The sequence below is a fragment of the Nocardioides sp. genome, assembly GCF_964229035.1.
GTDB lineage: Bacteria > Actinomycetota > Actinomycetes > Propionibacteriales > Nocardioidaceae > Nocardioides.
The window spans coordinates 1-89,159 of record NZ_CAXRAZ010000038.1; the positions used below are offsets into that span (position 1 = coordinate 1).

Consider the following 89,159-nt stretch of genomic DNA (forward strand, 5'->3'; position numbering starts at 1 on the left):
CGCCTCAGCGTTCAGCGCGGCCGTGTGGTCCGCGATCCGCGCCGCCCGCCAGGGTGCCAACCGCCCCGCCACCACCGCCGCATACACACGCGGCAGGCGCCAGGCGCACTCCAGCACCCGCCCGACATGGTTCTTCGCCGAAGCCACCCCGCGACCCAACGCGGCAGCGAGCTCCACGACCGCGAACTCCGAGACCAACGGCGCACCCTCACCGGCCAGTCTGATGCCGGTGTCGAGCGAGGCCTCCACACCCACCGCATCAACCGGGCGGGCGTCGTGCAGGTTGGCCTCGGCCCACACCACCACCGCCTGCCACTCCCGCACCTCCGATACCTGCCGGATGGCCTGCTCACCACGGATCACCGCCAACGCAGCCCCCGTGTCGAGACCGTCGAAAGGCGGCGCCGGCCCGTCGTCCGGAGGAGGTTCACCTGGTCCGCTACCGATCCCGAGAGTCATACCAAGATGGTGGCAACCACCCCCGACACAATGACCCGAACCGAGCGGACCCTGTGCACAACCCGCACGACGGATCCCCGGCACCGCGAGGCACCTCACAGCCCGCCTGGACGAACCGTCAGGCGTTTTCGAGCTGCACGACGAGGTGCACCGACTGCTCGACGACCCCATCGAGCACCGCGCGCCGCGGGTCGGGGACGGCGAACCAATGACCGCCCGGACGCAGGTGGCTGAGCCGCGTGTCGTCGAGCACGTCGGCCACCGCAGCCCGGTCGCCGCCGGTCACCACCGGCAACTCCGGGACTCCCGCACCACCGCGGCCGAGCACGGTGACGGCGTGCTCGGCGGCGGCCTCGAAGGCCGCGCGGGCCTGGTTGTCACGGCGCCGCGCGAAGCGCTGCTGCGACTGACCGCCGGCCTTGGTGCGCCCCTGCACGTGGCGCTGCCCGACCTTCGAGGCCACGATCCGGGCGCCCTCCAGACGCGCGATCGCGAAGCCGCCGCGGCGCACCAGCAGCACGCCCCAGTGCTCGGGACGCGCGATGGCTGCCACCAGTCCCGCGCCGTCAGCCGCACCGTCGTAGCGGCCGCCGAAGGGCAGTCGAGCGGCGAAGCGCGACCCGTCGGCGGCGACACCGACGAGAGCGCCGCCGTCCACGCTGAGGGTGGGGGCGCCGTGGCGGCTCGCGAAGTTCTCCGACCAGCGTGCCCACCGCTCCCCCGGCACCAGGACGACGACCGGCTCGCTCATGACGCGAACCTATCGGCCGCAGGGGGCACCCACCCGCTGGCTACCGTCGATGGGGACGACCATCACCCACTCGGGAGGTTCTTCCAATGACCCGTCATGATCGCCGCCGCCGCGGCAGCCTCGTCCGCGGCCTCTCGCTCGCTGCCGCAGCCGTGGCCACCGGGGCGACCCTCCTCGCCCCGCCGAGCACCGCCGCACCCGCCGCCGCGACCACCATCGCGGGCAGCGCCTCCTCGAGCGCTGCCGACGCCGGATCGCGGGCTCCGAAGCCCTACCCGGCCTCGCTGCCGCTCCCGAACGGCTTCCAGCCGGAGGGCATCACGATCGCCCCGGGCGGCAAGGCGTACCTCGGATCCCGCGCCGACGGCGACATCTACCGCCTCGACCTGCGCACCGGCCGCGGCCGCGTGATCAGCCAGGGCCCCGGCACTCCGTCCGTCGGGCTCAAGACCGACGGACGCCGCCTGCTGTACGTGGCCGGCGGCACCGCCGGCACCGCGCGGGTCGTCGACCAGCGCACGGGGCGCGTCGTCCGCGACTTCGCCTTCAGCGCGGCGCCGTCGTTCGTCAACGACGTGATCCTGACCCGCACCTCGGCCTGGTTCACCGACTCCGCCCGCCCGCAGCTCTACCGCGTCAAGCGGGCCTCTGACGGTCGCCCGGCCACCTCGTTCACCACACTGCCGCTGCGCGGCGACTGGGTGCAGGGCGAGGGCAACAACGCCAACGGCATCACCACCACGCCCGACGGCCGAGCGCTGCTCGTGGTGAACTCCAGCAACGGGAACCTGTACCGGGTCAACCCCGCCACCGGCGTGGCCCGCACGGTCGACCTTCGCGGCGCCACCCTGACCAACGGCGACGGTCTGCTGCGCGAGGGGCGCACCCTCTTCGCGGTGCAGAACAGGCTGAACCGCATCGCCGTGCTGCGGCTGAACCGTGCGGGGACGGCGGCGACGCTGGTGCGCACGATCACCTCGCCGCGCTTCGACGTGCCGACCACGGTGGCGCGCTTCGGCGGTTCGCTCTACCTGCCGAACGCCCGCTTCACGACGCCGGCGACGCCGAGCACGACGTACGACGTCACCAAGGTGCGAGCAGGTCGCTGACGCCCGATCGGCGGGGCGGCCGGGGGTAGAGCAGGTCGATCCGCTCGACCACCCGGTCGCCCAGCACGTCGACAGCCCCGGTCGCCACGAGCGCCCGGGGCTCGTCGGCGCCGTCCAGCACGATGCCGAGCGTGCCGACGCACGGCAGGGCCTCGCCCGCGTAGTCCGACACGGCCACCTCGATCACGACCGAGCCCCGCTCCAGGAGCGCAGCCAAGCTCTCGTCGGCCTCACCACGCGAGAAGCCGAGCGACCAGGCCGGGGGCGGCACCGACTCGAGGGCCGACGGGCCGAACCAGCCCGGCATCCGCCCCAGCTTGGCATGACGCTTGGCGACCTCCCAGAAGGCCCGGACCCGCGGCTCGTCGGCGGGGCCGTCGGCCCCGGCAGGGCCGTCGAGGTCGGTCATCGGCGAGGGCTCAGACGTTGAAGCCGAGTGCGCGCAGCTGCTCGCGACCGTCGGGGGTGATCTTGTCGGGTCCCCACGGCGGCATCCAGACCCAGTTGATGGCCACGTCGTTGACGAGCCCCTCCAGCGCGGAGTTGGTCTGGTCGGTGATGACGTCGGTGAGCGGGCAGGCGGCCGAGGTCAGCGTCATGTCGAGCACGACGTTGGAGCCCTCGTCGACGTGGATGCCGTAGACCAGGCCGAGGTCGACGACGTTGATGCCGAGCTCGGGGTCGACGACGTCCTTCATCGCCTCCTCCACGTCGGCCAGCGCCACCGAGGACGACGCGTTGCTGCTCGCCGCGGCCAGGCCGCTCGCCTCGGGGACGTCGGGCAGGTCGCTGGTGTCGACCGCGTGGGTGTGGTCGTGGGTGTGCTCGCTCATCGGTTCTCTCCTCCTGCGGCGACCACCTGGGCCGTCGCGTCCTTCCATGCCATCCACGACAGCAGCGCGCACTTCACACGCGCGGGGAACTTGGCCACGCCGGCGAAGGCGATGCCGTCCTCCAGCACCTCCTCGTCGGGCTCCACCGCGCCCTTGCCCTGCATGAGGGTGAGGAACTCCTGGTGGACCGCGAGGGCGTCGTCCACGGGCTTGCCGACCACGAGGTCGTAGAGCACCGAGGCCGAGGCCTGCGAGATCGAGCAGCCGAGGGCGTCGTAGGAGACGTCGTCGACCACGGGACCCGCGTCGGTGGGTCGCAGGTGGACCCGGAGGGTCACCTCGTCACCGCAGGTCGGGTTGACGTGGTGCACCTCGGCGGTGCCGGCGTCGTCGGCGGTGCCGCGCAGGCCCTTGCCGTGGGGGTTCTTGTAGTGGTCCAGGATGATCTCCTGGTACAGGCTGTCGAGGTCCATCAGCCCACCTTGAAGTAGGAGCGGGTGTAGTGCAGGGCGTCCACGAGCGCGTCGATCTCGGCGGGCGTCGTGTAGAGGTAGGACGACATCCGCGTGGAGGACTGCACGCCGTAGCGGGCGTGGGCGGGCCGGGCGCAGTGGTGGCCGGCGCGCACCGCGATGCCGCGCACGTCGAGCACCTGGGCGATGTCGTGGGGGTGCACACCGTCGAGCTCGAAGGAGATCGCGCCGCCCCGGCCCTCGGCCGAGGTGGGGCCGAGGACCCGCAGCCCGGGCACCCCGGCCAGCCCCTCGAGGGCGTAGGCGGTGAGGGCGTGCTCGTGGTCGCGGATCCGGTCCAGGCCGACGTGGCGCAGGTAGTCGACCGCGGCCCCCAGGCCCACGGCCTCGACGATCGGCGGCGTCCCGGCCTCGAACTTGTGCGGGATGCCCGCGTAGGTCGAGGACTCCATCCGGACGGTCTCGATCATCTCGCCGCCGCCGAGGAACGGCGGGAGGTCCTCCAGCACTGCGCGCGAGCCCCACAGCACCCCGATGCCCGTGGGGCCGACGACCTTGTGGCCGGTGAAGACCAGCACGTCGGGCCGCTCGGCCGGCTCCATCGCCGCCAGGTCGATCGGGAGGTGGGGTGCGGCCTGCGAGGCGTCGACGACGACGAGCGCGCCGACCTCGTGGGCCCGTCGGGTGAGCTCGGCGACCGGGTTGATCGTCCCCAGCATGTTCGACACCCAGGTGAAGGCCACGACCTTCGTGCGCTCGGTGATGAGGTCGTCGATCGTCGACAGGTCGAGCTGACCGTCCTCGGTGAGACCGAACCACCGCAGCGTCGCGCCCGTGCGCTGGGTGAGCAGCTGCCACGGCACGATGTTGGAGTGGTGCTCCATCTCGGTGATGACGACCTCGTCGCCCGGACCGACCTGGCGCGGACCCGCCCAGGCCAGGGTGTTGGCCACGAGGTTGAGCGCCTCGGAGGCGTTCTTGGTGAAGATCACCTCGTCGCGCTCGGGCGCCCCGAGGAAGGCCGCGACCTGGTCGCGGCCGGCCTCGAACGCCTCGGTCGACTCCGCGCCCAGCTGGTGCATGGCGCGGGCGATGTTGGCGTTGTGACGCTCGAGGTGGTCGACCATCGCGTCGATCACCACCTGCGGCTTCTGCGAGGTGTTCGCGCTGTCGAGGTAGACCAGCGGCTGCCCGCCCGCGAGCGTGCGCTCGAGGATCGGGAAGTCCTTGCGGATCACCGCCAGCTCAGGCAGCAGGCCGTCCATCGGTGTTCCTCTTCTCGGTGGTGACGGGGGTGGGGCGGACGAGCGGGGTCCGTCAGGCGGAGCGGGCCGTCGAGCGACGACCACACCGCCCAGGGCTGCTCATCGCGTCGCTGGGGTGAAGCGCTCGTAGCCGTTGGCCTCGAGCTCGTCGGCGAGCTCGGGGCCGCCGGACTCCGCCACGCGGCCGTCGACGAAGACGTGCACGACGTCGGGCTTCACGTAGCGCAGGATGCGGGTGTAGTGGGTGATGAGCAGCAGACCCTTGCCGTCGCGACCGGCGTAGGCGTTGATGCCGTCGGAGACGACCTTGAGGGCGTCGATGTCGAGGCCGGAGTCGATCTCGTCGAGGATCGCGAACTTCGGGTCGAGCAGGTCGAGCTGGGCGATCTCGGCGCGCTTCTTCTCACCGCCGGAGAAGCCCTCGTTCACCGAGCGCGCGGAGAACGCGGGGTCGAGCTTCATCCGGTCCAGGGCGCCGTTGACGTCCTTGACCCAGGTGCGCAGCTTGGGGGCCTCGCCGTCGAGGGCGGTCTTGGCGGTGCGCAGGAAGTTGGCCATCGACACCCCGGGCACCTCGACCGGGTACTGCATGGCGAGGAAGAGGCCGGCGCGGGCGCGCTCGTCGACGCTCATCTCCAGCACGTTCTCGCCGTCGAGGAGCACCTCGCCGCCGGTGACGGTGTACTTGGGGTGCCCGGCGATCGAGTAGGCGGTGGTGGACTTGCCCGAGCCGTTGGGGCCCATGATCGCGTGGGTCTCACCGGACCGGATGGTCAGCGTGACGCCCTTGAGGATCTCCTTGGCACCGTCCTCGGTGTCGACGGAGACCTGGAGGTCCTTGATCTCAAGCGTGCTCATGCGGGGTTGACTCCGTTCAGGGTGGTCTCCACGTCGACGTACACATCGCCGTCACGGAGCTCGACAGGGAAGGTGGCGACCGCCTCGGTCGCCGGGAAGTTGGTGGGCTTGCCGGTGCGCAGGTCGAAGCGGGAGCCGTGCAGCCAGCACTCGATCTGGCAACCCGACACCTCGCCCTCGCTCAGCGCGACCGCCGCGTGGCTGCACAGGTCCTGCAGCGCGTAGACGTCGTCGCCGTCGCGGGCCAGCGCCACGGTGACGGACCCGAGGTCGACCGCGAGCCCCTCGTCGGAGGGGATGTCGGCCAGGGCGCAGGCGCGCGTGAAGCTCACGCGAGCTCCTTGAGCACGTTCTTGGCCAGCTCGGCCTCGACGGTGGCGCGCAGCTTCTCCTCGACCGACTCGATGCCGACACGGCGGATCAGGTCGTCGAAGAACCCGTGCACGACCAGGCGCTGGGCCTCCTTCTCGGAGATGCCGCGGGCGCGCAGGTAGAACAGCTGCTCGTCGTCGAAGCGGGCGGTGGCCGAGGCGTGGCCGGCCCCCTCGATCTCGCCGGTCTCGATCTCCAGGTTGGGCACGGAGTCGGCCTGGCAGCCGTCGGAGAGCACCAGGTTGCGGTTCTCCTCGTAGGTCTCGATGCCCTCGGCGACCTTGCGGATGAGCACGTTGCCGATCCACACCGTGTGCGCCTTCTCGCCCTGCAGCGCGCCCTTGTAGATGACGTTGCTGGAGGTCTTGGGGGCGTTGTGGTCGACGAAGAGCCGGTGCTCGATGTGCTGCCCGGCGTCGGCGAAGTAGAGCCCGAGACCCTCGAAGGAGCCGCCGGGGCCGGCGTAGGTGACGTTGGTGCTCGTGCGCACGACGTCGCCGCCGAAGGTGATCTCGACGTTGCGCACCGTGGCGTCGCGACCCACGGTGATGTTGACCTGCGCGGTGTGCACGGCGTCGTCGGCCCAGTCGTAGATCGAGATCAGGTCCAGCGAGGCCCCGTCCTCGACGACGACCTGCACGAGCTCGTTGTAGTGCGCCGAGCCGGCGTCCTCGACCACGAGCTGGGCGCGGGCGTGGCGACCGATGCGGATGACGGTGTGCTCCGCGACCCCGGCCTCGGTGCCGGTGCCGACCGCGCGCACGCGGATGGGCTCGGCGAGCTCGGTGTCGGCGGGCACCTCGAGCACGCCCACCTTCGGGGCGTGCTTGGCGGCCAGGGCGCCCAGGCGGTCCAGCGGGGGCAGCCCGGCGAGCGCCACGGCGTCGACGGCGTCCACCTCGCGCCACGTGGCACCCTCGGGCAGGTGCGCCTCCAGCTGGAGCTCACCGGTGGCGGCGACGTCGTCGAGCAGGCCGCCCAGTCGCTTGAGCGGGGTGAAGCGCCAGATCTCCTCGCGCCCGGTGGGGGCGGGGTGCTGGTCCAGCTCGTAGCTGGGGGCGCTGTGGAGGTGGCTCTCGACGCGATCGGGATCGGTCGTGGCGGGGTCCAGGGTGGGGGCGCTCACCCGACCGCCCCTTCCATCTGCAGCTCGATGAGCCGGTTGAGCTCCAGGGCGTACTCCATCGGGAGCTCCTTGGCGATCGGCTCGACGAAGCCGCGCACGATCATCGCCATGGCCTCGTCCTCCTCCATGCCGCGGGACATGAGGTAGAAGAGCTGGTCGTCGGAGACCTTGGAGACGCTGGCCTCGTGACCCATCGCGACGTCGTCCTCGCGGATGTCGACGTAGGGGTAGGTGTCGGAGCGGCTGATCTGGTCGACCAGCAGCGCGTCGCACAGCACGTTGGACTTGCTGCCGTGGGCGCCCTCGTTGACCTGGATCAGGCCGCGGTAGGAGGTGCGGCCACCGCCGCGCGCCACCGACTTGCTCAGGATCGAGGAGGAGGTGTGGGGGGCGGCGTGCACCATCTTGGCGCCGGCGTCCTGGTGCTGGCCCTCGCCGGCGAAGGCGATGGACAGGGTCTCACCCTTGGCGTGCTCGCCCATGAGGTAGACGGCCGGGTACTTCATGGTGACCTTGGAGCCGATGTTGCCGTCGACCCACTCCATCGTGGCGCCGGCCTCGCAGACCGCGCGCTTGGTGACGAGGTTGTAGACGTTGTTCGACCAGTTCTGGATGGTCGTGTAGCGGCAGCGGCCGCCCTTCTTCACGATGATCTCGACCACCGCGGAGTGCAGGGAGTCCGAGGAGTAGATCGGGGCGGTGCAGCCCTCGACGTAGTGCACGTAGGCGTCCTCGTCGACGATGATCAGCGTCCGCTCGAACTGACCCATGTTCTCGGTGTTGATCCGGAAGTAGGCCTGCAGCGGGATGTCGACGTGCACGCCCTTGGGGACGTAGATGAACGACCCGCCCGACCACACGGCGGTGTTGAGCGCGGCGAACTTGTTGTCGCCCACCGGGATCACGGTGCCGAAGTACTCCTGGAACAGCTCGGGCTGCTCCTTCAGCGCGGTGTCGGTGTCGAGGAACAGCACGCCCTGGGCCTCGAGGTCCTCGCGGATGGAGTGGTAGACGACCTCGGACTCGTACTGCGCGGCGACACCGGCGACCAGGCGCTGCTTCTCCGCCTCCGGGATGCCGAGCTTGTCGTAGGTGTTCTTGATGTCCTCGGGCAGGTCCTCCCAGCTCTGGGCCTGCTTCTCCGAGGACCGCACGAAGTACTTGATGTTGTCGAAGTCGATGCCCGAGAGGTCCGAGCCCCAGGTGGGCATGGGCTTGCGACCGAAGAGCTTGAGGCCCTTCAGGCGCAGGTCGAGCATCCAGTCCGGCTCGCTCTTCTTCGACGAGATGTCGCGCACGACGGCCTCGTTCAGACCGCGCTGGGCCTCGGCACCGGCGACGTCGGGGTCGGCCCAGCCGAACTCGTAGCGCCCGATGCCCTTGAGCTCGGGGTTGAGGTCCTCGATGGAGGTCATGGAGCGACCTTCTCCTTCTTCGTGGTGGACGACGATCGCGTGGCCGCGACCGGGGGCAGGCCGCTGGCGCGACCGGGATCGGGGATGCAGGTGGTGCACACGCCGTCGCCGTGGGCGATGGTCGCGAGCCGCTGCACGTGGGTGTCGAGCACCCGGCTGATCGCGGCCGTCTCGGCCTCGCACAGCTGGGGGAACTCGTGGGCGACGTGGGACACCGGGCAGTGCTGCTGGCACAGCTGGTCGCCCACCGGCGACTCGCGTACGGCCGCGGCGTAGCCCTGGTCGGTGAAGACCCGCGCCAGCACCTCGGCCGGGCGCAGGTCGGGGTGGGCGTCGGCGACCTCGGCGAACCGCTCCTCCACGAACGCCACGCGACGCTCGGCGAAGAGCCGCACGGCCTCCTCCCCGCCGGTCTCGGCGAGGAACCGCAGCGCCTGGACCGCGAGGTCGTCGTACTGCTGCTCGAAGCGCTGGCGGCCGGCGTCGGTGAGGGCGAAGACCTTCGCGGGGCGACCACGGCCGCGACTCCCGCGCGAGGCCGGGTCGCGGGCCTCCAACGCGCTCTCGGCCACGAGCTGGTCGAGGTGGCGCCGCACGGCGGCGGGGGTGAGGTCGAGCTGCTCGGCGAGCGAGGCCGCGGTGGAGGGGCCGTTGACCAGGATCGCGCGGACGACGCGCTGGCGCGTCGACTCGTCGCTTCCCGGGGCCATTTCCACAACACCAGTGTGCCGTTAATGGATCGGGGGCTTCAAGGAAGGGTCACCTAACCCGCCTGCACCGCCCCGTCGACCGCTCCGGACACGCATCGTCGCAGGTCAGTGGGGGTGGCGTGCTCACCCCCGACGTCCGGTCACAGGCCGGCGAGCGCCCGCAGCTCGGCCAGGATCTCCGGCAGCCGGTGGAGCAGGGAGAGGTGCCCCTCCTCCGGGGTGAGATGCACCCGGGCGTGCGGGATCAGCGCGGCGAGCCGCTCCGCGTGCGCGAGCGGCACCATGCGGTCCAGCAGTCCCTGCCAGATCGCGACGGGCACCGCGATGTCGGAGGGGTCGAAGCCCCACTCCGCGACGAACGCGAGGTCGTCGTGCAGCCACCCGGAGACGCCGGCCGCGACGGCGTGTCGGAAGGTCGCCGCCAGCTCCTCGGCCAGCTCTCCGGTCAGCGCCGCCCGGTCGACCTCGGGCAGCAGGTCGCCCATCGAGGTCACGACGTCGGCGCCGGTGAGCCCGAGGAAGCCGGGCCGCCACTCCTCCAGCAGCGCCCGCAGCGCCTCCTCGCCCCGGAACGCCGCGCCGAACTCGACCAGGTTCTCCTCCCCCATCCCGGCCAGGAAGTCGCCCGGGAACCCGACGTGCGGCGCCACGCCCACCCCGGAGGTGGCCGCCCGGCACCGGGGCGCGGCCAGCGCCGCGCACGCGAGGGCATGCGGACCGCCGCCCGACCAGCCGAGGGTCACGAACTCCCCGATCCCGAGGTGGTCGAGCACCGCGAGGGTGTCGGCGACGCCGTCGGCCACCGGTCGGGGCGCGGGCGCCGGCGTCGACCGGCCGTAACCGGGCCGGGAGAACGACACGGTCCGCAGACCGGTGGCGACGGCGGCGTCGTCGAGCAGCGTGAACGGGTGGGCCGCCTGCGGGGTGCCGTGGTGGTGGACGAGCACCGGCGCGTCGGGGTCGGCGACACCCCCGAGGAGCACCTCCAGGCTCCGACCGTCGGGACACGTCACGACCAGCGGCTCCGCCATGTCCGCGAGCCTGCCCCACCGCCACCGGGACCGCCACCCCCGCGTCCGGCCCCTTCCCGCCGGGGCGCTCGGCTGCCACGATCGGCCCGTGCCCGCTCCCGCCGCCCCGACCGTGCGTCCCGCGCCCCCGCTCACCACGCGCGGGCTGCCCTGGCACCGGCCGGTCGACGACGCCGTGGCCGAGATCGCCGCCGCCCGGCGCGAGTGCGGCGACACCTTCGCGCTCGTGGCCGACGCCGAGCGCTACCTGTTCACCTTCTCCCCCGTCGGCGTCGCCTCCTTCTACGCCCTGCGCGAGGAGGAGGCCAGCAAGGGCGTGGCGGACTGGTCGATGCTGCGGCGCAAGCTGCCCGACCGGATCTTCGCCGACCGCCGGACCCTGCCCGGCACCCTGTTCCGCCGTGACGACGTCGCCGGCTACCTCACCGCGCTCGAGGCGGCGCTGGACCACACCGAGGCCGAGCTCGAGGGCGCCGGCACCGTGGACGCCTTCGCGCTGACGCGGCGTCTGGGGCACCGGCTCGGGCTGGCGTGCTGGGCCGGGGAGGCCGCGACCCGCGGGGCGGTGTTCGACCGGCTGGTCGCGTGTTTCGACGCCCTCGACGGCGCCGACGCGTTCGTGCATCCCGACGCCATGGCGGCCGTCGCGGCGTCGGGACGGGCGGCGGAGGAGGCGGCGCTGGAGGAGATCGTCGACCTCGTGGCCGGGCTGCCCGTGCCCGCCGACGGGCGGGCCGGGCTGTTCGGGCGGATCCGCGGCGCGTGGGACGACGCCGAGCCCACTGCGCGACGCACCGGCGTCGGGCTCGACGTCGCCCTGCTGCACGTCGCCTCGATGTCGAACCTGCACGCGGCGCTCGGGTGGGCGCTGGTGGACCTGCTCGAGCACCCCGACGAGGCGGCCCGGGTCGCGCCCGGCGACGCCGGCCTGGCGGCACGGGCCGCCCTCGAGTCGACCCGGCTCGCCCAGCGCTCGATCATGGCCCGCACGGTGCTCGCCCCGATCGAGCTGGACGACGGCACGACCCGCTGGCAGGTGCCGCCCGGGTGGACCGTCGCCACCCTGCTGCCCCTGCTCGCCGACGGCCTGCCCGCCGACCAGGCGGCCGAGCTCGCCGCCTGGCGGCCGCAGCGCTGGGACCGTCACCGCGTGGCTTCCCCCACGCTCGCGGACCCGCAGCTGGTGACCGCGTTCGGTCACGGCCGCCACACCTGCCCGGCCCAGCCGTTCGCCCTCACCGCGATGGCGACGTCGCTGGTCCGCCTGCTCGGCGCCCACGACCTGGAGCCCGGCTGGACGGCGCGGCCGCGCCCGGTGCCCGCCCAGATCGGCGGGGTGGCCCGCACCCTCGACGCCGCGCCGATCCACCACCGGCACCGCTGACCGGCGTGCGGGTGGCGCCCGCCTCAGTCCGGGCGTGTGGTGCGCAGCCAGGCCAGGCCGAGGAACGGCAGCAGCAGCGGCAGGAAGCCGTAGCCCTGCCCGAAGTGCGACCACACGGTCTTGTCCGGGAACAGCGCGGTGTCGACGTAGGAGAGCGTGCCGATCACCAGCACCCCGGCCAGCTCGATGCCGCACGCCACGACCGCCACGCGCCAGGCCCGCAGCCCGCCGAGCAGCAGACACGTCGTGGCCACCAGGTAGAGCACCGCGGCCACCGTCGAGAGGGTGTAGGCGAACGGCGCCCGGCCCGGATCGGTGCCCAGCTGCAGCAGTGACCGGCCCGTGGCGGCCACCGCGAACAGCCCGTAGGTGAACACGAGCACCCGTCCCGGTCCCGAGGAGAGGGTGGCGGGGCCGCGGGCCGGCTCGACGGCGCCCATCAGGCGTTCCAGACCTGGTCGAGGCGCAGCTCCAGGCCCATCACGGTGAGCACCGCGACCCCCAGGAGCACCGTGCCCCAGCGGGTGCGCTCGGCCAGGGTCAGGAACGCACCCACCGGCAGCGCGAGCGCGACCGTGACGAGGTAGGACACGAACACCGTGCCCTCGATGTCGCGCTCCAGCCCGGCCAGTCGCACGCACCCCACGACCAGCTGCACCAGCAGCAGCACCTCGTAGGCGGCGAGCAGGGCGAAGGTGCGGTCCTGCGGCTCCTCGTCGCGCACGATCGCGACGCCGAGCACCACCAGCGTCACCGCGCCGAGGGCGAGGACCGCCCAGGTCAGGACATCGATCACCGTGCCAACCTAGTGCGTCGTGCGGGGCCGTCCCCCGCCCCCGAGGGGTGGGGGTCCTCACAGGTCCGCGGCCGCCCCGTCGTCCGTCGGGGTGTCCGGCGCTCCCTACACTGAGGAAGTGACCTCCTCACCTGCGGTCCTCGTCGAGGGCCTGGTGATGCGCTACGGCGCGAAGACGGCCGTGGACGGCCTCTCCTTCGACGTCCCCGCCCACACCATCACCGCGGTGCTCGGGCCCAACGGCGCCGGCAAGACCACCACCCTCGAGACCTGCGAGGGCTACCGACGCGCCCAGGCCGGCACGGTCCGCGTGCTCGGGCTGGACCCCGTGGCCCAGCGCCGCGAGCTGCTGCCGCGGATCGGGGTGATGCTGCAGAGCGGCGGCGCGTGGAGCGGGGTGCGGGCGGTGGAGATGCTGCGCCACGTCGCGAAGCTGCACGCCCACCCGCTGCCGGTCGACGCCCTCGTCGAGCGGCTCGGGCTGGCCGAGTGCGGCCGCACCCCCTACCGCCGGCTCTCCGGCGGGCAGCAGCAGCGCCTCGGGCTGGCGATGGCACTGGTCGGCCGACCGGAGCTGGTCTTCGTCGACGAGCCGACCGCGGGCCTGGACCCGGCCGTGCGCCGCACCGTGTGGGAGCTGCTCGAGGAGCTGCGCGCCGATGGCGTGACCGTCGTCCTCACGACCCACTACCTGGACGAGGCCGAGCGGCTCGCCGACCGGGTGCACATCGTCGACCACGGCCGGCTCGTGGCCTCGGGCACGCCGCTGGAACTCACCCGTGGCGGCACCGTGGCCACCATCCGCCTCGTCGTCACCCAGCCCTTCCCGCCGGGGGCCCCCGAGTCGCTGGCCCACGCGCTCGGCGTCGGCGTCCAGGTCACCCAGCTCGACGCGCTGTCGATGGTGATCGCCGGTCCCGCCGACCCCGGCACCCTCGGCACGGTCTCGCGCTGGTGCGAGGAGCAGGGCGTCCTGCCCGAGTCGCTCGTGCTCGGCCAGCGCAACCTCGAGGACGTCTTCCTCGACCTCACCGGAGGCACCCGATGACCAGCGAGCTCACCGCCCCGGCCGGCACCGGCACCTTCGCGCCCCGGCCCGGGAGCGCCCCCCGCCTGCGCCAGGTGCTCGCCCAGGCCTCGATGGAGTCGCGTCTGCTGCTGCGCAACGGCGAGCAGCTGCTCATCGCCGTCGTCATCCCGGTGATCGTGCTCGTCGGCGGTGTGCGCGGCGCCGAACGGGTGGACCTGTCCTACGACGTCGACACGTTCACCCCCGGCGTGCTCGCGCTGGCGGTCATGTCGACCTCGTTCACCTCCCTGGCGATCGCGACCGGGTTCGAGCGCCGCTACGGCGTGATCAAGCGACTCGGCGCGTCCCCGCTCTCGCGCACCGGGCTGCTGGCCGGCAAGGTGCTCGCGCTGCTCGGGGTGCAGGTCCTGCAGATCCTCGTGGTGGGCACGGTCGGCCTGCTGCTGGGCTGGGACCCCGACGTGTCCGTGCTCGGCGCGCTGCTGGCGCTCGCGGCCGGCACCTCCGCGTTCGCCTCGCTGGGCCTGGCCCTCGCCGGCTCCCTGCGCGCCGAGGCCACCCTCGCCGCGGCCAACCTGGTCTACCTGCTGCTCATGGCCGGCGGCGCCGTCGTGCTGCCCGCCACCGCCTACGGCGGCTTCGGCGACGTCGTGCAGTGGCTGCCCTCGGGCGCGCTCGGCGAGGCGATGCGGGCCGCCCTGGGCGCCGGGGACCTGCCGTGGCGCGACCTGTTCGTCCTGTTCGGCTGGGCCGGCATCGGCACCGCCATCACCGCCCGCACCTTCTCCTGGGAGTGACACGTCACATGCGTGAGGCCCTGACCCCGTCCCGCTCCGTCCGGATCCTCGCGTGGGCGAGCATCGTGGCGAACATCGGCATCGTCGTCACCGGCGGCGCGGTGCGGCTCACCGGCTCCGGGCTCGGCTGTCCCACGTGGCCGCGCTGCACCGAGGACAGCTTCACCCCCCACGGCGAGCTGCAGTTCCACAGCGCCATCGAGTTCGGCAACCGGATGCTGACCTTCGTGCTCACCGCCGTCGCGGTCGCGACGTTCGTGGCGGCCTGGCGCACCGGGCGCCGCGACCTGCGCCGCCTCGCGCTGATCCTCGCACTGGGAGTCCCGTTCCAGGCCGTGATCGGCGGCATCACGGTGCTCACCGACCTCAACCCGTGGATCGTCTCGCTGCACCTGATGCTCTCGATGGGGATGATCGGCGTCGCCGTGCTCTTCCTGCACCGACTCGACCATCCGGGCGCCACCTGGCGCCGCGGCCCCCTGCCCGGGCTGGCCTGGACGACGCTCGGCGTCGGCTGGGTCGTGCTCTACATCGGCACCGTCGTGACCGGCAGCGGCCCCCACGCGGGCGACGAGAACGCCCCCCGCAACGGCCTCGACCCGGCGGCGATGAGCCAGCTGCACGCCGACGTGGTATTCCTGTTGGTCGGGCTCTCGATCGGGCTGGTCTTCGCCACCGTCCTGGTCGGCGACCGGCGGGCGCGCTCGGCCGCGCTCGTGCTGCTCGGTGTCGAGCTCGGCCAGGGCGTCATCGGGTTCGTGCAGTACTACACCGACCTGCCCGAGGCCCTGGTCGCCGCCCACCTGCTCGGCGCAGCCGTCCTCTCCGCCGTCCTCACCCGGGCCGTCCTGGTGGTCGCGCTGCCGCCCGACCCGACGCTCCCCGGTCTCACCGAGGAGCGCGACACCCGCCCCGAGGCCCTCACGCACTGACCGCGCGGCCGCCGACGTCCCTCGCTGGGCCCGCCGTGGTCGCCGGGGTGATGTCGCAACTAACCGCGAGCTCAGAAGAGCAGCGGGTCCAGGGCGACGGCGACGAAGAGCAGCGAGAGGTAGAGGTTGGAGTGGTGGAACAGCCGCATCGGCTGGATGATCGAGAGGTCCTCGGTGCCACGGGCCCGGCGCCACATGAGCACGGCCTCGCGGACGAAGACGGCGCCGAGCACCAGGGCCACCGCGGGGTAGACCCAGCCGGTGGAGGCGACGGGCCACAGCGCCAGCGAGGTCGCGACCATCACCAGGCTGTAGAGCACGATCTGGCGACCGACCTCGGCAGCCGGCTTGACCACCGGCAGCATCGGGACGTCGACGTTGGCGTAGTCCTCGCGGTAGCGCAGGGCCAGCGCCCAGGTGTGCGGCGGGGTCCAGAAGAACACCACGAGGAACAGCACGACCGGGGTCCAGGCGAGCTCGCCGGTGACGGCCGTCCAGCCGATCAGGGCCGGGAAGCAGCCGGCGAGGCCGCCCCACACGATGTTCTGCGTGGTGCGGCGCTTGAGCAGCATCGTGTAGCCGAAGACGTAGAAGGCGTTGGCGCCGACCGACAGCGCGGCCGACAGCGGGTTCACCCAGACCGCCAGCACGACGGTGGAGACCACGCCCAGGACGGTGGCGAACACCAGCGCGGCGCCGGGGGTGACGACGTGGCGCGGGAGGGCCCGACGACGCGTGCGGCGCATCTGCTCGTCGATGTCGCGGTCGTAGACGCAGTTGTAGGCCGAGGCCGAGCCGGCGGACAGCGCGCCGCCGACGACGGTGGCGAGCACCAGCCCGAGGCCGGGCACCCCGCGCTCGGCGAAGAACATGACGGGCACGGTGGTGAGCAGCAGCAGCTCGATCACCCGGGGCTTGGTGAGCCCGACGTAGGCCGCGACGACGTCGCGCACACGGGTGGGGTCCGGCGTCGGCGCAGGCTGCGGAGAGCCCTCGTGCGCGACGGGACGTGACTCACCGACGTAGGTCACCTGGGTCCTCGCCCTTCATCGTTCCCCGCGGTGGCGTGCCCACGGCGGGAGTCGGTGTGAGTCTACCGCTCGGAACCGATACGGTCGGGGTGAGCCCGCGGTTCGAGGGGTGTGACCCTGCACTCGTCGTGCCACCACCACTACGGCGCCCCCGAAGGAGCCTCGTGAGCACCACCCCCTCCCTGGACTGGACCCCGCTGGACGAGCGGGCGGTCGACACCGCCCGCGTGCTGGCGATGGACGCCGTGCAGAAGGTCGGCAACGGCCACCCCGGCACGGCGATGAGCCTGGCCCCCGCGGCCTACCTGCTGTTCCAGAAGGTGATGCGCCACGACCCCGCGGACCCCGCCTGGATCGCCCGCGACCGCTTCGTGCTGTCCTGCGGCCACTCCAGCATCACTCTCTACACTCAGCTGTTCCTCGGCGGTTTCGGCCTGGAGCTGGCCGACCTCGAGGCGCTGCGCACCTGGGGCAGCCTGACCCCGGGCCACCCCGAGTACGGCCACACCGCGGGCGTCGAGGTCACCACCGGCCCGCTGGGCCAGGGCGTCGCCAACGCCGTCGGCATGGCGATGGCCGCCCGCCGCGTGCACGGCCTGCTCGACCCCGACACCGCCGAGGGCGAGTCGCTGTTCGACCACCACGTCTACGTCCTGTGCTCCGACGGCGACCTGCAGGAGGGCGTGAGCGGCGAGGCCTCCTCGATCGCCGGCACCCAGCAGCTCGGCAACCTCACGGTCATCTACGACCGCAACAAGATCTCCATCGAGGGCGACACCGACATCGCCTTCACCGAGGACGTCGGCGCCCGCTACGAGGCCTACGGCTGGCACGTGCAGTACGTCGACTGGACCCACGGCGGCACCACCTACCGCGAGGACGTGCCGGCGCTGTACGACGCCGTCCGCGCGGCCGGCGAGGTCACCGACCGGCCCTCGCTCATCGTGCTCGACACGATCATCGCCTGGCCTGCGCCCAACGCGCAGGGCACCGAGGCCGCCCACGGCAGCGCCCTGGGCGCCGAGGAGGTGGCGGCCACCAAGAAGGTGCTCGGCTTCGACCCCGAGCGGCACTTCGAGGTGCCCGAGGACGTGCTGGCCCACACCCGTGCGCTGCGCGAGCGGGGCGCCGCCGCGGGCGCCGCCTGGGACGAGCGCTACCGGGCCTGGGCGGACGCCCACCCCGACAAGGAGCGGCTGCTGCACCGGCTGAAGTCCGGCGAGCTGCCCGAGGGCGCCGCCGAGGCGCTGCCGACCTTCGCGGCCGACGCCAAGGGCGTGGCCACGCGCTCGGCGTCGGGCAAGGTCATCAACGCCCTCGCCCCGCTGATGCCCGAGCTCTGGGGCGGCTCGGCCGACCTCGCCGGGTCGAACAACACCACGATCAGCGGCGTGCCGTCGGTCGGCCCGGTGGCCCGCACGACCCACGACTGGACCACCGACCCCCTCCAGGGCCGCGTGCTGCACTTCGGCATCCGCGAGCACGCCATGGGCGCGATCATGAACGGCATCGCGGTCACCGGCCTGACCCGGGTCTTCGGCGGCACGTTCATGACCTTCTCCGACTACATGCGCGGAGCCGTGCGCGTCGCGGCCCTGATGCAGGTGCCGGTCACCTACGTCTGGACCCACGACTCCATCGGTCTGGGCGAGGACGGCCCCACCCACCAGCCGGTCGAGCACCTCGCCGCGCTGCGCGCCATGCCCGGCCTGGACGTCATCCGCCCCGCCGACGCCAACGAGACCGCGGCGGCCTGGCTCACCCTGCTCCAGCACACCGACCGGCCGGCCGCGCTCGCGCTGACCCGCCAGAACGTGCCGGTCTTCCCGCGCGGTGAGGACGGCTTCGCCGGCACCGACGACGTCGCCCGCGGCGCCTACGTGCTGCTCGACACCGAGGGCACCCCCGACGTCGTGCTCATCGCCACCGGCTCGGAGGTGCAGCTGGCCGTCGAGGCGCGTGAGCGTCTCGCCGCCTACGGCGTCGCCGCCCGCGTGGTCTCGATGCCGTGCCAGGAGTGGTTCGAGGCCCAGGACGCCGCCTACCGCGAGCAGGTGCTGCCGCCGGCCGTGCGGGCCCGGGTCTCGGTCGAGGCCGGGGTGCGCCAGGGCTGGCGCGAGTACGTCGGCGACGCCGGTCGCATCGTCTCGATCGACCACTTCGGCGGGTCGGCCGACTACGCCCGGCTCTACACCGAGTTCGGGATCACCACCGACGCCGTCGTCGCGGCCGCCCACGAGTCCCTCGCCGCCGCCGGAACGGCCCGAGCCTGATCCCCGCCGCCGCACCCGGCAGCGCCCACCACCGGACCACCCCGACCGGGCCGGTCCGATCGATCCCCGCCGATCCAGGAGGACCCCATGACCGATCGACTCAAGGCGCTCGCCGACGCGGGCGTGTCCATCTGGCTCGACGACCTGTCGCGTGAGCGGCTCGAGACGGGCAACCTGGCCGACCTCGTGGCGCACAGCTCGGTCGTCGGCGTCACCACCAACCCCACGATCTTCGCCGGCGCGATCGCGGACGGGGAGCGCTACGACGCCCAGGTGCGCGAGCTCGTGGCCGACGGCGCCGACGTCGACCGGGTGATCTTCGACCTCACCACCACCGACGTGCGCGACGCCTGCGACGTGCTCGCCCCGGTGGCGGCGCGCACCGCCGAGGACGGCCGGGTCTCGATCGAGGTCGAGCCGACCCTGGCCCACGACACCGAGGCCACCATCGCCTCGGCGCAGCGGCTCTGGGCGGCGGTGGACCGGCCCAACGCGCTCATCAAGATCCCCGCGACGCCGGCGGGCCTGCCGGCGATCACCGCCGTCATCGCCGCCGGGATCAGCGTCAACGTCACGCTGATCTTCTCCGTGGAGCGCTACCGCGCGGTGATGGACGCCTACCTCACCGGCCTGGAGCAGGCGCAGGCGGCCGGCACCGACCTGTCCACGATCTGCTCGGTGGCCTCGTTCTTCGTCTCCCGCGTCGACACCGAGATCGACACGCGCCTGGAGGCCATCGGCACCGACGAGGCGCTCGCGCTGCGCGGGAAGGCGGCCGTGGCCAACGCCCGGCTCGCCTACGCGGCGTTCGAGGAGGTGCACCGCTCCGAGCGCTGGCAGGCGCTGGCGGCGGCGGGCGCACACGCCCAGCGCCCGCTGTGGGCCTCCACCGGGGTCAAGAACCCCGACTACCCCGACACCCTCTACGTCACCGACCTCGTCGTGGCCGACACCGTCAACACCATGCCGGAGAAGACGCTGCAGGCGATGGCCGACCACGGCGAGGTGCGCGGCGACCAGGTCACCGGCCGCGGCACGGAGGCCCAGGAGGTCTTCGACGCGCTCGCCGCGGTCGGCGTCGACCTCGACGACGTCTTCGCCGGTCTCGAGACCGAGGGCGTGGACAAGTTCCAGGTGTCGTGGACCGAGCTGGTCGCCACCGTCCAGGCGCAGATGGACAAGGCCGAGGGCTGAGTCGTGGGAGCGGCTCCGGTCGACCCGACGACGACGCCGGCCTGGGCCCGGCTCACCGCACTGGCCGAGGCCTTCCGGCCCGACCTGCGCCGCGCGCTGGCCGACCCCGACTGGGTGGCGCGGTCCACCCTCACGGCGGCCGACCTGCACGTCGACCTGGCCAAGAACCTGGTGACCCCCGAGGTCTGGGAGGCGTTGCGCGAGCTCGCCGACCAGGTCGGCCTCCCGGCGCGCCGGGAGGCGATGTTCGCCGGTGAGCGGGTCAACGTCACCGAGGACCGTGCCGTGCTGCACACCGCGCTGCGGCTGCCGGCCGACGCCGAGCTGGTCGTGGAGGGCCGCGACGTCGTGGCCGGGGTGCACGAGGTGCTGGCCCGGGTCTACGACTTCGCCCGTCGCGTGCGCGAGGGCGCGTGGACCGGCGCCACCGGCGAACGCATCCGCACGGTGGTGAACATCGGCATCGGCGGGTCCGACCTGGGGCCGGTGATGGCCTACGAGGCCCTCGAGCCGTTCCGCGGCGACGGCCCGGAGTGCCGGTTCCTCAGCAACATCGACCCCACCGACGCCGCCACCACGCTCGCCGGGCTCGACCCGGCGACGACGTTGTTCATCGTCTCCTCCAAGACCTTCGGCACCCTGGAGACCCTCACCAACGCCCGGCTGTGCCGTCGCTGGCTGCTGGACGGCCTGCCCCCCGAGGTGCGCGACGACGCCGTCGCCCAGCACTTCGTCGCGGTCTCGACCGCCCTGGACAAGGTGCGCGAGTTCGGGATCGACCCGGCCAACGCCTTCGGCTTCTGGGACTGGGTCGGCGGACGCTACTCCCTGGACTCCGCGATCGGCACCTCGCTGGTCCTGGCGATCGGACCGGAGCACTTCGCCGAGATGCTGGCCGGCTTCCACGCGATCGACGAGCACTTCCGCCACGAGCCGGCCGAGGGCAACGTGCCGCTCCTCATGGGCCTGCTCAACGTCTGGTACACCAACTTCCTGGGCGCCCAGAGCCACGCCGTACTGCCCTACGCGCAGCTGCTGCACCGCTTCCCGGCCTACCTGCAGCAGCTCACGATGGAGTCCAACGGCAAGGGCGTGCGCTGGGACGGCACACCGGTCACCACCGACACCGGCGAGGTCTTCTGGGGCGAGCCCGGCACCAACGGCCAGCACGCGTTCTACCAGCTGATCCACCAGGGCACCCGGCTCGTGCCGGCCGACTTCATCGCGGTCGCGACGCCCGCGCACCCGCTGCGCGACGGCGACACCGACGTGCACGAGCTGTTCCTGGCCAACTTCCTCGCCCAGACCCGCGCCCTGGCGCTGGGCAGGACGGCCGAGGAGGTGCGGGCCGAGGGCGTGGCGGAGGCGATCGTCCCGGCCCGGGTGTTCCCCGGCAACCGGCCCAGCACCTCGATCATGGCGCCCGCGCTGACGCCGGGGGTGCTGGGGCAGCTCGTCGCGCTCTACGAGCACATCACCTTCACCCAGGGCGTGGTGTGGGGCATCGACAGCTTCGACCAGTGGGGGGTGGAGCTCGGCAAGCAGCTCGCCACCGAGGTGGGCCCCGCGATCGGCGGCGACGACACCGCGCTGGCGACCCAGGACCTCTCCACGCAGGCCCTCATCGCCTACTACCGGGCCCACCGGGCTCCCGACACGCGCGGGGACGCGCGATGAGCCGGGCCGGCACGCCCGCCAACCCGCTGCGGGATCCGCGCGACCTTCGCCTGCCGCGCATCGCCCCGCCGTGCGGCCTCGTGCTCTTCGGCGTCACCGGCGACCTCGCCGCCCACAAGGTGATGCCGGCGATCTACGACCTCGCCTCCCGCGGGCTGCTGCCCCCGGGGTTCAGCCTGGTCGGCTTCGCCCGCCGCGACTGGGACCTCGCGGCGTTCACCGAGGTCGTGCGCGACTCGGTCGAGGCGCACGCCCGCACCCCGTTCCGCGAGGACGTGTGGCGCCAGCTCGCCGAGGGCCTGCGCTTCGTCTCCGGCAGCTTCGACGACGACGCCGCCTTCGAGCGGCTGCGCGAGACCCTGGCCGAGCTCGACGAGGAGCGCGGGACCGGGGGCAACCACGCCTTCTACCTCGCCATCCCGCCCTCGCAGTTCGCGGCCGTGGCCGACCAGCTGCAGGCCCGCGGCCTCGCGAGCGCGCCCGACGGCGGGTGGCGCCGGGTCGTGGTCGAGAAGCCGTTCGGGCACGACCTGGCCTCGGCGCGGGAGCTGAACGCGGTCCTCGACGAGGTCTTCCCCCGGGGTTCGGTGTTCCGCATCGACCACTACCGCGGCAAGGAGACGGTGCAGAACATCCTGGCGATCCGGTTCGCCAACACGCTGTTCGAGCCGTTGTGGAACAACCACTACGTCGACCACGTGCAGATCACGATGGCCGAGGACATCGGCATCGGCAGCCGCGCCGGCTACTACGACGGCATCGGCGCCGCGCGCGACGTCATCCAGAACCACCTGCTCCAGTTGCTGGCGCTGGTGGCGATGGAGGAGCCGACGTCCTTCGAGGCCGACGCGCTGGTCACCGAGAAGGTCAAGGCGCTGTCGTCGGTGGTGCTCCCGCCGCGGCTCGACCTCGCCACCGCGCGCGGCCAGTACGCCGCGGGCTGGGCGGGCGGCCACCCGGTGGCCGGCTTCCACGAGGAGGAGGGCATCCCCGCCTCCTCGACGACCGAGACCTACGCCGCGATCACGCTCGGGGTCGACACCCGCCGCTGGGCGGGGGTGCCGTTCTACCTGCGCACCGGCAAGCGGTTGGCGCGGCGGGTCACCGAGATCGCCCTGGTCTTCAAGCGGGCTCCGCACCTGCCCTTCGCCCCGACGATGACCCAGGAGCTGGGTCAGAACGCGCTGGTCATCCGGGTCCAGCCCGACGAGGGCATGACGGTGCGCTTCGGGTCGAAGGTCCCCGGAGCGGCCATGGAGATCCGTGACGTCTCGATGGACTTCGCCTACGGCGGCTCGTTCAACGAGGAGAGCCCCGAGGCCTACGAACGGCTCATCCTCGACGTCCTGCTCGGCGATCCCCCGCTGTTCCCGCGTCACGAGGAGGTCGAGCTGTCCTGGCGGATCCTCGACCCGGTGCTGGCGGCCTGGGCGCGCCAGGACGCCGCGGGCCGCGGCCCGCAGCCCTACGCCTCCGGCGGCTGGGGTCCGGAGTCCGCCGACGCCCTGCTCGCCCGCACCGACCGCGCCTGGAGACGACCGTGAGCACTCCCGCCGGGACCACCACCTCCCGCCTCACCGCGCTGGACGACACCTCCGCCGCAGCGATCGCCTCCGCGCTGCGCGCCGCGCGCAAGGAGGCCGGCAGCCCGGCGATGGGCATGGTCCTGACGCTGGTCGTCGTGGTGCCGGAGGCCGATGCCGAGCGTGCACTGGAGTGCGCGCGGCGCGCCTCGCTGGCCCACCCCGCCCGGGTGCTGGCGATCGTCGAGGGCGCCCGGCGCGGGCACGGCCGGGTCGACGCGCGGGTCGGCGTCGGCGACGGCTGGTCGGGGGAGATCGCGATCCTCACCCTCCACGGCGAGGTGGTCGACCACGCCGACTCCCTGGTGCTGCCGCTGCTGCTGCCCGACTCTCCCGTGGCGGTCTGGTGGCCCACCCGCACCCCCGAGGATCCGGCGAGCGACCCCGTCGGCCGGCTCGCGGGGCGCCGGATCACCGACGTGCTCGCCGCACCGCGCGGTCGCCGCACGCTCCTGGAGCGGGTCGCCACCCACTACGCCCCGGGCAACACCGACCTCTCCTGGGCCCGGATCACCTCGTGGCGGGCGGTGCTGGCCGCGGCGCTCGACCAGGCACCCGGCGCGGTGCGGGGCGGCCACGTCGTCGCCGAGCGGGTCTCCCCCGGCGCCGACCTGCTCGTGGCCTGGCTGTCCGCCCGGCTCGGGGTGGAGATCGACCGGCGCACGTCGTCCGGACCCGGTGTCACCGAGGTGTGCCTCGACACCGCGTCCGGTCCCCTGGTGCTGGCCCGCACCGACGGCCGCCTGGCCACCCTCACCATCCCGGGGCGCGGCGAGCGCCGGCTCGCGCTCCCCCGGCGCGAGGTGCCCGACCTGCTGATGGAGGAGCTGCGGCGACTCGACGAGGACGAGATCTTCGCCGAGGTCTCGGCGCGGATCGCCGACGACGCGGGCGGTGCGGCGTGAGCGCGCCCGAGGTGGTGCGCGAGGTGCACGCCGACGCCGACGCCGTCGCGCAGGCCGCCGCCCAGGCGCTGCTGGCCCTGCTCACCACCCGGCTCGCCGAGCCGGGCGAGGCCCACGTGGTGCTCACCGGCGGCGGCGTCGCCGACCGCACCCACCGTGCGGTCGCCGCGCTGCTGCACGACGGCGACGCCCGCGCGCGCGACCTGCCCTGGCACCGGGTGGTGTTCTGGTGGGGGGACGAGCGGCATGTGGCGGCCGACTCCCCCGACCGCAACGCGCGCCAGGCGCAGGAGGCCCTGCTCCACCTGCTGCCGGAGTCGGTGCAGCACCCCATGCCGAGCACCGACGACGAGCCCGACCTCGACGCCGCCGCCGCCTCGTACGCCGAGGTGGTCGCCACCCGGGCGCCGACCGAGTTCGACCTGGTCATGCTCGGGGTGGGCCCCGACGCCCACATCGCCTCGCTGTTCCCCGGACGGGCGGGGGTCGGTGTGAGCGACGGCGCCGTCATCGCCGTGCCCGACTCGCCCAAGCCGCCGCCGGCCCGGGTGAGCCTCACCCTGCCGCGCCTGTGCGCCGCCACCGAGGTCTGGCTGCTGGCGGCCGGCGCCGAGAAGGCCGAGGCGGTGGCCGCCGCGGCCGACGACACCCGCGCGGTCGACGACGTACCCGCCGGGGGCGTGCACGGACGTCGGCGGACCCGCTGGTTCCTCGACGCCGCCGCCGCCGGCACGGCCTGACCCGCCCGTCGGCCCGACCGGCCAGGAGACGCCGAACGGCCCCGGACCGGGGTCCGGGGCCGTTCGAGGACGCGCAGCGAGGCGCTCAGAAGATGATCTCGCCCGACTTCCGGCGCGAGCGGAGCAGCTGGATCGCCTCGTCGAGGATGAGCTCGGCCTCCTGGTCGGAGCGACGCTCCTTCACGTAGGCGAGGTGGGTCTTGTAGGGCTCGATCTTCGGCGGCGGCGGCGGGTTGTCGGAGTCCAGCGACGCCGGCAGGCCGCACTTGGGGCAGTCCCACGACTCCGGCACCTGCGCCTCGATGGAGAACGTGATGACCGACCGGTGCTCGTGGGAGCAGAAGTAGGTGACGGCTTGGCGCGGCGCGGCTTCGCCGCGCTCGGCCTCGCCCATGGGACCCGCGCCGACGCGGCTCCCTCGGATGGCGTTTCCTCCACCGGGCATGGTGGTGACTCCTTGGGGGTGAGGGGTGGGGAGCGGGGAGCGCCTGCGGGGACAGGCGGTGGAACGTGGGTGGGGGCGACCGCCGGATCGACGGTGATCCGACGGCCACGACGCGGGGGGCCGAGCCCCCCGCCGGGTCAGTTGGCCTTGAGCAGCCCGAGCGCGATCACCGCGGCGAACCAGATCATGCCGGTGCCGATGGTGAAGCGGTCGAGGTTGCGCTCGGCGACCGAGGAGCCGCCCAGAGAGCTGGACACCCCGCCACCGAACATGTCCGACAGGCCGCCGCCGCGACCCTTGTGCAGCAGCACGAGGAGGATCATCAGCAGGCTGGTGATCATGAGCAGGATGGTGAGGAACAGTTCCACGGTTGCGAATCCTACGTGAGTGAGGGGCGGATCAGAGCAGCGGCATCGCGTAGAAGCGGCTGATGCCCGCGAACTCCTCCGCCTGGAGGCTCGCACCGCCCACCAGCGCGCCGTCCACGTCGGGCTTGGTCATCAGGCCGGCGACGTTGGCGGCCTTGACCGAACCGCCGTACAGGATGCGCACGGCCGCGGCCGCCGCCTCCCCGTGCACCTCGAGCACCCGCTCGCGGATGGCGGCGCAGACCTCCTGCGCGTCCTCGGGAGTGGCGACCTCGCCGGTCCCGATGGCCCACACCGGCTCGTAGGCGATCACCAGACCGGCGACCTCCTCGGCGGTGAAGCCGGCCAGCGAGCCGTCGACCTGCGCGAGGGTGAAGGCCACCTGGTCGCCGGCACGCCGGACCTCCAGGCCCTCACCGACGCACACGATCGGCGTCATGCCGGCGCCGAGCGCCGCCCGGGCCTTGGCGTTGACGACCTCGTCGGTCTCGGCGTGGTACTCGCGACGCTCGGAGTGCCCGACGACGACGTAGGAGCAGCCGAGCTTGGCCAGCATTCCGGCCGACACCTCGCCGGTGTAGGCACCGGACTCGTGGGCCGAGACGTCCTGGGCGCCGTACTTGATCGCGAGCTTGTCGCCGTCCACCAGGGTCTGCACGGAGCGCAGGTCGGTGAACGGCGGGATCACCACGACCTCGGCGAGGCCGAAGTCGTGCTTCTTGTCCGAGAGCGTCCAGGCCAGCTTCTGGACCAGGACCACCGCTTCCTGGTGGTTCAGGTTCATCTTCCAGTTGCCCGCCATCAGCGGCGTGCGGGTGCGCGCGCCGGAGCCGGTCGTGGTCATGCTCAGTCCTCCAGAACCGTGATGCCGGGCAGTTCCTTGCCCTCGAGGTACTCGAGGCTGGCACCGCCACCGGTCGAGATGTGGCCGAACGCGGACTCCTCGAAGCCGAGGCTGCGCACGGCGGCGGCGGAGTCGCCGCCCCCGACGACCGAGAGCCCCGGCACGCCGGTGAGCGCCTGCGCGACCGCGCGGGTGCCGTCGGAGAACTCGGGCACCTCGAAGACGCCCATGGGGCCGTTCCAGAACACCGTGCGGGCATCGGCCAGCGCGGCGGCGAAGTCGGCGCCCGAGGCCGGGCCGATGTCGAGGCCGAGGGCGTCGGCCGGGATCTGCGTGGCGGGCACCACCTGCGGCTGGGGCGTGCGATCACCGGCGGGGAAGGCGGTGTCGACGACGATGTCGCCGGGCAGCAGGATCTGCACGCCGAGCTCGTCGGCGCGCCGCAGGTACTCGCGGCAGGTGTCGAGCTGGTCGGCCTCGAGCAGGCTCTTGCCGACCTCGTGGCCCTGGGCCGCGAGGAAGGTGAACACCATGCCGCCGCCGATGAGCAGCTTGTCGGCCTTGCCGAGCAGGTTGTCGATCACACCGAGCTTGTCGGAGACCTTCGAGCCACCGAGCACCACGACGTAGGGCCGCTCGGGCTCGACGGTGAGGCGACGCAGCACGTCGACCTCGGCCGCGACCAGCCCGCCCATGGCGTGGGGCAGCCGCTGGGCGACGTCGTAGACGCTGGCCTGCTTGCGGTGCACCACCCCGAAGCCGTCGGAGACGAAGGCGTCGGCCAGGCCCGCGAGGGCGTCGGCGAAGGCGCCGCGCTCGGCGTCGTCCTTGCTGGTCTCGCCGGCGTTGAAGCGGACGTTCTCCACCACCGCGACGTCGCCGTCGGCCAGGCCCGCCACCACAGCCTGGGCGGACTCGCCCACGGTGTCGGCGGCGAAGGCGACCTCGCGGCCGAGCAGCTCACCGAGTCGGGCCGCCACCGGGCGCAGCGAGTAGCGCTCCTCCGGGGCACCCTTCGGGCGGCCGAGGTGGGCGGTGACCACCACCCGCGCGCCGGCCTCGGCCAGCGCACGGATGGTGGGGACGCTGGCGCGGATGCGACCGTCGTCGGTGATCGTGGTGCCGTCGAGGGGCACGTTGAGGTCCGACCGGACGAGGACGCGCTTCCCGGCGACCTCGCCCAGCCCGGCGTACTCCCCCACCGTCAGAGGCTCTCGCCGACGAAGGAGATGAGGTCGGCGAGGCGGTTGGAGTAGCCCCACTCGTTGTCGTACCAGCCGACGACCTTGACCTGGTTGCCGATCACCTTGGTGAGCGGGGCGTCGAAGATGCACGACGCCGGGTCGGTGACGATGTCGCTGGAGACGATCGGGTCGGTGGAGTAGCGCAGGAAGCGACCGTCGGCGGCCTTCTGCACCGCGGCGTTGACCTCCTCGACCGTGGTCTCGCGGCCGGCCTCGAAGGTGAGGTCGGTGGCGGAGCCGGTCGGGGTGGGTACGCGCAGGGCGTAGCCGTCGAGCTTGCCCTTGAGCTCGGGCAGCACCAGGCCGATGGCCTTGGCGGCACCGGTCGAGGTCGGCACGATGTTGAGGGCGGCGGCCCGGGCGCGGCGCAGGTCCTTGTGGATGTTGTCCTGCAGGTTCTGGTCGGCGGTGTAGGCGTGGATGGTGGTCATCAGGCCCTTGACGATGCCGAACTCGTCGTTGAGCGCCTTGGCCATGGGGGCCAGGCAGTTGGTGGTGCAGGAGGCGTTGGAGATCACGGTGTGCGCGGCCGGGTCGTAGTCGGTGTGGTTCACACCCATGACCACCGTGATGTCCTCGTTCGAGGCGGGCGCGGAGATGATGACCTTCTTGGCACCGCCGGCGTCGACGTGCGCGCGGGCCTTGGTGGCGTCGGTGAAGAAGCCGGTGGACTCGACCACGACGTCGACGCCGAGGTCGCCCCACTTCAGGGCGGCGGGGTCGCGCTCGGCGAACGCCTTGATCTCGGCACCGCCGACGACGATGGCGTCGTCGGTGGCGGAGACGTCGGCGTCGAGACGGCCCAGGATCGAGTCGTACTTGAGCAGGTGGGCGAGCACCGCGTTGTCGGTGAGGTCGTTGACGCCGACGATCTCGATGTCGAGGCCCGAGGCACGCACGGCCCGGAAGAAGTTGCGTCCGATCCGGCCGAAGCCGTTGATGCCTACGCGCACGGTCACTGCGATTCGCTCCTAGGAGAGGGGGTTCGGGGCACGCCGCGAGGGCGCGGCTGAACCCTACCCCGCGCGGCGGGGCTCGCCCTACGCGCGTCCCGCCCTGCGGCGCCCGTCAGCGGGATGGGCCGGACGACGGACACGGATGTCTCAGTCGTCGGCCAGCATGTCCGGGGTCAGCGAGGCCTCGGTGTCGGGCACCCCGAGCTCCTCGGCGCGCTTGTCGGCCATGGCGAGCAGGCGGCGGATGCGGCCGGCGATCGCGTCCTTGGTGAGCTGGGGGTCGTGCAGCTGCCCCAGCTCCTCCAGCGAGGCCTGCTTGTGCTCCAGGCGCAGCTCGCCGGCCATGCGCAGGTGGTCGGGCACGTCCTCCCCGAGCAACTCCATCGCGCGCGCCACCCGGGCACCGGCGGCGACGGCGGCGCGCGCGGAGCGGCGCAGGTTGGCGTCGTCGAAGTTGGCCAGCCGGTTGGCGGTGGCGCGCACCTCGCGGCGCATCCGGCGCTCCTCCCAGGCCAGCAGCGTCTCGTGGGCGCCGAGGCGGGCCAGCATCTGGCCGATGACGTCGCCGTCGCGGATCACGACGCGGTCGACGCCGCGCACCTCCCGGGCCTTGGCCTGCACCCCGAGCCGGCGGGCGACGCCGACGAGCGCGAGGGCGGCCTCGGAGCCGGGGCAGGTGATCTCCATGGCCGAGGAGCGGCCGGGCTCGGTGAGCGAGCCGTGGGCCAGGAACGCCCCGCGCCAGGCGGCGACGGCGTCGCAGGCGCCACCGCTCACCACGGCGGGCGGCAGACCGCGCACCGGGCGACCGCGCGGGTCGAGCAGGCCGGTCTGGCGGGCCAGCGACTCACCCTCGCGCGCCACCCGCACGAGGTAGCGCGCGCCCTTGCGCAGCCCGTTGCCCTGCACCACGACGACGTCGCACTTGTGGCCGTAGACCTCGTCGATGTCGCGGCGCAGACGACGGGCGGCGGCGCCGGTGTCGAGCTCGGCCTCCACCACGATCCGCCCGCTCACGATGTGCAGTCCGCCGGCGAAGCGCAGCGTGGTCGCGACCTCGGCCTTGCGGCAGCACGTGCGGGTGATCGGGATGCTGGCCAGTTCCGCCTTCACCTGACCCGTCAACGCCATGTCGGCGATCCTCCCACGCGCGTCAACGACCCTCGGCGAAGGCCCCGTGGGGACCCCCGCCGCCGGTGCCGTCCATCACGCGGGCGATGGCGGCGGCCAGGCGCACGGGGTCGTGGCGCGGGCTGCCGTCGGGGTGGGCGATGTCGTCGAGCACCAGCCGGATGCCGGCCGCGGCGCACAGCACCTCGAGATCGGTGCGCTGACGCGGGGTGAGGTTGTGCCGGTCGGCGAGGACCGAGTGGACCTGCAGGTCGGGGGCGTGCTCGCGCAGCACCCGCAGGTGGTCGACCGGCTCGAACCCGTGGGTCTCCCCCGGCTGGGCGGCGAGGTTGAGCACCACCACGACCCGGCCCTCGGTGGCGCCGAGCGCCTCGCGCAGCGCCGTGACGCGGAGATGGGGCAGCACCGAGGAGAACCACGACCCGGGACCGAGGAACACCCAGTCGGCCTCCTCGATCTTCTCGAGGGCCACCGGCGAGACCGGCGGGTCGGGCGGCAGCAGGTCGATGGCGGTGATCTGGCCCTCGGTGGTGGCGACCTCGACCTGCCCGCGCACGGTGGTGAGGGCGTCGGGGTCGGGTCCGAGGCCCCGCACCTGGGCGGTGATGTCCATCGGCGTGAGCGCCATCGGCAGCACCCGCCCCTTGCAGCCGAGCAGCCGCCCCACCCAGTCGAGCGCGTCGACGGGGTCGCCGAGCAGCTCCCAGAGGCCGACGATCAGCAGGTTGCCGACGACGTGGCCGTTCATCTCGCCGTCGCCGGCGAAGCGGTGCTGCAGCACCCGCGCCCAGGTGTCGCCCCAGTCGTCGGAGCCGCACAGCGCGGCCAGCGCCATCCGCAGGTCGCCCGGGGGCAGCACCGGGAACTGCTGGCGCAGCCGCCCGGAGGAGCCGCCGTTGTCGGCGACGGTCACGATGGCGGTGAGGTCGTCGACGGTGAGGTCGTCGACGAGCATCCGCAGGGCGGTGAGCGTGGCGTGCAGCCCGTGGCCGCCGCCGAGCGCCACCACCGCCTGCGCCCGGTCGGCCGGAGCGAGCGGGGTCATCTCACTCCCGTCCCAGGTCGCGGTGGGTGGCGCGGGCCTCGACGCCGGCCGCCTGCAGCCGCCGCACGATCTCCTCGGTCATCGCCACGCTGCGGTGCGTGCCGCCGGTGCAGCCGATCGCGACCCGCATGAACCGCTTGCCCTCCCGCAGGTAGCCGGCGGCCACCACGGTGAGCAGGTCCGTGTAGGTGCTGAGGAACTCCTCCGCGCCGGGCTGGCCCAGCACGAAGGCAGCGACCTCGGGGTCCTGCCCGGTGCGCGGACGCAGCTCCGGCACCCAGTGCGGGTTGGGCAGGAAGCGCATGTCGGCCACGTAGTCGGCGTCGATCGGGATGCCGTGCTTGAACCCGAAGCTGATCACGCCCACCCGCAGGCGCGTGGTCTCGCTGGTGCCGAACGCCTCGGCGATGCGGTCGGTGAGCTGGTGCACGTTGAGGTCGCTGGTGTCGATGACGAGGTCGGCCTCGGAGCGGAGGTCGGCGAGGACGGTGCGCTCACGGTGGAGGCCGTCGAGCAGACGACCGCCCGCCTGCAGCGGGTGCGGACGACGCACCGCCTCCTGGCGCCGCACGAGCACCTCGTCGCGGGCGTCGAGGAAGACCAGCGTGGTGTCACGACCCGCGACCCCGCCGACATTGTGCGCGAGCGCGCTGCGCAGGCCCTGGAAGAACGAGCCCGAGCGGACGTCGACGACCACCGCCACCGACTGGGCCGGCCCGTGGCTCTCGTCGACCAGCCGCACGACGTCGGCCAGCAGGTTGGGCGGCAGGTTGTCGACCACGTAGAAGCCGAGGTCCTCGAGCTCCTTGGCCGCCGTGCTGCGGCCGGCGCCCGTCATGCCGGTGACGACGACGAGCTGGCCGGTGCCCGCGGCAGGCACGGTCTCGGGTTCAGTCATCGGTGCGCTCCGTCGCGCCCCCGGGGGTCGTCTCCACCGCCTGCATGGCGCTCATTGTGGACGACGCGGGCCCGGCGTCGTCCGCAGCCTCGCCGCCGGCACCGAGAGCGGTCTTGATCGCCTCGGCGGTGCGGGGACCGATGCCGGGCACGAGCGCGATCTCCTCGACCGTGGCCGCACGCAGCTTGCGCAGCGATCCGAAGTGGCGCAGCAGCGTCTTGCGGCGCACCTCGCCGAGGCCGGGCACGTCGTCCAGGACGCTCTCGACCATCGAGCGCGAGCGCCGGTTGCGGTGGTGACCGATGGCGAAGCGGTGGGCCTCGTCGCGCACGCGCTGCAGCAGGTAGAGGCCCTCGGAGGTACGGGGAAGGATGACGGGGTCCTCCTCGCCGGGCACCCAGACCTCCTCGAGGCGCTTGGCGAGTCCGCACACGGGGATGTCGTCGATGCCGAGCTCGGCCAGTGCCCGCTGGGCGGCGGCCACCTGGGGCGCACCGCCGTCGACGACCACGAGCCCCGGCGCGTAGGCGAACTTGCGGGGCCGGCCGGTATCGGGGTCGACGAGCATCGGCCCCGTGCCGGTGGCGGGGTCGCCCGGGCGCAGCTCGGAGCGCGCCTGCTCGTCGAGCAGGCGGCGGAAGCGGCGCGTGATGACCTCGTTCATGGCGGCGACGTCGTCGGAGCCGTCCTGGTCGCGGATCACGAAGCGGCGGTACTCCCCCTTGCGGGCGAGACCGTCCTCGAAGACCACCATCGAGGCGACGATCTCGGTGCCCTGGGTGTGCGAGACGTCGTAGCACTCGATGCGCAGGGGCGCCTCGTCGAGCTCGAGCGCCTCGGCGATCTCGGCGAGCGCGCGGTTGCGGGTGGTGAGGTCGCTGGCGCGCTTGGTCTTGTGCAGCGCGAGGGCCTCGGTGGCGTTGCGGGCCACCGTCTCCTGCAGCGTGCGCTTGTCGCCGCGCTGGGGCACGCGGATCTCGACCCGCGAGCCGCGCAGGTCGCTGAGCAGCTGCTCCCAGGTGGCGGCCTCGGCGGGCAGGGCCGGCACGAGGATCTCGCGGGGCACCGCGTCGCGTGCCTCCTCGGCGGCGACGCCGGCGTAGAGCTGGAGCAGGAAGTGCTCGACGAGCGCGGCGGTGTCGCCCTCGTCGGTGCGGTCGGCGACCCACCCGCGCTGGCCGCGGATGCGGCCGCCGCGCACGTAGAAGACCTGCACGGCCACCTCGAGGGGGTCCTCGGCCAGGGCGATCACGTCGGCGTCCGCGCCGTCACCGAGGACGACGGCCTGCTTCTCGAGCGCCTTCTGCATCGCGCCGAGGTCGTCGCGCAGCCGGGCGGCGCGCTCGAAGTCGAGCTCGTCGGAGGCGGCGTACATCTGGTCCTCGATGCGCTTGATGAACGGGCGCGTGCGCCCGGCCATGAACTCGCAGAAGTCGTCGACGATCTCGCGGTGCTGCTCCGGGCTCACGTTACCCACGCAGGGGGCGGCGCACTTGTCGATGTAGCCCAGCAGGCAGGGCCGACCGATCTGCGAGGACCGCTTGAACACGCCGTTGCTGCACGAGCGCATCGGGAAGACGCGCAGCAGGATGTCGACGGTCTCGCGGATCGCCCAGGCGTGGCTGTAGGGCCCGAAGTAGCGGGTGCCGCGACGCTTGGCGCCGCGCCCGACCATCACCCGCGGGAACTCCTCCGACACCGTGACGGCCAGCCAGGGGTAGGACTTGTCGTCGCGGTACTTGACGTTGAAGCGCGGGTCGAACTCCTTAATCCAGGAGTACTCCAGCTGGAGCGCCTCGACCTCGGTGCCGACCACGGTCCACTCCACCGAGGTGGCGGTGGTGACCATCGTGGCCGTGCGCGGGTGCAGGTTGGCGATGTCCTGGAAGTAGGACGACAGGCGCGCGCGGAGGTTCTTGGCCTTACCGACGTAGATCACGCGACCCTGGCGGTCGCGGAAGCGGTAGACGCCCGGCTGGGTGGGGATCGAGCCCGGTGCGGGTCGGTAGCTCAGCGCGGGTGACACGCATGTCAGCCTACGGAGCAGCGCCGACACCTGCGCATCGACCACTTTCTCGACTAACCTTGTAGAGCAATGGAACACGACCACCTGGGCAACCGGCTCACCACCAGCGCCGAGGCCGCCGCCGTCTACACCGACGGACTGCGCGGTCTGCTGCAGCTGCGCCGTGGTGCGGTGCGCAGGGTCGCCACCTCCGTCGTCCTCGACCCGACCTTCGCGCTCGGGCACGCGGCGCTCGCCCTGCTGGGCCACGAGATGTGCGTGCAGGTCGACATCGCCGGACGGTTGGCCGACGCGCGGCTGCACGCCGCCCGCAGCAGCGAGCAGGAGCAGCGCCACGTCTACGCCATCGAACGTCACCTCCTGGGCGACTCGGCGCCGCTGATGGCGCACGTGCGCGCCTACCCGCGCGACGCACTGCTCCTGTCGGTCGTGATGCCGACCATCGCCTTCGCCGGCATCACCGACGTGCCCGCGCGGGTGTGGCGCATCGTGCAGGACGCCGCGCCCGCCTACGGCGACGACCCGTGGTTCACCGGACTGCTCGCCTTCGTCCGCTCCGAGCAGGGTCGCTACGCCGAGGCGATGGATCTGGCGCGCCGCTCGCTGGAGGCCGAGCCCGACGGCGGGCACGCGGCGCACGCCCGGGCGCACGCCCACTACGAGACCGGGGACCACCGAGCCGGGCTGGAGTGGCTGCACGGCTGGATCCACGGCGCCGGCGCGCAGAGCGACGGCCTCACCCACTTCTCCTGGCACGCCGCGCTGCACGAGCTCTCCCTCGGTGACCTCGACGCCGTGCGCGAGCGCTACCGCCGCGAGCTCCTCCCCCACGGCGCGACCGGATGCCGTGGCCTGGTGGACACCGGTTCGCTGCTCGTGCGCTGGGCGCTCACGCCGGGCGCGGTCGACGTCCCCTCGCTCGACGAGGTGCTCGAGCTCACCGGGCGCGGAGTCCTCGAGCGCCCGGCCACGGCATTCCTGGCCATGCACGCCGCGGTCGCACTCCTCGCGGACGCCGATCGCGCCGGCCTGGAGCGGTTGGCGGCGTGGTGCGCGCAGCACACCGGTCCGGCCCACCGCGAGGTGGCCGGTCCCCTGGCCTCCGCCCTCGCACTGGCGGTCGAGGGTCGCTGCTCCGACGCTGCCGACAGCCTCGCCGGGCTCGCTCCGGAGATCTGGCGACTCGGTGGCTCGGACGCGCAGCGCGAGATCGTCGAGGAGGCACGCATCGCCGTGCTCATCCGCGCCGGACGCCGCCTCGAGGCCGAGGCGCTGCTCGACGAGCGGCTCGTGCGCCGATCGAGCCCGCGCGACGAGCGCTGGCGCCGCAGCGCCGTGCCCACGTCAGCGCCCGCCTCAGCCTGAGCCGAGGGCGATGGCGTCAGGCGGTGACGATCGAGGAGCCCTGCACCGTGACCGCCACCTCGGCCAGCGCCGACTGCGCCGGGCCGCGCTCGACCTCACCGGTCTCGGCCGAGTAGACCGACCCGTGGCGGGCGCACTGGATCTTGCCGTCCTCCACCGAGGTGACCGGCAGGTTCTCGTGCGTGCAGAGCGCGCTGAACGCGACGAACGTGCCCGCGGTCGGCTGGGTGATCACCACCTGCCGGTCGCTCACGATGAGCCCACCGCCGACCGGCACCTCGCTGGTCTTGGCGAGCTCGGTGCCGGAGGCCGCCTCCGAGGCCGGGGTTGCGTTGGACGACGGCGTCGAGCCGCTGCTGCAGCCGGCCAGGGCGATCGCTGCGCCGAGGGCGCCCAGACCGCTGAACACGATGCGGCGACCGACGACCGTCTCGCCGTTGCCGTTCTCAGTGACGGGGGAAGTCATACACCGAATGTATCGACCGTTCCTGAGCCGGCGCTGTGAACGAGCGGGGGCTCACCCTTTCGCGCCGGCCCTGGACGTCGTCCGCTTCGCCGCGGCCTTCTTCGCGGGCACCTTCTTCGCCGCCCGCTCCTCGGCTCGCGCAGCGGCCGCGCGCTTCGCCGCCGCCTTCTTCGCGGCGGTCTTGGTGAGCGGCTCGTCGGCGGTCGCCTTGCGCGGTGCGCCCGGCTGCTCTGCCTCGCGGCCCTCGAGCAGCGGACGGAGGAAGCGGCCGGTGTGGCTGGCCTCCACCGACGCGACGTGCTCGGGGGTGCCCTCGGCCACCAGGGTGCCGCCACGCGATCCGCCCTCGGGGCCCATGTCGATGATCCAGTCCGCGGTCTTGATGACGTCGAGGTTGTGCTCGATCACCAGCACCGTGTTGCCCTTGTCGACCAGGCTGGAGAGCACGCCGAGCAGCTTGCGAATGTCCTCGAAGTGCAGGCCGGTGGTGGGCTCGTCGAGCACGTAGACCGTGCGCCCGGTGGAGCGCTTCTGCAGCTCGGCGGCCAGCTTCACGCGCTGCGCCTCGCCGCCCGAGAGCGTGGTGGCGGGCTGGCCGAGGCGGACGTAGCCGAGGCCGACCTCGACGAGGGTCTTCATGTGGCGCGCGATCGCGGGCACGGCCGCGAAGAACTCGAGCGCCTCCTCGATGGGCATGTCGAGGATCTCGGCGATGGTCTTGCCCTTGTAGTGCACCTCGAGCGTCTCGCGGTTGTAGCGAGCGCCGTGGCAGACCTCGCACGGCACGTAGACGTCGGGCAGGAAGTTCATCTCGATCTTGATCGTGCCGTCGCCGGAGCACGCCTCGCAGCGTCCGCCCTTGACGTTGAACGAGAACCGGCCCTGCTGATAGCCGCGGATCTTCGCCTCGGGGGTCTGCGCGAAGAGCTTGCGCACGTGGTCGAAGACGCCGGTGTAGGTGGCCGGGTTCGACCGCGGGGTGCGGCCGATCGGCGACTGGTCGACGTGGATGACCTTGTCGACGTGCTCGAGCCCGGTGATGCGCTTGTGGCGGCCGGGGATGGCGCGGGCGTTGTAGATCTGCTTGGCCAGCGAGGTGTAGAGGATGTCGTTGACCAGGGTCGACTTGCCCGAGCCCGACACACCCGTGACCGCGCAGAAGACGCCGAGCGGGAAGGCGACGTCGACGTCACGGAGGTTGTGCTCGCGGGCACCGATGACCTTCAGCTCGCGCCCCACCGTGCGAGGACGACGCACCGCCGGCACCGGGATCTCGCGCCGACCGGAGAGGTACTGGCCGGTGGTGGAGTCGGGGTGCTTCAGCAGGTCGGGCACGGTGCCGGAGTGGACGACCTGGCCACCGTGCTCGCCGGCGCCCGGGCCGATGTCGACGATCCAGTCGGCCACCCGGATGGTGTCCTCGTCGTGCTCGACGACGATGAGGGTGTTGCCGAGGTTCTTCAGCCGGATGAGGGTCTCGATGAGGCGCTGGTTGTCGCGCTGGTGCAGGCCGATCGAGGGCTCGTCGAGCACGTAGAGCACGCCGACGAGGCCGGCGCCGATCTGCGTGGCGAGGCGGATGCGCTGCGCCTCGCCACCCGAGAGCGAGCCCGACGGCCGGTCGAGGGAGAGGTAGTCGAGGCCGACGTCCAGGAGGAAGTTGAGACGCTCCTGGATCTCCTTGAGCACGCGCTCGCCGATCTGGCGCTCGCGGGTGCTGAGGTCGAGGTTCGCGAGGTACTCGGCCGCCTCGTTGATGGGCAGCGCGCAGACCTCGGCGATGTTCTTGCCGCCGGCGTCGCGGGGGCCGAGGGTGACGGCCATCGACACCGGCTTGAGACGGCTGCCGGCGCAGGTGGGGCACGGCACCTCGCGCATGAAGCCCTCGAAGCGCTCGCGACTGGTGTCGGTCTCGGCCTCGCGGTGACGCCGCTCGACGTAGCGGCGCACGCCCTCGAAGTCGGCGTAGTAGGAGCGCTGTCGGCCGTAGCGGTTGCGGGTGACGACGTGCACCTTGGTGGGGTGGCCGTCGAGGATGGCCTTCTGCGCCTTGGCGGGCAGCTGCTCCCACGGGGTGTCGACGTCGAAGCCGAGCTCGTCGCCGAGCGCGATGAGCAGGCGCCCGAAGTAGTCGGCCACGTGGGCGTGGCTCCACGGCTGGAGGGCGCCCTCGGCGAGCGTGGCGCTCGGGTCGGGCACGACCAGCTCGGCGTCCACCTCCATCTTGGTGCCGAGGCCGCTGCAGGCGGGGCAGGCGCCGAAGGGCGAGTTGAACGAGAACGAGCGCGGCTCGAGGTCGTCGGTCTCGATCGAGTGGTCGTTGGGGCAGGCCATCCGCTCGGAGAACTTGAGCTCCTGCCCGGAGTCGACGAGGTCGAAGACGACGAGTCCCTCGGCCAGCTGCAGGGCCGTCTCGACCGAGTCGGTGAGGCGGCGCTTGGCCGACTCCTTCACCGCGAGGCGGTCGACGACGACCTCGATGGTGTGCTTGAGCTTCTTGTCGAGCGTGGGCGGGTCGTCGAGGGTGTGGGTCTCGCCGTCGACGCGTGCGCGCGAGAAGCCCTGGGCCTGCAGCTGGCGGAACAGGTCGACGTACTCGCCCTTGCGACCGCGCACGACCGGAGCGAGCACCTGGAAGCGCGTGCCCTCCTCGAGGGTGAGCATGCGGTCGACGATCTGCTGCGGCGTCTGCCGCTCGATCGGCGCGCCGCAGGTGGGGCAGTGCGCGCGGCCCGCGCGGGCGTAGAGCAGGCGGAGGTAGTCGTAGACCTCGGTGATGGTGCCGACCGTCGAGCGGGGGTTCTTCGAGGTCGACTTCTGGTCGATCGACACCGCGGGTGACAAGCCCTCGATGAAGTCGACGTCGGGCTTGTCCATCTGCCCGAGGAACTGGCGGGCGTAGGCCGAGAGCGACTCGACGTAGCGGCGCTGGCCCTCGGCGAAGATGGTGTCGAAGGCGAGACTCGACTTGCCGGAGCCCGAGAGGCCGGTGAACACGATCAGGGAGTCGCGGGGCAGGTCGAGCGAGACGTCCTTGAGGTTGTGCTCGCGCGCGCCACGGATGATCAACTGGTCGGTCACGTACCGGTCCTCGCAGGGGTCGGGGGCGGATGCTGGCTGGAGACGTTCTGGGCGGCCCGGACGGCCGGACCCGGGACGGTGCACCATTGCCCGCCGGCGGCGTCGAACAGACGTTCGCCATCCTACGGCGGCGAGCAACCGTGCGAGCCGGCCGGCTCGTCCCTCGGGTGCCAGCCTCTCACCCGGCACCGACAGTGCCCCGAGCCACCGACGCCGATACCCGTGCGCCCCCTGCGCGCCGACCCTCGTTCATGGCCGCCCGGCATAGTGGTCAGGGTGACTTCGCTCCTCGGACCGGCCGACGCGTCGGACCCCACCGCTCTGCTGCCCACCATCAGCCAGGCCACCCAGCGCCTCACCGCCACCGCCCGCGACCTCGCGGACGATGAGTGGACGGCGCCGTCGCTGTGCGCCGGCTGGAGCCGCGGCCACGTGCTCGCCCACGTCGCCCTCAACGCCGAGGCGATCGCGGGCGTCGTCCGCGGTCTCGCCGGTGAGGGTGCGCCGATGTATCCCTCCGCCGAGGTCCGCGACGCCGACATCGCGACGCTTGCGGCGGCCGGCCCGAACGCCGTCCGCGAGCGGCTCGCCCGCTCGAGCGCCGACCTCTCGATCGCCTTCCCCTCGCTGCTGAAGGCCTCCCCCGACTCCGTCTTCGAGATCACGCCCGGGAGCGCTTCCCGCTCGGCCGGGATGCTCGCCCTGATGCGTCTGCGCGAGGTCGAGATCCACCACGCCGACCTCGACCTCGACGCCACCTGGGAGGCGTGGCCCGAGTCGACGGCGGCCGCCTTCATCGCCTACGACGCCCCGGGGTGGGCGGGCGCCCCGGTACGCCTCGTGGCCGACGACGTCGAGGGCGCGACGTGGACCATCGGAGCCCCCCGCGGGGAGGACGTGCTCGAGGTGCGGGGCCCACTGCGCGCGCTGGCCTGGTGGATCAGCGGTCGCGACGCGAGCGCAGTACTGTCCAGCTCGTCAGGAGAGCTGCCGAAGCTGGAGGCGTGATGAGCTACACCGGAGAGGTCACCGTGGGCGGGCCCGCGCACGTGCGCGAGCTGGCGGGCCTGCGGATCGCGAAGGTCGCGGTCGACGAGCAGATGTCGAACAACTGCTACCTGCTGACCTGCCGGGCCACCGGCGAGCAGCTGCTCATCGACGCCGCAGACGACGCCCCCACTCTCCTGCCGCTGGTGGGCGACGGCGGCCTCAGCGCCGTCGCGACCACCCACCAGCACTGGGACCACCACCGTGCGCTCGCCGACGTCGTGGCCGCGACCTCCCCCACCGTCATCGCCGGCGAGCCCGATGCGGATGCGATCACCGAGCAGACCGGCGTGGCCGTCGAGCGACGCGTCGGCGACGCCGACACCGTGCGCTTCGGCGAGATCACCCTCGAGGTCATCCGGATCACCGGCCACACCCCCGGCTCGATCTGCCTGCTCTACCGCGACCCCGAGGGCCACCCCCACCTGTGGACCGGTGACTCGCTGTTCCCCGGCGGCGTCGGCAACACCTTCGGCGACGCCGCCGCGTTCGCCACGCTCATCGACGACGTCGAGACCAAGATCTTCGGCACCCTGCCCGACGAGACCTGGTTCTACCCCGGTCACGGCAGCGACTCGACGCTCGGCGCCGAGCGGCCGCACCTGCAGGAGTGGCGCGAGCGCGGCTGGTGAGCTCAGCCTCCGAGGAGTCGGTGCCGCTCTACGGCGCCGACGGCCGTCCGACCGGCGAGGTGGCACCCCGCTCCGAGGTGCGGCGTCGCAACCTGCGCCACGCGGCGACGGCGGTGGTCGTGCGCAACAGTGCCGGCGAGGTATACGTGCACCGGCGCACCGAGACGAAGGACGTGTTCCCCGGCCGCTACGACTTCGCGGCGGGCGGCGTCCTCACGGTCGGTGAGCAGCCCCTGGCGGCGGCGCTGCGCGAGGCGGCCGAGGAGCTCGGCGTCCACGGTGTCGACCTGGTGCGGCTGCGTGAGACCGACTACCGCGACGAACACACCGATTACCGCGCGTTCTGCTTCTCCTGCACCTACGACGGCCCGATCACCTGGCAGCCGGAGGAGGTCGCGTGGGGCGAGTGGGTCTCCCCCGGGCGACTGCTCGACCTGCTCGACGAGCTGCCGTTCGTGCCCGACACGGTCGCGCTGCTGCGCGACGTCATCGAGGGGTGGGCGCGGGAGGGATCGGACTGAGCGGCATGGTGAAGGCGACCACCGCGTGAGTCACGAGCGGCGCCGGCCGGTCACTCGCCCCACGACGGCCTGGAGGACATGCCAACGGATCGCGACCGCCGCGACCACGCCGAGAATGCCGACTAGGACCATGCTCCGCGCATCTCCCCACGACAGCACCGTGAGGATGCCGAGTCCCAAGGCCAGACGCAGCTAGGTCAATGCCACCAGCGGTCGGTCGTCGAGGGGGTCGCCGGCGCGCAACCACCGGCGCCTGAGGGCACTCGTCGGGTAGGAGAGGGCGAGGATGGCGTCGAGCTGCCGGCTCGTAGGGCGTCGAGGCTCGGAGAGCTCCCGATGATGACGAGATCACACTCGATGTCGAGTGGTCGCCCGTCGGGCGACTGCGGGGGCTCTCTCCTACTCAGTTGGGCACGGCGTTCTGGCGACGAAATGTCCACACCTTCTTCGAGAGTTCGTGGCAGAAGCTCTTGCATCACTCGGGCCGTCAGCGCGGATCCGCTCGAGATGGCGTTGTCGATACATGCAGGTGGCCCCGCCCTCCGAAGAGAGGGGCCCCGGGTGTGCGTTCTACTCGTCGTCGAACGGCAGTTCGTCGGGCGGCGGGGCGCTCTTGTGCTCGATGACCTTCAAGATCGAGTGTTCCCAGGACTCGCCTACGCCGTCGCCCGAGCGCAGCTGCCGGTCTCGCATCAGCACGACCAGGCGATCGTCAACGCCGAACCGTTCGGAGCCTGCCTCCATGAGCTGAGCAAACGCGACGTCATCGAGGGTCGCCCAAAGGCTGGCGAGCCCATCGTGAACACGCCACTTGTTTCCCATCTTCAACGGCAGAGACTCAATGCGGACGGTCACGGTTCTGGTCCCGTCGCTCAGCACAAGATCCGACCCCGGCGGCAGGTTGAACCCGGCCAGGTCATCCCGCCGGACGCTGGCGCGGATCGCACGGCCAGATCGCGTCGTGTTCAGCTCGACCTCGTCGATGCCGTCCTCTCGCAATGGCTCGAACACGCGAACAGCCGTCCGGTTGAAGTCCATGCGCTCGATGAGAGCCTGCGAACCGACCGGCACCAGAAGGGTCGTACCGTCCGGCCATGTCACGCGGATGATGTCGGAGCCAACCGGCTCGATCCCGCTCTCCCGACCCATGCGCTTCCTGTGGACTACCCAGGTGATGGCGCCGATCACGGGGGCTGACAGGGCCAGGCCATTGGCGACGGCCGTCGCGCGCTCATGGTTCAGGAGGTCCACGAGGGTGCTCTCGGCGGCGAGGAGCATGTCGATAATGAGAGAACCAGACCGCTGACCGATGATCTCGAGTCGCGGGGGCGGGGTCAGGGTGGGTCCAAGCTCCGAGTGAGCGACAGCAAAGAGATCGGCGAGGGCGAGGAGTGATGGGGCGACGAGACGTACGTCCATGCTGCTGTGATCGACCGCCGGGCCGTCGTAGCGGACGCTGATCCGCTCGGCCTCGCCGTCCTCAAACATCTGAGACATCGCGAGACTCCTTCCCGATCGACGTCCCCCAGGCTTTCCCGCACATTAGGGCGTCCAGTCCGTTCCGTCTCGTCAACGGCGAAGGACGTGTTCCCCGGCCGCTGCGACTTCGCGGCGGGCGGCGTCCTCGTAGTCGGTGAGCGGCCGCTGGAGGCGGCGCTGCGCGAGACGGCTGAGGAGCTCGGCGTCCGCGGTGTCGAGCTCGCGCCGCTGCGCGAGGCCGACTATCTCGACGAGCGCACCGACTACCGGGCGTCCTGCTTCTCCTGCACCTACGACGGGCCCATCACCTGGCAGGCTGACGAGGTCGCGTGGGGTGAGTGGGTCTCCCCCGGGAGACTGCTCGACCTGCTCAACGAGCTGCCGTTCGTCCCCGACACGGTCGCGCTGCTGCGCGACATCATCGAGAGGTGGGCACCGGAGGCGTGAACGCCGCGCGAGCCGCGAGCGCCCGCTCCCTCACCACGCAGCCGGGCACGTGGTTGTTGATCAGCCCCATCGACTCCATGAGCGCGAACATCGTGGTGGGGCCGACGAAGCGCCATCCGCGCCGCTTGAGGTCCTTCGACAGCGCGATGGACGACGGGCAGGTCGTGATGGTCTGCGGCTCCCCCAGCTCGGCGAGCGTCGGCTCGAAGCGCCACAGGTAGGCGGCGAGCGAGCCCTCGCGCTCGACGAGTTCGAGGTAGGCGGCGGCGTTGCCGATCACGGCCTCGATCTTGCCGCGGTGCCGCACGATGCCGGCGTCGGCGAGCAGCCGTTCGACGTCCGCAGGCCCGAAGGCGGCGACCGCCTCGGGCTCGAAGTTCGCGAACCCGGCGCGGAAGGCCGGGCGCTTGGTGAGGATGGTGCGCCAGCTCAGGCCGGCCTGGAAGCCCTCGAGCGAGATCTTCTCGAACAGCCGGCGGTCGTCGTCCACGGGGAAGCCCCACTCGGCGTCGTGGTACGCCGGGAAGTCGGGCGCCGAGAGCGCCCAGGGGCAGCGCGGATCGCCGTCCTCGCCCACCTCGGGGCGCGGGCTGGACGAGGTCACCGGCGAGCGATCAGGCGCGGTCGGCGGGCACGAACAGGCAGTCGACCTGGGTCGGGCCGAACGTCGCGGTGGAGACCTGGTTGTAGGTGCCGCGCAGGGCGAAGCCGCGCTCGGCCAGGTGCTCGGTGAGGTCGGCCAGGAGGCACTGGCCCTCGTAGAGCTCGACGAACGAGGCCTCCACGTAGACGTAGTCGATCGCACTGAGGTCGCTGAGGCCCTTGAGCACCTCGAGCTCCGCACCCTGGACGTCGATCTTCAGCAGCACCGGGTGCGGCAGCGAGTCGAGGTCGACGGCCGCGTCGAGGGTGGTGACGGGCACCTCGATCGAGCGCTGCTCGGCGACGCCGAAGGCCTCGCGCTGACCCGCGCCCGGCGGCAGGAGCGAGGAGGAGTCGGCGCGATCGGTGACGTGGAAGGTCACCGTGCCCGGCTCGGAGGCGATCGCCGTGCGGTGCAGGTGCACATCGTCCTGGCCGGCGAAGAGCGCCTCGTACTGGCTGGCGGCCTCGTCGAGCGGCTCGAAGGCGTGGACGACGGTGGTCGGGAAGAGCCCCCGCACGGCCAGGGAGAACTGCCCCTTGTTCGCGCCGACGTCGATGAGCGTGCGCGGAGCGCAGTACTGGATCGCCTCGACGTGCTCGACGGCCGCGGCCACCCGGTGACGGGCGAGGCCTGCGACGTAGGGGCGGTGCTTCGCGATCGCCGCGAGCTTCCGCAACCGTGCCTGGATCATGGGCCAGATGCTCCCACAGTCGCGGCGGTGCGCGGGTCAGCTGTAGCTGACGCGGACCTTCTCGGCGAGCGGGAGCGCCTGGCAGCCCAGCCGGATGCCGTCGGCGAGGTCCTCGGCGTCGAGCACGTCGTTGTGCAGCAGGTGCAGCTCGCCCTCCAGCACGCGCACCGCGCAGGCCGAGCACTCGCCCTCGCGGCAGGAGTAGGGCGCCTTGACGCCCTTGCTCTCGAGGAAGTCGAGCAGGCGGGTGCGCGGCTCCCAGTCGTCGAAGCTGTGCGTCTCGCCGTCGAGCTCGACCTCGAGGCTCACCGGCTCGGTGGGCATGCCGTCGGGCAGCGCGTCGCCGCCCTCCTCCTGCTCGTCGCTCGCGGCGGGCTCGGAAGGCTGGAGCTCGGCGACGTCGCCGAACGGGTTGCCACCGAGGGAGACGAACTTCTCCTGGTGACGGCGCTCGCGCGGGAACTCGAGCTCCTTCAGCACGCTCGTGACCATCTTCATGAACGGCGCCGGGCCGCAGACGAAGGCGTCACGGTCGAGGTAGTCGCTGGCGAAGGCCCGCAGCTGCTCGGCGGTGGGCAGACCCTGCACCGACTCCAACCAGTGGACGACGTGCAGCCGCTCGGGATTCTCGGCCGCCAGCCTGCTGAGCTCGCCGGCGAAGATCACCGAGCGCTCGTCGCGGTTGGCGTAGAACACCGTGATGCGCCCGGTGCCCTCGGCGAGCGCGGTGCGCACGATCGACATGATCGGCGTGACGCCCGATCCGCCGGCGAACAGCAGCAGGTCGGCGTCCAGCGAGGCGGGGGTGAAGATGCCCGAGGGCGGCAGCACCCGCAGGGTGTCACCGGCCTTGAGGTTGTCGCAGATCCAGTTCGAGGCGTAGCCCGAGGCGGTGCGCTTGACGGTGACGGTGAGCGGCCCGCCGTCGTGGGGGCTGGAGGAGAGCGAGTAGCAGCGTGCGGCGAGTCCGGTCTGGTCGCTCGGTACGGCGACGGTGAGGAACTGTCCCGGCTTGTAGGAGAACGCCTCGGCGGCCTCGGCCGGCACGGCGAAGCTCACCGAGGTGGCGTCGTCGGTCTCGGCGGTGACGTCGACGATGTCGAGGACGTAGGACTCGATGTCCACGCGGAACTCTCCTGGGGTCGGGGCGGGCGGACGGCGCGCCGCAGCGCTTCGTGGACGGGTCGGGAGAGGACGGCGGCTCAGTAGCCGTCGACCGCGCCGACGGGCACGTCGCCGTCGCGGACGGCACGTTCGATGCTAGCCATCAGCCGGGAACACGCCCGGTGCACATCCCGCCTCGCGGACGTTGCGTCGCGCCGCGCGAACTCCGGACACGCCGCGAGGGCCTCGCCGTTCCACTGCACCGAGGTCTGGTGCTCGGAGTTCTTCTTCACCCGCACGCGCGCGAGGCAGTCGAGGCAGGCGACCTCCACCAGCCGGGCCTCGGTGTAGAGACGCTGGTCCTCGAGCGTCTCGGGGCGCGAGGGCACGAAGGAGGCCATGGTGCTCTCAGGCCTCGGCGGGCACGGAGGCGTCGTCCGACTCCTGGGCGGCCATGGCGGCGAGGTTCTCGGCGACCTCCACCTGCCAGAACTCGTTGGCCTTCGTGGTGTCGACCTCGAACTCGAAGCGGTCGGTCATCTCGGGGCGCACGTCCGCGACGTCCACGTAAAACTGCTCGTACCAGCGGCGCAGCTGGTAGACCGGCCCGTCCTCCTCGCACAGGAGGGGGTTCTGCACCGGCACCTTGTTCTTCCAGATGTGCACGTCCTGCAGGAAGCCGCTGCCGAACATCTCGGCGTACTTGCTGGCGATGAAGGCGGCGGTCTTGTCGTCGAGTCCCTCGGGCTTCTTCACCGTTATGCCGTACTGCAGCAGGAAGGAGTCGGGGCCGGTCGGGATGTGGCAGTTGATGAGGATGACCTCGGTCTCGAAGCCCTTGTAGTCCACATCGAGCCAGTTGACCATGTACGACGGCCCGTAGTAGGTGGCCTCGGACTTGAGGAACAGCTCGGCCGAGCCGTAGCCGCCGGCCTTGTCGGGGCGGCCCTTCGACTGCATGTACTGGGTGGCGGTGTGGCCCTCGAAGACGTTGCGGAAGTCGGTGGGGAACGCGAAGTGCACGTAGTAGAAGTGCGCCATGTCGACCACGTTGTCGATGAGCTCGCGGCAGTGGGAGCCCTCGATGTGCTCGGCGTTCCAGATCCAGTCGGTGTAGGTGTCGAGGTCGGCCAGCTGCGGCGGCAGGATGCTGCGGTCGGCCGGTGATCCCTCGGGGTCGTGCCACACGAGCAGCTGGTCGTTGACGACGGCGGTCTCGTAGCGCTGGGTGCGCGCGCGCAGGGGCACGCGGCGGGCGTAGGGGATCTGCTGGCAGCGGCCGTCGCCGCCCCAGCGCCAGTCGTGGAACGGGCAGGCGATGTTATCGCCCTTGACGGCGCCCTGGGTGAGGTCGCCGCCCATGTGGCGGCAGTAGCCGTCAAGCACGTTGAGCTCGCCCCGGCTGTCGGCCCAGACCACCAGCTTCGTGCCGAAGCCCTGCACGCCGTGCGGTTTGCCGTCGCGGAAGCTCTCGGCGAGCCCGAGGCAGTGCCAGCCGCGGGCGAAGCGCAGCGGGGTGCTGCCGGTGTCGAGAAGTCGGGCGTCTGCCATGTAGAACACGTTACAGTTTTGGGGATAGGGTGGCAACCGACCGAGCCGCGGAGGAGACCCATGCACATCGACCTCGAGCCCCACCAGATCGCCCTGCGCGAGGAGCTGCGCGAATACTTCGCGGAGATCGTCACGCCCGAGGTGCGCGCCGGGCTGGCCTCGGCCACCGGCGAGTTCGGCGAGGCGGGCGTCTACAAGGACGTCATCCGCCGCATCGGCAAGGACGGCTGGCTCGGCATCGGCTGGCCGAAGGAGTACGGCGGCCAGGCCCGCTCGATGATCGAGCAGCTCATCTTCACCGACGCCGCGGCGATCGCCGGCGTGCCGATCCCCTACCTGACGCTCAACACCGTCGGGCCGACGATCATGCGCTACGGCACCGAGGAGCAGAAGGAGTACTTCCTCCCCCGCATCCTCGCCGGAGAGCTGCACTTCTCCATCGGCTACTCCGAGCCCGGCTCGGGCACCGACCTCGCCTCGCTGCAGACGAAGGCCTCCCTCAAGGGCGACGAGTGGGTGATCAACGGCCAGAAGATGTGGACCTCGCTCATCCAGTACGCCGACTGGATCTGGCTGGCGTGCCGCACCGAGCCCGACGCCCCGCGCCACAAGGGCCTGTCGATGATCCTCGTCCCGGCCGACGCGCCGGGCGTGACCTACACCCCGGTGCACACGGTGGCGGGTGTCGGCACCTCGGCCACCTACTACTCCGACGTGCGCGTGCCGGCGAGCAACCTCATCAGCGAGCGCGGCGGCGGCTGGGCCCTGATGACCGACCAGCTCAACGCCGAGCGCGTCGCCCTCACCTCGGCGGCGCCGCTGCAGCACTCGCTGCGCCTGGTCGTCGACTGGGCGCGCGAGACCTGCAACCCCGACGGCTCCCGCGTGATCGACGCCGAGTGGGTGCAGGCCGCACTCGGTCGCGCTCACGCGCGCATCGACGCCCTCACCCTCATCAACTGGAAGCTCGCCGCGGACGCCGACCACGGCGTCGCGCTCTCGCCCGCCGAGGCCTCGGCCACCAAGATCTACGGCTCCGAGATGGCCACCGAGGTGTACCGGGCGCTGATGGAGGTGGTGGGCCCGCACGCCGGCATCACGGGCGACTCCCCCGGCGCGGCCCTCGCCGGCCGGCTCGAGCGCTTCCACCGCTCCTCGCTGGTGATGACCTTCGGCGGCGGCACCAACGAGATCCAGCGCGACATCATCGGCTACATCGGCCTGGGTCTCCCGGCCGCCAAGCGGTAGGTCAAGGAGCAGAACCCATGGACTTCCTCTTCACCCCCGAGCAGGACGACGCCGCAGCCCTCGCCGCGCAGATCCTCACTGACCGCACCGGCACCGAGCGCCTCAAGCAGGTGGAGGCGGGCGGCGACCGTTTCGACCGGGCGCTGTGGGCCGAGCTCGACAGCGCGGGCCTGCTGAGCCTGCACCTGCCCGAGAGCGACGGCGGCGCCGGCCTCGGCCTCATCGAGCTGGCGCGCGTGCTCGTCGAGGTCGGCCGGCGCGTGGCGCCCCTCCCCTTCGCCGTCCACGGGGCGGCGACGGCGCTGCTCGCCGAGCGCGGGCGGGCCGTCGACACCTCGCTGCTCTACACCGCCGCCGTGGCCGAACCGCACGCGCACCTGCCGACGGAGCCGACGGTCACCGCCGACGCCGACGGAGCGCTCACGGGCACCAAGACCCTCGTGCGCGCAGGCATGGCCGCCGACGTGCTGCTGGTCACCGCCACCGGCCCGGAGGGCGCGGGCGTCTACCTTGTCGAGCCCGACGCCGCTGAGGGCGTGCGACGCGAGGCCCAGCGCACGAGCGACGGCGACGCCGCCGCCCTCATCAGCCTCGAGGCAACGCCCGCCACCCGCATCGGCGGACCCGAGACCGCCACCCTGCTCGGGCAGCTGCTCATCACCCTCGCGGCCGCCGAGCAGCTCGGCGTGACCGAGGGCGCGCTGCACCTGACCGCGGGCTACGCCAAGACCCGCGAGCAGTTCGGCCGCCCGATCGGCACCTTCCAGGCCGTGTCGCAGCGACTGGCCGACGGCTTCATCGACGTCCTCGGCCAGCGGCTCACCCTCTGGCAGGCCGTGTGGCGCTTGGCCGAGGGCCTGCCCGCAGCCACCGAGGTCGCCGTCGCGAAGCTCTGGGCGGCCGACGCCGGCCACCGCCTGGCGCACACCACGGTGCACGTGCACGGCGGGGTCGGCATCGACCTCGACGGCGAGGCGCATCGCTACTTCACCTCGGCCAAGCGCTTCGAGTTCCTCTTCGGCGGCGCCACCGAGCAGGCGCTGCTGATCGGGCGCGCCCTCGCCTCCTGAGCCGCCACGTGGCGACGTGGTGATGGAGCAGCAGCGGACCGTTCGCGACCACCTCCTCGCCCGCGTGGACGACGAGCGACCGGGCCTGCTCTTCGAGGACTCCGCCTGGACATGGGGCCAGGTGGTGACCGAGTCGGCCGCGCGGGCGGCGGTGCTGGGCGACCTGCTGCCCGCCGGCCGACCGCCGCACGTGGGTCTGCTGCTCGACAACCTGCCGGAGTTCCTCTTCGTGCTCGGCGGCGCCGCGCTCTCCGGCCGGGTGGCGGTGGGGCTCAACACCACGCGGCGCGGCGCGGCGCTGGCGGGCGACATCGCGCGGGCCGACGTCCAGGTGGTGCTCACCGAGCCCCGCCACCGGAGTCTGCTGCCCGACGACCTCGGCGTACCCGCGCTCGACGTGACCGGGCCCGAGTGGGCCGCGCTGCTGGCGGCCCATCGCGATGCTCCCCTGCCGACCGCGCACGTGGGCCTGGACGACCTGCTGATGCTCATCTTCACCTCCGGCACCTCGGGCGAGCCGAAGGCGGTGCGCGTGACCCACCGCAAGGTGGCCGGGCCGGGCGACCTGCTCGGCACGCGGTTCGGGCTGAGCGCGGGCGATGCGCAGGACGTCGCCTTTGTGGCGATGCCGCTGTTCCACTCCAACGCCGTGATGGCCGGGTGGGCGCCCGCCCTGGCCACGGGATCGACGGTGGCGCTGGCCCGTCGCTTCAGCGCCCGCGGGTTCATGCCCGACGTGCGCCGCTTCGGGGCGACCTACGCCAACTACGTGGGCAAGCCGCTGACCTACGTGCTCGACACACCGGCGGCGGCCGACGACGCCGACAACCCGCTGCGCCTGGTGTTCGGCAACGAGGCCAACGAGGGCGACATCACCGCGTTCGCCGAGCGCTTCGGGTGCGAGGTCGTCGACTCCTACTCCTCCACCGAGAACGCGGTCATCGTGCAGCGTCGGCCCGACATGCCGCCGGGGGCTCTCGGGTGGCCGCTGCCCGGCGTGGCGGTGCTCGACCCCGACACCGGTGAGGAGGTGCCGGACGCCGAGTTCGACGCGACCGGGCAGCTCCTCAACGTCGACGCTGCGATCGGCGAGCTGGTCAACACGGCCGGCGCAGGCGCCTTCGCCGGCTACTACAACGACCCCGCGGCCGAGGCGGAGCGGATGCGCGGCGGCCGCTACTGGTCGGGCGACCTGGCCTACCGCGACGCGGAGGGATGGATCTACTTCGCCGGTCGCTCGGGCGACTGGCTGCGCGTGGACGGCGAGAACATCGCCGCCGCACCCGTCGAGCGCGTGCTGCTGCGCCACCCGTCGATCGCCGAGGTGGCCGTGTACGCCGTGCCGGATCCACGCGTCGGCGATCGCGTGGCGGCGGCACTCGTGCTCCGCGGCCCGCTCACCCCCGACGGCCTCGAGGCCTTCCTCACCGCCCAGGACGACCTGTCCCCGAAGGCGTGGCCGAGCGTCGTCCGAGTGCTCGACGAGCTGCCGCGCACCGCGACCACCAAGGTGCTCAAGCGTGAGCTGCGCACGGATGTCGTCGCGGACGACGACCCGCGGGTGTGGCGGCGCGAGGAGCGCGGCACCTCCTACGCGGCCGGACTCAGCATCCCGGGCTAGAGGCCGTCCGGCCCCTCAGCGTCCTCCATGCTCAGTGCCTGGCTCAGCTGCAGGAACTCCCAGGCCGCCTCCGTGCGCCGGGCGATGTCGGTGAGGAGGTCCTCCACGGACGTCGCCTCGAGCAGCGCGACCTTGTCGTGAGGGCCGAGGTGGGCGATGCCGGCCAGCTGCCAGCTGCGGGTGAGCGGGTCGTCGTCCAACTCGACGTCGGGAGCGAAGGGGCTGTCGACGAACTCCACCGCAGCGGCCGCGATGCGACGCACCGTGGCCTCGGTGGTGGCGAGCAGGTCGAGGTGGGCGTCGTCCCAGACGAGGTCGTCGATCACCTCGATCTCGGCGCGTGGGTACGGGTCGTCGGGCAGCCACTGCGTCACGTTGAAGCGGCGCACGCCGGAGGCGAGGACGCCGAGCATGCCAGCGCCGACCTCGACCTGCCGGATGCGCGCCAGCGTGCCGATGTCGAAGCGGGTCTCGCCTCCACCGACCTCGTGCCCGCGCTCGATGAGGACGACGCCGAACTCGGGCTCGTCGCCGTCGATGAGCTCCTGCATCATCTGCAGGTAGCGCGGCTCGAAGACGCGCAGCGGGAGCGGCATGCCGGGCAGCAGCGTGGAGCCGAGCGGGAACATCGGCGCGATCCGGGTGCTCACCTCTCCATCGTGACAGCCGCCTCCCACCGACGCGACGGCTTCGGGAGGGTCAGCAGGTTCAGGAGCCCAGGCCGGCCGCGGCGTCGAGACGCGCCATCTCGTCCGCGCTGAGGACGAGGTCGGCGGCGGCCGCCGAGTCCCGCGCGGTCTCCGGGCGCGACGCCCCGGGGATCGGGACGACGACCGGCGCGGTCGCCAGCATCCGGGCGAGGACCACCTGCTGGGGGCTCACGCCGTGCTGCTCCGCCACCTCCGCGAAGGCGCCGAAGGTCTGGCCGACCTCGCCCGCCTTGGCGATGCCGCCGAGGGGCGACCAGGGCAGGAAGGCGATGCCGAGCTCGGCGCACAGGTCGAGCTCGGCGCGCGAGGAGGTGAAGGCCGGGGAGTACTGGTTCTGCACCGACACGAGCCGGCCGCCCAGGATCTCGTTGGCCTCGCGGATCTGGGCCGGGTCGGCGTTGGAGATGCCCGCGCGCTGGATCTTGCCGGCGTCGAGGAGCTCGGCGATGGCACCGACCGACTCGGCGTACGGAACGGACGGGTCCGGGCGGTGGAACTGGTAGAGCCCGATGGACTCCACCCCGAGGCGCCGCAGGGAGGCCTCGCACGCCTCGCGCAGGTGCTCCGGCCGACCGTCGAGCCCCCAGCCTCCGCCCTCGGTGCGGGTGTGGCCGCCCTTCGTGGCCACGAGGACGCTGTCGGTGGGCGCGCCCCACGAGGCGAGCGCCTCGGCGATCAGCACCTCGTTGTGACCGGCCTCCTGCGCGCTGTCGTCGAGCTGGTAGGCGTCGGCGGTGTCGATGAAGGTGACGCCGGCGTCGAGCGAGGCGTGGAGCGTCGCGATCGCGCGCTCGCGGTCGGGGCGGCCCTCCACGGACATCGGCATGCCGCCGAGGCCGATGGCGGAGACGGTGTGGTCGGCGATGGTGCGCGTCTGCATGGGCGGAGCGTTACCCGCCCGCCTGCTGGCCAGACGCCGACCGGGACGTTGTACCTGACACATCGCCGGCGCCCATCCGGCGCCGTCGCCGCCGCCGAACCTCCCCTGCGGGACGCATCGGGTGTCCCGGCTCACCCCATCGAGAGAGGTCACCCCCATGTCCCGACTCCGCCGCGGTCTCACCACCGCCATCACCACCGCCATCACCGGCGCCCTGGCCGCCGCCGCCCTCACCCTCACCGGCTCCGCCGCACCCGCCGGCGCATCGCCGGTCGCCACCACGAAGGCGGCGGGGCCGCTCGCACCGGTCCCGTCGGTCGACCTCCAGCGCTACCTCGGGCGCTGGGAGCAGGTCGCCGCCATCCCCCAGATCTTCCAGCTGCAGTGCGCCCGCAACTCCCGCGCCGTCTACACGGCCGTGGACGCCGACACCATCGGCGTCACCAACACCTGCAGCACCTGGCTCGGCGGCACGAGCACCGTCACCGGCAAGGCCGACGTGCTCGACCCGGTGACCAACGCCCAGCTGCGCGTCGGCTTCGACGGGATCCCCGCGTTCGGCGACACCACGAAGCCGAACTACGTGATCACCTACCTCGCCCCCGACTACTCCTGGGCCGTCGTGGGCGACCCCGACCGCAACTCCGGGTTCGTGCTCTCGCGCACCCCGAAGCTGCCCGTGACCAAGAAGGAGCTGAAGCGGGTCATCGAGTCCCGCGGCTACAACAGCTGCCTGTTCCTCAACACCCCCGTGGACGGCGGCCGCCAGGACCGCCTGCCGCTCTGCATCGCCTGACGCCTCCGCTCGAGCGCACGCCGGCCGGTCCCGCCCTCAGCGGGGCCGGCCGGTCGTCGTCCGCGAGGTGGCGGGGGCGAGCAGCGCGGCGGCGGGGCCACGCAGCCCGACCATGAAGAGGCCCTCGTCGCTGTCGGTGTACCAGACCTGGCGCCGGTCCACGTCCCACGCCGGCTGCGAGAGCGCGGAGCCGCCGTCGGGGCCCGGCACGTTGAAGTAGCCCACCTCGCGCGGACGACGCAGGTCGCTGAGGTCGAACAGCCGCAGGCCCGAGCCGATCATCGAGCAGGCCGCGATGCGCGGCTCACGCCGTGTCGGAACCGAGCAGTAGTGGCCGGCGTAGCCGCGGACGACCAGCGTGGCGCCGGGGTCGTTGACCAGGCGCGGACGCACCGTCGGGTCGTGCACCTGCAGGCGCAGGTTGGACACCACGACGGGCCGACGCAGGTCGGTGACGTCGATGATGCGGGCCGCCCCGACGGGGTTGGACGGCTGGTTGAAGCGGGTGAGGTCACCGAACAGGTCGCTGAACTCGTCGACCTCGAGCAGGTAGCGACGGCCGTCGCGCTCGAAGGGCTCAGCCACCTGCGGGATCGAGGACTCCGGCCAGGTGAGTCCTGAGATCCTGCGCATCCGAGGCTGCGGGCGCCGGTCCTGCACCTCGGAGACGTCGAGGATGTCCAGACCGGCGTCGGAGAGCAGCCTCGTGCCGCGCAGGGACGGGCTGCCGATGTTGGCCGCGAACAGGGTGCGTCCGTCGTCCGAAAGCCGCACGCCGTGGTAGACGACGCCGGTCTGCGTGGTGAGCACCTTCGGCGCCGACGGATCGGCCAGGTCGATGGCCGCGAGGGTGAAGCCCGCGGCCCCGGCGGAGTAGAAGGTGCGGCCGTCGGGGGCGAAGCCGCTCTCGTGGCCGAGCACACCCGACAGCGTGGTCGAGCGCAGGCGCGGGTGGCGGCAGTCGGCGCTCACGTCGTAGACGTCGAGGATGCCGGGGGCCGTGGCGAGGGTGCCGAACACCGCCGCCAGCAGACCGCGCTGCTGGTTGACGAGCAGCGACTCGTGCGGTTGCAGCATCGCGGGCGTGATCAGGTTGGCGGTGCGGACCGGCCTCGCAGGATCGGTCATGTCGACCGCGATCACACCGAGTCCGGGGCCACCCAGGAGCGCGGGCAGCAGATTGGTGCCGACCATGAGAGCGGAGTCGAAGTAGGCGCAGGTCCGCCCCGTGCGGTCGGTGTAGCGCTGCACCTTGAAGCCGCCCGAGCCGAGCTGCGAGCGGACGCCGAGACGACCGACCTGCACGGTGTTGCAGCGGTAGCCGCGCTCCGCCCTGCCGCTCGCGTAGTCGGCGGGCGGCACCCGCCCCTGGAGCGAGGTCTCGGGCAGGTCGCCGGCGGCGCACGTGGCCCTCGGCACCCCGGACAGCGGGAGGTCGCCGTCCTGCGCCTGGGCGAGCCCGAGCGCCCCGGCGACGAGTCCCGCCGCGAGCACCCCGGCACCGACGACCCTGGCCCAGGCCGGCCGGGGGCGCCGCGGGTGCCGCGGCCGGGGCATCAGATGCCGGCCAGTCCGTCGAGACGCTTGACGGTGTCCTGGAACTCGGCGACCAGGTCGGCCATCACCTCGGCCACCGGGCGCACCTCGTTCATCCGGCCCACGATCTGGCCAACCGGCATCGAGATCACGTCGGGGTCGCCGGAGGCGTTGATGCGGTTGTGCGCATCGGCCACGAGCAGGTTCTGCAGCGGCATCGGGAGCGGTGCCGGAGCGTCGTCCTCGGCCCAGGCCTGCGTCCACTTGGTCTTGAGCAGACGGGCGGGCTTGCCGGTGTAGATGCGGGTGCGCACGGTGTCGGACGACGTCGCCCGCAGGAAGGCGGTCTCCCAGCCCTGGTTGCTGGCGAGGTTGCGGTACTCCTCGGTGCCGAGCCAGATCGAGCCCATCCACACGCCCTGCGCGCCCAGCGCGAGCGAGGCGGCGATCTGGCGGCCCGAGCCGATGCCGCCGGCGCCGAGCACGGGCACATCCGGACCGACGGCGTCGACGACCTCGGGGGTGAGCACCATCGAGGCGATCTCCCCGGTGTGGCCGCCGGCCTCGTAGCCCTGCGCGATGATGACGTCCACGCCGTTGGCGACGTGGCTCTGCGCGTGCTTGGCGGTGCCTGCGAGCGCACCCACCTTGATGCCCGCCGCGTGGGCCTTCTCGATCACGTCTACCGGCGGGCTGCCGAGGGCGTTGGCGATGAAGACCGGCCGGTGCTGCAGCGCGACGTCGAGGTGCGAGCGCGCCACCGAGTGCAGCCAGCCGAGCACGCCCTCGCGCCCCTCACCCTCGGGCAGCGGCGGCACGCCGAGCTTGAGCAGCGTCTCGTCGACGAACCTGCGGTGCTCCTCGGGGATGTAGCTCGACAGGTCGGTCGAGGTGCCCTCGGTGGGCACCTTCATCGGCATCACGATGTCGACGCCGTACGGCTTGCCGTCGGTGTTCTCGTCCATCCACGTGAGGGTCTTCTCGAGCTCCTCGGTGTCGTTGAAGCGCACGCACCCGAGCACGCCGAGACCGCCCGCGCGGCTGACCGCGGCGGCGACGTGCTCGGAGGGGGTGAAGGCGAGGATGGGGTACTCGATGCCGAAGGCGTCGCAGATCGGGGTGCGCACGAGGGGCTCCTGGGGTCCGGTGTGGGGTCGGGGCGGGCGTTCAGGCGTTGGCGGGTGCGGACGGCGCCAGCGTGGTGCGGTCGGCGAAGGCCATCTCCTTGGCTCGGGGGTACTGCGCCTTGCCGGTGGCGTTGCGCGGGATCTCGGGCACGACCGTGAGCGCCCGCGGCAGCTTGTAGCCCGAGAGGTGGGCGCGCAGGAAGGTGCGCAGCTCCTCGAGCTCGATGACGTGACCGGGGCGGGGCTCGACGACAGCGGTGACGGCTTGGCCGTACTTCTCGTCGGGCAGACCCACCACGAGGACGTCGTACACACCGGGGTGGGCCTTGATGGCCTGCTCGACCTCCTCGGGGTAGACCTTCTCGCCGCCGGTGTTGATGCAGTTCGATCCGCGACCCAGCAGCGTGATCCGGTTGCCCTCCTCAATGCGGGCGTTGTCGCCGGGGATCGAGTAGCGCACGCCGTCGACGGTGATGAAGGTGCGGGCCGACTTCTCGGGGTCCTTGTAGTAGCCCACCGGCACGTTCCCGGCCCGGGCCGTGCGCCCCACCTTGCCGACGTCGGCGACCGGGTCGAGCGGGCGGTCGTCGTCCCCGAGGATCACGGTGGTGGCGGGGATGGAGACCACCGGGCCGTCGGTCGACAGCGCGCTGGCGTCCTGCAGGCCCGTGCCCTGGAAGCCGGTCTCGGAGGAGCCGATCGAGTCGGTGAACACGGCGTTCGGGAAGGCCCGCATCCACCGCTCCTTCACCGACTTGGAGAAGATCGCCGCGCTGGAGGCGATGGCGAAGAGCGTCTGCCCGTCGAAGTCACCGGCCTCGTAGGCGTCGATGAGGGGCACCGCCATCGCGTCGCCCGTCATGAAGAGCAGCTGGACGCCGTGACGGTCAACGAGCTCCCACGTGCGAACCGGGTCGAACTTGGGCTCGAGGATCGTCAGCTGACCCGCGAAGAGGTGCATGAGCAGCGAGGCCTGGGCGCCGCCGTGCATGAGCGGGCTGAGCGGGAGGGTGACCAGGCTGTCCTGCAGCGCCTTCTTCGACTGGTCGTACTCCTCCAGCGGCTCGCCCGTCATGAAGTCGATGCCGCCGCCGAGCACGCGCCAGAAGTCCTCGTGCCGCCACATCACTCCCTTCGGGAAGCCCGTGGTGCCGCCGGTGTAGATGATGTGGATGTCGTCGGGGCTGCGCTCGCCGAAGTCGCGCTCAGGACTGCGACCCTCGAGCGCCTCGGCGAGGGTCACGCCCCCGAACGCGGACAGGTCGCTCGCGTCGTCGGGTTCGAGGGGGTCGGGCAGGGCGACGACGGCGCGCATCGGCGGCACCGAGGGGGCCACCTCGGCCACGAGCGGCGCGTACACCCGGTCGTGCACGAGACCGACGAGGTCGGCGTTGTCGAAGAGGTAGGTGAGCTCACCGGCGACGTAGCGGTAGTTCACGTTGATCGCCACGGCCCGCACCTTGAGGATCGCAACGAGCGCGACGACGTGCTCGATGCTGTTCTTGGCGTAGAGCCCGACGTGGTCACCGACACCGATGCCACGCTCCGCGAGGAAGTGGGCCAGCCGGTTCGCGTCGGCCTCGAGCTCGGCGAAGGTGATCACCCGCTCGCCCACCTGCACGGCGGGTTTGTCAGGGACGGCGTCCACGGCGTGCTCGAACAGATCGGCGATGTTGAGGGCCACGGCGCGAGACTAGAACACGTTCCAGTTTTTCGCTACCGTCTCGCCCATGTCCCTCACCGACGCCCCCGCGACCGCCGTCGACCGCGGCCCCGACTGCCTCGTCGAGCAGGACGGCCACAAGCTCGTCGTCACGATGAACCGCCCCGAGCGGCGCAACGCCCTGTCGAGCGAGATGCTGCGGATCATGGAGTCCGCGTGGGACCGGGTGAACGACGACCCCGAGATCCGCGTGTGCATCCTCACCGGCGCCGGCGGCTACTTCTGCGCGGGCATGGACCTCAAGACCGCCGACGCCAAGCCGCCGAGCGAGAGCTTCGAGTCGGGCGAGTACGACCCGACCGTGATCAAGGGCCTGCTCAAGGGCTTCCGGCTCACCAAGCCGCTCATCGCCGCGGTCGAGGGGCCCGCGATCGCCGGCGGCACCGAGATCCTGCAGGGCACCGATATCCGCGTCGCCGGCGAGTCGGCCCGCTTCGGCGTCGCCGAGGCGCGCTGGTCGCTCTACCCGATGGGCGGCTCGGCTGTACGGCTCCCCCGCCAGATCCCGTACACGGTGGCTGCCGAGCTGCTGCTGACCGGCCGCACGCTCAAGGCGCCCGAGGCCAAGGACCTCGGCCTCATCGGCCACGTGGTGCCCGACGGCGAAGCCCTGGCGAAGGCGCACGAGATCGCCGACCTCATCGCCGCCAACGGCCCCCTCGCCGTCCAGGCCATCCTCAAGACGATGCGCGACTCCGAGGGCAGGCACGAGGACGACTGCTGGGCCGACGACGCCCGCATCGGCGCGGCCGTGTTCTCCTCGGACGACGCCAAGGAGGGTCCCCGGGCGTTCCTGGAGAAGCGGGCGCCGCAGTTCCGGGGGCGCTGAGGCCGCTCCGGCGGCGCAGACTCACCGGCGCCGGCCCGCGTCTCGCGGCCAGGGATCGTGGTAGCAAGGGCCCATGGAGGCCCTCTTCGCCCTGTTCGTCGTCGCCTTCATCGCGCTCTGCTTCGCGGCTGTCCCGGTGCTCATCGTCGTCGGCCTGCGCAACGCCAAGAAGCGCCGCGAGAGCATCGCCGCCTGGGCGCGCGACCGCGAGTGGGAGTACCGGCCGAGCGACCACGCCCTGGTCGATCGGTTCCAGGGCGCTCCCTTCGGCCGCGGCTCCGGCCGCCGTGCCACCAACGTGGTGCTCGGGCGCTACCTCGGACGCGACTTCACCGCCTTCGACTACCACTGGACGACGGGCAGCGGCGACGACAGCACGTCCCACGGCGCCACGGTGCTGGCGCTGCACCTCGGCGTCCACGCACCCGAGCTGGCGGTGGGTCCGACGACGACGCTGCGTCGCTGGGTCGACGGGCTGACCGGCCGCGACATCGAGATCGGCGACCCGGCCTTCGACCAGGCCTTCACCGTGCACTCGTCCTCGCCGGAGTTCGCGCGCGACGTCCTGCTCTCGGAGGTGCGCGACGTCATGCGCGCCTTCCCGACGCTGTCGTGGCGCATCACCGGCGACTCGATCCTGGCGGTCCGCCCCGGCGGAGCCGCCATCGCGCTGCTGGAGCAGCAGCTGCAGGCGATGTCGGACCTGCTGGACCGCATCCCGCAGCACGTGTGGGACCGCCTGCGCGGCGAGACGCCGCGCTGACCGCCCTGCCCGGTCAGCCGATCGAGCGCTCGCCCGTCCAGAAGCGAGCGCGCAGTGCCTTCTTGTCGGGCTTGCCGAGCGCGGTGAGGGGCAGTGAATCCGCGGCGATCACCTGCTTCGGCACCTGCACCGACCCCTTGCGCTCCTTCACGCTCGCCTGGATCTCGGCGATCACCGCCTCGGTGAGCTCACATCCCTCCCGCAGGACGACGACCGCGGTGACCGCCTCGCCGAACTTCTCGTGCGGCGTGCCGATCACGCCCACCTGCGCCACCGCGGGATGCTCGGCGACGACGTCCTCGACCTCGCGGGGGAAGACGTTGAAGCCGCCGGTGACGATCATGTCCTTCGTGCGGTCGACGATGTACCAGTAGCCGTCGGCGTCCTCGCGGGCCACGTCGCCGGTGTGCATCCATCCGTCGCGGAAGGTCTCGGCGGTGGCCTCCGGCAGCTGCCAGTAACCCGCGGCGAGGAGCGGGCCCGCGACGCAGATCTCGCCCGGCTCCCCCGGTGCCACCGGGTTGCCGTCGCCGTCGAGCAGCGCCGTGCGCAGGTAGGCCGACGGTCGACCGCACGAGGTGAGGCGGTGCTCGAGCGGGCGGCCCTCGTCGTCCACGTGGGCGGACTTGGGGAAGTAGCTGATCACCATCGGCGCCTCGGACTGCCCGTAGTACTGCGCGAAGATCGGGCCGAAGCGCTCGATGGCCTCCTTCAGGCGCACCGGGTTGATGGCGGAGGCGCCGTAGTAGACGGTCTCGAGCGACGACAGGTCGCGCGTGCGGGAGTCGGGGTGGTCGAGCAGGGCGTAGAGCATCGTCGGCACCAGCATCAGCGAGTTGATGCGCTGCTCCTCGATCGTGCGCAGCACGTCGGCGGGGTCGAAGCGGGCGGAGACGAAGAGCGTGCCGCCCTGCAGCACGACCGGCACGAAGAACGCGGCGCCGGCGTGCGAGAGCGGCGTGCACATCAGGAAGCGCGGCTCGGCCGGCCACTCCCACTCGGCCATCTGGATCTGCGCCATGGTGGCGAAGGCGCGTGCGGTGCCGATGACGCCCTTCGGCTTGCCCGTGGTGCCGCCGGTGTAGGTGATCGAGGTGATGTGGTCGGGCTCGAGCAGCGCGGCTTCGAAGGGGCGCGGCTCGAAGGAGGCGGCCACGGCGGTGAGGTCGGTGCCGACGTCGGCCAGCTGTGCGGGCACCGGACCGATCGTGAGCACCTGCTTGAGGCCCGGGCACGCCGCGAGCAGCTCGACGGCGCGATCGGCGAAGTAGGGGTCGATCACGAGCACCGAGATGCCGGCGTCGTTGATCACGTAGGCGTGGTCGTCGGCCGAGCCGAGCGGGTGGAGCGACGTGCGCTGGAACCCCTGGGTCTGGCCGGCGCCGAGGATGAAGAGGACCTCGGGGCGATTGAGCGCCAGCAGCGCGCCGGCGGTGCCGCGTCCGGCGCCCAGCGACTCGAAGGCCTGGATGTACTGCGAGATGCGCTCGGCGGTCTGGCGACCGGTGAGCGTGACGTCGCCGAGGTGGACGATGGGCCGCTCGGCGTGGCGCTTGAGGGCGGCGACCATCAGGTGGCCGTTGTGGGCGGGGGTGCGGAGCGCGTCGGTCACTCGCGCAGATTAGAACGCGTTCTACTTTCGGGGCAAGGGTGCGGCGGCCCCCATCAGCCGGCAGGACGACGCTCGATCGGCGCCACCAGAGGGCGCACGCCCCCGAGGCGCCGGTGGAAGCGGACCTGGTCGCCATGCGCGTCCAGCACCTGCCACAGGGCACGGTGGGCGGCCCAGGGCAGCGGCTCGGCGCCCGTCGTCCACCGCGAGCCGAAGCTGATCCACACCGGCACCCAGTGGGCGGCGCAATCCCACGCCCCGCGCTGCGCCTCGACGAGCCGGCGACGCAGCTGGAAGGCCTGGCGCTCGCCGTCGACGCAGATCGGGGCCGTGCGCACCGGCCACACCCACAGGTCGAGCTGCATCAGCTCGAACTCCAGGTCGGCCAGCAGGGCAGGGTCGACCAGCACCGTGGCGACGTTCTCGTGCGGCTCGCGCCTCATGGCCACGACGGTAACCGCCACCGCCGACACTGCCCAGGGTCGGACCGGCGGGCACCAGCGGTGCGCCCCGGCTCAGGCGAGGAGCTCGGCGACCTGCCGGATCTCCTCGGGCGTGCGCGAGCTCAGCAGCAGCGTGGTGACGCCCGACTCGCCCCACTGCGCGACCTTCTCGCGCACCTCGCCGGGCGTGCCGATGATGTGGAGGTCGTCGACGAGCTCATCGGGGATGAGCGCCGTGGCGTCGTCCTTGCGGCCCGAGAGGTAGAGCTCCTGCACCTTGGTGGCGAGGTCGCCGTAGCCCATGCGGGTGAAGACCTGGGTGTGGAAGTTCTGCTCCTTGGCCCCCATTCCGCCCATGTAGAGCGCGGCGAACGGCTTCATGGCGTCGAGGGCCGCCTGTTTGGCGGCGGCGTCGGGGACGATCTGGAGGTGGCAGGTCGCGGAGATCTCGAAGGTCTCGCGGGTGCGGCGCGCACCGGGCCGGGCGAAGCCCTCGTCGAGCCACGGCTGGTACATCGCCGCGCTGCCGGGGGTGTAGAAGATCGGGATCCAGCCGTCGGCGATCTCGGCGGTCTGCGCCACGTTCTTCGGCCCCTCGGCGCCCAGCCAGATCGGCAGGTCGGCGCGCAGCGGGTGCACGATGGGCTTCAGCGGCTTGCCGAGGCCCACCGATCCCGGCCCCCGGTAGGGCAGCGGGTGGTGCGGGCCGTCGTTGGTCACCGGCGCCTCCCGGGCCAGCACCTTGCGGATGATGTCGACGACCTCACGGGTGCGCGCGAGCGGCTTCTCGAAGGGCTGGCCGTACCACCCCTCCACCACCTGGGGCCCACTCACGCCCATGCCGAGGATCATCCGACCGTTCGAGAGGTGGTCGAGGGTCAGCGCGTGCATCGCGATCGAGGTCGGCGTGCGGCCCGACATCTGCACGATGGACGTGCCGAGGCGCAGGCGCGTGGTGCTGCGACCCCACCACGCCAGGGGCGTGAACGCGTCGCTCCCCCAGGCCTCCGCGGTGAACACGGAGTCGAAGCCCGACTCCTCGGCCGCCTCGACGAGCTCACCGGCATTGGCGGGCGGCTGTGCGCCCCAGTAGCCCAGCTGCAGTCCCAACCTCATGGCGGCATCATGCCGGTAACCGCGTGACCAATCTAGAACGTGTTCCACTTTTGTCGAGAACGTGTTTCACTTCGCTCCATGAGCCGAACCCTCTCGGCGCCCGTGACGGTCGCCTTCGACTACACCCGGTCCACCGGCCCGGTGCTCGGCCGGTTCCTCTCCGGCATCCGCGACGGCCGCTTCGTCGGCGCCCGCCTCGCCGACGGCCGCGTCGCCGTCCCTCCCCCCGAGTTCGACCCGGTCAGTCACACCGCCACCGCCGACTTCGTCGACCTCCCCGACACGGGCACGGTCACCTCGTGGACGTGGGTCTCGGAGCCCGTCAAGCACCAGCCGTTCGACCGCCCCTTCGCCTTCGCGCTCATCACCCTGGACGGCGCCGACACGCCATTCCTCCACGCCGTCGACGTCGCCTCGCCCGACGAGATCCGCACCGGCCTGCGGGTGCGGGCCCGGTGGGGCGCCGAGCGCACCGGCGTGATCACCGACGTCGTCTTCGAGCCGCTTCCCGACACCGCGGACGGCGAGGGCGCCGCGCCGTCGTCCACCGCCGACGCGGAGGCGCTGACGGGCATCGTGACGCCGGTCAGCCTCGACTACACCTACGCCGCCTCGCCGGAGGAGTCGGCGTTCTTCCGCGGGCTCGCCGAGGGCCGCATCCTCGGCCAGCGATGCCCCGCCTGCCGGAAGGTCTACGTGCCCCCGCGGCCGGCCTGCCCGACCGACGGGGTGCCCACCGAGGAGGAGATCGAGCTCTCCGACACGGGCACCGTCACGACCTTCTGCATTGTCAACGTGCCGTTCATGGGCCAGAAGATCGCGCCGCCCTACGTGTCGGCCTACATCCTGCTCGACGGCGCGGACATCGCCCTGCAGCACCTCATCCTCGACATCCCGGCCGACGAGGTGCGCATGGGTCTGCGGGTCAAGGCGGTGTGGAAGCCGCGCGACGAGTGGGGCACCTCGATCGAGAACATCAGCCACTTCTCCCCCACCGGCGAGCCCGACGCGGACTACGCCACCTACCAGCACCACCTCTGAGCGGGAAAGGAACCCCCATCATGCGTGACGTCGCCGTCGTCGGGTTCGCCCAGCGACAGATGCAGGACTACGACGGTTCGCCGCAGTGCGCCGAGCTGCTGGTGCCGCTGTTCGCCGAGTGCTACGAGCAGACCGGGTGGACGAAGAAGGACATCGGCTTCTGGTGCTCGGGATCCTCCGACTACCTGGCCGGACGGTCGTTCTCGTTCGTCAGCGCCATCGACGCCATCGGCGTGCTGCCGCCGGTCAACGAGTCGCACGTCGAGATGGACGCCGCCTGGGCGCTCTACGAGGCCTGGCTGAAGATCCAGACCGGCGAGGTCGACACCGCGCTGGTGTTCGGCTTCGGCAAGAGCTCGGCCGGCACCCTGCGCCGCACCCTCGCCCTGCAGCTCGACCCCTACACGATGACGCCGCTGTGGCCCGACACCGTGTCGATCGCGGCCCTGCAGGCGCGCCTCGGCATCGACGCGGGCCTGTGGGACGAGGCCGCCATGGCCGAGGTCGTGGACCGCTCGCTCACCGACGCGGAGAAGAACGAGTACGCCGTACGCGCCGGCGGCTCGTCGGTCGAGGACCTCCTGGCCCGGCCGATGTTCGCCGACCCGCTGCGCAAGCACGACGCCGCACCCGTCACCGACGGTGCCGCCGCCATCGTGCTGGCGGCCGGCGATCGGGCGCGCGACGTGCGCGACCGACCGGCCTGGATCACGGGGCTCGCGCATTGCAGCGACGGCCTGCACCTGGGCACGCGCGACCTGACCCGGTCGTCGTCCGCCGCGAAGGCGGCCGCGGCCGTCGGCGCGCTCGACGGGGTCGAGATCGCCGAGCTCCACGCGCCGTTCAGCCACCAGGAGCTGATCCTGCGCCGCGAGCTGGGCGAGGCGGGTCTGCCCGACGACGTGCGGATCAACCCGTCGGGGGGCGCACTCGCGGGCAACCCGATGTTCACCGGCGGTGCGATCCGCATCGGCGAGGCCGCCCGCCGCATCTGGGACGGCACGGCCGACAAGGTGCTCGGCCACGCCACCAGCGGCCCGGCGCTGCAGCAGAACCTGGTGTGCGTGATGGAGGGGAGCAACTGATGGGCAAGACACCCGCAGCCGTGATCGGGGTCGGCCAGACCCACCACCGCGCCAAGCGCGACGACGTGTCGATGGCCGGCCTGTGCCGCGAGGCCATGGACCGAGCCCTCGAGGACGCCGGGCTCACGCTCGACGAGATCGACGCGATCGTGGTCGGCAAGGCCCCCGACCTGTTCGAGGGCGTGATGATGCCGGAGCTGTACCTGGCCGAGGCGCTCGGCGCAGCCGGCAAGCCGCTGCTGCGCGTGCACACGGCCGGCTCCGTGGGTGGATCGACGGCGATCGTCGCCGCCTCGCTCGTGCAGGCCGGGGTGCACAAGAAGGTGCTCACCGTCGCCTTCGAGAAGCAGTCGGAGTCCAACGCCATGTGGGCGCTGTCGGTCCCGGTGCCCTTCGTGATGCCCGTGCACGCCGGCGCGGGCGGCTACTTCGCCCCCCACGTGCGCTCCTACATCCGCCGATCCGGGGCTCCGACGCACATCGGTGCGATCGTCGCCGCCAAGGACCGGACCAACGCGCTCGACAATCCCTACGCCCACCTGCGGGAGGAGAAGACGGTCGAGGCCGTGCTCGCGTCGCAGATGCTCTGGGACCCCATCCGCTACGAGGAGACCTGCCCGTCGTCCGACGGGGCGTGCGCCCTGGTGATCGTCGACGAGGACGTCGCCCGCACCTCGCCGAACCCGGCCTGGATCCACGGCACGGTGATGCGCTCGGAGCCCACCACGGCGGCCGAGCGCGACCAGGTCAACCCGCAGGCGGGACGCGAGGCCGCGGCGGCCCTGTGGAAGCAGGCCGGCATCACGAATCCGATCGAGCAGATCGACGCGGCCGAGATCTACGTGCCGTTCTCGTGGTTCGAGCCGATGTGGCTGGAGAACCTCGGCTTCGCCGCCGAGGGCGAGGGTTGGAAACTCACCGAGGCGGGTGAGACCGCGCGGGGCGGCCGGATCCCGGTCAACGCCTCCGGCGGCGTGCTGTCGTCGAACCCGATCGGCGCCTCCGGGATGCTGCGCTTCGGCGAGGCCGCGCTGCAGGTGCGCGGGGCCGCGGGCGACCACCAGGTCGACGGCGCCCGCCGCGCGCTGGGCCACGCCTACGGCGGCGGCTCGCAGTTCTTCGCCATGTGGATCGTCGGCGCGGAGAAGCCGAGCAACTAGCGACCGGGCGCTGCTGTCGCATCTCCTGCGCACGGCGGCCCCCGGCACCCACGCGGACTCGTGGGAGCCGGGGGCCGCGCCGTAGGCTGGGGTACGTGATCGAGCTGCGCACCCCGACCCAGATCGAGCAGATGCGGCCGGCCGGCCGCTTCGTCGCCTCGGTGATCAAGGCCCTCGCCGAGAAGGCCGACGTCGGCGTCAACCTCCTCGAGCTCGACGAGCTGGCGCACCGGATGATCAAGGACGCCGGTGCCGAGTCCTGCTACATCGACTACCACCCCTCCTTCGGCGCCAGCCCGTTCGGCAAGGTCCTGTGCACCTCGGTCAACGACGCTGTGCTGCACGGCCTGCCGCACGACTACACCCTCGCCGACGGCGACCTGCTCTCCGTCGACTTCGCGGTCGCCGTCGACGGGTGGGTCGCCGACTCCGCCCTCTCGGTCATCGTCGGCACGCCGAACCCGAAGGACCAGTGGCTCATCGACGTCACCCAGCGCGCCCTGGACGCCGGCATCGACGCCGCCCGCGCCGGCAACCGACTGGGCGACATCTCCGCCGCGATCGGCGACGTCGCCCGGTCGGAGGGCCTCACGGCCAACCTGCAGTTCGGCGGCCACGGCGTCGGGCGCACGATGCACGGCGAGCCCCACGTGCCCAACGACGGCCGCCCCGGTCGAGGGCTGAAGCTCAAGCCGGGCCTCGTGATCGCCATCGAGCCGTGGTTCCTCCACACCACCGACGAGATCGTCTTCGACCCCGACGGTTGGACCATCCGCAGCGCCGACGGTTCGCGCGGCGCCCACGTGGAGCACACGGTGGCCATCACCGACGGCGACCCGATCGTGCTCACCGCGCGCGACTGACCGCGACTGACGGCGTCCGCGTTCAGCACAGACGGCTACGGGCCGGCGTCCTCGAGGTGAGGACGCCGGCCCGTGCGCGTCGATCTGGCCGCGGCGCCCGGCGCCGCGAAGGGTTCGTGACCTCGGTCAGCTCATCGATCCGTAGATGAAGCCGAAGACGCCCGCAGCGACCCCGAGGCCCACGATCAGCCACAGCGAGATCCAGGCCAGGCCGTGCATCCCGTGCTGGTAGTGGTTGTCGGAGTAACCCTGGAACTTCTGCTCGTTGACGTCGCTCATCGCAAACTCCTGTGTATGTCTCACCGGCCGCGGGGCCTCGGCCCCGGCAGCACGGTACTGCACCGACACGGTCGTCACGGACGACCTACCCGGAGAACGGGTCGCAGGTCCGTCGGGTTCCGCGGACCTGCGACCCGCCACCGCAGCTTCGGTCAGCGGTAGTCGACCTGCATGCGCTTGATGGCGTTGAGCCACCCCGAGCGCAGGCGCTCGGGCTCGCCGGCGAGCTTGATGTCAGGCGCGAGGTCGGCGAGCGCCTCGAAGATCAGCTTGATCTCCATGCGGGCCAGGTTGGCGCCGATGCAGTAGTGCGCACCGTGTCCGCCGAAGGCGACGTGCGGGTTCTTCTCGCGGGTGATGTCGAAGCGGAAGGGGTCCTCGAACACGGCGTCGTCGAAGTTGGCGGAGGCGTAGAAGAGGCCGACACGCTCCCCCTTCTTGATCTCCTGACCCGCCAGCACAGTGTCCTTCTTGGCGGTGCGCTGGAAGACCGTGACGGGCGTGGCCCAGCGGATGACCTCGTCGACCATCGTGTCGGGGCGCTCGGCCTTCCACAGCTCCCACTGGTCGGGGTTCTGCAGGAAGGCGTGCATGCCGTGGCTGATGGCGTTGCGCGTGGTCTCGTTGCCGGCGACGGTCAGCAGGATCACGAAGAAGCCGAACTCGTCGTTGGTGAGCGCGCCGTGGTCGTCGTCCTGGCCCACGGAGATGAGCTTGGTGACGATGTCGTCCTGCGGGTTGGCGCGGCGCTCATTGGCGAGGTTGTCGAAGTAGACCAGGATCTCCATGGACGCCGTGGCCGGATCGGCGCCGATGTCAGGGTCGTCGTAGCCCATCATCTGGTTCGACCACTCGAACAGCTTCTTGCGGTCCTCCTGCGGCACGCCGAGGAAGTCGGCGATCGCCTGCAGGGGCAGCTCCGCGGCGAGGTCCTCGACGAAGTCGCCGGAGCCGCGCTCCACCGCCTCCTGCACGATCTGGTGGGCGCGCTCGCGCAATCCCTCCTTCAGCGCCGCGATCGCGCGCGGGGTGAAGCCGCGCGAGACGATGCCGCGCATCTTGGTGTGGCTGGGCGGGTCGTGGTGGATGAGCATCGCGCGCTGCACCTCGACCTGGTCGCGGGTCATGTCGGGGGCGAAGCGGATGATCACCCCGTTCTCCTCGGTCGACCAGTGCTCGTTGTCCTTCGACACCTCGCGCACCTCCTGGTGGCGGGTGCACGCCCAGTAGCCGCTGTCGAGGAAGCCCGCCCGGGCCTCGGGGATCTGCTCGACCCAGTGGATCGGTGCGTGCGAACGCAGCGCGCGGAACTCGTCGTGCGGCAGCGCGACGGCGTTGATGTCGGGATCCGTGGGATCCCAGCCCTGCGGGAGGAGGAGCTCGGTCACGCGAGGAACCTTTCGGCGAACGGGTGGAGGGATGGTCCTCGAACGGCGCGCCGGACGCCCGGAGGGGCACGTGACCCACGTCACTGCAACGCGTTCTAGGCGCAGACTACAGACACTCGCCCGATGACGAAAGGCTTTCGTAAAGTCGATCCCCGGATGCCGCGCGACTGGTGGAACGTGTTCTAGTTCTGGGCTAGGGTGCGCCGCATGGGCACTCCTGTGATCGTCGACGCCGTCCGCACTCCCCTGGGCCGCCGGCGCGGCTGGCTCGCCGGCCTCCACCCCGTGCAGACCCTCGGCGCGGTGCAGGCCGAGGTGCTGCGCCGGGCCGGTGTCGACCCCGCGCTCGTCGACCAGGTCGTGGGCGGCATCGTCACCCAGGCCGGCGAGCAGTCGAACGGCACCGTGCGCCGCGCCTGGCTCTACCAGGGCCTGCCGATCGCGACCGCCGGCACCAGCCTCGACGCCCAGTGCGGGTCAGGCCAGCAGGCCACCCACCTCGTCAGCGACATGGTCGCCGCGGGCTCCATCGACGTCGGCATCGCCTGCGGTGTGGAGATGATGTCGCGGGTGCCGCTCGGCGCCAACGTGCCCGCTGGCACCGGCGACCCGCGCCCCGCGGACTGGACGATCGACATGCCCAACCAGTTCGAGGCCGCCGACCGCATCGCTCGCCACCGCGGCATCTCCCGCGCCGACCTCGAGGCCCTCGGGCTCGCCTCCCAGCAGAAGGCGCGCGTCGCCGTCGACGAGGGCCGCTTCAAGCGCGAGATTATGCCGATCGACGCCCCCGTACTGGACGACGAGGGCTCGCCCACCGGCGACACCCGCGTCGTCGACACCGACCAGGGTCTGCGCGACACCACCGCGGAAGGCCTCGCCGGCCTGCGCCCGGTGCTGCCCGACGGCCTGCACACCGCCGGCACGTCGTCGCAGATCTCCGACGGCGCCGCGGCGCTGCTCATCATGGACGAGGCCAAGGCGCGCTCGCTCGGCCTGCGCCCCCGCGCCCGCATCGTCACCCAGACCCTCGTCGGCTCCGACCCCTACTTCCACCTCGACGGCCCGGTCGACGCCACCCGCAAGGTGCTCGAGCGCACCGGGATGGCGATCTCCGACTTCGACCTGTTCGAGGTGAACGAGGCGTTCGCGAGCGTCGTCCTCTCGTGGGCGGGGGTGCACGGCGTCGACCTCGACAAGGTCAACGTCAACGGCGGCGCCATCGCCCTCGGCCACCCCGTCGGCGCCACCGGCGTCCGCCTCATCACCACCGCCCTCCACGAGCTCGAGCGCCGCGACGCCTCCACCGCCCTCATCTCCATGTGCGCCGGTGGCGCCATGGCCACCGGCACCGTCATCGAGCGGCTCTGAGGCTCGCCGGCGTCGGGATTCACCGGTGCACCGGTGAATCCCGTGCTGGTCGTATGAAGCTTCAGCCGACCAGCACGAGATTCGGTCGAGTAGTCGCGCTCCCATCATTCTGAGCGGACGACGCTCGCCCCACGCGTCACAGGCCAGCGCAGGCGTTCTCCACATTCACCGACCCCAGCAGCCTTCTCCACAGCCAGCGGCCGCAGTCGTCCGAGACGGCCGCATCGCGGGGAGGCTCGGACCATGCTTGCTTCACTCGCCGACGAACACGGCCTCCTCCTCCGGGGACGCGTCCTCGATGCTGGCTTCACCGACGACGCGATCACGCGCGTCATACGGCGCGGGGAGCTGGTGCGGATCCGCCACGGCGCCTATGCCTTGGCCGAGGTGTGGTCCGGCCTCGCCCCGGTCGAGCGCCACCTGCTCCGCGCGCGGGCGGTGCGCCTGAGGTACGGGCCGCACATCGCACTGTCCCACGTCAGCGCCCACCTGCTGCGAGGCGGATCGTCGTGGCAGCTCCCGCTGGACGGCGTGCACATCACCCACCTCGACGGCCGCATCGGACGCCGGCAGGCGGGCGTCGTCCACCATGGCGGTTGCTGCCGTGTCGGCGACCTGACCCGCGACGAGCTCGGCTGGATCACGACGCCGGCGCGCACCGCCCTCGAGGTCGCGAGCAGGCTCCCGCGGGATCCCGCGGTGGCCCTGATCGACTGGTACCTCCAGCAGGGCCTCGCCTCGCACGAGGAGATGAAGGCGGTGTTCGACTCGATGACGACCTGGCCCGGGACGCTCGCCCTCCAGGTGTCACTCCGCCTCGCTGACGGCTTGGCCGAGTCGGTGGCCGAGACCCTGTTCCGCCTGCTGTGCCACGATGCCCAGCTGCCGCGACCGACCGCCCAGTTCGAGATCCGCGACGGTCGACGTTTCGTCGCTCGCGTCGACTTCGCCTGGCCGAAGCACAAGGTCATCGTCGAGATCGACGGCGAGGAGAAGTACCACCGGTTCCGACGTCCGGGCGAGTCGATCGAGGCGATGGTGGTCCGGGAGAAACGGCGAGAGGACGACGTCCGCGAGGTCACCGGGTGGATCGTCATCCGTCTGACCTGGGCCGACCTCCAGAACCCCGCGCGCACGGTGGCACGCCTCCGCCGTGCGTTCGCAAAGGCCGCCTGACTGCGGCGGGCTTGATGCACGGCACCGCCGACTGGTCGACCAAAACTCGTGCTTCCTGGCTGAAGTTTCAGGTGACCAGCAAGGGATTCGCCGGTGCACCGGTGAATCTCACGCCCCGTACACCGGCTCCGGGGCAGGCGCCTGAGCGAGCAGCGACCGCAGCGCAGGGCCGACGTCGCCGGCCTGCCACCGCGCGCCGGCATCGGACGACGGGCCGTGCCGCCAGCCGTCCTCGACCGTGATGACGGATCCGTCGATCTCGATGACGCGGCCGGTCACGTCGCCGGCGTCCTCGCTGGCGAGCCAGGCGACGACGGGTGAGTTGTCCTCGGGCAGGGCCATGGCGGAGGTGTCGAAGGCGCCCTCGGTCATGCGGGTGCGGGCGACGGGGGCGATGGCGTTGACGGTGACGCCGTAGCGGCCCATCTCCTGGGCCGCCACGAGGGTGAGGCCCGCGATTCCGGCTTTCGCGGCCGAGTAGGTGGCCTGGCCCACCGAGCCCTGCAGGCCCGCTCCGGAGGAGGTGTTGATGACCCGGGCGGCACGCTGGCGCCCCGCCTTGGCCTCGGCGCGCCAGTAGGCGCCGGCGTGGCGCAGGGGCGCGAAGTGGCCCTTGAGGTGCACGCGGACGACGGCGTCCCACTCCTCCTCGGAGGTGTTGACGAGCATGCGGTCGCGCACGAACCCGGCGTTGTTGACGAGGATGTCGAGGCCGCCGAAGGTCTCGATCGCCTGGTGCACCATCGCCTCCGCGGCGGCGAAGTCGGCGACGTCCGCGCCGTTGACGACCGCCTCGCCGCCCGCAGCACGGATCTCCTCGACCACTGCGTGCGCGGGCGACTCCTCGCCCACCTCGCCGGCGAGGCTCACGCCGTAGTCGTTCACCACCACCGCCGCCCCGTGCCGGGCCAGCTCGAGCGCATGGGCGCGCCCGATGCCGCGGCCGGCTCCGGTGACGATGGCGATGCGGCCCTCCAGCAGACGGGTCATGACTCTCCTCGATCGGTGGTGTCCTCGGCCGCGGCGGCACCGGCGCGGGCGATGTGCAGGAAGACGGGCAGCTCGCCGCCGCCGTGGCAGGCGAGCGTGGCGCCCGATACGTAGGAGGCGAGGTCGCTGGCGAGGAAGGCGACAGCCCGCCCCACCTCGTGGACGTCGGCCATGCGCCCGGCCGGGATCGTGGCCTCGATCGCCGCGACCGTGGCGTCCCCGCCGTAGTGGTCGGCGGTGTCGGCGGTGCGCACGAGGCCGACGTCGACGGCGTTGACACGCACCCGCGGCCCCCACTCTTGAGCCAACGAGGCCGTGAGGGAGTCGACGCCGGCCTTCGCGGCACCGTAGGCCGCCGTGCCGGGCGAGGGACGCGTGGCGGAGATGGAGGAGATGTTGACGATCGCCCCGCCCGTGGGCTGCTGGCGCATCACCCGCTCCGCGGCCTGGCTGACCAGCAGCACCGACGCCAGGTTGAGGCCGAGGATCTTGTCGTGGAAGCGAGGCGAGGCGTCCGCGACGAGGGCGTGGGGCGCTCCCCCGGCGTTGTTGACGACGACGTCGAGGCGCCCGTGCCGCTCGGTGATCGCGGCGACCAGCCGGGCGACGTCCTCGGGGTCGCGGACGTCGGCCTCGACGTGCTCCGCACCGGAGGGCGGCTCGGCCGGTGAGCGTCCGCACGTCACCACCGCGGCGCCCGCCTCGAGCAGCACCTCGGTGATGCCGCGGCCGATGCCGCGCGCCCCGCCGGTGACGAGGGCGACGCGCCCGGCGAGGTCGATCTCGAGTGCCATGTCGGCACCCTACCAAGCATTTGCTTGGTACGGTGTCGCCATGACAGTCACCAGCGAGCTGCGCGACGACGGCATCCGCGTCGTCACCATGGCGGCTCCCCCGGTCAACGCGCTCACCGTGCAGGGCTGGTTCGACGTCGCGGCCGCGCTCGACGCCGCCGGCGCCGACCCGGCGACCAAGGTCGTCGTCCTGCGCGCCGAGGGGCGGGGCTTCAACGCGGGCGTCGACATCAAGGAGATGCAGCACACGAGCGGCTTCGAGGCGCTCCTCGGCGCCAACCGCGGGTGCTACGCCGCCTTCCGAGCGGTCTACGAGTGCGCGGTGCCCGTGATCGCCGCCGTCAACGGCTTCTGCCTCGGCGGTGGGGTGGGCCTGGTGGGCAACGCCGACTGCGTGGTCGCGAGCGACGACGCCTACTTCGGCGTCCCCGAGGTCAACCAGGGGGCCCTCGGCGCGGCCACGCACATGGCGCGGCTGGTGCCGCAGCACATGATGCGCACCCTCTACTTCACCGCCCGCACCATCAAGGCGGCCGACCTCGTGCAGTTCGGCTCCGTGCTGGAGGTCGTGCCGCGCGAGGAGCTCCACGGCGCCGCCCTGCGGGTCGCGGCCGAGATCGCCGCCAAGGACACCCGGGTGATCCGCGCCGCCAAGGAGGCGCTCAACGGCATCGATCCCATCGACGTCAACCGCTCCTACCGCTGGGAGCAGGGCTTCACCTTCGAGCTCAACCTCATGGGCGTCAGCGACGAGCTGCGCGACGACTTCGCCGGCACCGCGAAGTCCACCACCGCCGGCGGAGGGGGATCGGCATGACCCGCTCGCCGCGCGACAAGACCATGAGCATCGACGACGTCGTCGGCTCCCTCGAGAGCGGCATGACCATCGGCATCGGCGGCTGGGGTCCGCGTCGCAAGCCGATGGCGCTCGTCCGCGCGATCCTGCGCTCCGAGCTCACCGACCTCACCATCGTCAGCTGGGGTGGCGCGGACGTCGGGCTGCTCGCCCGCGCGGGCCGCATCCGCAGGCTCGTCTACGCCTTCGTCAGCCTCGACACGATCCCCCTCGAGCCCAACTTCCAGCGGGCGCGCCAGCTCGGCACGATCCCCGAGGTCGTCGAGCTCGACGAGGGGATGTTCCAGACCGGCCTCAAGGCCGCGGCTGAGCGCCTGCCGTTCCTGCCGATGCGCGCGGGGCTCGGCTCCGACGTCCTCGTGAACAACCCGTGGATCCGCACGGTGACCAGCCCTTACGACGAGGGCCACGGGCACGAGGAGCTGGTGGCCGTGCCGGCCCTGCGCCTCGACGTCGCGCTGCTGCACCTCAACCGCGCCGACCGTCACGGCAACGCCACCTACCTCGGCCCCGACCCCTACTTCGACGACCTCTTCGCGATGGCGGCCGATCGCACCTACCTCAGCGTCGAGCAGGTCGTCGACACCGCCGGCCTCACCGTCGACACCCCCGTGCAGCGGCTGCTGCTCAACCGGATGATGGTCACCGGCGTCGTCGAGACGCCGCACGGCGCGCACTTCACGAACTGCGTGCCCGACTACGAGCGCGACGAACGCTTCCAGCGCGCCTACGCGGCCGCGGCCGGTGGCAGCGACGAGGAGTGGGCCGCCTTCGAGCAGCGCTTCCTGGCCGGTGACGAGGATGCCTACCAGGCCGCCGTCCGCGCCTTCGCCGACGAGCAGGAGAGGGACCGATGAACGAGGCCACCACCCTCACCAGGGCCGACGTCTGCGCCGCAGCCATCGCCGACGCGTTCGCCGACGACGGCGAGATCTTCGGCAGCCCGATGGGCCTGCTGCCGATGCTGGGGGTGCGCCTGGCGAGGCTCACCTCCAACCCCGACCTCGTCATCTCCGACGGCGAGTCCCTGTGGCTGGCCGGCACCCCGCCGCTGTTCGCGAAGGCCGACGTCGTCGAGGGCTGGATCCCGTTCCGCCGCGTGTTCGACATCGTCGCCCACGGCAAGCGCCACGTGATGATGGGCGCCACGCAGATCGACCGCCACGGCAACCAGAACATCTCCGCCATCGGGCCCTTCGAGCGGCCCACCCGCCAGCTGCTCGGCTCGCGCGGAGCTCCCGGCAACACGGTCAACAACCGCACCTCCTACTGGGTGCCGAAGCACTCGCCGCGCGTGTTCGTCGAGCAGGTGGACGTCGTCTCCGGCGTCGGACCCGCGCGGGCGAAGGCCGCCGGGGCAGGCGCCTCGCGCTTCAACGACATCCACCGCATCGTCACCAACCTCGCCGTGCTCGACGTCCTCGGCGCCGACGACACGGTGCGGCTGCGCTCGGTGCACCCCGGCGTGGACGTCGAGGAGGTGGTCGCTGCCACCGGCTTCGCCCTCGACATCGCGGACGACGTGCCCACCACCCGCGAGCCCACCGCCGAGGAGCTCGTGATCATCAACGAGGTGCTCGACCCGAAGGGCCTGCGCTTCAAGGAGGTCCCGCGATGATCGAGCAGCAGATCCGCACGCCGTTCACCGACCTGGTCGGGGTGCCGCACCCCGTCGTCCAGACCGGGATGGGGTGGGTGTCGGGACCGCGGCTGGTCGCGGGCACCGCGAACGCCGGCGGCCTGGGCATCCTCGCCTCGGCGACGATGACCTTCGCCGAGCTGGAGAAGGCGATCATCGAGGTCAAGGGCCGCACCGACGCGCCCTTCGGCGTCAACCTGCGCGCCGACGCCGCTGATGCCCCCGACCGCTGTCGCCTGCTCATCGACCACGGGGTCAAGGTCGCCTCGTTCGCGCTCGCGCCCAAGCCGGAGCTCATCGCGACGCTGAAGGAGCACGGGATCGTCGTGATGCCGTCGATCGGTGCCGCGAAGCACGCGAAGAAGGTGGCTGCCTGGGGCGCCGATGCGGTCATGGTGCAGGGCGGCGAGGGTGGCGGCCACACCGGTCCGATCCCGACGACCCTGCTCCTTCCGACGGTGCTCGACGCCGTCGACATCCCGGTGATCGCGGCCGGAGGCTTCTTCGACGGCCGCGGTCTCGCCGCGGCGCTGTCCTACGGCGCTGCGGGCGTGGGCATGGGGACGCGCTTCCTGCTCACTCGCGACTCGGCGGTGCCGGACGCGGTGAAGGAGCTCTACCTCCGGCAGGGGCTCACCGACACCGTGGTGACGGCCAAGGTCGACGGCATGCCGCACCGCATGCTGCGCACCCCGCTCGTCGAGTCGCTCGAGGAGACCTCCGCGGTGCGGCGCTTGGCACCGACGGTGCGTCGCACGGTCGAGTTCAAGCGCGACGCCGAGATGTCGTGGCTGCAGCTGGCCCGCGACGGCCGGTCGATGAAGAAGGCGCAGGGGCGCAGCCTCGCCCAGATGGCGCTGGCCGCGAACACGCCGACCATGCTCAAGGCCGGCCTCGTGGACGGCGACACCTCCGCCGGCGTCCTCGCGAGCGGCCAGGTGGTCGGAGTGATCGACGACCTGCCCACCTGCGAGGAGCTGATCGACCGCATCGTCACGCAGGCGGCCGCCCAGCTGCGGCGCGGCGCCGGCTACGTCGTCTGAGCGCCCCTTCGAAGCACCAGCCTCGCCACGTCGGCGATCAGAGGTGGCGCTGGTAGGACCACTGCTCGCCGAGGAGCCGGTAGCCGAGCAGTTCGTTGACCGCCAGCATCGGGACGTTGGAGGCGGCGTTCCAGGTGTCGATCGCGCGCAGGCGGGGTTCGGCGTCGGCGAGATGCAGCACCATCGCCGCCTTGAGCAGCAGGCCGAGACGGTGCCCGCGGTGGGCTCCGGCCACCACCGTGTCGTGCTGCTCGGCATGCTCGGGATGTTCGGCGTCCACGGCGACGATCGTCTGGCCGGCCAGCTCCCCGCTCACCCGGTGGCGAGCGACCAGGCGGTGCAGGCGGTCACCGTGTCCGGCGACGGCGTCCTCGTACCCGCGCACCCGCTCCGCCGTGACCACCTCGTCCTCGTAGTCGAGGCCGTCGAGCGGGGCGTCGTTCATGACGGCGGTCAGTGCGGCGAGCTCCTCGAGCCGCTCCGATGGCGTCGGCACCGGCCAGTGCTCGAGCCGGTAGTCCACAGCGTGCTCGGCCGCCTCGTCGCGGAGCGCACGGATCCGGTCGAGGTGGAGTCGGTCGAGGTGCTGACGACGGCGGGCGTCGCGCAGCGCGGGCTCGAAGCCGTGCCGCGCCGCGAAGGCCTCCGCGCTCGGCGCGATCCATCCCTCGACCACCGCCGTCGTCCGGCCGCGCCGCCGTACCTCGTCGAGCAGAGCCTCCAGCAACCGGGAGCCGTGGCCGCGGCGTCGGTGCGAGGGCGCGACCTGGACCCGGACGTAGGCCAGGTGCAGATTGTCGTACTCGCTGGTCGACACGGCGCCGGCCGCCACGGGCTCCCCCGCCGCTCGCAGCAGATAAGGAGTGTCGACCTCGCCGTCCCATCCGTGGCGCAACCAGCCGGCCGCGCGGCGCGGAGTCAGCGCCGGCTCCCACGGCGCGTCGACGGCGTCGGCCGCCGTGCGCACCGCGGCCCATGCCGCCACGTCCTCGGCGTCGTCGGGGGTGAAGGTCGACAAGATCGCGGCGCTGGTGTGACTCACCTCCCCACCCTCGCCGAGCCGACGCGTCCTTCGCCACCGGATTGCGCGCGTAGGCTGGGCTATGTGAACCAGCCCGTGCAGCGCACGACGCCGAGCGCACCGCGCCGACGCCACCTGATCGATCCCGCGGCTCCGCGCACGGCTCCCGACCCCGCCGACGTCGCCCGCCTGCAGCGGGTACAGCGCCGCATCGTCTCAGCGCTCGCCTTCACCACGATCCTGCACCTCGCGGCCGGCTTCGTGATCGCGGCCGACCACGTCGCCCCCGACCGCCCCGACGCCCGCGTGGCGCTGTGCCTGATCGGCGGCGCCTTCGGCGTGGGCGCGGTGCTGTCGCTGCTCGTCATCAACCGGCGCCCCTGGCAGTCGCCGTGGCTCCTGCTCGGCGCGCTGCCTGCCGTGCTGGGCATCTGGTGGACCGTGCTCTGACACTGCGGGGCTGAGGCGAACCAGGCTGCCGCAGGTAAAGCTTCGTCCTGATCGAGGCGTAGGACCCGGGCCTGGGCTCAGGTCCCGAGGGGCAGCGCCGATGGAGGGGCATGACCCAGCTCCCCACGCGGCCGCGGGCGACACACGCGGAACACGAACGCCACCCCGACGTGCTCGCCCCCGTGAACGTGACGCTGCGTCCACCGGCCGCCGAGCCCCTGACGCTGACCTCCCGCGTGCTCGACGTGGAGGCCGACGCCGCCGGCCATACCGTCGTCACCGTCGACCCGCCCGAGGGGTACGACCCCGCCGAGCACCGCTTCGACGCCACCTTGACGTGGACCTACCCGCTCGGGCGCATGGAGTGCCCGGTGGCCACGGCTCCGGCCCGTCGCCGCTACGGCCGCGTCTGGCTGCTGCGTCCCACCGCCCAGCCGGTGCGTCGCCAGGAACGCGCCTACTTCCGCGCGCGCCTGTCGCTGCCCGGCGCGCTGGAGTGGACGGTGACTCCCGACGACGACCCCGACGGCGGGATCGACCACAGCATCGCCGGCACGGTGGCCGACCTCAGCGAGGGCGGGCTGATGCTCCTCATGCGCACGACGCCGCCGCCGGTGGCCGCCGAGGCCCGCGCGATCGTGGAGGTCGACGGCGACGTGCTCGCGCAGGACGCCCGGATCGTGCGGCACGTGCCGCTGCCCGACGGCGTCGGTGTGGGCGTCGCCTTCACCGACCCGAGCCTGCACGGCGACCGCATCCGCAACCTCGTGTTCGCCTCCGAGCGCCGGCGCCTGCGCCTGTGATCGCGAGCCCGCTGCGCCCCGGCGGCTAGGCGGCTAGGCAGCCCGGGGCGCTGCGGGGCGGTCGTCGCCGTCCCCGATCGGCGGCCGGGGTGGGTGCAGGTGGACGACGTCGTGCCCGACCGCGCGCGCTCCGGCCACCAGCCGGGGCAGACCGCGCGCCGCCACCGGGCCGTGCGCCCACAGCGTGCCGATCAACCGACCGGCGACGATGCCGACCAGGTAGCTGCAGGCGACGGCACCGGGGATGCCGCCGGGCAGGTGGCGAGAACGGTGCGCGGGCGGATGGGCGCTCTCGACCCCGAGACGATCGCGACCGGTCCTGATCAGGACGTGTGACGACATGCGGGCCTCCCTCCGCGCCGGTGTGCTTTCGCGCCGGTGTCCTTCCTCCGATGAGTGCTCGAGCCCCTCCCGGGAGCCGGTGGGGCCGTCCCCCGGGAGGGGTTCTGGTGTCATCGGCGCCGGAGGTCGGCGGTTGAGCGGTGGAGGCGCGGATCGAGACCCCGGCCCGGGTGGCCGGCCGAGCCCTCGGGTGTCAGCCCAGGCGCTCGATGATCGTCACGTTGGCCTGGCCGCCGCCCTCGCACATGGTCTGCAGCCCGTAGCGACCGCCGGTGCGCTCGAGCTCGTTGAGCATCGTGGTCATCAGGCGCGTGCCGGTGGCACCGATCGGGTGGCCCAGGGCGATGCCGCCGCCGTTGACGTTGACCTTGTCGTGCGGCGCGCCGGTCTCCTTCATCCACGCCTGGACGACGGAGGCGAACGCCTCGTTGCACTCGAACAGGTCGATGTCGTCGACCGTGAGCCCCGCGCGGTCCAGCGCGTGCCGGGTGGCGGCGATGGGGCCGGTGAGCATCCACACGGGGTCGTCGCCGCGCACCGAGAGGTGGACGACGCGGGCGCGCGGCGTGAGGCCGTGCTCGCGCACCGCCCGCTCGGACGCGATCAGCATCGCCGAGGCGCCGTCGCAGATCTGCGAGGCGACCGCGGCCGTGATGCGACCGCCGGGAGCGAGCGGCTCGAGGCCCGCCATCTTCTCCAGCGAGGTCTGGCGGGGGCACTGGTCGACGTCCACGACCGTGCCGTCGGTGAGGGTGAGCGGCGCGATCTGGCTGGTGAATCGGCCCTCGGCGATCGCGGCCAGCGCGCGCTGGTGCGAGGCGAGGGCATAGGCCTCCATGTCCTCGCGCGAGATGTCCCATCTCTCCGCGATCATCTCGGCCGAGCGGAACTGGCTGACCTCCTGGTCGCCGTAGCGGGCGTTCCAGCCGGGCGACTCGGCGAACGGGGTCGAGAAGCCGTACTGCTGGCCGACGAGCATGGCAGCCGAGATCGGGATCGCACTCATGTTCTGCACGCCGCCGGCCACCACGAGGTCCTGGGTGCCCGACATCACACCCTGCGCGGCGAAGTGCACGGCCTGCTGCGACGAGCCGCACTGGCGGTCGATCGTCACCCCCGGCACGTGGTCGGGCAGCCCGGCCACCAGCCACGCGGTGCGGGCGACGTCGCCGGCCTGGGAGCCGATGGTGTCGCAGCAGCCGAGGATCACGTCGTCCACGGCGCCGGGGTCGATGCCGGTGCGCTCGACGAGCGCGGAGAGCGTGTGGCCGGCGAGGTCGGCGGAGTGGACGCCGGCGAGCGCGCCGCCGCGCTTGCCGACCGGGGTGCGGACCGCGTCGACGATGTAGGCCTCGGGCATGGTGGTTCCTCTCGGATCAGACGGCGATGTCAGGCGGCGATGCCGTCCAGCAGGATGCGGACGTAGGCCTCGGCGACGTCGGTGTGGGTGAGCCCCTTGCCGGCGCGGTACCAGCGCACGGCCACCCACACCGTGTCGCGGATGAAGCGGTAGGTGAGGGTGACGTCGAGGTCGGGGCGCAGCACGCCGGTGCGCACCCCCTCCTCGAGCAGGCTCACCCACACCTGGCGCGACTGGGCGTTGCGCTCGGCCAGGTAGCCGAAGCGCTCGAAGGAGCCGAGGTGGTCGGCGTCGTTCTGGAAGATCGCGACCTCGTGGGGGTGCTGGTCGATCGCCTCGAAGGAGACCCGCACCGCGGCCTCCAGCTTCGCGCGGGCGTCGTCCTCGCTGGCGAGGATCGCGTCGTACTTGGCGAACAGCTCGGTCTGGAAGGGCACGAGCAGCTCGTCGACCATCGACTCCTTGGAGTCGAAGTGGTGGTAGAGGCTGCCCGAGAGGATGCCGGCCGCATCGGCGATGTCGCGCACGGTGGTGTTGCGGAAACCCTTCTCGGCGAAGAGCCTCCCCGCGATGGCGAGCAGCTGCTCGCGCCGGGTCCGGCCCTCCCCCGACGTGCGCGGCTCCTCCGACTCAGGCGTGCTGGCTGCTGACACTGATCACCTCACCGGTCAGGTACGACGAGTAGCCGCTGGCGAGGAACACCATCACATTGGCCACCTCCCAGGGGGCCGCGGCGCGCCCGAAGGCCTCGCGCTGCTTGAGCTCGGCGAGCAGCTCGGCCGAGGTGACCTTCTCGAGGAAGGGGTGCATGGCCAGGCTCGGCGCGACGGCGTTGACGCGCACCCCGTGGGGCGCGAGGTCGAGCGCGGCGCAGCGGGTGAGCGCCATGACGCCCGCCTTGGCCGCGGCGTAGTGGGCCTGCCCCTCCTGGGCGCGCCAGCCGATGACGGAGGCGTTGTTGACGATGACGCCGGGGCGGGCGGCGTCCACGAACCGGCGGCCCGCGGCCCGGGTGGCGCGGAAGGTGCCGGTGAGGGTGATGTCGATGACGCGGCTCCACTCCTCGTCGCTCATCTCGAGGAGGTCGGCGGTGCCGCCGAGGCCGGCGTTGTTGACCATCACGTCGACGCCGCCGAAGGCCTCGGCGGCATCGAGGAGCGCCGCGATGTCGGCCTCCTTCGTGACGTCGCAGACCACCTGAGCGACCCGATCGGCACCGAACTCGGCGGCCAGCTGCTCCTCGGCCTCGGCCAGTCGGCGGGCGTGGGTGTCGCTGAAGACCACCGCCCTCGCCCCCTCCTCCAAGGCCCTGCGGACGACGGCCGCGCCGATGCCCGCACCGGCGGCGGCGGTGACCACGACCGTGCGGTCGGCGAGCAGGCCGTGGCCCGGCACGTAGGGCGGCAGCGGCTGCTCGGGGCGGTGGACGCTCATCGGGTGCCTTCCGGGGAGGGGTCGCGGGGCAGGCCGAGCACACGCTCGGCCAGGATGTTCCTCTGCACCTCGTCGCTGCCGCCGTAGATGGTGTCGGCGCGCGAGAAGAGGAACAGGCGCTGGTGCTCGTCGAGGTCGTAGCCCTCGGCGGAGGCGGCGAGGAGTCCGTCGACGCCGGCCACCTGCATCGCGACCTCGCCGAGGCGCCGGTGCCAGCCGGCCCAGGCCAGCTTGAAGATCGAGCCGGCCCCGCCGCCGGCGGCGGAGTCGGATCCGCTGTCGACCAGGGCGAGGGCCCGCAGCGCGTAGCTGCGGATGACGCTGAGCTCGACGGTGAGCCGGGCCAGCTCGTCGCGCACGAGGGGGTCGTCGAGTCGACCGTTGCCGCGCGCCCGCTGGACGACGGAGGCCAGCTCGCGCTCGTAGCCGACCGTCTGCCCGAGGGTCGACACGCCGCGCTCGAGGCCGAGCAGGCCCATGGCCACGCCCCATCCCCGCCCGGGCTCCCCCACGACGAGGTCGGCGTCGGTGCGGGCACCGGTGAAGAAGACCTCGTTGAACTCCGAGCCGCCGGTCAGCTGCTCGATGGGCCGCACCTCGACTCCCGGCTGGTCCAGCGGCACGAGCAGGAAGGACAGGCCGCGGTGGCGCTGCGAGCCGGGCTCGGTGCGGGCGACGACGAAGCACCAGTCCGAGAGATGCGCCAGCGACGTCCACACCTTCTGGCCGTCGATCACCCAGGCGTCGCCCTCGAGGCGCGCGCGGGTCTGCACGGCGGCGAGGTCGGAGCCGGCGCCGGGCTCGGAGTAGCCCTGCGACCACAGCTCGCGCACGGCCAGGATCTCGGGGAGGAAGCGCTGCTGCTGGGCGGCGGTGCCGAAGGCGATGAGCGTGGGGCCGAGGAGCTGCTCGCCGAGGTGGTTGACGCCGGCCGGGGCCGCCGAGCGGGCGTACTCCTCGTGGAAGATCACCTGCTGCCACAGCGAGAGGCCGCGCCCGCCGTGCTCCCCCGGCCAACCGACGCCGGTCCAGCCGTGCTCGGCCAGCAGGCGGTTCCAGGCTAGCCGCTCGTCGTGGGCCTCGTGCTCGCGCCCCGGGCCGCCGAGGCCGCGCAGGGCGGCCCACTCGCCGACGAGGTGATCGGCGAGCCACGTGCGGATCTCCTCGCGGAACGCGCGATCCTCGGAGCTCTCGGTCAGGTCCACGCGCGGCACTCTACCCGAAACCAAGCAAATGCTTGGTAGGGTTCGGTCATGGACACGATCCCCGGCGTCCTCCGCGCCGCCGCCGAGCGGTTCGGCGACCACCCGGCGTACGTCACGCCGGCGCGCAGCCTCGGTTTCGCCGCGCTCCTCGCGGAGGTGCGCGCCACGGCGGCCGGCTACGTGGCCCAGGGCCTGCAGCCCGGCGAGCGCGTCGCCCTCTGGGCACCCAACAGCATCGACTGGGCGGTGGCCGCCCTGGCCGTCACCTACGCGGGCGGCACGCTCGTGCCGCTCAACTCCCGCTACACCGGCCACGAGGCCGCCGACATCGTCGACCGCTCGGGCGCCACCCTCGTGGTCGTGGACGACGGCTTCCTCGGCCGCACCCAGGTGGCCGACCTGCGGGCGGCGTCCGCCCTCCCCCGGGTGCGAGCGATCGTCGAGATCGCCGACCTGGAGGGCTTGCGCGCATCCGGCGAGCAGGTCTCCCGCGCCGAGGTGGAGGCGCGCGCCGAGGCGGTGCGTCCGGACGACGTCGCCGACATCCTGTTCACCTCCGGCACCACGGGGCGCCCCAAGGGCGCCATGAGCGCCCACCGCCAGAGCGTCGGCGTGGCTCGCACCTGGGGCGAGCTCGGCGGGGTCACCGCCGACGACCGCTACCTCGTGGTCAATCCGTTCTTCCACGCGTTCGGCTACAAGGTGGGCATCCTGACCAGCCTCACCACCGGCGCCACGCTGCACCCGCTGGCGACCTTCGACCTGGCCACCACGATCGACCTCATCGAGGGCGAGCGCATCACGGTGCTGCCCGGAGCTCCGACGATCTACCAGTCGCTGCTCGCGGCCCCCGAGCGCGCGGGGCGCGACCTGTCGAGCCTGCGGCTCGCGGTCACCGGCGCGGCGACCGTGCCCGTGGTGCTCATCGAGCGCATGCGCGAGGAGCTCGGGATCGACCAGGTCGTGACGGCCTTCGGGATGACCGAGGCCGTGGTGGTCACGATGGCCCGCGCCGACGACCCGGCCGACCTCGTCGCGCGCACCTGCGGGCGCGCCATCCCCGGCATGGAGACCCGCATCGGCGACGGCGGCGAGCTGCTCGTGCGCGGCGAGTTCGTGATGCTCGGCTACCTCGACGACCCGGCCGCCACCGCTGCCGCGAGCGACGACGACGGCTGGTTGCACACCGGCGACGTCGGCGAGCTCGACGCGGCCGGCAACCTGCGCATCACGGACCGGCTCAAGGACATGTACATCTGCGGCGGCTTCAACGTCTACCCCGCCGAGGTCGAGCAGGTCCTCCTGCGCTCCGACGCCATCGCCGACGCCGCCGTGGTCGGCGTTCCCGACGAACGGATGGGCGAGGTGGGCCGGGCCTTCGTCGTCGCGAGGTCGGGCGCGCACCTCGATCCCGAGGCCCTGCTGGCGCACGCGCGCGAGCACCTGGCGAACTTCAAGGTGCCGCGCTCGGTGGTCGCGGTCGACGCCCTGCCGCGCAACCTCGCGGGCAAGGTGCTCAAGAACGAGTTGAGGAACAGGAGCTGACGGTGGATCTCGAGCTGAGCGCGAGCGAACGGGCCTTCCAGGGCGAGGCCCGCGCGTGGCTGGCCGCCCACGTGCCCACCACGCCGCTGCCGTCGATGGACACTCCGGAGGGCTGGGCGCTGCACCAGGAGTGGGAGGCGAAGCTGGCCGCCGAGCGCTGGTCGGTGGTGTCGTGGCCGCGCGAGTTCGGCGGGCGCGAGGCCTCGCTGGTGGAGTGGGTGATCTTCGAGGAGGAGTACTACCGCGCCGGAGCCCCCGGGCGGGTCTCGCAGAACGGCATCTTCCTGCTCGCGCCGATCCTCTTCGAGCACGGCACCCCCGAGCAGCAGGCCCGCTTCCTGCCCTCGATGGCCACCGGCGAGCGGATCTGGGCGCAGTGCTGGAGCGAGCCGGAGGCCGGCTCCGACCTCGCCTCGCTGCGCTCCACCGCCCGTCGCGACGACGCGCGCGGCGGATGGGTGCTCAACGGGCAGAAGACGTGGTCCTCGCGCGCGGCGCTCGCGCACTGGGGCTTCGGTCTCTTCCGCTCCGACCCCGAGGCCTCGCGCCACGTCGGGCTGACGTACTTCCTCTTCCCGCTCGACGCCGAGGGCGTCACCGTGCGCCCGATCGCCCAGCTCGACGGCGAGGCGGGTTTCGCCGAGATCTTCTTCGACGAGGTGTTCGTGCCGGACGCTGACGTGCTCGGCGCGCCCGGTGACGGCTGGCGCGTGGCGATGAGCACCGCCGGCAACGAGCGCGGGCTGTCGCTGCGCTCTCCCGGCCGGTTCACCGCCGCGGTCGACCGCCTGCTCGACCTCTACGCCGAGCACCCCGAGGTCCGCGTGGCCGACCGTGTCGTCGACGCCTGGATCGGCGCCGAGGCCTACCGGCTCTACACCTGGGGCACGGTCACCCGCCTCGCCGCCGGTGGCGACATCGGCGCGGCCGGATCGGCCAACAAGGTCTGGTGGAGCGAGCTCGACGTCGCACTGCACGAGGCCGCCCTCGACCTGCTCGGGGCCGACGCCGAGCTGGAGAGCAGCTGGCTCGACGGCTACACCTTCGCCCTCTCCGGCCCGATCTACGCCGGCACCAACGAGATCCAGCGCAACATCGTGGCCGAGCGCATCCTCGGCCTCCCGCGCGAGCCGAAGGGACGCTGAACCGTGCGATTCGACCTCACCGACGACCAGCGCGACTTCGCCGCCTCCCTCGACGCCCTCGTCGCCGGCAGCGATCCCGTCGCAACCGTCCGCTCCTGGGCCTCCGGCGACACCGCCCCCGGCCGCGCCCTGTGGCGGCGCCTGGCCGAGCAGGGCGTGCCCGCCCTCGTCGTCCCCGAGGACGACGGAGGGCTCGGCGCCTCCCCGGTCGAGCTCGTGCTCGCCATGGAGGTGCTCGGTCGCCACGCGGTGCCGGGGCCGTGGATCGAGTCCGCGGCGCTGCTGGCCACGGTGCTCACGGGCGCGGACCGGGAGGCGGTGGCCGGTGGGGCGCTCGCCACGGCGGCCGCGCCGCCCCTGGCTCCGCTCGCGCTCGACGCGCTCGCGGCCGATCTCGTCTTCGTCGTGGACGCCGAGGGCGTCGCCACGGCGCTCGCCGCCGACTCCCGCAACTCGGTCGATGCCAGCCGGCGCCTCGCCGAGGTCAGCGCCCACGGCCCGCACCGCGAGGTGGCGGCCGACGTGCTCGCCCGAGGGCTGGACCTCGCCGCGCTGGCCGCGGCCGCGCAGCTGCTGGGAGCCGGCGAGCGGGTGCTCGCCGATGCGGTGGCCTACGTGAAGCAGCGCCGCCAGTTCGGTCGCGAGATCGGGTCCTACCAGTCGATCAAGCACCACCTCGCCGACGTGCGCATCGCGCTCGACTTCGCCCGTCCCCTGGTGTTCGGAGCGGCACTCGACCCCACACCCCGTGCCGTCTCGGCAGCGAAGGTGGCCGCCTCCGATGCGGCCTACCTCGCGACCCGCACCGGCCTGCAGGTGCACGGCGCGATCGGCTACACGCGCGAGTTCGACCTCAGCATCTGGATCACCCGCGTGCGAGCGCTCGTGGGCGCCTGGGGCACACCGACCCACCACCGGGCGCGCCTGCTCGACGACCTGCTCGCCGCTCGCACGGGCGGGGGCGTCGCCTGATGGAGTTCGCACTCAGCTCCGAGCAGGCCGAGCTGGCCGCCACGGTGCGCACGCTGCTCGAGCGTCGCTCCGACCCCGCCGCGGTCCGCACCGCCTCCGAGAGTGAGGCCGGCTACGACGAGAGCCTGTGGCGCACGCTGTGCGACCAGGTGGGCGTCGCCGCCCTCGCCGTGCCGGAGGAGCACGACGGCATCGGAGCGGGCTTCTTCGAGACCGCCGTGGTGCTGGAGGAGCTGGGCCGCGCGCTGACCCCCGCTCCCCTGCTGGCCACGACCCGCGCGATCGAGGCCCTGCTCGCCGGCGCGGATGACGCGACGCGCGCGCGGCTGCTGCCGCGTCTCGCGGCCGGGGAGGTGGGCACGGTCGTCGGGGTGGGCGGGCTCGGCGCGATCGCCGGCGACCTGGCCCTGGACGCCGACCGCGCGAGCGTCGTGCTGGCGGTGCGCGGTGGTGACCTCGTCGAGCTGCACGACTCGCACGTCGACGTGGTGGCCACCATGGACCAGACCCTGCGGATCGGCCGGGTCGAGGCTCGGTCGGCAGTGGTCGTCGGCGACGGCGTCGCCGCCGCTCACCGCCTCGACCTCGTCACCTCGGCCGCGGTGGCGGCCCTGGCTGTGGGCCTGTGCGAGCGCGGCCTGCGGATGAGCGTGGAGCACACCTCGAACCGCGTGCAGTTCGGACGACCGATCGGCTCCTTCCAGGCGCTCAAGCACCGGATGGCCGACATGCTCGCGCGCACCGAGATGGCCCGCTCGGCCAGCTGGGCCGCCTCCTACGCGCTCGGCGACCCGACGGCCCTGCCCGACAGCGACGCCACCGAGTTCGCCGTGCGGTCCGCGGCCGCCTACGCCATCGAGGCCGCCGAGCACGTCGCCGCCGAGACCGTACAGCTGCACGGCGGCATCGCCATCACCTGGGAGCACGACGCCCACCTGGTGCTCAAGCGCGCCCACGCCCTGGGCCAGCTGTTCGGGGCGCCCCACGTGCACCGCGCCGCACTCGCACTGCCCTGAGCCGGAGCGCTCGCGCACGTCCACGGACGGCCCACACCGCAGTCACCGAGGCGTTGACCAACGGTGTCCCGGGTGAGGACCGGGTGTGGGCTGCCCAGGCCTAGCGTCGTTGCATGAACTCGAACTCCACCACCGCCCCCGGCAGCAGCTCCGCTTCGTCCCACGCCGGCACCGAGGTGCGGCCGGTCGCCGGGGTCGGCATGGTCGCCAACCCGCGACGCACCCGCGTCTGAGCAGGCCCTGGACACGGTCTCCGCCGCCCGGGCCGCCGGCCTGTGCGGTCAGTCGGTGGGGATCTCCGTGGTCGCGTAGCGACCACGGAAGAACAGCAGCGGGTCGTCCACGTCACCGACCTCCAGGCCGAGCACCCGGCCGATGACGACGTAGTGGTCGCCGGCCTCGTGCACGGCGTGGATGCTGCACTCGAGGTGCGCGATCGTGCCCCGCAGCAGCGGCGTGCCCGTCACCGGCGCCGGGGTCCAGTCGACGCCCGCGAACTTGTCCGCGCCGCGGCTGGCCATCTGGTTGGACAGCCACGCCTGGTCCTCGGCGAGGATGTTGACGCAGAACTTCCCGGACCGCTGGATGAGCGGCCACGCCCGCGAGGTCTTCGCGGGGATGAACATCACCAGCGGCGGGTCCAGCGAGACGCTGGAGAACGACTGGCAGGTCATGCCGACCGGCAGTCCCCCGCTCATCGTGGTCACGACGGTCACGCCGGAGGCGAACTGCGAGAGCACGTCGCGGAAGCGACGCGCCGCTGACACGGCCTCCTCGTCGTCGGCCGGGACCTCGACCTCCTCGCCGGGACGCAGGTCGAAGATCGAGTCGCCGAGCCACGACTCGATCAGCTCCGGGCTCGGCCAGGTCGCGCGCGCGTCGGTCCGCATCCCCTCGGGGACATCGTCGTGCGTCATGCGAGCCACCCTAGGGACCTCGATGCCTTCCAGCACGTCCGGCCCGCCTACTGCCCGCCACCGAAGTCGTGGCCCCAGTAGGACACGGCGGTCGACTCACGGGCGACCCACGTGCGGTCCTCGACGCGCAGGCCGTCGGTGCCGAACTCCACGTCGAAGCCCGCGGGGCTCTTGACGTAGAAGGAGACCATCTCGTCGTTCATGTGGCGACCGAGCGTCGCCGACAGCGGGGCCTTGTGCTTGCGCACCCGCTCCAGCGCCCGGCCCACGTCGTCGAGCTCGTCGACCTCGAGCATGATGTGCACGCACTTGCTGGCGTTGGGCATCGGCAGGAAGGCCAGCGAGTGGTGCCGCGGGTTGACGCCGAGGAAGCGCAGCCAGACCTTCGAGCCCGGCTCCTTGCCGACGAACTCACCGGGCATGCTCATCGAGTCACGCAGGCGGAACCCGAGCACCTCGTCGTAGAAGCGCAGCGCCTCCACGTCGTCGGTGACCGGGAGCACCACGTGGCCCATGCCCTGGTCACCGGTCACGAACCTGGCGGCGTACGGCGTGACGATCGGGCGGGACTCGTAGGTGATCCCGTGGAAGATCTCGAAGACGTTGTCGAAGGGGTCGCTGAACCGGACCAGCTCCTGCACGCGGCGCTCGTCGAGCTCCTCCCGGGTGCCGTCCTCGAAGTCCACGCCGGCCTTCTGCAGGTGCTCGCGCACCTCCTGCAGGGCGCGGTGGTCGGCGACCTCCCAGCCCACGCAGGTCAGCTCGTCGACGTCGCCGGGGACGACGACCAGCCGGGCCGACACCTCGTCGATGCGCCAGTACTGGTGGTCGGGGTGGGGGCCGCGGCCCTCGGCGAGGCCGAGGACCTTGCCGGCGAAGGTGCGCCACTGCTCCGGGTCGGTGCTGGTGACCCGGACGTAGCCCATGGACTTGATGTCGATCGTCATGTCAGCGCTTCCGTTCGACGTGGCGGGCGAGGAAGGCGGTGGCCACCTCGCGGAACTCCTCGGCCGCCTCGATCTGGGCCCAGTGCCCGCAGTTGGGGAAGACGTGGAGCTG

General features: G+C 72.4%; 89 protein-coding genes and 1 pseudogene. 38 read left to right on the forward strand and 52 right to left on the reverse strand.

Annotation, left to right across the window (positions count from 1 at the left end; translation table 11 throughout):
* Together ACERUN_RS12290 and ACERUN_RS12295 are read right to left on the reverse strand one after the other, a co-directional pair.
* A pseudogene (locus ACERUN_RS12290) lies at nt 1-459 on the reverse strand (hypothetical protein); the annotation flags it as partial.
* A gap of 118 nt (nt 460-577) precedes the next feature.
* Nucleotides 578-1,210, reverse strand: a complete 633-nt coding sequence (locus ACERUN_RS12295) for an acVLRF1 family peptidyl-tRNA hydrolase (RefSeq protein WP_370290278.1) — start codon at nt 1,208-1,210, stop codon at nt 578-580.
* Between the two features lie 86 nt (nt 1,211-1,296).
* On the opposite strand from ACERUN_RS12295, the gene ACERUN_RS12300 reads away from it, so the two are divergent.
* A complete protein-coding gene (locus ACERUN_RS12300; RefSeq protein WP_370290280.1) occupies nt 1,297-2,319 on the forward strand; it encodes an SMP-30/gluconolactonase/LRE family protein in 1,023 nt (340 codons plus the stop codon).
* On the opposite strand, the gene ACERUN_RS12305 is transcribed toward ACERUN_RS12300, so the two are convergent.
* From ACERUN_RS12305 to ACERUN_RS12350, 10 genes are all read right to left on the reverse strand, one after another.
* Nucleotides 2,294-2,728, reverse strand: a complete 435-nt coding sequence (locus tag ACERUN_RS12305) for a hypothetical protein (protein ID WP_370290282.1) — start codon at nt 2,726-2,728, stop codon at nt 2,294-2,296. The two genes, ACERUN_RS12300 and ACERUN_RS12305, sit on opposite strands and share 26 nt — an antisense overlap.
* A gap of 10 nt (nt 2,729-2,738) precedes the next feature.
* A complete protein-coding gene (locus ACERUN_RS12310) occupies nt 2,739-3,152 on the reverse strand; it encodes a metal-sulfur cluster assembly factor (RefSeq protein ID WP_370290283.1) in 414 nt (137 codons plus the stop codon).
* Nucleotides 3,149-3,625, reverse strand: a complete 477-nt coding sequence (sufU, locus tag ACERUN_RS12315; RefSeq protein ID WP_370290284.1) for a Fe-S cluster assembly sulfur transfer protein SufU — start codon at nt 3,623-3,625, stop codon at nt 3,149-3,151. The genes ACERUN_RS12310 and sufU overlap by 4 nt, the downstream gene beginning before the upstream one ends.
* Entirely contained in the window at nt 3,625-4,890 is a 1,266-nt protein-coding gene (locus ACERUN_RS12320) for a cysteine desulfurase (protein ID WP_370290285.1), read from the reverse strand. Before ACERUN_RS12320 ends, sufU begins: the two co-directional genes overlap by 1 nt.
* Before the next feature lie 99 nt (nt 4,891-4,989).
* Nucleotides 4,990-5,748 carry a Fe-S cluster assembly ATPase SufC gene (gene sufC, locus ACERUN_RS12325; protein WP_370290286.1) on the reverse strand — a complete coding sequence of 253 codons (759 nt, stop codon included), beginning with the start codon at nt 5,746-5,748 and terminating at the stop codon, nt 4,990-4,992.
* Nucleotides 5,745-6,080 (reverse strand): non-heme iron oxygenase ferredoxin subunit, encoded by a 336-nt coding sequence (locus ACERUN_RS12330; protein WP_370290287.1) that lies wholly within the window; start codon nt 6,078-6,080, stop codon nt 5,745-5,747. The genes sufC and ACERUN_RS12330 overlap by 4 nt, the downstream gene beginning before the upstream one ends.
* Nucleotides 6,077-7,246, reverse strand: coding sequence for a Fe-S cluster assembly protein SufD (sufD, locus tag ACERUN_RS12335; protein ID WP_370290288.1), 1,170 nt, complete (start codon nt 7,244-7,246; stop codon nt 6,077-6,079). Before sufD ends, ACERUN_RS12330 begins: the two co-directional genes overlap by 4 nt.
* Complete coding sequence (sufB, locus tag ACERUN_RS12340) at nt 7,243-8,661, reverse strand: Fe-S cluster assembly protein SufB (RefSeq protein ID WP_370290289.1); 1,419 nt, start codon at nt 8,659-8,661, stop codon at nt 7,243-7,245. The genes sufD and sufB overlap by 4 nt, the downstream gene beginning before the upstream one ends.
* A complete protein-coding gene (locus tag ACERUN_RS12345; RefSeq protein ID WP_370290290.1) occupies nt 8,658-9,371 on the reverse strand; it encodes a helix-turn-helix transcriptional regulator in 714 nt (237 codons plus the stop codon). The genes sufB and ACERUN_RS12345 overlap by 4 nt, the downstream gene beginning before the upstream one ends.
* A gap of 140 nt (nt 9,372-9,511) precedes the next feature.
* Nucleotides 9,512-10,402, reverse strand: coding sequence for an alpha/beta fold hydrolase (locus ACERUN_RS12350; protein ID WP_370290291.1), 891 nt, complete (start codon nt 10,400-10,402; stop codon nt 9,512-9,514).
* An 88-nt stretch (nt 10,403-10,490) separates the two neighbouring features.
* Here ACERUN_RS12350 and ACERUN_RS12355 point away from each other — a divergent pair, with 88 nt between their 5' ends.
* Complete coding sequence (locus ACERUN_RS12355; protein WP_370290292.1) at nt 10,491-11,786, forward strand: hypothetical protein; 1,296 nt, start codon at nt 10,491-10,493, stop codon at nt 11,784-11,786.
* Between the two features lie 23 nt (nt 11,787-11,809).
* On the opposite strand, the gene ACERUN_RS12360 is transcribed toward ACERUN_RS12355, so the two are convergent.
* Nucleotides 11,810-12,226 carry a hypothetical protein gene (locus ACERUN_RS12360; RefSeq protein ID WP_370290293.1) on the reverse strand — a complete coding sequence of 139 codons (417 nt, stop codon included), beginning with the start codon at nt 12,224-12,226 and terminating at the stop codon, nt 11,810-11,812.
* Entirely contained in the window at nt 12,226-12,582 is a 357-nt protein-coding gene (locus tag ACERUN_RS12365) for a hypothetical protein (RefSeq protein ID WP_370290294.1), read from the reverse strand. The genes ACERUN_RS12360 and ACERUN_RS12365 overlap by 1 nt, the downstream gene beginning before the upstream one ends.
* A gap of 118 nt (nt 12,583-12,700) precedes the next feature.
* Here ACERUN_RS12365 and ACERUN_RS12370 point away from each other — a divergent pair, with 118 nt between their 5' ends.
* Genes ACERUN_RS12370 through ACERUN_RS12380 form a run of 3 tightly spaced genes read left to right on the forward strand, consistent with a single transcriptional unit; the run spans nt 12,701 to nt 15,341 of the window.
* On the forward strand, nt 12,701-13,630 hold the full coding sequence (locus ACERUN_RS12370; protein ID WP_370290295.1) for an ABC transporter ATP-binding protein: 930 nt from the start codon (nt 12,701-12,703) through the stop codon (nt 13,628-13,630).
* Nucleotides 13,627-14,409 carry an ABC transporter permease gene (locus ACERUN_RS12375; RefSeq protein WP_370290296.1) on the forward strand — a complete coding sequence of 261 codons (783 nt, stop codon included), beginning with the start codon at nt 13,627-13,629 and terminating at the stop codon, nt 14,407-14,409. Before ACERUN_RS12370 ends, ACERUN_RS12375 begins: the two co-directional genes overlap by 4 nt.
* Nucleotides 14,410-14,417: 8 nt before the next feature.
* A complete protein-coding gene (locus ACERUN_RS12380) occupies nt 14,418-15,341 on the forward strand; it encodes a heme A synthase (protein ID WP_370290297.1) in 924 nt (307 codons plus the stop codon).
* Between the two features lie 71 nt (nt 15,342-15,412).
* Here the strand turns inward: ACERUN_RS12380 and ACERUN_RS12385 are convergent, their stop codons facing one another.
* On the reverse strand, nt 15,413-16,372 hold the full coding sequence (locus ACERUN_RS12385) for a heme o synthase (RefSeq protein ID WP_370290298.1): 960 nt from the start codon (nt 16,370-16,372) through the stop codon (nt 15,413-15,415).
* Nucleotides 16,373-16,608: 236 nt separating this feature from the next.
* Here ACERUN_RS12385 and tkt point away from each other — a divergent pair, with 236 nt between their 5' ends.
* The 6 genes from tkt to pgl all read left to right on the forward strand — a co-directional run bounded on the left by tkt (nt 16,609) and on the right by pgl (nt 24,744).
* Nucleotides 16,609-18,645 (forward strand): transketolase, encoded by a 2,037-nt coding sequence (gene tkt / locus ACERUN_RS12390; RefSeq protein ID WP_370290369.1) that lies wholly within the window; start codon nt 16,609-16,611, stop codon nt 18,643-18,645.
* Nucleotides 18,646-18,732: 87 nt separating this feature from the next.
* On the forward strand, nt 18,733-19,839 hold the full coding sequence (gene tal / locus ACERUN_RS12395) for a transaldolase (RefSeq protein ID WP_370290299.1): 1,107 nt from the start codon (nt 18,733-18,735) through the stop codon (nt 19,837-19,839).
* A 3-nt stretch (nt 19,840-19,842) separates the two neighbouring features.
* The gene (gene pgi / locus ACERUN_RS12400) at nt 19,843-21,516 is read left to right on the forward strand and encodes a glucose-6-phosphate isomerase (RefSeq protein WP_370290300.1); all 1,674 of its coding nucleotides are present in this window, start codon (nt 19,843-19,845) and stop codon (nt 21,514-21,516) included.
* Nucleotides 21,513-23,060 (forward strand): glucose-6-phosphate dehydrogenase, encoded by a 1,548-nt coding sequence (zwf, locus tag ACERUN_RS12405; protein ID WP_370290301.1) that lies wholly within the window; start codon nt 21,513-21,515, stop codon nt 23,058-23,060. The genes pgi and zwf overlap by 4 nt, the downstream gene beginning before the upstream one ends.
* Nucleotides 23,057-24,004: a glucose-6-phosphate dehydrogenase assembly protein OpcA gene (locus tag ACERUN_RS12410; protein ID WP_370290302.1), complete on the forward strand. Its 948-nt coding sequence runs from the start codon at nt 23,057-23,059 to the stop codon at nt 24,002-24,004. The genes zwf and ACERUN_RS12410 overlap by 4 nt, the downstream gene beginning before the upstream one ends.
* The gene (gene pgl, locus ACERUN_RS12415) at nt 24,001-24,744 is read left to right on the forward strand and encodes a 6-phosphogluconolactonase (RefSeq protein WP_370290303.1); all 744 of its coding nucleotides are present in this window, start codon (nt 24,001-24,003) and stop codon (nt 24,742-24,744) included. Before ACERUN_RS12410 ends, pgl begins: the two co-directional genes overlap by 4 nt.
* An 85-nt stretch (nt 24,745-24,829) precedes the next feature.
* On the opposite strand, the gene ACERUN_RS12420 is transcribed toward pgl, so the two are convergent.
* From ACERUN_RS12420 to uvrC, 9 genes are all read right to left on the reverse strand, one after another.
* A complete protein-coding gene (locus ACERUN_RS12420; RefSeq protein ID WP_370290304.1) occupies nt 24,830-25,189 on the reverse strand; it encodes an RNA polymerase-binding protein RbpA in 360 nt (119 codons plus the stop codon).
* Nucleotides 25,190-25,326: 137 nt separating this feature from the next.
* Complete coding sequence (secG, locus tag ACERUN_RS12425) at nt 25,327-25,557, reverse strand: preprotein translocase subunit SecG (RefSeq protein WP_370290305.1); 231 nt, start codon at nt 25,555-25,557, stop codon at nt 25,327-25,329.
* A 31-nt stretch (nt 25,558-25,588) separates the two neighbouring features.
* Nucleotides 25,589-26,401: a triose-phosphate isomerase gene (gene tpiA, locus ACERUN_RS12430; protein ID WP_370290306.1), complete on the reverse strand. Its 813-nt coding sequence runs from the start codon at nt 26,399-26,401 to the stop codon at nt 25,589-25,591.
* A 2-nt stretch (nt 26,402-26,403) separates the two neighbouring features.
* A complete protein-coding gene (pgk, locus tag ACERUN_RS12435; protein WP_370290307.1) occupies nt 26,404-27,603 on the reverse strand; it encodes a phosphoglycerate kinase in 1,200 nt (399 codons plus the stop codon).
* A gap of 2 nt (nt 27,604-27,605) precedes the next feature.
* Complete coding sequence (gene gap / locus ACERUN_RS12440) at nt 27,606-28,604, reverse strand: type I glyceraldehyde-3-phosphate dehydrogenase (RefSeq protein WP_370290308.1); 999 nt, start codon at nt 28,602-28,604, stop codon at nt 27,606-27,608.
* A 144-nt stretch (nt 28,605-28,748) separates the two neighbouring features.
* A complete protein-coding gene (whiA, locus tag ACERUN_RS12445) occupies nt 28,749-29,732 on the reverse strand; it encodes a DNA-binding protein WhiA (protein ID WP_370290309.1) in 984 nt (327 codons plus the stop codon).
* Between the two features lie 22 nt (nt 29,733-29,754).
* Complete coding sequence (gene yvcK / locus ACERUN_RS12450; protein ID WP_370290310.1) at nt 29,755-30,777, reverse strand: uridine diphosphate-N-acetylglucosamine-binding protein YvcK; 1,023 nt, start codon at nt 30,775-30,777, stop codon at nt 29,755-29,757.
* A 1-nt stretch (nt 30,778) separates the two neighbouring features.
* Complete coding sequence (gene rapZ, locus ACERUN_RS12455) at nt 30,779-31,675, reverse strand: RNase adapter RapZ (protein ID WP_370290311.1); 897 nt, start codon at nt 31,673-31,675, stop codon at nt 30,779-30,781.
* Nucleotides 31,668-33,701, reverse strand: coding sequence for an excinuclease ABC subunit UvrC (gene uvrC, locus ACERUN_RS12460; protein WP_370290312.1), 2,034 nt, complete (start codon nt 33,699-33,701; stop codon nt 31,668-31,670). Before uvrC ends, rapZ begins: the two co-directional genes overlap by 8 nt.
* Nucleotides 33,702-33,770: 69 nt before the next feature.
* Here uvrC and ACERUN_RS12465 point away from each other — a divergent pair, with 69 nt between their 5' ends.
* Complete coding sequence (locus ACERUN_RS12465) at nt 33,771-35,066, forward strand: pyridine nucleotide-disulfide oxidoreductase (RefSeq protein ID WP_370290313.1); 1,296 nt, start codon at nt 33,771-33,773, stop codon at nt 35,064-35,066.
* Between the two features lie 16 nt (nt 35,067-35,082).
* On the opposite strand, the gene ACERUN_RS12470 is transcribed toward ACERUN_RS12465, so the two are convergent.
* Nucleotides 35,083-35,532, reverse strand: a complete 450-nt coding sequence (locus ACERUN_RS12470; RefSeq protein WP_370290314.1) for a Rieske (2Fe-2S) protein — start codon at nt 35,530-35,532, stop codon at nt 35,083-35,085.
* 51 nt (nt 35,533-35,583) lie between these two features.
* Nucleotides 35,584-38,613, reverse strand: coding sequence for an excinuclease ABC subunit UvrA (gene uvrA, locus ACERUN_RS12475; RefSeq protein WP_370290315.1), 3,030 nt, complete (start codon nt 38,611-38,613; stop codon nt 35,584-35,586).
* A gap of 276 nt (nt 38,614-38,889) precedes the next feature.
* Between uvrA and ACERUN_RS12480 the strand changes: the two genes are divergently transcribed.
* From ACERUN_RS12480 to ACERUN_RS12490, 3 genes are read left to right on the forward strand one after another with little or no spacing between them, the layout of a single operon-like run.
* Nucleotides 38,890-39,621, forward strand: coding sequence for a maleylpyruvate isomerase family mycothiol-dependent enzyme (locus ACERUN_RS12480; RefSeq protein WP_370290316.1), 732 nt, complete (start codon nt 38,890-38,892; stop codon nt 39,619-39,621).
* Nucleotides 39,621-40,292 (forward strand): MBL fold metallo-hydrolase, encoded by a 672-nt coding sequence (locus ACERUN_RS12485; RefSeq protein ID WP_370290317.1) that lies wholly within the window; start codon nt 39,621-39,623, stop codon nt 40,290-40,292. Before ACERUN_RS12480 ends, ACERUN_RS12485 begins: the two co-directional genes overlap by 1 nt.
* On the forward strand, nt 40,289-40,813 hold the full coding sequence (locus tag ACERUN_RS12490; RefSeq protein WP_370290318.1) for an NUDIX domain-containing protein: 525 nt from the start codon (nt 40,289-40,291) through the stop codon (nt 40,811-40,813). The genes ACERUN_RS12485 and ACERUN_RS12490 overlap by 4 nt, the downstream gene beginning before the upstream one ends.
* A gap of 570 nt (nt 40,814-41,383) precedes the next feature.
* Here ACERUN_RS12490 and ACERUN_RS12495 read toward each other — a convergent pair.
* Complete coding sequence (locus tag ACERUN_RS12495; RefSeq protein WP_370290319.1) at nt 41,384-42,310, reverse strand: hypothetical protein; 927 nt, start codon at nt 42,308-42,310, stop codon at nt 41,384-41,386.
* An 87-nt stretch (nt 42,311-42,397) separates the two neighbouring features.
* Between ACERUN_RS12495 and ACERUN_RS12500 the strand changes: the two genes are divergently transcribed.
* Nucleotides 42,398-42,739: an NUDIX domain-containing protein gene (locus ACERUN_RS12500; RefSeq protein ID WP_370290320.1), complete on the forward strand. Its 342-nt coding sequence runs from the start codon at nt 42,398-42,400 to the stop codon at nt 42,737-42,739.
* Here the strand turns inward: ACERUN_RS12500 and ACERUN_RS12505 are convergent.
* From ACERUN_RS12505 to ACERUN_RS12525, 5 genes are all read right to left on the reverse strand, one after another.
* Nucleotides 42,711-43,343, reverse strand: a complete 633-nt coding sequence (locus ACERUN_RS12505) for a DNA-3-methyladenine glycosylase I (protein WP_370290321.1) — start codon at nt 43,341-43,343, stop codon at nt 42,711-42,713. The two genes, ACERUN_RS12500 and ACERUN_RS12505, sit on opposite strands and share 29 nt — an antisense overlap.
* Nucleotides 43,344-43,353: 10 nt before the next feature.
* The gene (locus ACERUN_RS12510) at nt 43,354-44,076 is read right to left on the reverse strand and encodes an FkbM family methyltransferase (protein WP_370290322.1); all 723 of its coding nucleotides are present in this window, start codon (nt 44,074-44,076) and stop codon (nt 43,354-43,356) included.
* Between the two features lie 36 nt (nt 44,077-44,112).
* Nucleotides 44,113-45,201 carry a 2Fe-2S iron-sulfur cluster-binding protein gene (locus tag ACERUN_RS12515; protein ID WP_370290323.1) on the reverse strand — a complete coding sequence of 363 codons (1,089 nt, stop codon included), beginning with the start codon at nt 45,199-45,201 and terminating at the stop codon, nt 44,113-44,115.
* A gap of 77 nt (nt 45,202-45,278) precedes the next feature.
* Nucleotides 45,279-45,581 carry a hypothetical protein gene (locus ACERUN_RS12520; RefSeq protein ID WP_370290324.1) on the reverse strand — a complete coding sequence of 101 codons (303 nt, stop codon included), beginning with the start codon at nt 45,579-45,581 and terminating at the stop codon, nt 45,279-45,281.
* A gap of 7 nt (nt 45,582-45,588) precedes the next feature.
* On the reverse strand, nt 45,589-46,731 hold the full coding sequence (locus ACERUN_RS12525) for a Rieske 2Fe-2S domain-containing protein (protein WP_370290325.1): 1,143 nt from the start codon (nt 46,729-46,731) through the stop codon (nt 45,589-45,591).
* A gap of 60 nt (nt 46,732-46,791) precedes the next feature.
* Between ACERUN_RS12525 and ACERUN_RS12530 the strand changes: the two genes are divergently transcribed.
* The 3 genes from ACERUN_RS12530 to ACERUN_RS12540 are packed head-to-tail and all read left to right on the forward strand — an operon-like array spanning nt 46,792 to nt 50,670.
* A complete protein-coding gene (locus tag ACERUN_RS12530; protein WP_370290326.1) occupies nt 46,792-47,979 on the forward strand; it encodes an acyl-CoA dehydrogenase family protein in 1,188 nt (395 codons plus the stop codon).
* 17 nt (nt 47,980-47,996) lie between these two features.
* On the forward strand, nt 47,997-49,049 hold the full coding sequence (locus tag ACERUN_RS12535) for an acyl-CoA dehydrogenase family protein (RefSeq protein WP_370290327.1): 1,053 nt from the start codon (nt 47,997-47,999) through the stop codon (nt 49,047-49,049).
* A gap of 22 nt (nt 49,050-49,071) precedes the next feature.
* On the forward strand, nt 49,072-50,670 hold the full coding sequence (locus tag ACERUN_RS12540; protein ID WP_370290328.1) for a long-chain-fatty-acid--CoA ligase: 1,599 nt from the start codon (nt 49,072-49,074) through the stop codon (nt 50,668-50,670).
* Here the strand turns inward: ACERUN_RS12540 and ACERUN_RS12545 are convergent.
* Nucleotides 50,667-51,320 carry an LON peptidase substrate-binding domain-containing protein gene (locus tag ACERUN_RS12545; protein ID WP_370290329.1) on the reverse strand — a complete coding sequence of 218 codons (654 nt, stop codon included), beginning with the start codon at nt 51,318-51,320 and terminating at the stop codon, nt 50,667-50,669. The two genes, ACERUN_RS12540 and ACERUN_RS12545, sit on opposite strands and share 4 nt — an antisense overlap.
* A gap of 58 nt (nt 51,321-51,378) precedes the next feature.
* Nucleotides 51,379-52,260 carry an aldo/keto reductase gene (locus ACERUN_RS12550; RefSeq protein WP_370290330.1) on the reverse strand — a complete coding sequence of 294 codons (882 nt, stop codon included), beginning with the start codon at nt 52,258-52,260 and terminating at the stop codon, nt 51,379-51,381.
* A gap of 157 nt (nt 52,261-52,417) precedes the next feature.
* Between ACERUN_RS12550 and ACERUN_RS12555 the strand changes: the two genes are divergently transcribed.
* Nucleotides 52,418-53,056, forward strand: coding sequence for a lipocalin family protein (locus tag ACERUN_RS12555; protein ID WP_370290331.1), 639 nt, complete (start codon nt 52,418-52,420; stop codon nt 53,054-53,056).
* A gap of 36 nt (nt 53,057-53,092) precedes the next feature.
* Here ACERUN_RS12555 and ACERUN_RS12560 read toward each other — a convergent pair whose 3' ends face one another.
* The 3 genes from ACERUN_RS12560 to ACERUN_RS12570 form a co-directional block, all read right to left on the reverse strand.
* Complete coding sequence (locus tag ACERUN_RS12560) at nt 53,093-54,550, reverse strand: LVIVD repeat-containing protein (protein ID WP_370290332.1); 1,458 nt, start codon at nt 54,548-54,550, stop codon at nt 53,093-53,095.
* Between the two features lie 62 nt (nt 54,551-54,612).
* Nucleotides 54,613-55,719 (reverse strand): NAD(P)H-dependent flavin oxidoreductase, encoded by a 1,107-nt coding sequence (locus tag ACERUN_RS12565; protein ID WP_370290333.1) that lies wholly within the window; start codon nt 55,717-55,719, stop codon nt 54,613-54,615.
* Between the two features lie 40 nt (nt 55,720-55,759).
* Nucleotides 55,760-57,403 (reverse strand): acyl-CoA synthetase, encoded by a 1,644-nt coding sequence (locus ACERUN_RS12570; protein ID WP_370290334.1) that lies wholly within the window; start codon nt 57,401-57,403, stop codon nt 55,760-55,762.
* Between the two features lie 46 nt (nt 57,404-57,449).
* Here ACERUN_RS12570 and ACERUN_RS12575 point away from each other — a divergent pair, with 46 nt between their 5' ends.
* Nucleotides 57,450-58,271, forward strand: coding sequence for a crotonase/enoyl-CoA hydratase family protein (locus ACERUN_RS12575; RefSeq protein ID WP_370290335.1), 822 nt, complete (start codon nt 57,450-57,452; stop codon nt 58,269-58,271).
* A gap of 73 nt (nt 58,272-58,344) precedes the next feature.
* Entirely contained in the window at nt 58,345-59,034 is a 690-nt protein-coding gene (locus ACERUN_RS12580; RefSeq protein ID WP_370290336.1) for a hypothetical protein, read from the forward strand.
* Nucleotides 59,035-59,047: 13 nt separating this feature from the next.
* Here ACERUN_RS12580 and fadD8 read toward each other — a convergent pair whose 3' ends face one another.
* From fadD8 to ACERUN_RS12595, 3 genes are all read right to left on the reverse strand, one after another.
* Nucleotides 59,048-60,646 carry a fatty-acid--CoA ligase FadD8 gene (fadD8, locus tag ACERUN_RS12585; RefSeq protein WP_370290337.1) on the reverse strand — a complete coding sequence of 533 codons (1,599 nt, stop codon included), beginning with the start codon at nt 60,644-60,646 and terminating at the stop codon, nt 59,048-59,050.
* A 53-nt stretch (nt 60,647-60,699) separates the two neighbouring features.
* On the reverse strand, nt 60,700-61,089 hold the full coding sequence (locus tag ACERUN_RS12590) for a hypothetical protein (protein WP_370290338.1): 390 nt from the start codon (nt 61,087-61,089) through the stop codon (nt 60,700-60,702).
* A gap of 72 nt (nt 61,090-61,161) precedes the next feature.
* Entirely contained in the window at nt 61,162-62,205 is a 1,044-nt protein-coding gene (locus tag ACERUN_RS12595; RefSeq protein ID WP_370290339.1) for an LLM class F420-dependent oxidoreductase, read from the reverse strand.
* A gap of 78 nt (nt 62,206-62,283) precedes the next feature.
* Between ACERUN_RS12595 and ACERUN_RS12600 the strand changes: the two genes are divergently transcribed.
* From ACERUN_RS12600 to map, 4 genes are all read left to right on the forward strand, one after another.
* Nucleotides 62,284-63,246 (forward strand): Zn-ribbon domain-containing OB-fold protein, encoded by a 963-nt coding sequence (locus ACERUN_RS12600; protein WP_370290340.1) that lies wholly within the window; start codon nt 62,284-62,286, stop codon nt 63,244-63,246.
* A gap of 20 nt (nt 63,247-63,266) precedes the next feature.
* Nucleotides 63,267-64,331, forward strand: coding sequence for a thiolase domain-containing protein (locus ACERUN_RS12605; protein ID WP_370290341.1), 1,065 nt, complete (start codon nt 63,267-63,269; stop codon nt 64,329-64,331).
* The gene (locus ACERUN_RS12610) at nt 64,331-65,491 is read left to right on the forward strand and encodes a thiolase domain-containing protein (protein ID WP_370290342.1); all 1,161 of its coding nucleotides are present in this window, start codon (nt 64,331-64,333) and stop codon (nt 65,489-65,491) included. Before ACERUN_RS12605 ends, ACERUN_RS12610 begins: the two co-directional genes overlap by 1 nt.
* 95 nt (nt 65,492-65,586) lie before the next feature.
* Entirely contained in the window at nt 65,587-66,354 is a 768-nt protein-coding gene (gene map, locus ACERUN_RS12615) for a type I methionyl aminopeptidase (RefSeq protein ID WP_370290343.1), read from the forward strand.
* A gap of 126 nt (nt 66,355-66,480) precedes the next feature.
* On the opposite strand, the gene ACERUN_RS12620 is transcribed toward map, so the two are convergent.
* Nucleotides 66,481-66,633, reverse strand: coding sequence for a hypothetical protein (locus tag ACERUN_RS12620; protein WP_370290344.1), 153 nt, complete (start codon nt 66,631-66,633; stop codon nt 66,481-66,483).
* 152 nt (nt 66,634-66,785) lie between these two features.
* Nucleotides 66,786-68,021: a cytochrome P450 gene (locus ACERUN_RS12625; protein ID WP_370290345.1), complete on the reverse strand. Its 1,236-nt coding sequence runs from the start codon at nt 68,019-68,021 to the stop codon at nt 66,786-66,788.
* Between the two features lie 207 nt (nt 68,022-68,228).
* Between ACERUN_RS12625 and ACERUN_RS12630 the strand changes: the two genes are divergently transcribed.
* Complete coding sequence (locus ACERUN_RS12630; RefSeq protein ID WP_370290346.1) at nt 68,229-69,392, forward strand: steroid 3-ketoacyl-CoA thiolase; 1,164 nt, start codon at nt 68,229-68,231, stop codon at nt 69,390-69,392.
* Nucleotides 69,393-69,635: 243 nt separating this feature from the next.
* A complete protein-coding gene (locus ACERUN_RS12635) occupies nt 69,636-70,568 on the forward strand; it encodes a type IV toxin-antitoxin system AbiEi family antitoxin domain-containing protein (RefSeq protein WP_370290347.1) in 933 nt (310 codons plus the stop codon).
* A gap of 108 nt (nt 70,569-70,676) precedes the next feature.
* Here the strand turns inward: ACERUN_RS12635 and ACERUN_RS12640 are convergent, their stop codons facing one another.
* Together ACERUN_RS12640 and ACERUN_RS12645 are read right to left on the reverse strand one after the other, a co-directional pair.
* The gene (locus ACERUN_RS12640) at nt 70,677-71,558 is read right to left on the reverse strand and encodes an SDR family oxidoreductase (protein ID WP_370290348.1); all 882 of its coding nucleotides are present in this window, start codon (nt 71,556-71,558) and stop codon (nt 70,677-70,679) included.
* A complete protein-coding gene (locus ACERUN_RS12645) occupies nt 71,555-72,352 on the reverse strand; it encodes an SDR family oxidoreductase (RefSeq protein WP_370290349.1) in 798 nt (265 codons plus the stop codon). Before ACERUN_RS12645 ends, ACERUN_RS12640 begins: the two co-directional genes overlap by 4 nt.
* Nucleotides 72,353-72,392: 40 nt before the next feature.
* Between ACERUN_RS12645 and ACERUN_RS12650 the strand changes: the two genes are divergently transcribed.
* The 4 genes from ACERUN_RS12650 to ACERUN_RS12665 are packed head-to-tail and all read left to right on the forward strand — an operon-like array spanning nt 72,393 to nt 75,890.
* The gene (locus ACERUN_RS12650; protein ID WP_370290350.1) at nt 72,393-73,169 is read left to right on the forward strand and encodes an enoyl-CoA hydratase family protein; all 777 of its coding nucleotides are present in this window, start codon (nt 72,393-72,395) and stop codon (nt 73,167-73,169) included.
* Entirely contained in the window at nt 73,166-74,065 is a 900-nt protein-coding gene (locus ACERUN_RS12655) for a CoA transferase subunit A (RefSeq protein WP_370290351.1), read from the forward strand. Before ACERUN_RS12650 ends, ACERUN_RS12655 begins: the two co-directional genes overlap by 4 nt.
* Nucleotides 74,062-74,826, forward strand: coding sequence for a CoA-transferase subunit beta (locus ACERUN_RS12660; RefSeq protein ID WP_370290352.1), 765 nt, complete (start codon nt 74,062-74,064; stop codon nt 74,824-74,826). The genes ACERUN_RS12655 and ACERUN_RS12660 overlap by 4 nt, the downstream gene beginning before the upstream one ends.
* Nucleotides 74,823-75,890, forward strand: coding sequence for an NAD(P)H-dependent flavin oxidoreductase (locus tag ACERUN_RS12665; protein WP_370290354.1), 1,068 nt, complete (start codon nt 74,823-74,825; stop codon nt 75,888-75,890). Before ACERUN_RS12660 ends, ACERUN_RS12665 begins: the two co-directional genes overlap by 4 nt.
* A 37-nt stretch (nt 75,891-75,927) precedes the next feature.
* Here the strand turns inward: ACERUN_RS12665 and ACERUN_RS12670 are convergent, their stop codons facing one another.
* Nucleotides 75,928-76,932, reverse strand: coding sequence for a GNAT family N-acetyltransferase (locus tag ACERUN_RS12670; RefSeq protein ID WP_370290356.1), 1,005 nt, complete (start codon nt 76,930-76,932; stop codon nt 75,928-75,930).
* A gap of 63 nt (nt 76,933-76,995) precedes the next feature.
* On the opposite strand from ACERUN_RS12670, the gene ACERUN_RS12675 reads away from it, so the two are divergent.
* Both ACERUN_RS12675 and ACERUN_RS12680 read left to right on the forward strand, forming a co-directional pair.
* Nucleotides 76,996-77,361 carry a hypothetical protein gene (locus ACERUN_RS12675; RefSeq protein WP_370290357.1) on the forward strand — a complete coding sequence of 122 codons (366 nt, stop codon included), beginning with the start codon at nt 76,996-76,998 and terminating at the stop codon, nt 77,359-77,361.
* Between the two features lie 110 nt (nt 77,362-77,471).
* Nucleotides 77,472-78,164 carry a PilZ domain-containing protein gene (locus tag ACERUN_RS12680; RefSeq protein ID WP_370290358.1) on the forward strand — a complete coding sequence of 231 codons (693 nt, stop codon included), beginning with the start codon at nt 77,472-77,474 and terminating at the stop codon, nt 78,162-78,164.
* A 33-nt stretch (nt 78,165-78,197) separates the two neighbouring features.
* Here the strand turns inward: ACERUN_RS12680 and ACERUN_RS12685 are convergent, their stop codons facing one another.
* From ACERUN_RS12685 to ACERUN_RS12705, 5 genes are all read right to left on the reverse strand, one after another.
* Nucleotides 78,198-78,506: a hypothetical protein gene (locus tag ACERUN_RS12685; protein ID WP_370290359.1), complete on the reverse strand. Its 309-nt coding sequence runs from the start codon at nt 78,504-78,506 to the stop codon at nt 78,198-78,200.
* A gap of 193 nt (nt 78,507-78,699) precedes the next feature.
* Nucleotides 78,700-79,866: an acetyl-CoA C-acetyltransferase gene (locus tag ACERUN_RS12690; protein WP_370290360.1), complete on the reverse strand. Its 1,167-nt coding sequence runs from the start codon at nt 79,864-79,866 to the stop codon at nt 78,700-78,702.
* Nucleotides 79,867-79,895: 29 nt separating this feature from the next.
* Nucleotides 79,896-80,519, reverse strand: a complete 624-nt coding sequence (locus ACERUN_RS12695) for a TetR/AcrR family transcriptional regulator (protein WP_370290361.1) — start codon at nt 80,517-80,519, stop codon at nt 79,896-79,898.
* A complete protein-coding gene (locus ACERUN_RS12700) occupies nt 80,497-81,300 on the reverse strand; it encodes an SDR family oxidoreductase (protein WP_370290362.1) in 804 nt (267 codons plus the stop codon). The genes ACERUN_RS12695 and ACERUN_RS12700 overlap by 23 nt, the downstream gene beginning before the upstream one ends.
* On the reverse strand, nt 81,297-82,505 hold the full coding sequence (locus ACERUN_RS12705) for an acyl-CoA dehydrogenase family protein (RefSeq protein WP_370290363.1): 1,209 nt from the start codon (nt 82,503-82,505) through the stop codon (nt 81,297-81,299). Before ACERUN_RS12705 ends, ACERUN_RS12700 begins: the two co-directional genes overlap by 4 nt.
* A 48-nt stretch (nt 82,506-82,553) precedes the next feature.
* Here ACERUN_RS12705 and ACERUN_RS12710 point away from each other — a divergent pair, with 48 nt between their 5' ends.
* Genes ACERUN_RS12710 through ACERUN_RS12725 form a run of 4 tightly spaced genes read left to right on the forward strand, consistent with a single transcriptional unit; the run spans nt 82,554 to nt 87,183 of the window.
* The gene (locus ACERUN_RS12710; protein ID WP_370290364.1) at nt 82,554-84,050 is read left to right on the forward strand and encodes a FadD3 family acyl-CoA ligase; all 1,497 of its coding nucleotides are present in this window, start codon (nt 82,554-82,556) and stop codon (nt 84,048-84,050) included.
* Between the two features lie 2 nt (nt 84,051-84,052).
* Nucleotides 84,053-85,195: an acyl-CoA dehydrogenase family protein gene (locus ACERUN_RS12715; protein WP_370290365.1), complete on the forward strand. Its 1,143-nt coding sequence runs from the start codon at nt 84,053-84,055 to the stop codon at nt 85,193-85,195.
* A gap of 3 nt (nt 85,196-85,198) precedes the next feature.
* Nucleotides 85,199-86,167 carry an acyl-CoA dehydrogenase family protein gene (locus ACERUN_RS12720; protein ID WP_370290366.1) on the forward strand — a complete coding sequence of 323 codons (969 nt, stop codon included), beginning with the start codon at nt 85,199-85,201 and terminating at the stop codon, nt 86,165-86,167.
* On the forward strand, nt 86,167-87,183 hold the full coding sequence (locus ACERUN_RS12725) for an acyl-CoA dehydrogenase family protein (RefSeq protein WP_370290368.1): 1,017 nt from the start codon (nt 86,167-86,169) through the stop codon (nt 87,181-87,183). Before ACERUN_RS12720 ends, ACERUN_RS12725 begins: the two co-directional genes overlap by 1 nt.
* Before the next feature lie 281 nt (nt 87,184-87,464).
* On the opposite strand, the gene ACERUN_RS12730 is transcribed toward ACERUN_RS12725, so the two are convergent.
* A complete protein-coding gene (locus ACERUN_RS12730; RefSeq protein ID WP_300384136.1) occupies nt 87,465-88,100 on the reverse strand; it encodes a flavin reductase family protein in 636 nt (211 codons plus the stop codon).
* Nucleotides 88,101-88,147: 47 nt separating this feature from the next.
* Nucleotides 88,148-89,047, reverse strand: a complete 900-nt coding sequence (gene hsaC / locus ACERUN_RS12735) for an iron-dependent extradiol dioxygenase HsaC (protein WP_300384133.1) — start codon at nt 89,045-89,047, stop codon at nt 88,148-88,150.
* Nucleotides 89,048-89,159: the final 112 nt, after the last annotated feature.

What these genes read in the sequence shown, in the direction of transcription:
- ACERUN_RS12295 (WP_370290278.1), bottom strand. Translation starts at nt 1,210, where the DNA reads ATGAGCGAGCCGGTCGTCGTCCTGGTGCCGGGGGAGCGGTGGGCACGC.
- ACERUN_RS12300 (WP_370290280.1), top strand. Translation starts at nt 1,297, where the DNA reads ATGACCCGTCATGATCGCCGCCGCCGCGGCAGCCTCGTCCGCGGCCTC.
- ACERUN_RS12305 (WP_370290282.1), bottom strand. Translation starts at nt 2,728, where the DNA reads ATGACCGACCTCGACGGCCCTGCCGGGGCCGACGGCCCCGCCGACGAG.
- ACERUN_RS12310 (WP_370290283.1), bottom strand. Translation starts at nt 3,152, where the DNA reads ATGAGCGAGCACACCCACGACCACACCCACGCGGTCGACACCAGCGAC.
- sufU (WP_370290284.1), bottom strand. Translation starts at nt 3,625, where the DNA reads ATGGACCTCGACAGCCTGTACCAGGAGATCATCCTGGACCACTACAAG.
- ACERUN_RS12320 (WP_370290285.1), bottom strand. Translation starts at nt 4,890, where the DNA reads ATGGACGGCCTGCTGCCTGAGCTGGCGGTGATCCGCAAGGACTTCCCG.
- sufC (WP_370290286.1), bottom strand. Translation starts at nt 5,748, where the DNA reads ATGAGCACGCTTGAGATCAAGGACCTCCAGGTCTCCGTCGACACCGAG.
- sufB (WP_370290289.1), bottom strand. Translation starts at nt 8,661, where the DNA reads ATGACCTCCATCGAGGACCTCAACCCCGAGCTCAAGGGCATCGGGCGC.
- ACERUN_RS12345 (WP_370290290.1), bottom strand. Translation starts at nt 9,371, where the DNA reads ATGGCCCCGGGAAGCGACGAGTCGACGCGCCAGCGCGTCGTCCGCGCG.
- ACERUN_RS12350 (WP_370290291.1), bottom strand. Translation starts at nt 10,402, where the DNA reads ATGGCGGAGCCGCTGGTCGTGACGTGTCCCGACGGTCGGAGCCTGGAG.
- ACERUN_RS12360 (WP_370290293.1), bottom strand. Translation starts at nt 12,226, where the DNA reads ATGGGCGCCGTCGAGCCGGCCCGCGGCCCCGCCACCCTCTCCTCGGGA.
- ACERUN_RS12375 (WP_370290296.1), top strand. Translation starts at nt 13,627, where the DNA reads ATGACCAGCGAGCTCACCGCCCCGGCCGGCACCGGCACCTTCGCGCCC.
- ACERUN_RS12380 (WP_370290297.1), top strand. Translation starts at nt 14,418, where the DNA reads ATGCGTGAGGCCCTGACCCCGTCCCGCTCCGTCCGGATCCTCGCGTGG.
- tkt (WP_370290369.1), top strand. Translation starts at nt 16,609, where the DNA reads ATGGACGCCGTGCAGAAGGTCGGCAACGGCCACCCCGGCACGGCGATG.
- tal (WP_370290299.1), top strand. Translation starts at nt 18,733, where the DNA reads ATGACCGATCGACTCAAGGCGCTCGCCGACGCGGGCGTGTCCATCTGG.
- zwf (WP_370290301.1), top strand. Translation starts at nt 21,513, where the DNA reads ATGAGCCGGGCCGGCACGCCCGCCAACCCGCTGCGGGATCCGCGCGAC.
- ACERUN_RS12420 (WP_370290304.1), bottom strand. Translation starts at nt 25,189, where the DNA reads ATGCCCGGTGGAGGAAACGCCATCCGAGGGAGCCGCGTCGGCGCGGGT.
- tpiA (WP_370290306.1), bottom strand. Translation starts at nt 26,401, where the DNA reads ATGACCACGACCGGCTCCGGCGCGCGCACCCGCACGCCGCTGATGGCG.
- whiA (WP_370290309.1), bottom strand. Translation starts at nt 29,732, where the DNA reads ATGGCGTTGACGGGTCAGGTGAAGGCGGAACTGGCCAGCATCCCGATC.
- yvcK (WP_370290310.1), bottom strand. Translation starts at nt 30,777, where the DNA reads ATGACCCCGCTCGCTCCGGCCGACCGGGCGCAGGCGGTGGTGGCGCTC.
- rapZ (WP_370290311.1), bottom strand. Translation starts at nt 31,675, where the DNA reads ATGACTGAACCCGAGACCGTGCCTGCCGCGGGCACCGGCCAGCTCGTC.
- ACERUN_RS12465 (WP_370290313.1), top strand. Translation starts at nt 33,771, where the DNA reads ATGGAACACGACCACCTGGGCAACCGGCTCACCACCAGCGCCGAGGCC.
- ACERUN_RS12470 (WP_370290314.1), bottom strand. Translation starts at nt 35,532, where the DNA reads ATGACTTCCCCCGTCACTGAGAACGGCAACGGCGAGACGGTCGTCGGT.
- ACERUN_RS12485 (WP_370290317.1), top strand. Translation starts at nt 39,621, where the DNA reads ATGAGCTACACCGGAGAGGTCACCGTGGGCGGGCCCGCGCACGTGCGC.
- ACERUN_RS12495 (WP_370290319.1), bottom strand. Translation starts at nt 42,310, where the DNA reads ATGTCTCAGATGTTTGAGGACGGCGAGGCCGAGCGGATCAGCGTCCGC.
- ACERUN_RS12510 (WP_370290322.1), bottom strand. Translation starts at nt 44,076, where the DNA reads ATGATCCAGGCACGGTTGCGGAAGCTCGCGGCGATCGCGAAGCACCGC.
- ACERUN_RS12520 (WP_370290324.1), bottom strand. Translation starts at nt 45,581, where the DNA reads ATGGCCTCCTTCGTGCCCTCGCGCCCCGAGACGCTCGAGGACCAGCGT.
- ACERUN_RS12525 (WP_370290325.1), bottom strand. Translation starts at nt 46,731, where the DNA reads ATGGCAGACGCCCGACTTCTCGACACCGGCAGCACCCCGCTGCGCTTC.
- ACERUN_RS12530 (WP_370290326.1), top strand. Translation starts at nt 46,792, where the DNA reads ATGCACATCGACCTCGAGCCCCACCAGATCGCCCTGCGCGAGGAGCTG.
- ACERUN_RS12535 (WP_370290327.1), top strand. Translation starts at nt 47,997, where the DNA reads ATGGACTTCCTCTTCACCCCCGAGCAGGACGACGCCGCAGCCCTCGCC.
- ACERUN_RS12540 (WP_370290328.1), top strand. Translation starts at nt 49,072, where the DNA reads ATGGAGCAGCAGCGGACCGTTCGCGACCACCTCCTCGCCCGCGTGGAC.
- ACERUN_RS12550 (WP_370290330.1), bottom strand. Translation starts at nt 52,260, where the DNA reads ATGCAGACGCGCACCATCGCCGACCACACCGTCTCCGCCATCGGCCTC.
- ACERUN_RS12555 (WP_370290331.1), top strand. Translation starts at nt 52,418, where the DNA reads ATGTCCCGACTCCGCCGCGGTCTCACCACCGCCATCACCACCGCCATC.
- ACERUN_RS12575 (WP_370290335.1), top strand. Translation starts at nt 57,450, where the DNA reads ATGTCCCTCACCGACGCCCCCGCGACCGCCGTCGACCGCGGCCCCGAC.
- ACERUN_RS12580 (WP_370290336.1), top strand. Translation starts at nt 58,345, where the DNA reads ATGGAGGCCCTCTTCGCCCTGTTCGTCGTCGCCTTCATCGCGCTCTGC.
- ACERUN_RS12590 (WP_370290338.1), bottom strand. Translation starts at nt 61,089, where the DNA reads ATGAGGCGCGAGCCGCACGAGAACGTCGCCACGGTGCTGGTCGACCCT.
- ACERUN_RS12595 (WP_370290339.1), bottom strand. Translation starts at nt 62,205, where the DNA reads ATGAGGTTGGGACTGCAGCTGGGCTACTGGGGCGCACAGCCGCCCGCC.
- ACERUN_RS12600 (WP_370290340.1), top strand. Translation starts at nt 62,284, where the DNA reads ATGAGCCGAACCCTCTCGGCGCCCGTGACGGTCGCCTTCGACTACACC.
- ACERUN_RS12605 (WP_370290341.1), top strand. Translation starts at nt 63,267, where the DNA reads ATGCGTGACGTCGCCGTCGTCGGGTTCGCCCAGCGACAGATGCAGGAC.
- ACERUN_RS12610 (WP_370290342.1), top strand. Translation starts at nt 64,331, where the DNA reads ATGGGCAAGACACCCGCAGCCGTGATCGGGGTCGGCCAGACCCACCAC.
- ACERUN_RS12620 (WP_370290344.1), bottom strand. Translation starts at nt 66,633, where the DNA reads ATGAGCGACGTCAACGAGCAGAAGTTCCAGGGTTACTCCGACAACCAC.
- ACERUN_RS12630 (WP_370290346.1), top strand. Translation starts at nt 68,229, where the DNA reads ATGGGCACTCCTGTGATCGTCGACGCCGTCCGCACTCCCCTGGGCCGC.
- ACERUN_RS12635 (WP_370290347.1), top strand. Translation starts at nt 69,636, where the DNA reads ATGCTTGCTTCACTCGCCGACGAACACGGCCTCCTCCTCCGGGGACGC.
- ACERUN_RS12640 (WP_370290348.1), bottom strand. Translation starts at nt 71,558, where the DNA reads ATGACCCGTCTGCTGGAGGGCCGCATCGCCATCGTCACCGGAGCCGGC.
- ACERUN_RS12645 (WP_370290349.1), bottom strand. Translation starts at nt 72,352, where the DNA reads ATGGCACTCGAGATCGACCTCGCCGGGCGCGTCGCCCTCGTCACCGGC.
- ACERUN_RS12650 (WP_370290350.1), top strand. Translation starts at nt 72,393, where the DNA reads ATGACAGTCACCAGCGAGCTGCGCGACGACGGCATCCGCGTCGTCACC.
- ACERUN_RS12655 (WP_370290351.1), top strand. Translation starts at nt 73,166, where the DNA reads ATGACCCGCTCGCCGCGCGACAAGACCATGAGCATCGACGACGTCGTC.
- ACERUN_RS12660 (WP_370290352.1), top strand. Translation starts at nt 74,062, where the DNA reads ATGAACGAGGCCACCACCCTCACCAGGGCCGACGTCTGCGCCGCAGCC.
- ACERUN_RS12665 (WP_370290354.1), top strand. Translation starts at nt 74,823, where the DNA reads ATGATCGAGCAGCAGATCCGCACGCCGTTCACCGACCTGGTCGGGGTG.
- ACERUN_RS12680 (WP_370290358.1), top strand. Translation starts at nt 77,472, where the DNA reads ATGACCCAGCTCCCCACGCGGCCGCGGGCGACACACGCGGAACACGAA.
- ACERUN_RS12685 (WP_370290359.1), bottom strand. Translation starts at nt 78,506, where the DNA reads ATGTCGTCACACGTCCTGATCAGGACCGGTCGCGATCGTCTCGGGGTC.
- ACERUN_RS12690 (WP_370290360.1), bottom strand. Translation starts at nt 79,866, where the DNA reads ATGCCCGAGGCCTACATCGTCGACGCGGTCCGCACCCCGGTCGGCAAG.
- ACERUN_RS12700 (WP_370290362.1), bottom strand. Translation starts at nt 81,300, where the DNA reads ATGAGCGTCCACCGCCCCGAGCAGCCGCTGCCGCCCTACGTGCCGGGC.
- ACERUN_RS12710 (WP_370290364.1), top strand. Translation starts at nt 82,554, where the DNA reads ATGGACACGATCCCCGGCGTCCTCCGCGCCGCCGCCGAGCGGTTCGGC.
- ACERUN_RS12725 (WP_370290368.1), top strand. Translation starts at nt 86,167, where the DNA reads ATGGAGTTCGCACTCAGCTCCGAGCAGGCCGAGCTGGCCGCCACGGTG.
- ACERUN_RS12730 (WP_300384136.1), bottom strand. Translation starts at nt 88,100, where the DNA reads ATGACGCACGACGATGTCCCCGAGGGGATGCGGACCGACGCGCGCGCG.
- hsaC (WP_300384133.1), bottom strand. Translation starts at nt 89,047, where the DNA reads ATGACGATCGACATCAAGTCCATGGGCTACGTCCGGGTCACCAGCACC.